This window comes from Luteibacter sp. 621 (assembly GCF_050435445.1).
Classification (GTDB): Bacteria; Pseudomonadota; Gammaproteobacteria; order Xanthomonadales; family Rhodanobacteraceae; genus Luteibacter.
Window position 1 is genome coordinate 106,941 of the sequence record NZ_JBNDKI010000003.1, and the last position, 115,343, is coordinate 222,283.

At 64.5% G+C, this 115,343-nt stretch carries 100 protein-coding genes, 2 tRNA genes and 1 pseudogene (2 of these 103 cut by a window edge); 51 read left to right on the forward strand and 52 right to left on the reverse strand.

Going from position 1 to position 115,343, the window contains the following annotated elements:
• Together ABIE56_RS04930 and arsC are read left to right on the forward strand one after the other, a co-directional pair.
• On the forward strand, window positions 1–1,172 hold the 3' portion of the coding sequence (locus tag ABIE56_RS04930; protein ID WP_429242720.1) for a pseudouridine synthase. 403 nt of this gene lie to the left of the window's left edge; the window shows 1,172 of its 1,575 coding nt (coding positions 404–1,575); its start codon lies beyond the left edge, outside the window; it ends in the stop codon at window positions 1,170–1,172.
• Window positions 1,169–1,510, forward strand: coding sequence for an arsenate reductase (glutaredoxin) (gene arsC, locus ABIE56_RS04935; protein WP_429242721.1), 342 nt, complete (start codon window positions 1,169–1,171; stop codon window positions 1,508–1,510). The genes ABIE56_RS04930 and arsC overlap by 4 nt, the downstream gene beginning before the upstream one ends.
• Window positions 1,511–1,617: 107 nt before the next feature.
• On the opposite strand, the gene hisIE is transcribed toward arsC, so the two are convergent.
• The 9 genes from hisIE to ABIE56_RS04980 are packed head-to-tail and all read right to left on the reverse strand — an operon-like array spanning window position 1,618 to window position 8,944.
• Window positions 1,618–2,211, reverse strand: a complete 594-nt coding sequence (hisIE, locus tag ABIE56_RS04940) for a bifunctional phosphoribosyl-AMP cyclohydrolase/phosphoribosyl-ATP diphosphatase HisIE (protein ID WP_429242722.1) — start codon at window positions 2,209–2,211, stop codon at window positions 1,618–1,620.
• Window positions 2,208–2,978, reverse strand: a complete 771-nt coding sequence (gene hisF, locus ABIE56_RS04945; protein ID WP_429242723.1) for an imidazole glycerol phosphate synthase subunit HisF — start codon at window positions 2,976–2,978, stop codon at window positions 2,208–2,210. Before hisF ends, hisIE begins: the two co-directional genes overlap by 4 nt.
• Window positions 2,972–3,724, reverse strand: coding sequence for a 1-(5-phosphoribosyl)-5-[(5-phosphoribosylamino)methylideneamino]imidazole-4-carboxamide isomerase (hisA, locus tag ABIE56_RS04950; protein WP_429242724.1), 753 nt, complete (start codon window positions 3,722–3,724; stop codon window positions 2,972–2,974). The genes hisF and hisA overlap by 7 nt, the downstream gene beginning before the upstream one ends.
• Entirely contained in the window at window positions 3,721–4,311 is a 591-nt protein-coding gene (gene hisH / locus ABIE56_RS04955) for an imidazole glycerol phosphate synthase subunit HisH (RefSeq protein ID WP_429242725.1), read from the reverse strand. The genes hisA and hisH overlap by 4 nt, the downstream gene beginning before the upstream one ends.
• Complete coding sequence (gene hisB / locus ABIE56_RS04960) at window positions 4,311–5,375, reverse strand: bifunctional histidinol-phosphatase/imidazoleglycerol-phosphate dehydratase HisB (protein ID WP_429242726.1); 1,065 nt, start codon at window positions 5,373–5,375, stop codon at window positions 4,311–4,313. The genes hisH and hisB overlap by 1 nt, the downstream gene beginning before the upstream one ends.
• Window positions 5,372–6,436 (reverse strand): histidinol-phosphate transaminase, encoded by a 1,065-nt coding sequence (gene hisC, locus ABIE56_RS04965; RefSeq protein ID WP_429242727.1) that lies wholly within the window; start codon window positions 6,434–6,436, stop codon window positions 5,372–5,374. Before hisC ends, hisB begins: the two co-directional genes overlap by 4 nt.
• The gene (gene hisD / locus ABIE56_RS04970; protein ID WP_429242728.1) at window positions 6,433–7,740 is read right to left on the reverse strand and encodes a histidinol dehydrogenase; all 1,308 of its coding nucleotides are present in this window, start codon (window positions 7,738–7,740) and stop codon (window positions 6,433–6,435) included. Before hisD ends, hisC begins: the two co-directional genes overlap by 4 nt.
• On the reverse strand, window positions 7,737–8,630 hold the full coding sequence (hisG, locus tag ABIE56_RS04975; RefSeq protein ID WP_429242729.1) for an ATP phosphoribosyltransferase: 894 nt from the start codon (window positions 8,628–8,630) through the stop codon (window positions 7,737–7,739). The genes hisD and hisG overlap by 4 nt, the downstream gene beginning before the upstream one ends.
• Entirely contained in the window at window positions 8,627–8,944 is a 318-nt protein-coding gene (locus ABIE56_RS04980; protein ID WP_429242730.1) for a YerC/YecD family TrpR-related protein, read from the reverse strand. The genes hisG and ABIE56_RS04980 overlap by 4 nt, the downstream gene beginning before the upstream one ends.
• Window positions 8,945–9,109: 165 nt before the next feature.
• On the opposite strand from ABIE56_RS04980, the gene ABIE56_RS04985 reads away from it, so the two are divergent.
• Window positions 9,110–9,952 (forward strand): response regulator, encoded by an 843-nt coding sequence (locus ABIE56_RS04985; protein ID WP_429242731.1) that lies wholly within the window; start codon window positions 9,110–9,112, stop codon window positions 9,950–9,952.
• Here ABIE56_RS04985 and ABIE56_RS04990 read toward each other — a convergent pair.
• The gene (locus ABIE56_RS04990; RefSeq protein WP_429242732.1) at window positions 9,949–11,847 is read right to left on the reverse strand and encodes an HAL/PAL/TAL family ammonia-lyase; all 1,899 of its coding nucleotides are present in this window, start codon (window positions 11,845–11,847) and stop codon (window positions 9,949–9,951) included. The genes ABIE56_RS04985 and ABIE56_RS04990 overlap by 4 nt on opposite strands.
• A gap of 290 nt (window positions 11,848–12,137) precedes the next feature.
• The gene (gene hisS, locus ABIE56_RS04995) at window positions 12,138–13,526 is read right to left on the reverse strand and encodes a histidine--tRNA ligase (RefSeq protein WP_429242733.1); all 1,389 of its coding nucleotides are present in this window, start codon (window positions 13,524–13,526) and stop codon (window positions 12,138–12,140) included.
• A gap of 150 nt (window positions 13,527–13,676) precedes the next feature.
• Here hisS and ABIE56_RS05000 point away from each other — a divergent pair.
• Window positions 13,677–13,753: transfer RNA gene (locus ABIE56_RS05000), tRNA-Pro, on the forward strand.
• A 64-nt stretch (window positions 13,754–13,817) separates the two neighbouring features.
• Here the strand turns inward: ABIE56_RS05000 and ABIE56_RS05005 are convergent.
• The 7 genes from ABIE56_RS05005 to ABIE56_RS05035 form a co-directional block, all read right to left on the reverse strand.
• Window positions 13,818–14,222 (reverse strand): globin, encoded by a 405-nt coding sequence (locus tag ABIE56_RS05005; protein WP_429242734.1) that lies wholly within the window; start codon window positions 14,220–14,222, stop codon window positions 13,818–13,820.
• A gap of 117 nt (window positions 14,223–14,339) precedes the next feature.
• A tRNA-Ser gene (locus ABIE56_RS05010) sits at window positions 14,340–14,432 on the reverse strand.
• A gap of 81 nt (window positions 14,433–14,513) precedes the next feature.
• Complete coding sequence (csrA, locus tag ABIE56_RS05015; RefSeq protein ID WP_247434707.1) at window positions 14,514–14,717, reverse strand: carbon storage regulator CsrA; 204 nt, start codon at window positions 14,715–14,717, stop codon at window positions 14,514–14,516.
• Window positions 14,718–15,019: 302 nt separating this feature from the next.
• Window positions 15,020–17,653 (reverse strand): alanine--tRNA ligase, encoded by a 2,634-nt coding sequence (alaS, locus tag ABIE56_RS05020; protein ID WP_429242735.1) that lies wholly within the window; start codon window positions 17,651–17,653, stop codon window positions 15,020–15,022.
• 70 nt (window positions 17,654–17,723) lie between these two features.
• Window positions 17,724–18,242 (reverse strand): regulatory protein RecX, encoded by a 519-nt coding sequence (locus ABIE56_RS05025; protein WP_429242736.1) that lies wholly within the window; start codon window positions 18,240–18,242, stop codon window positions 17,724–17,726.
• On the reverse strand, window positions 18,223–19,266 hold the full coding sequence (recA, locus tag ABIE56_RS05030) for a recombinase RecA (RefSeq protein WP_429242737.1): 1,044 nt from the start codon (window positions 19,264–19,266) through the stop codon (window positions 18,223–18,225). The genes ABIE56_RS05025 and recA overlap by 20 nt, the downstream gene beginning before the upstream one ends.
• Window positions 19,267–19,364: 98 nt before the next feature.
• Window positions 19,365–19,874: a CinA family protein gene (locus ABIE56_RS05035; protein ID WP_429242738.1), complete on the reverse strand. Its 510-nt coding sequence runs from the start codon at window positions 19,872–19,874 to the stop codon at window positions 19,365–19,367.
• Between the two features lie 987 nt (window positions 19,875–20,861).
• Between ABIE56_RS05035 and ABIE56_RS05040 the strand changes: the two genes are divergently transcribed.
• The 27 genes and pseudogenes from ABIE56_RS05040 (at window position 20,862) to ABIE56_RS05170 (ending at window position 46,572) form a co-directional block, all read left to right on the forward strand.
• Complete coding sequence (locus ABIE56_RS05040) at window positions 20,862–21,398, forward strand: hypothetical protein (protein ID WP_429242739.1); 537 nt, start codon at window positions 20,862–20,864, stop codon at window positions 21,396–21,398.
• Between the two features lie 21 nt (window positions 21,399–21,419).
• Window positions 21,420–22,493, forward strand: a complete 1,074-nt coding sequence (locus tag ABIE56_RS05045) for a virB8 family protein (protein WP_429242740.1) — start codon at window positions 21,420–21,422, stop codon at window positions 22,491–22,493.
• 17 nt (window positions 22,494–22,510) lie between these two features.
• Window positions 22,511–23,305 carry a TrbG/VirB9 family P-type conjugative transfer protein gene (locus ABIE56_RS05050; protein ID WP_429242942.1) on the forward strand — a complete coding sequence of 265 codons (795 nt, stop codon included), beginning with the start codon at window positions 22,511–22,513 and terminating at the stop codon, window positions 23,303–23,305.
• Window positions 23,302–24,597: a TrbI/VirB10 family protein gene (locus ABIE56_RS05055; RefSeq protein WP_429242741.1), complete on the forward strand. Its 1,296-nt coding sequence runs from the start codon at window positions 23,302–23,304 to the stop codon at window positions 24,595–24,597. The genes ABIE56_RS05050 and ABIE56_RS05055 overlap by 4 nt, the downstream gene beginning before the upstream one ends.
• 7 nt (window positions 24,598–24,604) lie before the next feature.
• Complete coding sequence (gene virB11, locus ABIE56_RS05060; RefSeq protein WP_429242742.1) at window positions 24,605–25,642, forward strand: P-type DNA transfer ATPase VirB11; 1,038 nt, start codon at window positions 24,605–24,607, stop codon at window positions 25,640–25,642.
• Window positions 25,643–25,699: 57 nt separating this feature from the next.
• Window positions 25,700–26,182: pseudogene (locus tag ABIE56_RS05065) on the forward strand (lytic transglycosylase domain-containing protein); the annotation flags it as partial.
• A gap of 742 nt (window positions 26,183–26,924) precedes the next feature.
• Window positions 26,925–27,359 (forward strand): TrbC/VirB2 family protein, encoded by a 435-nt coding sequence (locus tag ABIE56_RS05070; RefSeq protein ID WP_429242743.1) that lies wholly within the window; start codon window positions 26,925–26,927, stop codon window positions 27,357–27,359.
• The gene (locus ABIE56_RS05075; RefSeq protein WP_429242744.1) at window positions 27,352–27,663 is read left to right on the forward strand and encodes a type IV secretion system protein VirB3; all 312 of its coding nucleotides are present in this window, start codon (window positions 27,352–27,354) and stop codon (window positions 27,661–27,663) included. Before ABIE56_RS05070 ends, ABIE56_RS05075 begins: the two co-directional genes overlap by 8 nt.
• Window positions 27,664–27,725: 62 nt before the next feature.
• A complete protein-coding gene (locus ABIE56_RS05080) occupies window positions 27,726–30,191 on the forward strand; it encodes a VirB4 family type IV secretion/conjugal transfer ATPase (RefSeq protein ID WP_429242745.1) in 2,466 nt (821 codons plus the stop codon).
• Window positions 30,192–30,223: 32 nt separating this feature from the next.
• Window positions 30,224–31,006, forward strand: coding sequence for a hypothetical protein (locus tag ABIE56_RS05085; protein WP_429242746.1), 783 nt, complete (start codon window positions 30,224–30,226; stop codon window positions 31,004–31,006).
• 79 nt (window positions 31,007–31,085) lie between these two features.
• A complete protein-coding gene (locus tag ABIE56_RS05090; RefSeq protein ID WP_429242747.1) occupies window positions 31,086–32,174 on the forward strand; it encodes a type IV secretion system protein in 1,089 nt (362 codons plus the stop codon).
• Window positions 32,171–32,662: a DUF4189 domain-containing protein gene (locus tag ABIE56_RS05095; RefSeq protein WP_429242748.1), complete on the forward strand. Its 492-nt coding sequence runs from the start codon at window positions 32,171–32,173 to the stop codon at window positions 32,660–32,662. The genes ABIE56_RS05090 and ABIE56_RS05095 overlap by 4 nt, the downstream gene beginning before the upstream one ends.
• A gap of 78 nt (window positions 32,663–32,740) precedes the next feature.
• Window positions 32,741–33,211 carry a DUF4189 domain-containing protein gene (locus ABIE56_RS05100; RefSeq protein WP_429242749.1) on the forward strand — a complete coding sequence of 157 codons (471 nt, stop codon included), beginning with the start codon at window positions 32,741–32,743 and terminating at the stop codon, window positions 33,209–33,211.
• A gap of 47 nt (window positions 33,212–33,258) precedes the next feature.
• The gene (locus ABIE56_RS05105) at window positions 33,259–33,702 is read left to right on the forward strand and encodes a hypothetical protein (RefSeq protein ID WP_429242750.1); all 444 of its coding nucleotides are present in this window, start codon (window positions 33,259–33,261) and stop codon (window positions 33,700–33,702) included.
• Between the two features lie 110 nt (window positions 33,703–33,812).
• Complete coding sequence (locus tag ABIE56_RS05110) at window positions 33,813–34,382, forward strand: hypothetical protein (protein WP_429242751.1); 570 nt, start codon at window positions 33,813–33,815, stop codon at window positions 34,380–34,382.
• Between the two features lie 28 nt (window positions 34,383–34,410).
• Window positions 34,411–35,589 carry an XVIPCD domain-containing protein gene (locus ABIE56_RS05115; RefSeq protein ID WP_429242752.1) on the forward strand — a complete coding sequence of 393 codons (1,179 nt, stop codon included), beginning with the start codon at window positions 34,411–34,413 and terminating at the stop codon, window positions 35,587–35,589.
• 126 nt (window positions 35,590–35,715) lie between these two features.
• Complete coding sequence (locus ABIE56_RS05120) at window positions 35,716–36,360, forward strand: hypothetical protein (protein WP_429242753.1); 645 nt, start codon at window positions 35,716–35,718, stop codon at window positions 36,358–36,360.
• A gap of 82 nt (window positions 36,361–36,442) precedes the next feature.
• Window positions 36,443–37,705: an XVIPCD domain-containing protein gene (locus ABIE56_RS05125; RefSeq protein ID WP_429242754.1), complete on the forward strand. Its 1,263-nt coding sequence runs from the start codon at window positions 36,443–36,445 to the stop codon at window positions 37,703–37,705.
• 46 nt (window positions 37,706–37,751) lie between these two features.
• Complete coding sequence (locus ABIE56_RS05130) at window positions 37,752–38,279, forward strand: hypothetical protein (RefSeq protein ID WP_429242755.1); 528 nt, start codon at window positions 37,752–37,754, stop codon at window positions 38,277–38,279.
• Between the two features lie 87 nt (window positions 38,280–38,366).
• Window positions 38,367–38,903 (forward strand): hypothetical protein, encoded by a 537-nt coding sequence (locus ABIE56_RS05135; protein ID WP_429242756.1) that lies wholly within the window; start codon window positions 38,367–38,369, stop codon window positions 38,901–38,903.
• A 25-nt stretch (window positions 38,904–38,928) separates the two neighbouring features.
• Window positions 38,929–39,462 (forward strand): hypothetical protein, encoded by a 534-nt coding sequence (locus ABIE56_RS05140; RefSeq protein ID WP_429242757.1) that lies wholly within the window; start codon window positions 38,929–38,931, stop codon window positions 39,460–39,462.
• Window positions 39,463–39,477: 15 nt separating this feature from the next.
• A complete protein-coding gene (locus tag ABIE56_RS05145) occupies window positions 39,478–40,605 on the forward strand; it encodes an XVIPCD domain-containing protein (RefSeq protein ID WP_429242758.1) in 1,128 nt (375 codons plus the stop codon).
• Window positions 40,606–40,699: 94 nt separating this feature from the next.
• On the forward strand, window positions 40,700–41,302 hold the full coding sequence (locus ABIE56_RS05150; RefSeq protein ID WP_429242759.1) for a hypothetical protein: 603 nt from the start codon (window positions 40,700–40,702) through the stop codon (window positions 41,300–41,302).
• Window positions 41,299–42,771, forward strand: a complete 1,473-nt coding sequence (locus tag ABIE56_RS05155; RefSeq protein WP_429242760.1) for an XVIPCD domain-containing protein — start codon at window positions 41,299–41,301, stop codon at window positions 42,769–42,771. The genes ABIE56_RS05150 and ABIE56_RS05155 overlap by 4 nt, the downstream gene beginning before the upstream one ends.
• Before the next feature lie 20 nt (window positions 42,772–42,791).
• The gene (locus tag ABIE56_RS05160; RefSeq protein ID WP_429242761.1) at window positions 42,792–44,471 is read left to right on the forward strand and encodes a type IV secretory system conjugative DNA transfer family protein; all 1,680 of its coding nucleotides are present in this window, start codon (window positions 42,792–42,794) and stop codon (window positions 44,469–44,471) included.
• A 23-nt stretch (window positions 44,472–44,494) separates the two neighbouring features.
• Entirely contained in the window at window positions 44,495–45,109 is a 615-nt protein-coding gene (locus ABIE56_RS05165; RefSeq protein ID WP_429242762.1) for a hypothetical protein, read from the forward strand.
• A complete protein-coding gene (locus tag ABIE56_RS05170; RefSeq protein ID WP_429242763.1) occupies window positions 45,106–46,572 on the forward strand; it encodes an XVIPCD domain-containing protein in 1,467 nt (488 codons plus the stop codon). The genes ABIE56_RS05165 and ABIE56_RS05170 overlap by 4 nt, the downstream gene beginning before the upstream one ends.
• An 85-nt stretch (window positions 46,573–46,657) precedes the next feature.
• Here the strand turns inward: ABIE56_RS05170 and ABIE56_RS05175 are convergent, their stop codons facing one another.
• The 3 genes from ABIE56_RS05175 to ABIE56_RS05185 all read right to left on the reverse strand — a co-directional run bounded on the left by ABIE56_RS05175 (window position 46,658) and on the right by ABIE56_RS05185 (window position 49,050).
• On the reverse strand, window positions 46,658–47,935 hold the full coding sequence (locus ABIE56_RS05175; protein ID WP_429242764.1) for a lysozyme inhibitor LprI family protein: 1,278 nt from the start codon (window positions 47,933–47,935) through the stop codon (window positions 46,658–46,660).
• Between the two features lie 117 nt (window positions 47,936–48,052).
• On the reverse strand, window positions 48,053–48,481 hold the full coding sequence (locus tag ABIE56_RS05180; protein WP_429242765.1) for a hypothetical protein: 429 nt from the start codon (window positions 48,479–48,481) through the stop codon (window positions 48,053–48,055).
• A gap of 56 nt (window positions 48,482–48,537) precedes the next feature.
• Window positions 48,538–49,050 (reverse strand): hypothetical protein, encoded by a 513-nt coding sequence (locus ABIE56_RS05185; RefSeq protein WP_429242766.1) that lies wholly within the window; start codon window positions 49,048–49,050, stop codon window positions 48,538–48,540.
• A gap of 415 nt (window positions 49,051–49,465) precedes the next feature.
• Between ABIE56_RS05185 and ABIE56_RS05190 the strand changes: the two genes are divergently transcribed.
• The 3 genes from ABIE56_RS05190 to ABIE56_RS05200 all read left to right on the forward strand — a co-directional run bounded on the left by ABIE56_RS05190 (window position 49,466) and on the right by ABIE56_RS05200 (window position 52,365).
• On the forward strand, window positions 49,466–50,017 hold the full coding sequence (locus ABIE56_RS05190; protein ID WP_429242767.1) for a TetR/AcrR family transcriptional regulator: 552 nt from the start codon (window positions 49,466–49,468) through the stop codon (window positions 50,015–50,017).
• 48 nt (window positions 50,018–50,065) lie between these two features.
• On the forward strand, window positions 50,066–51,817 hold the full coding sequence (locus tag ABIE56_RS05195; RefSeq protein ID WP_429242768.1) for a CocE/NonD family hydrolase: 1,752 nt from the start codon (window positions 50,066–50,068) through the stop codon (window positions 51,815–51,817).
• Between the two features lie 242 nt (window positions 51,818–52,059).
• Window positions 52,060–52,365: an HNH endonuclease gene (locus ABIE56_RS05200; RefSeq protein ID WP_429242943.1), complete on the forward strand. Its 306-nt coding sequence runs from the start codon at window positions 52,060–52,062 to the stop codon at window positions 52,363–52,365.
• A gap of 149 nt (window positions 52,366–52,514) precedes the next feature.
• Here the strand turns inward: ABIE56_RS05200 and ABIE56_RS05205 are convergent, their stop codons facing one another.
• The gene (locus ABIE56_RS05205) at window positions 52,515–52,985 is read right to left on the reverse strand and encodes a nucleotidyltransferase substrate binding protein (protein WP_429242769.1); all 471 of its coding nucleotides are present in this window, start codon (window positions 52,983–52,985) and stop codon (window positions 52,515–52,517) included.
• Here ABIE56_RS05205 and mutS point away from each other — a divergent pair.
• Entirely contained in the window at window positions 52,936–55,521 is a 2,586-nt protein-coding gene (gene mutS, locus ABIE56_RS05210) for a DNA mismatch repair protein MutS (RefSeq protein ID WP_429242770.1), read from the forward strand. The genes ABIE56_RS05205 and mutS overlap by 50 nt on opposite strands.
• A 279-nt stretch (window positions 55,522–55,800) precedes the next feature.
• Here mutS and ABIE56_RS05215 read toward each other — a convergent pair whose 3' ends face one another.
• The 5 genes from ABIE56_RS05215 to htpX form a co-directional block, all read right to left on the reverse strand.
• Window positions 55,801–56,643 carry a hypothetical protein gene (locus ABIE56_RS05215; RefSeq protein ID WP_429242771.1) on the reverse strand — a complete coding sequence of 281 codons (843 nt, stop codon included), beginning with the start codon at window positions 56,641–56,643 and terminating at the stop codon, window positions 55,801–55,803.
• An 85-nt stretch (window positions 56,644–56,728) separates the two neighbouring features.
• Complete coding sequence (locus ABIE56_RS05220; protein ID WP_429242772.1) at window positions 56,729–57,127, reverse strand: RNA-binding S4 domain-containing protein; 399 nt, start codon at window positions 57,125–57,127, stop codon at window positions 56,729–56,731.
• Entirely contained in the window at window positions 57,124–58,068 is a 945-nt protein-coding gene (locus ABIE56_RS05225) for an AEC family transporter (protein ID WP_429242773.1), read from the reverse strand. Before ABIE56_RS05225 ends, ABIE56_RS05220 begins: the two co-directional genes overlap by 4 nt.
• A 166-nt stretch (window positions 58,069–58,234) precedes the next feature.
• On the reverse strand, window positions 58,235–60,103 hold the full coding sequence (gene htpG / locus ABIE56_RS05230) for a molecular chaperone HtpG (RefSeq protein ID WP_429242774.1): 1,869 nt from the start codon (window positions 60,101–60,103) through the stop codon (window positions 58,235–58,237).
• 144 nt (window positions 60,104–60,247) lie between these two features.
• Entirely contained in the window at window positions 60,248–61,138 is an 891-nt protein-coding gene (gene htpX / locus ABIE56_RS05235; protein ID WP_429242775.1) for a protease HtpX, read from the reverse strand.
• 195 nt (window positions 61,139–61,333) lie between these two features.
• On the opposite strand from htpX, the gene gluQRS reads away from it, so the two are divergent.
• On the forward strand, window positions 61,334–62,203 hold the full coding sequence (gluQRS, locus tag ABIE56_RS05240; protein ID WP_429242776.1) for a tRNA glutamyl-Q(34) synthetase GluQRS: 870 nt from the start codon (window positions 61,334–61,336) through the stop codon (window positions 62,201–62,203).
• A gap of 50 nt (window positions 62,204–62,253) precedes the next feature.
• On the forward strand, window positions 62,254–63,006 hold the full coding sequence (gene phbB / locus ABIE56_RS05245) for an acetoacetyl-CoA reductase (RefSeq protein ID WP_247434595.1): 753 nt from the start codon (window positions 62,254–62,256) through the stop codon (window positions 63,004–63,006).
• A 79-nt stretch (window positions 63,007–63,085) separates the two neighbouring features.
• On the opposite strand, the gene ABIE56_RS05250 is transcribed toward phbB, so the two are convergent.
• The 14 genes from ABIE56_RS05250 to ABIE56_RS05315 all read right to left on the reverse strand — a co-directional run bounded on the left by ABIE56_RS05250 (window position 63,086) and on the right by ABIE56_RS05315 (window position 78,613).
• A complete protein-coding gene (locus tag ABIE56_RS05250) occupies window positions 63,086–64,195 on the reverse strand; it encodes a catalase family protein (protein ID WP_429242777.1) in 1,110 nt (369 codons plus the stop codon).
• Window positions 64,196–64,278: 83 nt separating this feature from the next.
• Window positions 64,279–65,943 carry a ShlB/FhaC/HecB family hemolysin secretion/activation protein gene (locus ABIE56_RS05255; RefSeq protein ID WP_429242778.1) on the reverse strand — a complete coding sequence of 555 codons (1,665 nt, stop codon included), beginning with the start codon at window positions 65,941–65,943 and terminating at the stop codon, window positions 64,279–64,281.
• A gap of 103 nt (window positions 65,944–66,046) precedes the next feature.
• Window positions 66,047–67,564, reverse strand: coding sequence for a collagen-like triple helix repeat-containing protein (locus ABIE56_RS05260; RefSeq protein ID WP_429242779.1), 1,518 nt, complete (start codon window positions 67,562–67,564; stop codon window positions 66,047–66,049).
• A 284-nt stretch (window positions 67,565–67,848) separates the two neighbouring features.
• Window positions 67,849–68,127, reverse strand: coding sequence for a hypothetical protein (locus ABIE56_RS05265; RefSeq protein ID WP_429242780.1), 279 nt, complete (start codon window positions 68,125–68,127; stop codon window positions 67,849–67,851).
• 923 nt (window positions 68,128–69,050) lie between these two features.
• Window positions 69,051–69,356, reverse strand: coding sequence for an STAS domain-containing protein (locus ABIE56_RS05270; RefSeq protein WP_429242781.1), 306 nt, complete (start codon window positions 69,354–69,356; stop codon window positions 69,051–69,053).
• Window positions 69,357–69,367: 11 nt separating this feature from the next.
• A complete protein-coding gene (locus ABIE56_RS05275; protein ID WP_429242782.1) occupies window positions 69,368–70,555 on the reverse strand; it encodes a methyl-accepting chemotaxis protein in 1,188 nt (395 codons plus the stop codon).
• Window positions 70,556–70,574: 19 nt separating this feature from the next.
• A complete protein-coding gene (locus ABIE56_RS05280) occupies window positions 70,575–71,705 on the reverse strand; it encodes a protein-glutamate methylesterase/protein-glutamine glutaminase (RefSeq protein WP_429242783.1) in 1,131 nt (376 codons plus the stop codon).
• A gap of 87 nt (window positions 71,706–71,792) precedes the next feature.
• On the reverse strand, window positions 71,793–72,455 hold the full coding sequence (gene cheD / locus ABIE56_RS05285; RefSeq protein WP_429242784.1) for a chemoreceptor glutamine deamidase CheD: 663 nt from the start codon (window positions 72,453–72,455) through the stop codon (window positions 71,793–71,795).
• Entirely contained in the window at window positions 72,452–73,330 is an 879-nt protein-coding gene (locus ABIE56_RS05290; RefSeq protein ID WP_429242785.1) for a CheR family methyltransferase, read from the reverse strand. Before ABIE56_RS05290 ends, cheD begins: the two co-directional genes overlap by 4 nt.
• Before the next feature lie 3 nt (window positions 73,331–73,333).
• Window positions 73,334–75,046, reverse strand: a complete 1,713-nt coding sequence (locus tag ABIE56_RS05295; protein WP_429242786.1) for a methyl-accepting chemotaxis protein — start codon at window positions 75,044–75,046, stop codon at window positions 73,334–73,336.
• Window positions 75,047–75,092: 46 nt separating this feature from the next.
• Window positions 75,093–75,605: a chemotaxis protein CheW gene (locus tag ABIE56_RS05300; protein ID WP_247434566.1), complete on the reverse strand. Its 513-nt coding sequence runs from the start codon at window positions 75,603–75,605 to the stop codon at window positions 75,093–75,095.
• Window positions 75,606–75,896: 291 nt separating this feature from the next.
• Window positions 75,897–77,876, reverse strand: coding sequence for a chemotaxis protein CheA (locus tag ABIE56_RS05305; RefSeq protein WP_429242787.1), 1,980 nt, complete (start codon window positions 77,874–77,876; stop codon window positions 75,897–75,899).
• 41 nt (window positions 77,877–77,917) lie between these two features.
• Complete coding sequence (locus tag ABIE56_RS05310; RefSeq protein WP_247434560.1) at window positions 77,918–78,280, reverse strand: response regulator; 363 nt, start codon at window positions 78,278–78,280, stop codon at window positions 77,918–77,920.
• Between the two features lie 15 nt (window positions 78,281–78,295).
• Complete coding sequence (locus ABIE56_RS05315; RefSeq protein ID WP_429242788.1) at window positions 78,296–78,613, reverse strand: STAS domain-containing protein; 318 nt, start codon at window positions 78,611–78,613, stop codon at window positions 78,296–78,298.
• A 336-nt stretch (window positions 78,614–78,949) separates the two neighbouring features.
• Between ABIE56_RS05315 and glk the strand changes: the two genes are divergently transcribed.
• The 7 genes from glk (at window position 78,950) to ABIE56_RS05350 (ending at window position 93,705) form a co-directional block, all read left to right on the forward strand.
• A complete protein-coding gene (gene glk, locus ABIE56_RS05320) occupies window positions 78,950–79,993 on the forward strand; it encodes a glucokinase (RefSeq protein ID WP_429242789.1) in 1,044 nt (347 codons plus the stop codon).
• A 106-nt stretch (window positions 79,994–80,099) separates the two neighbouring features.
• Window positions 80,100–83,135, forward strand: coding sequence for a carboxypeptidase regulatory-like domain-containing protein (locus tag ABIE56_RS05325; protein WP_429242790.1), 3,036 nt, complete (start codon window positions 80,100–80,102; stop codon window positions 83,133–83,135).
• A gap of 23 nt (window positions 83,136–83,158) precedes the next feature.
• On the forward strand, window positions 83,159–85,495 hold the full coding sequence (locus ABIE56_RS05330; RefSeq protein WP_429242791.1) for a beta-N-acetylhexosaminidase: 2,337 nt from the start codon (window positions 83,159–83,161) through the stop codon (window positions 85,493–85,495).
• Window positions 85,492–88,095, forward strand: coding sequence for a glycoside hydrolase family 3 C-terminal domain-containing protein (locus ABIE56_RS05335; RefSeq protein WP_429242792.1), 2,604 nt, complete (start codon window positions 85,492–85,494; stop codon window positions 88,093–88,095). The genes ABIE56_RS05330 and ABIE56_RS05335 overlap by 4 nt, the downstream gene beginning before the upstream one ends.
• Window positions 88,092–90,464: a GH92 family glycosyl hydrolase gene (locus ABIE56_RS05340; RefSeq protein ID WP_429242793.1), complete on the forward strand. Its 2,373-nt coding sequence runs from the start codon at window positions 88,092–88,094 to the stop codon at window positions 90,462–90,464. Before ABIE56_RS05335 ends, ABIE56_RS05340 begins: the two co-directional genes overlap by 4 nt.
• Entirely contained in the window at window positions 90,461–92,296 is a 1,836-nt protein-coding gene (locus ABIE56_RS05345; protein WP_429242794.1) for a glycoside hydrolase family 35 protein, read from the forward strand. Before ABIE56_RS05340 ends, ABIE56_RS05345 begins: the two co-directional genes overlap by 4 nt.
• Before the next feature lie 35 nt (window positions 92,297–92,331).
• A complete protein-coding gene (locus ABIE56_RS05350) occupies window positions 92,332–93,705 on the forward strand; it encodes an alpha-L-fucosidase (protein ID WP_429242795.1) in 1,374 nt (457 codons plus the stop codon).
• 101 nt (window positions 93,706–93,806) lie between these two features.
• Here the strand turns inward: ABIE56_RS05350 and ABIE56_RS05355 are convergent, their stop codons facing one another.
• The 3 genes from ABIE56_RS05355 to ABIE56_RS05365 all read right to left on the reverse strand — a co-directional run bounded on the left by ABIE56_RS05355 (window position 93,807) and on the right by ABIE56_RS05365 (window position 99,274).
• Window positions 93,807–94,862 carry a glycosyl hydrolase family 18 protein gene (locus ABIE56_RS05355; RefSeq protein ID WP_429242796.1) on the reverse strand — a complete coding sequence of 352 codons (1,056 nt, stop codon included), beginning with the start codon at window positions 94,860–94,862 and terminating at the stop codon, window positions 93,807–93,809.
• Window positions 94,859–96,499, reverse strand: coding sequence for an alpha-L-fucosidase (locus tag ABIE56_RS05360; RefSeq protein WP_429242797.1), 1,641 nt, complete (start codon window positions 96,497–96,499; stop codon window positions 94,859–94,861). The genes ABIE56_RS05355 and ABIE56_RS05360 overlap by 4 nt, the downstream gene beginning before the upstream one ends.
• A 66-nt stretch (window positions 96,500–96,565) precedes the next feature.
• Entirely contained in the window at window positions 96,566–99,274 is a 2,709-nt protein-coding gene (locus ABIE56_RS05365) for a TonB-dependent receptor (RefSeq protein WP_429242798.1), read from the reverse strand.
• 349 nt (window positions 99,275–99,623) lie between these two features.
• Between ABIE56_RS05365 and ABIE56_RS05370 the strand changes: the two genes are divergently transcribed.
• From ABIE56_RS05370 to ABIE56_RS05395, 6 genes are read left to right on the forward strand one after another with little or no spacing between them, the layout of a single operon-like run.
• Window positions 99,624–100,649, forward strand: a complete 1,026-nt coding sequence (locus tag ABIE56_RS05370) for an aldo/keto reductase (protein ID WP_429242799.1) — start codon at window positions 99,624–99,626, stop codon at window positions 100,647–100,649.
• Entirely contained in the window at window positions 100,646–101,479 is an 834-nt protein-coding gene (locus ABIE56_RS05375; RefSeq protein WP_429242800.1) for an amidohydrolase family protein, read from the forward strand. Before ABIE56_RS05370 ends, ABIE56_RS05375 begins: the two co-directional genes overlap by 4 nt.
• On the forward strand, window positions 101,476–102,240 hold the full coding sequence (locus tag ABIE56_RS05380; RefSeq protein WP_429242801.1) for an SDR family oxidoreductase: 765 nt from the start codon (window positions 101,476–101,478) through the stop codon (window positions 102,238–102,240). Before ABIE56_RS05375 ends, ABIE56_RS05380 begins: the two co-directional genes overlap by 4 nt.
• Before the next feature lie 12 nt (window positions 102,241–102,252).
• Window positions 102,253–103,119: a fumarylacetoacetate hydrolase family protein gene (locus ABIE56_RS05385; RefSeq protein WP_429242802.1), complete on the forward strand. Its 867-nt coding sequence runs from the start codon at window positions 102,253–102,255 to the stop codon at window positions 103,117–103,119.
• A complete protein-coding gene (locus tag ABIE56_RS05390; protein WP_429242803.1) occupies window positions 103,113–104,432 on the forward strand; it encodes an enolase C-terminal domain-like protein in 1,320 nt (439 codons plus the stop codon). Before ABIE56_RS05385 ends, ABIE56_RS05390 begins: the two co-directional genes overlap by 7 nt.
• 4 nt (window positions 104,433–104,436) lie before the next feature.
• Complete coding sequence (locus ABIE56_RS05395) at window positions 104,437–105,579, forward strand: alpha-hydroxy acid oxidase (RefSeq protein WP_429242804.1); 1,143 nt, start codon at window positions 104,437–104,439, stop codon at window positions 105,577–105,579.
• A gap of 19 nt (window positions 105,580–105,598) precedes the next feature.
• Here the strand turns inward: ABIE56_RS05395 and ABIE56_RS05400 are convergent, their stop codons facing one another.
• Window positions 105,599–105,943, reverse strand: coding sequence for an L-rhamnose mutarotase (locus tag ABIE56_RS05400; RefSeq protein ID WP_429242805.1), 345 nt, complete (start codon window positions 105,941–105,943; stop codon window positions 105,599–105,601).
• On the reverse strand, window positions 105,940–107,235 hold the full coding sequence (fucP, locus tag ABIE56_RS05405; RefSeq protein WP_429242806.1) for an L-fucose:H+ symporter permease: 1,296 nt from the start codon (window positions 107,233–107,235) through the stop codon (window positions 105,940–105,942). The genes ABIE56_RS05400 and fucP overlap by 4 nt, the downstream gene beginning before the upstream one ends.
• Window positions 107,236–107,404: 169 nt before the next feature.
• Here fucP and ABIE56_RS05410 point away from each other — a divergent pair, with 169 nt between their 5' ends.
• On the forward strand, window positions 107,405–108,169 hold the full coding sequence (locus tag ABIE56_RS05410) for an IclR family transcriptional regulator (protein WP_429242807.1): 765 nt from the start codon (window positions 107,405–107,407) through the stop codon (window positions 108,167–108,169).
• 27 nt (window positions 108,170–108,196) lie between these two features.
• On the opposite strand, the gene queA is transcribed toward ABIE56_RS05410, so the two are convergent.
• From queA to ABIE56_RS05440, 6 genes are all read right to left on the reverse strand, one after another.
• Complete coding sequence (gene queA / locus ABIE56_RS05415) at window positions 108,197–109,240, reverse strand: tRNA preQ1(34) S-adenosylmethionine ribosyltransferase-isomerase QueA (protein ID WP_429242808.1); 1,044 nt, start codon at window positions 109,238–109,240, stop codon at window positions 108,197–108,199.
• A 34-nt stretch (window positions 109,241–109,274) separates the two neighbouring features.
• Window positions 109,275–111,644 (reverse strand): hypothetical protein, encoded by a 2,370-nt coding sequence (locus tag ABIE56_RS05420; RefSeq protein ID WP_429242809.1) that lies wholly within the window; start codon window positions 111,642–111,644, stop codon window positions 109,275–109,277.
• Window positions 111,641–112,828: a DUF3142 domain-containing protein gene (locus tag ABIE56_RS05425; protein WP_429242810.1), complete on the reverse strand. Its 1,188-nt coding sequence runs from the start codon at window positions 112,826–112,828 to the stop codon at window positions 111,641–111,643. The genes ABIE56_RS05420 and ABIE56_RS05425 overlap by 4 nt, the downstream gene beginning before the upstream one ends.
• Before the next feature lie 93 nt (window positions 112,829–112,921).
• A complete protein-coding gene (locus tag ABIE56_RS05430; protein WP_429242811.1) occupies window positions 112,922–113,524 on the reverse strand; it encodes a response regulator transcription factor in 603 nt (200 codons plus the stop codon).
• Window positions 113,521–114,654: a sensor histidine kinase gene (locus ABIE56_RS05435; protein WP_429242812.1), complete on the reverse strand. Its 1,134-nt coding sequence runs from the start codon at window positions 114,652–114,654 to the stop codon at window positions 113,521–113,523. Before ABIE56_RS05435 ends, ABIE56_RS05430 begins: the two co-directional genes overlap by 4 nt.
• Window positions 114,651–115,343 carry the 3' portion of a sensor histidine kinase gene (locus ABIE56_RS05440; protein ID WP_429242813.1) on the reverse strand. 507 nt of this gene lie beyond the right edge of the window, so only the last 693 of its 1,200 coding nucleotides appear in the window; the start codon falls outside the window, past its right edge; its stop codon occupies window positions 114,651–114,653. Before ABIE56_RS05440 ends, ABIE56_RS05435 begins: the two co-directional genes overlap by 4 nt.

Here is a 115,343-nt window from a genome sequence, read left to right on the forward strand (position 1 = left end):
CCGGCCTGCTTATTCTCACCACCGATGGCGAACTCGCCAACGCGCTGATGCACCCCAAGAGCGGCCTGGAGCGTGAATACCTCTGCCGCGTGCACGGCGAAGTGCCCGATGAAGTGATCGAGCGCCTCAAGGCCGGCGTGGAGCTGGAAGATGGCCCTGCCCGCTTCGACGAGATCGCCACCATCAGCCGCGGCGGCAGCCATAGCTGGTTCCGCGTCACCATCCGCGAAGGTCGCAACCGCGAAGTGCGCCGCCTGTGGGACTCCCAGGGTTTCCTGGTGAGCCGCCTGAAGCGCATCCGTTACGGCACCGTGGAACTGCCGCGCGCCCTGCGCCGTGGCGATTGCGAGAACCTGGACGACACCGCGATCAAGGCCCTGCGCGAGCGCGCTGGCCTGGGCGCGCCGGCCCCGGTACTCACCTTGAGCGCCGTGGTGCACCAGCGCCGCGCCCCGCGCCACGTCACCGAGTACCGCCCGGACAAGGCAACGACCGGTGCGTGGAGCTCGGCCCGTCACGATGAGGCCCGCGAGCTCACCGCGTTCGATCGCCTGCGCGACGATACGCCGGGCCGTGCTGGCAAGGGTGGCCGCGGTGGTCGCGGCGCCCCGGGCGGCCAGGGTGGCCGTCGCGAAGTAAACGGCAACGTCGATCGCCCGGACCGCGCCAACAAGCCGCGCAAGCCGTCCTCGCGCCGCGTGGCGCCGGGCCAGGAACTGCCGGCCATGCGTACCTGGTTTGCCGGCGATAGCCGCACCGGTGGCGGTGGCGGCAATGCCAACGGCAACGTCGCCGGCGGCAACCCCAATGGCAACCGCAGCGGCGGTGCCCGTGGCCCGCGTACCGGCGGCCAGGGTGGCCAGGGCGGTGGCAACCGCACGGGCCAGGGAGGCGGTGGTAACCGTGCCGCTGGCGGCCAGGGCGGCGGCAACCGCGCCTACGGCGCGCCCGGTGGCGGCAACCGTGCGCAGGGCCAGGGCGGCCCGAGCCGCTCGGGTGGCAACCGTGCTTCCGGTGGCCCCGGCGGTCCCGGTGGCAACCGTGGCCCGCGTGGTCCCGGTGGCGGCGGCGGTGGTAACCGTGGTGGCCAGGGCGGTCAGGGCGGCAATCGCGGCCCGCGCGGCGGCAACCGTGGCGGCAGCGGCGGCGGTAATCGCGGCGGCAACTTTTGAGTTCGCCCACCCTCTGGCATAACCCGCGATGCTCCAAGTCGCGGGAGACGCTCGCGCTGCTCCAGCAGCGCGGCGTCGAGCCGGTGATCGTGGAATACCTGAAAACCCCGCCGTCCGCGGCGGAACTCGATCGCGTACTGAACCTGCTCGGCCGCGAGCCGCGCGAGCTCATGCGCCAGGGTGAAGAGGCATACGCCGGCGTGCCGGCCGGTGCCGACCGTGCCGCGCTTATCCGTTACATGGTGGAACACCCGAAGCTGATTGAGCGGCCGGTGTTCATCAACGGTAAGAAGGCCGCTGTCGGGCGGCCGCCCGAGGCGGTTCTCGAGATCGTGTAGTCGGCGCTACGTAGGGATCGCGAGCAAGCTCGCTCCTACAAGGGCCTGCGCAGATCTTATGTAGGAGCGAGCTTGCTCGCGATCCCTACGAAGCGACAACGGCCAGCCTAGCGGTGCCGCGAAACCAACTTCTCCACCACCTGCTCAAATCCGATCCCCCGCGCACGCAACACCACCATCAGGTGGAACACCAGGTCGGCGGCCTCGCCGAGCAGCGCGTCGTCGTCTTCGGCGACGGCCGCAAGCGCGGTTTCCACGCCCTCCTCGCCCACCTTCTGCGCCATGCGGCGGATGCCACCCTCGAACAGCTTGGTGGTGTAGCTGCCCTCCGGCCGCTCAGCGTGGCGTGACGCGACAAGCGCATTAAGTTCGGCGAGGAAACCCAGCGCAGGCACCACGTCGTCACCAAAGCAGCTCGTGGTACCGGTATGGCACGTCGGGCCCGCAGGCAACGCTCGCACCAGCAGCGTGTCGGCATCGCAATCGATCTTCAGGTCCACCAGCGCAAGCGTATCGCCCGAGGTCTCGCCCTTGGTCCACAACCGCTGCTTGCTGCGGCTGAAGAACGTGACCAGGCCCGTCTCGCGTGTCTTCGCCAGCGCCGCTTCATCCATGTAACCCAGCATCAGCACTTCACCCGTGCGGGCGTGCTGGACGATGGCGGGCACCAGCCCATCGCCCTTGGCGAAATCAGGGTTCATACGCGTACCTCGATGCCCTGCGCGCGCAACTCGCGCTTCAGGGCGGGAATGGCGATATCGCCGGAGTGGAACACGCTGGCCGCCAGCGCGGCATCCACATCGGCATCGCGGAAAACATCACTGAAGTGCGCCGGCGTACCGGCGCCGCCGGAGGCGACAAGCGGCACGTTCGTCACCGCGCGCGCAGCGCGCAGCTGCTCGATATCGTAGCCGCGGCGTACGCCGTCGGTGCCCATGCAGTTCAGCACGATCTCGCCAGCGCCCAGTGCCTGGACCTCTTCGATCCAGTCCAGCGTGCGTTTGCGCAGGGCCTGCGTACGCGACGGATCGCCGGTGTACTGGCGCACACGCCACTCGCCGTCGTCGTCACGCAAGCTATCCACACCCACCACCACGCACTGCACGCCGAACGCATCGGCCAGCTCGCGGACGAGGCCCGGGCGCTCCAGCGCAGGGGAATTGATCGAGACCTTGTCGGCGCCTGCGTGCAGTACGTCGCGCGCATCCTCGACCGAACGGATACCCCCGGCCACGCAAAACGGGATATCGATCTCGCGCGCCACGCGCTCTACCCAATCACGATCCACGCGGCGCCCTTCCGGGCTCGCCGTGATGTCGTAGAACACGAGCTCGTCGGCACCTTCATCGCGGTAACGCAAAGCAAGCTCCACGATCTCGCCCACCACGATGTGATCGCGAAAGCGAACGCCCTTCACTACCTGGCCATCGCGCACATCAAGGCACGGGATAATGCGCCTGCTTAGCATGAGGCATCCGCCTTCGTTGTCGTGGCGAGGGCTTCCGCCATGGTGAATTCCCCCTGCAGCAGCGAGCGGCCGAGGATCACACCCGCCACACCTTGCAAGGCCAGCGCGGCCACGTCGGCCAGCGAACGCACGCCGCCCGAGGCCTGTACATCGAGCGTGCGGGTGATCGCCGCGATATGCCGGTAAAGCGCCGTGTTCGGGCCGGTCATCGTGCCATCGCGGTCGATGTCGGTGCAGAGCAGGTGGCGGGCGCCCGCGGCCTCGTAGAACGGCAGCAGGTCGCCCAGCGTGCGGTCTTCCTCCGCGGTCCATCCAGCACTCGGCAAGCGCCACTGGCCATCGCGGAAGCGCGTATCCAGCGCCAGCACGATGCGGTCGGCGCCGTAGCGGCCGATCCACGCGGCGACCGATTCCGGCTCGCGGATGGCGATGCTGCCAACGACAACACGCGATACCCCCGCATCGAGCAGGCGGCGCACGCCTGCTTCGTCACGAATGCCACCGCCCGCCTGCACCGAAAGGCCGGCGCCCGCGGCGATCGCCGTCAGCGTCGGCAGGTTTTCAAAGCGGCCGGAGCGCGCACCATCCAGGTCCACCACGTGCAACCACGTGGCGCCATCCGCAGCGTAGCGCTGGGCCAGTTCCACCGGATCGAACGCGAAGGTGGTCTGCTGGTCGTAATCGCCCTTGAACAGGCGCACGACCTTGCCGTCGCGCAGGTCAATGGCAGGAATCGGTAACGTCATAGCAGTAGAAAGTTCCGCAGGAGCTGGGCACCGACGCCGGCTGAGCGCTCGGGATGAAACTGCATACCCATGAAATTATCGGCCACGACCACCGCCGAGAACGGCGTGCCGTGCTCGCTGGCGACCAGGGTGTAATCGCCCACCGGCACCGCGTAGCTGTGCACGAAGTACGCCGTATCGCCCTCGCGCAGGCCCGACGTGAGGCAGTGCTCGCCCGTGCTGTGCAGCGTGTTCCAGCCCATGTGCGGCACGCGCAGGCCCGGCGCCGACGGCAGGTGGCGCACGGTGGCCGGCACCACGCCCAGGCACTCCGTATCGCCCTCTTCCGAACGCTCACAGAGCAGCTGCATGCCCAGGCAGACGCCCAGCACGGGCTGGGTAAGGCGGCGCAGCACATCCACCAGCCCCGCTTCGCGCAGGCGGCGCATGCCCGGGCCCGCCGCGCCCACGCCAGGCAGGATCACGTGACTGGCCGCGCGGATCCGCGCAGGGTCCGCCGTAAGCTCGGCATCCTTGCCCAGGCGCTGCAGGGCATAGCGGACAGAGCCGATGTTGGTACCACCGGCATCGACAAGCACGACGCTCATTAAAGGCTTCCCTTGGTGCTGGGCAGCTCCGCGCCCTCGCGACGGATGGCCTGGCGCAACGTACGCGCCACCACCTTGAAGCAGCCTTCCACCATGTGGTGCGCGTTCTCGCCCACCACGGTGAGGTGCAGGTTGGCACCCAGCGTTTCGCACAGCGACCGGAAGAAATGCGGTACCAGTTCGGTCGGCACATCGCCCACGCGCTCGCGCGGGAACGTGCCTTCGAACACGAAGTACGGCCGGCCCGAAAGGTCCAGTTCCGCGCGCGCGGCACTCTCATCCATGGGCAGCGCAAACCCATAACGGCAGATGCCGCGCTTGTCGCCCAGGGCCTGGCGCAAGGCCTGGCCAAGCGCCAGCGCGCAGTCTTCAATCGTGTGGTGTTCGTCGATGTGGGTATCGCCATCGCACTTCAGGCTCAGCGCGAAACCGCCGTGCTTGCCGATCTGCTCCAGCATGTGGTCGAAGAAACCCAGGCCGGTGTGCACCACGGGATCGGCCACGCGGTCCAGGTCCACGCTGACGCGGATCGCCGTTTCCTTGGTCTTGCGGACAACGTTGGCGATGCGCGGTGCATCGAGCACGGCATGGGCCACGTTTGCCCAGCTTTCGCCCTGCGCGCCCACCCGGAAACCGCGTACGCCCATGTTGGCGGCAAAGGCGATATCGGTATCGCGATCGCCCACCATGGCCGATTGCGCGCGGCTCCAGCTGTCATCCGCAAGCCAGTGCCGGGCCAGGCCCGTGTTCGGCTTGCGCGTATCGCGGTTCTCGTGCGGGAAGCTGCGATCGATCAGTTGCTCGCGGAAGGTGATGCCCTGCGACGACAGGATCCGCAACAGCAGGTTGTGCGGCCCATCGAAGGTTTCCTGCGGGAACGACGGCGTGCCCAGGCCATCCTGGTTGGTCACCAGCACCAGCTCGTAACCGGCACCGACGAAGCGCTGCAGGGCAGCGACCACACCCGGCAGCAGCGCCAGCTTCTCGTAGCTGTCAATCTGCTGGTCGGCCGGCTCCTCGATCAGGCAACCATCGCGATCGACAAAAAGGATCTTCCGGCTCATGCCGCCACTCCTGCGCGCAGCACGGCGAGCACGCGGTCGTTCTCGTTGCCCGTGCCGATCGTGATGCGCAGCGCATCGCCCAGGCCGGGGTACTTTGTGATATCGCGAACGACCACGCCGGCGGCGAGCAGCCGCTTGTAGGTGCCGGGCGCATCGTCGAAACGCACCGCCAGGAAATTGGCGTGCGAAGGCAGCACCTCGCGCACGCCCGGCAGCGCCGCCAGTGCCGTCGCCATCCGCGCCCGCTCGTTCAATAGCTCGTGCACGTGGTGGCGCTGCACGCGGCGCCCTTCATAGGAAAGCGCAGCGAGCGCCGCATCCACGCACGGCGACGGCAGCGGGTACGGTGCGATGATCCGGCGCAACAGGCCAATCACCTCGGCTCGCGCCACGAGTGCACCGACGCGTGCGCCAGCCAGCGACCATGCCTTCGAAAGCGTACGCAGCACCGCCACGTTGTCGTACGCGTCGATCAGCCGCGTGGCGCTGGGCGTGCCGGAGAACTCGGCATACGCTTCGTCCACCACCAGCAGCGCCCTGCCCTGTAGCGCCTGGGCGATCCGCTCCAGCGTGGCCAGCGGCACCAGATTGCCGGTCGGGTTGTTCGGCGTGCACACGTACACCAGCTTCGTCGTCGGCGTGACCGCCGCGAGCAGCTTGTCCGCATCCAGCACGCCATCGGCCTCGAGCGGTGCTTCCACCACGGCGGCGCCCTGGATACGTGCCGAGACGGCATACATGCCGAAGGTGGGCGGGGAAATCACGATGCCATCCTGGCCCGCGCGGCAGAACGCACGGGTCAGCAGGTCGATGGCTTCATCGCTGCCGCGCGTTACCAGCACGCGCTCAGCCGTGGTGTCGTAAAGCTCGGCCAGTACATCGACCAGGCCGCGTGGCTGCGGATCGGGATAGCGGTTCAGGCCATCGCCGCCCGGAATGCTGGGTGGGCGGGCGGATTCGTTCGCGTTGAGCAGCACGGTGCCACCGGAGGCCTCCATGCGTGCGCTGGAATACGGCGACAACGCGCGGATATCGGGACGGGCCAGATCAAGCACGCTCATGCGTTCGCTCCCATCGCCTCAAGGCGCAGGGTCACGGCGCGGCGGTGCGCATCCAGTTGCTCCGCGGCCGCCAGCGTTGCGGCGCAGGGGCCGATGGCGCGCAAGCCTTCCGCCGACGCTTCCTGCACGGTCACCTGCTTCTGGAAGCTGGCGACGGAGACGCCGCTGTAGCTTCGGGCGTAGCCATAGGTCGGCAACACGTGGTTGCTGCCGCTGCAGTAGTCGCCCAGCGATTCCGGGGTCCATTCGCCCAGGAATACCGAGCCGGCGGATTCCACACCCTCCAGAAGATCACGCGGCTGCGCTGTCTGGATGATCAGGTGCTCCGGTGCGTAGCGGTTGCTCACCTTCAAGGCCTCGTCGAGATCGTTGACCTGCACCAGGCGGCTTTCGGCAAGCGCGCTGGCGGCAACGTCCGCACGCGGGAGTTCAAGCCGCTGCCGCTCCACTTCCACTTCAACGCGGTCGAGCAACGTGGGCGAAGGGCTCACCAGCAGCACCTGGGAATCCGGGCCATGCTCGGCCTGCGAAAGCAGATCGGCAGCGATGAAGCGCGGATCCGCATCGGCGTCCGCGATCACCAGCACTTCCGAGGGGCCGGCCGGCATATCGATGGCCGCGCCCTCTGGATCGCCAGACACCTGCAACTTGGCTTCGGTGACCCACGCATTGCCGGGGCCGAACAGCTTGTCGCAGCGGGGCACGCTTTCGGTGCCGTAAGCCATGGCCGCGATCGCCTGCGCGCCGCCGAGCTTGAACACCTTGTGCACGCCCGTGGCGCGCGCGGCGAACAACACCGCATCATCGCAGCGCCCGTTCGCCTGTACGGGCGTACACAGCACAACCTCCTTGCAGCCCGCGATGGCCGCCGGCACGCCAAGCATGATGGCCGTGGAAGGCAATGGCGCCCCGCCCGCGGGCACGTAAAGGCCCACGCGGCGGATAGGCCGCAGCACGCGTTCCACGCGCACGCCTGGCGCCGTCTCCACGCTCACCGGCGCGGGTGCCGCGGCACGGTGGAAGCGCTCGATGCGTTCCGCCGCTTCGCGCACGGCCGCTTTGAGGTCCGGGGCGAGGCGTGCTTCCGCCGCGTCGAATTCCTCGGCGGTCACGGCCAGCGCGTCGAGCGTCGTGCCGTCGTAGCGTGACGTCAGCTCGCGCAGCGCGTCGTCGCCACGGGCGCGCACGTCAGCGATGATCGCTTCGACGCCGGTGCGCAGGCTTGGCGAACGCGACTGCGCCGGCCTTGCGAGCGCGGCGGCGCGACCCGCCTCATCCAGGGTGTTCCAGTCGATCCGCTTCATGCCAGCATCTTCTCCACCGGCAGCACCAACATGTCGCGGGCGCCGGCACGTTTCATGTCTTCCAGCTGCCGCCAGCTCACGCTGCCGGCGCACAGCGCCTGCAACACCACCTGGTCGGGCGCGCCATCCACGGCGGTGAGCGTGGGCACCGGCAGGCCGGGCAGCAGCCGGGTAATCGCATCCAGCGCATCGCGCGGTGCCTGCATCAGGATCAGGCGCGAATCGCGCACCTGGATCACACCATCCAGCCGGCGCAGCAGGAGCTCGGCAATCTCACCGCGCTCGTCGCTGGGCAGCACCTTGTGACCGGCCAGCACCGCTTCGCTCTCCACCACCACCGCCGCTTCGCGCAACTGGTTGGCGACGAGCGTGGCACCGCTGGAAACCAGGTCGCAGATGGCATCGGCGGTGCCCAGGCGTGGGGCGATCTCCACCGAGCCGGCCAGGAACACGACCTTGGCATCGACGTTGTTCACGCGAAGCCATTCACCAAGCAGGCCGGGATACGAGGTGGCGATGCGCTGGCCCTGCAATTGCGAGGGTGCGTCATAGGCCTCTTCCTGCGGCATCGCGATGGAAAGCCGGCAGCTGCCAAACCCGAGCGGGCGCAGTTCATCCAACCCACTGCCCGCTTCCGGGTTCGACAGCTGGAATTCGCGCAGCACGTTGCGGCCAACAATGCCCAGATCGCACACCCCCTCGGCGATCAGGCCGGGGATATCGTCATCGCGGACCAGCAGCAGATCGACGGGCTCACCTTCGCCGAAGCAGAACAGCTTGTCGCGGCTCTGGCGGAACTTCAGGCCGCAACGGGCAAGGAGTTCCTGGGCGGGTTCGGTCAGGCGCCCGGATTTCTGCATCGCGATGCGCAGGCGGTCACGAGGCTTCATGCGGTGGGCTCCCGGTTACGGCGGGCAGCGGCGGCCATGTAGCCCCCTGCTCCCTGGTTCAGATAGCGGGCGACGCGCCCGATGGTGGTGACGCTGACGGCGGTGCGCTCGTGGATCTCCCGGTACGAGAGCTTGTCCAGCAGGTAGGGCACTACCCGCCAGCGGTCGACCATGACCTCGATCTCGGCCGGGGTGCACAGGTCATGCAGGAACGCCCGCATCTCATCCACGGTTGAGAGCGCCAGCAGCGCCTCGCACAGGCTGGTTTCGGCCGAATCGGCCGGGGTTTCGGGGTCCAGGGAGCGTCGCTTCATAATGTACTAACGCGTTAATACGATAGCCCATTGTAGGCCGGCAACTACACCGTGGCAACACACCCCGGAATTCGCCGACAGAAGATTGCGCTTTTGTTCCATATACCCGGCGCCAAGCGGTCGCCAAGATGAAAGGCATATCCGCCAGAGCCAAGAGCCGTACGCATGACGTGTCCCGTTGTCATCGCCGACGACCAGCCGGTCGTCGTCGCCGGAGTCGAAACCATCCTCAAAAAACATCGGTACGCCGTTATCGCCCGCGTCAACGATACCGATACCCTCCTCCAGGTCATGGAAGAAGCCGACTGCGAGGTGCTGGTCACGGACCTTTGCCTGCCCGATGGCCGCCAGGCCGATGGCGTGGCGCTGATCCGGCGCATTCGCGCCATCCGCCCCGATGTCGGCATCGTGGTCATGACCCACCTCGCCCATGTCGCCACGTTGCGGCTATTGCTGGACCTGGGCGTGGCGGCGCTGTTCGATAAGCGCGCAAACCTGCGCGACATGCCGGCCGCGGTGCACTCGGCCAGCGTGGGCCGCACCTTCCTCAGCCCGGCCATCCGCCGCGCCTTTCTCATGGCCGATCGGGCAAGCGCGCGGCGTAGCAACAGCCTCTCACCCCGCGAGGTCGCGGTGCTGCGCGCTTACGCACAGGGGCTTTCGCTGCTGGATATCAGCACGCGGATGGTACGCAGCATCAAGACCATCAGCCGGCAGAAGCGCTCGGCCATGAACAAGCTGGGGCTGGAGAACGATGCACAGCTTTACCAGTACCTGGCCAACGTGCGGGCCGGGCTGGTCGATGGGTTTGGTGAGTATGACGACGAAGAGCACGCCGTCGATCCGCAGGTCGAGCCGCTTGATACGGATGGGGACGGAGCTGGCGCCGTTACTGTTTCACTCGCCGCGGCCACAACGCCGCCCGGGAAGACCACGGCAACGGCACTGAAAGTAGCCTGCGCGCCGGTAGACAAGGAGTCCACCGGCGCGCTGGCGGGCGGCGCTTAGGCGTCGTCCGCCACCAGGCGGCCGGAAGCCACCAGCTCACACATCAGGCGCACTTCGCCATCCATCGCGCGGTCGCGCTGCATGAACGCGATGTGCTCGCGCAGGTTCGCCAGTGCGCGACGGACGGCCACGCCACCGTGGAAATCCTCCGCCGAGGCGAGCGCCGACATCAGCGCACGCACTTCTTCCTCGAAGCGCGGGTAATGCGGCGAATCGGCGCGCGGGGCACCCGCGATCTTCGAAGCCAGCGCCTGCCAATCGCCACGCAGGGCGAGCGTACGCGCCGCGTTGAGCATGTCCTGGCGGTACTCCAGGGCCTGGGCCGCGGTGTACAACTCCATCGCCAGGACGTGGCCGAGGTCTTCGGTCATTTCCAGCACGTGGCGGGCTTCGTTCGCACCCATGGATACGTGATCTTCCGCGTTTGCACTGGTCGGCACGGAATACACCGATGCCGGGTGCGCGCGCGTGGCCAGGTCATTCACGAGCGCGGCGGCGGTGTACTGCACGATCATGAAGCCCGAATCGGTAGCGTCTTCGTTGCCGATGAGGAACGCCGGCAGGCCGTCGTTGTTCGCCGGATCGACGAGCTTTGCCGTGCGGCGTTCGGAGATCGACGCCAGGACAGGGATCGCAGCCTTCACGTAGCTCATGGCCAGCGCCAGCGGCATGCCGTGGAAGTGGCCGGCGGAGATCACCTGGTCCTCGATCACCGTGGCGTTTTCCGCATCCGGGAACACCAGCGGGTTATCGGTGACGGCGTTGAGCTCCACATCGAACACGCGGCAGGCCTGCTCCCACGCATCGCGTACCGCGCCGTGCACCTGCGGTGCGCAACGCAGGCAATAGGCATCCTGCGGCTGGTGCTTCTTGCCGCCCTTGAACGGCAGGAAGCGCGAGTAGAACGCTTCCTTGCCATGGCGCTGCGTGGCGGGCACCCAGTCCCAGCCAATATCGAAGCGGTAGGCCTGCTCGGCCGGGTCCGCCCACGAATCCGACAGCCACGGACGGAACCGCGGCACGAGGTGGTAGGCGATATCGGCGAGCGTGGAGCCATCCAGCAAGCGGCGGAATTCGGCGGCCGAGGCCACCTGGCCCGGATGCGGGCGCAACGCGTGCACTTCTTCCGCATAGGCGCCAGTGCGGCCAGCGAACGCATCGAGCGTCATGGCCAGCGCCAGGTCGGCGGTCTTGATCAGGGTTTCCAGCGTGGCCAGCGCCAGCACGCCCGTGGCGAGCATCTGGGTGGTGCCGTTGTTCAGCGCCAGGCCTTCCTTGAAGGAGAGACGAACCGGCTCGAGGCCGGCGCGCTTCAGCGCTTCCGCGCCCGGGATGCGCTCGCCTTCGTAGAAGGCTTCGCCGCCGCCGAGCAGCACGATAGCCAGGTGCGAGAGCGGTGCGAGGTCGCCGCTGGCGCCCACCGAGCCCTTTTCCGGGATGACCGGGATGACGTTGCGGTTGAGCAGTTCGGCCAGGGCGCGCAGCGTCTCGACGCGGATGCCGGAGTGGCCACGCATCAGCGTGTTCACGCGGATCGCGAGCATGGCGCGCACCACATCCACCGCGAACGGCTTACCCACGCACACGGCGTGGGTGATGATCAGGTTGTGCTGCAGCTCTTCCATCAGCGTGCCGTCGCGCGCCTCGGGGTTGCCGCCCGGCAGCTCATCGCGCACGCGGTGTGCGCCCAGCAGCTTGTCGGCATTGCTGCCAAAGCCGGTGGTTACGCCATAGATCGGCTCACCGCCGCCCACCTTTTCCGCAAGGAAATCCGCAGCGCGCTTTACCTTGACCAGTTGCGTCTCATCGAGGGTGATGGAGGCGCCCTGGCGGGCGATGGCGACAACCTGGGCGCGGGTGAGGCTACGGCCGTCGAGGAGGATGCTGGTGGTCATGGCGTACTACCGTGGGGTGTGCTGAATGTGTAGGAGCGGGGGGGGGGGGGGGGGGGGGGGTGGGGGGTGGGGGGGGGGGGGGGGGGCCGCCCCCCCCCCAACGGGAGCCAAGGGCGGGAGCGCCCTAAAAAAAAGTGGGGGCGCGGTGGGGGGGGGGGGGGTCGTGTGTGTGTGGCTGGGCGGGGCGGCGGTGGGGGGGGCGGGTTGTGGGGGCGGGGCGGCGCGCGCCCGCCGCCCCCCCCCCCCCCCCCCCCCCCCCCCCCCCCCCCCGCTCCTACAGGGTTTGGGGGTTACCTGCCGATTTCGGCCTGGGCGAGCTCGACGCGGAGGGTCTTCACCAGGTCCGCGCGCGCGACTTCGAACTGGTCTTCGCGGCGCAGGTCCTTCACGGTGACGACGCCCTTGGCGATCTCGTCCTCGCCCAGCACGATCACGAAGCGAATGCCCGCGCGGTCGGCGTACTTGAACTGCTTGCCCAGCTTGCCGCCTTCGAGCACCACTTCCGTGGCGATCCCGGCCGTACGCAGCTCGTTGGCCACGGCCAGGTATGCCGGCATCTGTGCGGCATCCATCTGGGTAACCAGCACATCCACCGTGCTCTGCGCGGTGGAGACCAGGCCCGCATCGCGAAGCTGCCAGTAAAGGCGGGTAAGGCCGATGGAAATGCCCACGCCCGGAAGGTGCGACTTGGTGTACTGGCCGGCCAGGTTTTCGTAACGGCCACCCGAGCAGATCGAGCCAATGCCCAGGTGCTCGTTGAGCGTAGTTTCGTAGACGGTGCCGGTGTAGTAATCCAGGCCACGTGCGATCGAGAGGTTCAGTGCAAAGTGCGTTTCGGGCACCCCGAAATCGCGGATGAGGCCGAGGACTTCCTTCAGCTCCGCCTTGCCCTGCTCGAACGTTTCCGAACCGCTGCCGAGCGCATCGAGCTTGGCGAACGCGTCACCGACCGAGGTGGAGCGCACCTGCACGAAGGCCAGGATCTTCGCGGCCACCTCGGCGCTCAGACCAAAGGCTTCGCCGGTAAGCGTGTCGCGCACGTAATCGGCGCCGCGCTTGTCGAGCTTGTCCACTTCGCGCAGCACGAGCATCTGCTGCTCGGGATCGGCCACGCCCAGGTTCTCGAAGTAACCGCGCATGAGCTTGCGGTTGTTGAGCTGGATCGTGAACGCGCCGATGTTGAGCTCGCGGAACACGCTGTAGATCACGGCCGGGATCTCGGCGTCGTAACGCACCGAGAGGCTGTCCTTGCCGATCACATCGATATCGCACTGGTAGAACTCGCGGAAGCGGCCGCGCTGCGCGCGCTCGCCGCGGTATACGCGCTGCATCTGGTAGCGGCGGAACGGGAAGCTCAGGTCGTGCTCGTGCTCGGCGACATAACGGGCCAGCGGCACCGTGAGATCGAAGCGCAGCGCGAGCTCGGGCACACCGCCCTGGTCCTTGTCGGCCGCGTTCAGCGAGCCGGTGGACTGTACGAAATACACCTGGCGCTCGGTCTCGCCACCGGTCTTGGTCAGCAGGACATCGCTATGCTCGATCACCGGCGTTTCGATAGGCAGGAAACCGAACCGCTCGTAGTTACGGCGGATGGTATCGAGCATGCGCTGGAAGGCGATCTGGTCGAGCGGCAGGAGCTCGAGGACACCAGGCATCGTGCGGGCCGGGGTGAGTGCCATGCAATTCCTCTTGGGGCTGTACGTAGGCCGCCATGCGGCAGCCCCATAGAGTAGCAGATGGCCGCGGACGGCCCTGCGCGCGGTTTGTAAAAAAAGTGAGACAACCTGTTGCCAAGGGTGCCAGTCATGGCTAATATACGCGGCTCCCGTCGGGGTGTAGCTCAGCCTGGTAGAGCGCTACGTTCGGGACGTAGAAGTCGCAGGTTCGAATCCTGTCTCCCCGACCAATCGATTCATCAAAAACACCGGCCATTGGCCGGTGTTCTTGTTTGTGCGCCACGAAATCCCCGGCTAATACGCCGCGCAAAACGCACCGGTCACCTTGCCCATCGCTTCGCGCCAGCGCGCCTCCAGCGCCGGCGTCAGCTGCTCATCCCGCTCGCGGATCGCCTGCATCAGGCTTTCAAGCCAGTGCTCATGGAAAACCGGTGGTACAGGCGCCCTGCCCTTGCGCGCATGCACGCGGATCATTTCGTTCACCGGCGCCTGCGCCATGCCATCGCCAGCCGCCCATGAGATCGCCAGGCTGATGCCACGGCGCAGGGCCATGTGCTGCTTCTGGAAATCGGTTTTGGCGAACAGCGGGGGAATGCCCTCATCACGGGCGAGGAGGATTTCGTAGAAGCGCTCGATGAAACCGCGCGAGCGAAGGCACCGGCCGAAGCTGGTGTGGAGATCGTTGTAGCCGATGGACATGCAGGGCCTGCGGGTAAAACGGGAAGCGTAGGCAGGCGGGGCGCAGGGGCCGTTGCGCGTGGTCAATTTTGTGGACGCCGAAACGCAAAACGCCCCGAAAGGGGCGTCTTGCGTAACTGGCGGAGAGTGAGGGATTCGAACCCTCGATAAGGCTTTTGACCCTATACTCCCTTAGCAGGGGAGCCCCTTCGGCCTCTCGGGCAACTCTCCATTTTTAATCGTTCGCGAGGCTAGTGCCCGAACGAGCCAGCAAGGATACTGATCCTTGCGTCGGCCGTAAAGCTTTTACTGTTACTGGTCGTCACCGGTATGGCCGGCAGGATCCTGGTCGTGTTCGTTCTTGATGCGCTGGTAAATCTCTTCGCGATGAACCGCGACATTCTTAGGCGCATTGATACCAATGCGAACCTGGTTACCTTTCACACCCAGAACGGTGACCGTCACCTCGTCGCCGATCATAAGGGTTTCACCGACCCGGCGGGTCAGAATCAGCATGATTGATACTCCATAAAATCAGGTATTGGCTTCCCCACCAACGACAACTCACCCCGAGTCTTGCCGCCGATGGATTGACTTATCGACCATCGAAGGCCGATCTGCCTTCCCCGGCGTATTGTGTGCGTGTCGCTGACCAGCTGTCCTGCCTATGTCGACCCGACTGACCGATGCCGAAAAATGCGTTCCGACATTCGGATCATACTAGCTGAGCCAATCAAGGTGGTGCAACGCAGGAACGGCTGAATCCGTGGTCAGGGGCGCCTTTACGGCAGCCCCTTTAGGGTCCAGCGGGGGTTCGTTCAGCGAAGCTTGCCTTCGACCCAGGCGGGGATGCCGGCCAGGATGCCGGGCAAGGCCGGGCTATCCACACCACCACCCTGCGCCATGTCCGGGCGGCCGCCGCCCTTGCCGTCGATCTTCGAGGCCACTTCGGCGACCAGGTCGCCGGCCTTTACGCGGCCCAGGGCCGCGCCGCCCACGCCCGCCACCAGCGACACGCGGCCATCGGCAGCGCCCGCGAGGATGACGGCGCAATCGCCCAGCTTCTGCTTCAACACATCCAGGCTATCGCGCAGGGACTTGGCGTCGAGCCCTTCCAGGCGCGCGGCGACGACCTTGATACCGGCGATATCCGTAGCGGTATCGACCAGATCGGCCGAGGCCGAGCTCGCGGCCTTGGCCTTGAAGGATTCGACCTCTTTTTCGAGTTTCTTCTGCTTATCGAAGAGCTGGCGCAGCTTCTCGACCACGTCATCGCCCGTCGCGGCGAGCAGGCCCGAGACCTCGCTGAGGATGCGCTCTTCATCGGCCACGCGCGCCATGGCACCCGCACCGGTCACCGCCTCGATACGGCGGATGCCTGCGGCAACGCCCGACTCGGAGACGATCTTGAACAGGCCGATATCACCCGTGCGGCCCACGTGAGTACCGCCGCAGAGTTCGGTCGAGAAATCACCCATCTTCAGCACGCGGACTTCGGCACCGTATTTTTCGCCGAATAGCGCCATGGCGCCGAACTCGATGGCATCGTCGTAACCCATGTGGTGGACTTCGGCGGCCGCGTTGCGGCGCACTTCATCGTTCACCATGCGCTCGATTTCGGCCAGCTCTTCGCCAGTGACCGGCTTGAAGTGCGAGAAGTCGAAACGCAGGCGCTCCGGCGCCACCAGCGAGCCCTTCTGGGTCACGTGCTCACCGAGGACGGTGCGCAGGGCGGCGTGGAGCAGATGGGTGGCCGAGTGGTTCAGCACGGTGGCCTGGCGCTGGGCGCCGTCCACCGAGGCACCGACCACGGCACCCTTCAGCAGCGGGGCCGAGCCCTGCCAGGTACCGAAGTGGGCGAAGAACGCGCCACCCACCTTCTGGGTATCTTCCACCGCCAGCGCACCCGACGGGTTGCGGATCATGCCGGTATCGCCGACCTGGCCACCCGATTCCGCGTAGAACGGGGTGCGGTCGAGCAGGAGGAAGCCCTCCTCGCCATCGGCGAGCTGGTCCACCGACTTGCCGTCGCGCACGATGGCCACGACCTTGGCATCGGCCAGGTCGAGGGCGTCGTAACCGGTGAAGATCGTCGGCTGCAGCGCGCTGGCCACTTCGGCCGGCAGCTGCGCCTTCGTGGAGAAGTTGCTGGCGGCGCGCGCACGGGCACGCTGCTCGCCCATGGCGCGCTCGAAGCCTTCCATATCCACGGTCATGTCGCGCTCACGCGCGATGTCCGCGGTGAGGTCGACCGGGAAGCCGTAGGTGTCGTACAGGCGGAACGCATCCGCACCCGGGATGATCTTGCCGGACTTCGAGGCGATGTCGTCGAACAGGCGCATGCCGTGCTCGAGTGTTTCGCCGAAGCGCTCTTCTTCCACCTTCAGCGCCTGCTCCACGAACGCGCGCTTGGCGGCGATTTCCGGGTAAGCCTCGCCCATTTCTTCAACGAGCGGCGCGACCATTTTCCAGAAGAAATCGCCGCGCACGCCCAGCATCCAGCCGTGGCGCAGGGCGCGACGGATGATGCGGCGGAGCACGTAGCCACGGCCCTCGTTAGACGGCAGCACGCCATCGACGATCAGGAACGACGCCGCACGGATGTGGTCGGCGATGACGCGCAGCGACTTGTTGCCCAAGTCGGCGGTATTCGTGAGGCGCGAGGCCTCGCGGATCAGGTGCGCGAACAGGTCGATTTCGTAGTTGGAGTGCACGTGCTGCAGCACGGCCGCCAGGCGCTCCAGGCCCATGCCGGTATCAACGCAGGGCGCCGGCAGCGGGCTGAGGGTGCCATCGGGCGCGCGATCGAACTGCATGAACACGAGATTCCAGATCTCGATGTAGCGGTCGCCATCTTCATCGGGCGAGCCGGGCGGGCCACCGGCCACGTCGGGGCCGTGGTCGTAGAAGATTTCCGTGCAGGGACCGCAGGGGCCGGTATCGGCCATCTGCCAGAAGTTATCCGAAGCGTACGGTGCGCCCTTGTTATCGCCGATGCGCACGATGCGCTCGGCCGGCACGCCCATGTCCTTGTTCCACAGGTCGTAGGCTTCGTCATCCGTGTGGTACACGGTGACCCAAAGGCGCTCCGCCGGCAGCTTGTACACCTCGGTGAGCAGCTCCCACGCGTAGCGGATGGCATCGCGCTTGAAGTAGTCACCGAACGACCAGTTGCCCAGCATTTCGAAGAAGGTGTGGTGGCGGGCGGTGTAGCCCACCTGGTCCAGATCGTTGTGCTTGCCGCCGGCGCGCAGGCAGCGCTGCACATCGGCCGCACGGACGTAGCCCGGCTTTTCGCTGCCGAGGAACACGTTCTTGAAGGGGACCATGCCCGAGTTGGTGAACAGGAGCGTGGGATCGTTCGACGGCACCAGCGATGCCGAGGGCACGATGGTGTGGTCCTTTTTGCGGAAGAAATCCAGGAAGGTCGAACGGATGTCGGCGGTTTTCATGTGCGATCGTGGCTTGGGGCTGCGAGGATCGCGAAAGGCGCCCAGTCACGAAAATCAAGGCTAGCTGCCTTCAGTCGTCGTCGGGGTCTTCCGCATCGGCGTGGGTAAGAATACGTACTGTGGCGGCGGCGAAGCCGCGACGCAAGAGGAATTGCGCCCGCCGTGCCCGTTCCGCCGGGTCGGCGGAGGCCGATCCGTAGCGTCGGCGCAGCTGGTTGGCCGCCAGGTCGTGCCAGTCGACGTCCGCATTTTCAAGCAGTTCGCGGACCCGGCCATCGGCAATGCCCTGGCTGCGCAGCTCGGCCCGGATGCGGGCCGGCCCATAGCCCTGCCCTACCCGGCTACGGACCAGCGCCTCGGCGAAGCGCCCGTCATCTTGGTAGCCCTGGCCTTCCAGCCGCTCGATGGCATCGGCGGACTCATCACGCGCAAAACCGCCGCGATCCAGCTTCTGCCGGAGTTCGCGGCGGGAGTGCTCGCGCCGGGCCAGCAGGCCCAGCGCCTTGTCGTAGGCGGTACGGGTCGGGCGACTCGGGGCGCTTTCGTCGCCCGGCTCGCCCGCCCCGGGATTACGCCTCTTCGACCTCATCCTGCTCGGCATCGGCCTTCGGCGCGCCCGAACCCGGCTTCACGAGCAGGCGGGCACGGAGTTCGGCATCCACCTCGTTGGCGATGGCCGGGTTATCGCGCAGGAACTGGCGGACGTTTTCCTTACCCTGGCCGATGCGATCGCCCTTGTAGCTGTACCAGGCGCCCGACTTGTCAATCAGGTTCTCGCGCACGCCCAGCTCGATGATCTCGCCTTCGCGCGAGGTGCCTTCGCCGTAGAGGATCTCGAACTCGGTCTGGCGGAACGGCGGCGCCACCTTGTTCTTCACCACCTTGACGCGGGTTTCCGAACCGATGACTTCCTCGCCCTTCTTCACCGCGCCGATGCGGCGAATATCCAGGCGCACCGAGGCGTAGAACTTCAGCGCGTTACCACCGGTGGTGGTTTCCGGGCTGCCGAACATCACGCCGATCTTCATGCGGATCTGGTTGATGAAGATGACCAGGCAGTTCGACTTCTTGATGTTGGCCGTGAGCTTGCGCAGGGCCTGGCTCATGAGGCGGGCGTGCAGGCCGACGTGGGAATCACCCATTTCGCCTTCGATTTCGGCCTTGGGCGTGAGCGCCGCGACCGAGTCGACCACCACCATGTCCACCGCGCCCGAGCGCACCAGCATGTCGGCGATTTCCAGCGCCTGCTCGCCGGTATCCGGCTGGCTGACAAGGAGATCGGCCACGTTCACGCCCAGCTTCTCGGCGTAGCTCGGATCGAGCGCGTGCTCGGCATCGACGAACGCCGCGGTACCGCCGCCACGCTGGCAGGACGCAATGGCCTGCAGGGTGAGCGTGGTTTTACCGGACGACTCCGGACCGTAGATTTCCACGATGCGGCCACGCGGCAGGCCACCGATACCCAGGGCGATATCCAGGCCCAGGGAACCGGTGGAGACGGTGTCGATCTGGTCGTCCACGCGGTCGCCAAGACGCATGACAGCACCCTTGCCGAACTGCTTTTCAATCTGGCCGAGGGCACTCGCCAGCGCCTTGCGCTTATTGTCGTCCATCGTAGTTTCCGGTGTGCTTGTGTAGGTAGGTATCTTGCCGGAGCGGGGTCTCAGGGACTGCGATCCGTCAGACGTTCATTTTGCCACAGCCGGACAGGTTACCCGTTCAGCTCGGTGACTATTCCAGCGAGTGCGGCTGCCACCGTCTGTCGGCGCACAGCCTCGCGGTCGCCTCCGAAATGGAAGACCTTGGCGTGGGCGTAGCCCCCGCGCCGCTTCCAGCCGATCCACACCGTGCCGACCGGCTTGTCCGCGGTGCCACCCGAAGGGCCCGCGATACCCGTGACCGCCACGGCCACGCCGGCGCCATAGCGCGCCAGTGCGCCCGACACCATCTCCAGCACGGTTTCCTCACTCACCGCACCGGTGCGCTCCAGCGTACGCGGATTCACGCCGAGCAGGGATTCTTTCGCGCTATAGCTATAGGTGACGACGCCCGCCTCGAACCACGCCGAGCTGCCGGCCAGGTCGGTGAGTGCCTTGGAGATCCAGCCGCCGGTGCACGATTCGGCGGTGGCGACCATCACGCGCTTGTCGAGCGCCGCGGCGGCCACCTGCTGCGCCAGCGCGTTGAGCGCCGCGTCGTTGTAAGTGGAGTGCGAGTCCATCGGGGTTCCTGACGGTAAAGAGGACGGTTCTACCTTGCCCCGCCCGCCCTGTCGATGCGATGTGGGGTTTTTCCTACGCAACGACGTGGGCGCCGCCCAATTGCGCAACCGCCGCGAGACGTTCAAAGTGACTTTTCGCACGTTGGGCTGGCCATGTGGCAAAGCAAGCCCGCCGCGCTGATTCGTACCCCTTCGTATCACTCACCACAGGACGATCCACTCATGGATGACACCCCTCACGTCTGCACGCTCGCACATGCCTCGTCGCCTTCGGCGCAGTCGTGCTCTGCGTTGTCGAACAGCATGCATCGCAATGACGGCTCTTCGTCACGATGTGATTCGACGCACACAACATCTGACTGAGCGCATCGCGCATTGGTCAAACTTTGATCAATCGCAACGCTTCATCGGCAGCAACTCGTTCTGTCAACTTTTCGTCTTGGGTTTTGTGTTCTAATAAACGTACGCAGCCGCATGGTTGCGTGTGCAACCATGTTCGTCGTGTTTTTTCCGTGAATTGCGTCACTTTATTGCTTATCGAATGTGCTGGTCATTTGCACGTTCATGAGCTATTTTTTTGACGCGGTTCTCGAATCGCACCGATGAAGGGGGAACACCTGCAGACCAAAGGCTCGAGCCGATGTCGACGACATCTGTGCTCGCAGGGTTGTGCAGGGGCCACTTCGCTACATCGATTGGCAGGGCGGCAGTCTCGCCCGGAACAGGAAGTTTGAATGGATAGCTTGCACGAAGCGCGGGGTGCCGTTGCCCTCCGCATGTACGGACAATCAGGGGTCAGGCTCGCACTCTCGCCGCCCTCATCGGAGCCTCGCTGGCCAGCGCATGCACGTTTTCGTGCGCGCGGCAGCGCTCTGTTGCCGATTACGCATTAACTGACTTTGCCGGGCCCAGGCCCGACGCGGGGCGGATAGCCATGTCCGCCTTTTGAGCCATTGTTATTGGTATTCAACAAGTTATGAGCGCAACGTGAAAATAGGCCAGACCAACCTTGCCATCATTGGCATCATAGCGGTGTTTTCGTTAGCCCTTACAGGTTGCGGAACGACTCCTGCCCGCGACTTCGGCGGCTCCTGGAAGCCGATCAACCACTTCGAAGACAAGACCACCGAGATTCCACTCGCGGTGCCGTACACGTATTACGCGGCGCCGATGGACGGCACGCTGAAGACCATGCTCACGCGGTGGACCACCGATAACGGCATGAAACTTCAGTACAAGCTGCGCTCGGACTTCACGCTGACCAAGTCGGCCTCCGCGATTCATACCTCGGAGCTGCGTGATGCCGCTTCGCAGTTGAGTTCGATCTATTCGGCGCAAGGGGTGGCTGTCACCGTCAACGGGCCCGACCTGATCGTCGATGAGGTCAGCGCCATTACTGCCCCTCCCGTCCCGGCGCCCTCGCCGGTCGCAAAGCCTGTAACGGAGAAGCCTGCATCCGCGCCCACCGCCGATGCAGCACCGGCGTCCGCGTCGGAACACGTTGCCGTTACCGACAACAAATAAGCGATCGCGCGGACACCTTTCATGCTTAAGAAAAAGAGCTCCCCCAGGATCGACGAGGCCGTGCAACAAGGCGTGGCCTTCGAAGTTACGCTCGCTGACAACGCGCGACGCAGCGAGAGGCGTGCATGGATCGTCGCTATCTGTGCGTGCGTCATGGCGGTCATTCTTGCAGCCGGCTACCTCGTCGTGATGCCGCTGAAAGAAAAAGAACCGTTCATCGTCATGGCCGATCCTTATTCCGGCACAGCATCCCTTGCGAAGCTGACGGATGACGTGATCAATCGACAGATCACCGCCAGCGAAGCCGTGAATCGCAGCAACATCGCGCACTTCATCATCGCCCGCGAATCGTACGATCTGGCCATCAGCAACCTGCGCGATTGGCCCACGGTGCTGACGATGTCCTCACCGGACGTGGCGCAGCCGTACATGGACCTGCACTCGCCCGCGAACCCCGATGCGCCCTACAAGGTGTACGGCAAGTCGCGCGCTATTCGCGTCAAGATCCTCAGCATCCAGCTGAACGGCGCAGGGCCTGGCCAGACGCCCACCGGCGCGACGGTTCGGTTCCAGCGCAGCGTGTACGACAAGACCAACGGCGCGACCTTCCCGCTCGATAGCAAGATCGCCACGATGGCGTTCACCTATAAGCCAAACCTGCGCATGGATGAGCAGAACCGCGTGGAGAACCCGCTCGGCTTCCAGGTCACCAGCTACCGGGTCGACAACGATTATGGCAATGCGCCGCCGCCGGAAGTGCCCGTCGATGCGCCGGCTGGCACGGCACCGCCAACAGCGGCAGGTCAAGCAGCGGCTCCGGGCCAGGGCCCTGCGGGCGTGGCGCCGCAGCCGGGTGCCGTGCCGCAGGCCGGCCTCGCTGCTCCGGCGGGTGTGGCTCCGCAGGGTTACGCCCCGCAAGCTGGCGCAGCCCAGGGCCAGCCCTACCCCCAGCAGGCCATCCCGCTTGCGCCGGCCAACGGCGGTGTACCGCAGTCGCCAATCCCTAGCGAAGCCGCCTATTCCTCGGCACAGCAGCCCGCCGCACCCGCGGCTACACCCGCCCCACGAAGCGCCGCCAATGGAGGGCGCCGTTGATGAATCATTCCAGCAAGCTGAGCCTGGCCTGCTCGTTCGGCCTCGCCCTGGCCGTGGCACTCCCTGCCGCGCAAGCCGAGACGGGAGCCGATGCCATTCCGTCGCCCTCGGTCACCTCGGCGCCGGCGGTGCAAACCTATGAATACCAACCCGATCGCATCTTCACGATCCGTACCGGCCTGGGTATCACCACGCAGATCGAGCTGAGCCCCAACGAGAAAATCCTCGACTACAGCACGGGCTTCAGCAGTGGCTGGGATCTGACGCGTCGCGACAATGTTTTCTACATCAAGCCTAAAAATGTAGACGTTGATACGAACATGATGATTCGTACTGCGACCCACTCATACATCTTTGAACTCAAGGTCGTCGCTACGGACTGGCGCACTCTCGACCAGGCCCGCCGCGCCGGCGTGCAGTACAAGGTCATCTTTACCTACCCGTCGGACACGAGCTTCATGTCCGAGTCGAAGAAGGTTGAAGAGGCACCCATGCTCGATACCGAACTGGTGAAGGGCCGCGACTACAACTTCGACTACGACTTCTCAAAGACCCGGCGCACCGCCCAGTGGCTCGTGCCGATCAACGTTTACGACGATGGCCGCTTTACCTACATCAAGATGCCGGACCTGAAGCAGTTCCCGACGGGCAACTTCCCGACGGTATACATGCGCGAAAAGGAACACGGAGAGGACTCGGTGGTGAATACAACCGTCGAGGGCAACACGATCGTTGTCCATGGCACGTATCCCTACCTGGTTATTCGTCACGACAACAACGTCGTGGGTCTGCGAAGGAACACCAAGAAGTGAGCCCGAACACTCCTTACACCCCGGACGACGAGTCCAACCGCGGCGCGGAGCCGCACGAACATAACGACCAGCAGCATGAGCCGTTGGCGGGTAATCCGTACGCGAATCAGCAGCGCCAGGCGCCGCAACCGGATCTGGATACCTCAGCGCCACGCCTGACCCAGAACGACATGCGCCGCATGAACCGCAGCGCGCTTGGCCTTCTCGCGGGCATCGTTGTTTTGCTCGTGGTCGTCGCGTTCTGGCTTTTCACCAGCAGTGGCAACACGAACAAGCCGGCGCCCAAGCCCAAGGAAGAGCTGGTAACCGTGCCTGATGCGCCTACCGGTATCCCGCCGCCGCCAGGCCAGCAGCAGGCCCAGCCGATCCAGCTGGCGCCTGCCCTGCCGCCAGCGACGACCAAGGTTGAAATGCCGCCGATGCCGACCCCGCCGCCAGCACCGGGCCCGCACATTCCGACCTTGCTTGAGCGCCGCCTCGCCGCGGCTAACAACGGTATGGATGGTGGTTTTCAAGCCGTCGGCCAGCAGCCGACGCTCGCTACCAACCAGCCTCAGGCCGGAGGCTTCGGCGGCATGGGTGGCATCCCAGGCCTGCCCGGCCAACCCGGTCAGCCTGGCTATCGCAACCCGTACAGCGCCAGTGACAACATCGCGTACGACGGTAAGGAACTGCCGAACGTATCAAATGCCAGCCCGCTCCAGCATCCGGACACGCTGATGCTCCGCGGCACGTTCATTCGCTGCGTACTCGAAACTCGCATCATCACCGACATGCCGGGGTTCACTTCGTGCGTCGTGACCGAGCCGGTGTATTCATTCACTGGCAAGCGCCTGCTCCTGCCCAAGGGATCGAAGGTGCTCGGCAAGTATGAGATGGAGCCGAGCGGCCCGCGCGTCGCCGTGATCTGGGATCGCATCGTCACTCCGACCGGCATCGACGTGAACATGGCTAGCCCGGGCGTGGATACGCTGGGTGGTGCGGGTCACCCGGGCCAGTACAACGCGCACTGGGGCAGCCGTATTGGTTCCGCGCTGCTGATCAGCCTGCTCAGCGATGCCTTCAAGTACGAAGCTGCAGAACACGGCCCGCGCCAGACCACCATCAGCAATGGCGTGGTTACGCAGAGCCCGTTCGAGAGCAACACGGCCGATACAATCCAGCAGCTTGCCAACCAGGCCGTACGGCGGGCGGCAAACCGCCCGGCCACGGTCACGATCAACCAGGGCACGATCCTGGCCATCTACGTGGCTAAGGATGTCGACTTCACCGGCGTCGTGGCGCGGTACTGAGGCACGCATGGAAAGCGCACTCGCCGCCGTTGGCAACGACTTCCTCGACTACCAGTACGAAGTGCTGGGGGTAAAGGATTTCCTTGCCGAGCCGGATGTGACCGAAATCTGCATCAACCGTCCCGGCGAGCTGTACCTGGAGCGCCGTGGCGGCTGGCAGAAAGTGGACGTGCCCTCGCTCACGTTTGAGCGCGCGCGCCAGTTCTGTACGGCCGTGGTGAACGAAAGCAACACTGGCCAGCGCATCACGGATGTGGATCCGGTGGTGTCGCTGACCTTTCCGACCGGGCAGCGTGCGCAGTTTGTCATTCCGCCTGCCTGCGAAGCCGGTCGTGTATCGATCACCATCCGCCTTCCCTCGAAGCAGACACGTACGCTTTCGCAGTATCAGGATGACGGCTTCTTCAACGAGATCCTGGAAGGTGCGAACACCATCAGCCAGGCGGACCAGGAGTTGCTCGAGCTTCGGGCTGAACGCCGCTACGCGGATTTCTTCCGCCACGCCGTGCTTAGCAAGAAGAACATCGTCGTCGCCGGTGCCACCGGTAGCGGCAAGACCACGTTCATGAAATCGCTGGTGAACCACATCCCTTCGGATGAACGCCTGGTCACCATCGAAGATGCCCGCGAGTTATTCATCGACCAGCCCAACGTTGTCCACCTGCTCTACTCCAAGGGCGGACAAAGCCAGAGCAACGTCACCGCAAAGAGCTGCATGGAAGCCTGCCTGCGCATGAAGCCGGACCGAATCATCCTTGCCGAGTTACGCGGCGATGAATCGTTCTACTTCATCCGTAATTGTGCGTCCGGCCATCCGGGTTCGATCACAAGCTGCCATGCAGGCAGCGTGGAGCAGACCTGGGACCAGCTAGCACTGATGGTGAAGGCCTCCACGGAAGGCGCGGGGCTGGAGTTCAGCACCATCAAACGGCTCCTGATGCTAACCATCGACATCGTGGTTCACATCAAGGCGCATGCAGGCCGACGCTACATCACCGGCATCGACTTCAACCCGGCTCGCGCGCTAAGTGCGGACGGGGGGTAACACAAAAAAACCATTGGTCATGAGACAGGAGTTGTAAAGGTGCTACCAGGACTTGAAATGATGGGCTGCCAGAACCTTGCCGTACCGGCCGAGGTGATGCAGCACGTCGTCAATGTCGAATCGAGCCGTAACCCATACGCCATTGGCGTCGTGGGCGGACAGCTCGTGCGCCAACCGCAAAACCTCGGCGAAGCGGTAGCGACCGTCCAGATGCTGGAGCAGAAGGGCTACAACTATTCACTGGGCGTGGCGCAGGTCAACCGCTCCAACCTGGGCAAATATGGCTTGGACAGCTACGAAAAGGCCTTTGAGTTCTGCCCCAACCTTGAGGCGGGCTCGCGGATCCTCGCGCAGTGCTACGCGAGCGCCAGCAAGGATTGGGGGAAGGCCTTCAGCTGTTATTACTCAGGCAACTTCACCACCGGCTATCGCGACGGCTATGTGCAGCGCATTTACGCATCCATTGCGAAGAGCACACTTGCCGGCGCCAGGGCCATCCCGCTTCAAGCCGCAGCAACACCAGTGCGTGTCGTCAGCGTCGGCAAGGGTGTGACCGCAGTCAAATCGGATAGCCCAGGCTATCGCGTCGCGATGCGCAGTGTCCTCGATGCTGCAGCCTCTGCGCTAGTCTCGCCGGCCATGGCTTCGGACAGCCCGCCCGCGCAGGTTGTCTCGCCACAAGACGCGGCCAACGTGCAGAAAGCGGTGCCGTACACCTATCCGCAACAAAACATGAGCTACCCCGGCGCTAACCCCGCGCTCGACCAAGCGCCTCCGCCGCCGCCCGGACGCATTCCCACAGACGCCGCGACCGCCGCAGCCATGTCACTGGTCGGACCGAACCTTCGGAACACAAACACGAACCCGCAGCCCGGCCGAATCATGACGGACCCCGCAACCGCAGCCGTCATGTCGCAGATTGGTGTGTCCGCGAATGCAAACGGCAGCGCGCCTGCGCAGGCCGCGCCGCAAACCCAGCCCGCCCAGCCCGCCCAGCCGGACAACGGCATCTTCGAGCCGCAGGTCCGGGGCCCGAACGATCCGCCTGCCGGGTCGGCACCGCAGCAAGCCGCACCCACGGCGCCCGCCCAGCCGGCGCGCGACCCGGCAGATTTACGCAACGGAGGTGGCGATGGCGCCTTCGTCTTCTGAGCGCACGCAATGCGCACGAACACGTACGTCGGATGTAGCCGTCCGCCGTGCAGGCCTTCGGGCCAACCCTAGCCCGGTGGCGCCTGGCCCCCGGAAAACCCTGACCCACCCAGTAGAAAGGAAATACGAGATGGCCCTGCCTGCCCTGTCCAAGGTTATCGCCAATACGAAGAACCCGGTGAAGAAGACCCTGGGCCTCACCGCCCTGTTCTTCGCCCTGATGATTCCCAGCCTTGCATTCGCCCAGATCGGCGATACCGGCACCAAGGTCTGCGGCTTCTTCCAGAACATCAACTCGCTGCTCAACGCCGCGTCGATCGTCGTAGTGACCATCGCTGTGATCTTCTCGGGTTACCAGATCGCCTTCGCCCACAAGCGCATCGCCGACGTGGCTCCTGCCCTTGTCGGTGGCGTCCTGATCGGTGCGGCAGCCCAGGTGGCCAAGATGGTCGTCGGCGGCAATGGCAGCGGTAACGGCGCCACGGCCTGCACCTCGAGCAGCGGCGGCGCGTTCCTGATGGATGCCATCAACACGGCGATCCACCTGCTGCAGATCCATGCATAAGAACCCGCTGTTTCGCGGCTGCACCCGCCCGCCCATGTTCATGGGCGTGCCCTACGTCCCGTTCTTCATGGGCGCGGGCTCGGGCCTGCTTCTGGCGATGTACTTCAACATGCTCTTCCTGCTCCTCATCCCCGTCGTGATTTTCATCATGCGCCAAATGGCGCGCCGCGATGAAATGATCTTTCGACTGCTCGGCCTTCGCTTGCAGTTCAAGACCCGCGTCAGGAATGTTCCAGAGCACGACGGCATGTGGGTGTTCACGCCGAACAGCTACCGCGATCGATCCAAGGAAAAGCGTAAGTAAGGACAGGCGCCCCGGCGTGCAAGCACGCCGGGGCCTCTATAGCTCCAACGGCCCTGATGACCATGTTCACACCCGACGCGCCCATTTCGACTCACATCACACTCTCTGCCCACGTCTCGCCCTCTGTGGTGAAGACCACCGGCGGCGACTTTCTCCTCACCTGGCGTCTGGGTGGGCTGCCGTTCGTCGGCCGCGAAGAGTGGGAACTGGAACATCGCCACAACACTTTCAACCGCATGCTGCAGACACTGCGTGCGCCTGATTACACCAATGTAGCGTTCTGGGTACACGACATCCGCCGCCGCCGCGGTATCCGTGACAAATCGAAGTTCGGCCAGGAGTTCAATCAAGCCCTGTCCGATCAGTACTACGAGGCACTCACCTCGCAGAAGCTCATGCAGAACGAGCTCTACCTGACCATGATGTACCGCCCCATCGTGCAAGGTAAGCGCTTTGCCGAGAAAAGCTCGGACGTGCAGCGACTGGAGGCCGAACAGGCCCAGGCCATCGCCACCGTCCTCGAGCTGGCGGGCAACATCGAAGCCGTGCTCAAGGACTACGCCCCCACCCGCCTCGGCATGTACGAAGCGTCAAATGGCGTGGTCTTCTCCGAGGTGCTTGAGCTCTTCGGCTTCATCCTCAACCGCATCGATGAGCCGGTGCCGGTATTGAAGGCGCCGATCTACGACTACCTGCCGGTCAGCCGCCAGCGCTTCTCGGCGAAGACAGGCGATTTCGTGCTCACGGCACCGGATGGCAAGAACCACTTCGGCGCCATCCTCAATATCAAGGAATACGTCGACGGGACCTACCCAGGCATCCTCAATGGCCTGAAGTTCCTCGATTTCGAGTACGTCATCACGCACTCGTTCACCCCGATGGGCCGCCAGGACGCTCTGCGCGCGCTGGAGCGCACCAAAGGCATGATGGTGTCCTCGGGTGACAAGGCGGTCAGCCAGATCATCGAAATGGATCACGCGATGGACCAGCTAGCCTCGGGCAACTTCGTCCTTGGCGAGTATCACTTCACGATTTCTGTCTACGCACCATCGCAGGAAGCGCTATCGCAGCAGATCGCGGCCACGCGCGCCGAGCTCTCCAACGCTGGCTTTGTTACGGTGAAGGAAGACCTCGCGGTGACCTCGGCGTTCTACGCGCAGTTCCCCGGCAACTGGAGGTATCGCACGCGCCTGGCCAATGTCAGTTCACTGAACTTCCTCGGCCTCTCCCCGCTGCATAACTTCGCTACCGGCAAGAAAGAAAACAATCCGTGGGGGGCATGCGTCACCACTCTGCAAACCACCAACGGCCAGCCGTACTACTTCAATTTTCACGCGACCCATCCTGCCGAGAACTCGTTGGGCGAGAAGGCGATCGCCAATACCATGGTCATCGGTAAGTCCGGTACGGGTAAGACGGCGCTGATCAACTTCCTGCTGAGCCAGGTCCAGAAGCTGGATCCGGCACCGACCATCTTCTTCTTCGACAAGGACCGCGGCGCCGAGATCTTCGTGCGGGCCTGCGGTGGCAACTATCTCGCCCTGGAAAACGGCAAACCGACCGGCTTCAATCCTTTCCATTGCGAGCGTAACGAAGAGAATGTCCAGTTCCTCGCGAATCTGATCAAAGTGCTGGCTGGCAAGAGCGTGTACAGCTCGCGCGACGAAGAGGACATCTTCCGCGCGGTCGAGAACATCCTCGATACGCCCATGCACTTGCGCAACATGACCAACTTCCAGAAGAGCCTGCCGAATCTCGGCGACGATGGCCTCTTCGTGCGCATGCGCAAGTGGACCGCTGGCAACGCGCTCGGATGGGTCTTCGATAACCCGCATGACACCGTCGACCTGACCCGCGCCAACATCATCGGCTTCGACTACACGGATATCATCGATAACCCGGAAGTCCGCGTGCCGGTGATCAACTACCTGCTGCACCGTCTGGAGGCGCTGATCGATGGTCGCCGCCTCATCTATGTGATGGATGAGTTCTGGAAGATCCTCGACGGAAAGGGTGGCCTGAAGGAGTTCGCGAAGAACAAGCAGAAGACCATTCGTAAGCAGAACGGCATGGGCATCTTCGCGACGCAATCCCCGGAAGACGCGCTAGCTAGCGATATCGCCTCGGCGCTGATCGAACAGACGGCAACAATGATTCTTCTGCCGAACCCGAATGCCAGTCGCGATGATTACGTCGACGGACTGAAGCTCACCGAAGCCGAGTACCAGGTGGTCGTTAGCCTGGACGAACGTTCGCGTTGCTTCCTCGTGAAGCAGGGCCACGCCTCCGCCGTCTGCCAGCTCAACCTCCGCGGCATGGACGACGCCCTCGCGGTGATCTCGGCCTCCACCGACAACATCGAAATCATGCACGAAGTACTGCAGGTGCGCGCCGAAGCCGAAGGCATCTCCACGGATGCCCTACGCCCTGAGCAGTGGCTGCAGCTGTTCTATGAAAGCCGGAAAGGGAGCGGGAAAGGAAACCCGTCACCCCGCCCTACCCCTAATTCGTCCCGACGTGCCGCCTGAGCCCTATGAATGCCTCACATCGGAGTGACCTTATGAAGAGCAAGCCCAAAGCCAACCGCAAGAGCTGGGTCGGACATGCGTGCCGAGGGATGTTTGCGATGTCCTTGACGGCGGGGGCAGGCTTATACGCCATACCTACCCACGCTCAGTGGATCGTTACCGACCCGACTATCATCAGCAACGATCTCGAAGAGTTCGTCAAGGATGCTGCGCGTTGGACAGAAACGGCCTCCCACTACGCGAGCCAGGTGCAGTTCTGGGAAAACAACCTCATAAAGCTGAAAAGCCTTCAATACGAGTTGTTACGCACCCAGCAACAGTTTCAGGAGGTTGATGACAATTTCGGTGTCGAGGAACGCTGCCCGGGCGCCGCGCTCATTAGTGGCGACATCACCACCACCATGACGTCTGCCATGAGCCAACTTACCGGCGACATCAAGGCCCAGCAGAATGCCGTATGCGTTCTGACTCAGCGCACAAGAAACCAGCGTTACAACAACACAGTGAAATATCTGCAACAAATGACCACCCAGACGGGTACGCTGGAGCAACTGACCGCGGTTCGTCTTGCGGTCGTCGGTGATTCGCCCGGCAAGCTCCAAGGCCTACAAGACGATACCGCTCGCTTCGGCGTGAATGTTGCACAGGCGCGCGATTCGTGGAAAACGACGGACGAGCAGCTTGGCGCGCAGATTGATGCGCTCAATGAAAAGCAAACGACGTTGGCGAAGCAGGCACTCGACGGCAAGCCGACAGTTCTTGGCACCGTCGTGAACGCGGCGATCCTCGAGGCAGCCCTGAAAGTAGGCAACTAACCCATCCACGGACGACCAGAAGATCCATCAGCCACTCAATGCGCACTGACCTGCTGCATGGCCAGGGAACACGAGAAACATGCCGAATATCGCCGATTACGTATTTTTCAAGCTGATCTATAACTATCTTGAAGACAAGATAGATAAATTCGGCATGGATGTCATGGCACGAATGATGACGTGGGCGGCTACGTTTGCCCTAATCCTCGTCACCATCTACATCATGATCCAGGGCTTCCGGATCATGACCGGCCGCTCGCGCGAATCGCTAATGGAACTGGTGATTAACCTAGGTCGCATTGTGCTAGTGGTATCCGCAGCAACGGCCATGGCCGTCGGAAGCACGGATCTCACAAAATTCTTTACCACGGATCTCGACCAGCACGTCCATTATTTGTTTACAGGCGATGACAACGAGAGCACAGCCGATTCCATCGACAAGAATCTGGCCTACACGCAGCTCGCTCTCAACTCGATCGATGCCGTGAAGGTCGTGGACAAGGACCCCGAGAGCCAAAGTGAAAAGGCTCGATCTTTCTTCATTGCGGGCTTCGGCGCGTCCTCGCCACCCATGGCCGCCGGTGCGATGCTTCTGCTCTACAAGTTTGCCATGTCATTGTTCATCGGTCTTGGGCCGCTGTTCATCCTGTGCCTGATATTTGAGCAAACCAAGGACTTGTTTCGACGGTGGCTTATGTATGGCATTGGCACCATCTTCTCTATGGCGCTCCTCAGTGCGGTTTCCAGCATGGTGCTGGAACTCACGCTACGCGTCGCCGTTGCGACTTGGGGAGCCAAAATCGTCGACGGCTTCCTTCCTGGTTCCAATGAAGGCCTCAACAGCATGGCCATGCAGACCGGTGGCATCGGCCTGCTGATGACTGTGTTGATCGTTTCGGTTCCACCGATGGCAGCTATGTTCTTCCAGGGCACACTGGGTAACTTCCTCACGTACAGCGCTTTTGGTAGCCCGAGCAGTTCGGTCGGCCCAAACGGCCAGCCGCCGGGGTCTTGGGGAAACAACCAACCAGCGGGAGCAGCCGGAGCTAAGGGAGGCGACACCCAGGGCAACCTCGGCGGCTTTAATCATCGAGTATCTGGCGGTTCATCCGCACCGCAGCAGGAAGGCGTCAAAACGGGCCCGTCCACCACGAGAGCAACGCAGTGACCAAGCGATTTTCGTTACTCCTAGCATTCATTTCCCTCTGTGTTGTTATTGAGGCGCACGCTGAGGGCGGATGTCCTCCAGGTCAATACCCGCAGCAGGGTCAGGGATGGCAAGCGTGTGTACCGATTCCAGGGTCGAATCAGGCGAATCCGGCTCCTGAAGCACCCAAGTGGAAGACAAATTGGCAGGCGATAGCCACGGATATTCCTAAGGGCATTCTCGGCACCTCGGTGATGCAGCGCTCTCAGTCTGACGCTGAGCGAGAGGCGATGAACGACTGTAAGAAAAAAGGTGGGACGACCTGCGAGCTTCAAGTTTCTTACGGCAATGGGTGTCTTGCGATGGTCACTGGGGCAACCAAATTTCAGATTCGCAAGGGGTCTTCGAAGTCGGAGGCAGAGAAGCGAGGCATGGATGCTTGCGCCGAAGGAGATACGAAGTGCTCCGTCTACTACTCCGAGTGCAGCCTTCCAACGCAGGTACGCTGACCATCTCACAGTGCCTATGGCCTTAGTGCCCCGATTGATTGAGAACTACAACGCTTTCTCTGTACGGCCGACCTGACGATGAACCGCACTGCCTTCACGACCTGCCTCGCCCTCATGGCAGTCCTGACCTTCCGCGCTCAGGCGGCGCAGCAATGCGCGGCAGGCCAAAACCCTCAAAGCGAGACGTGTGTCCCGTCGGCGGGTCCGCAAGGGTATGCAGGTAACCAGACTTGGGTCTCCCAATGGCAAGCCATTGCAGGTGACCGCGGCGTACGCGCGCTTGGAACGTCAAAGGGCCTGATGACGCCGGAAGCTGCGCAGAACGCTGCCCTGAATGACTGCCGTTTCAAGGGTGGAACGCGATGCGTGGTTTACGTCACTCACGGAAATGGTTGCGTGGCAATGGTGCAGGGAGACCAGACGTTCTGGATTGAAACCGGGAACGATCTTGCGGCCGCTGAGACAGAGGCAACGTCAACTTGCTCCCGCGGCGATCAGGATTGCAGCGTGATCTACTCGAACTGCAGCTTCCCTGCCCGCGTGCAGTAATCGACCTTCACCAATTCGAACGGTATCAACGGACAAGGAGTTACAGGATGAAGAAGTATCTGTTTGGCGTGCTACTCGGTGGTATTAGTACTGGCGCACTCGCGCAGGCTTACTATGAACCCATTCCGTATTACGGCAACAACCCCTTCATCTTCTGCACGGTCGGCGTCCCGCAGGATTGCTGGTTTCCGATTAGCAAGGAGCTAGGTACGTTCGGCATATCGAACCACTACTGCTTTAATGCCTATTCGGCGCTCCTGTTTGCTCGTGTATGTCCACGTGCCTTCGGTCCCGCCGCCGCCGCGGGCGGAAAGGCGGCCGCAGCCGCCGGTGTCGCCGCGGGTGTCGCCGCCGGCTCCATGGCCGGGGGAACGCCGTCAAACTCCAGCTCCGACTCCAACTCCGGCGCATCGGCGGACTCCGCCGATGCGAGCCCGCGCCCGCAAGTCCAGCCGATCCAAGTAGACCCGGCCACGCAGAGCCTCGATTGATAAGAAACGAATCGCCAGATGTCGCCGTAGGTACGTGGATCACAACATAAGCATCGCACCCTCAATGAGGACGGGCATCCGCCAATCCCGCTCCTGAGACTTGAACACCCATGAAAACTTTGTTCACCGCCTTCGCCATTTCCTCGCTAGTCATCCTCACTAGCGCTGCCCAGGCCGCCACCACCCTACCCGCTCACCACAAGGACTACACCACCAGCACCATCGACGGTGGCCACCAATGCAAAGTCGGCATCTCCACGGATGCCGATGGCATGCACGCCAAGGGCCTGGTCTACGTCACCGATGGCAAAGCCATCACCTGGTCGACCACCCTGAAACTGCCGGAATTCACCGAGCAGGCGCGTGCCACGCATTGCGTGCAGTCGGGCAAGTCGCTGTACGTACTGGTGCAGGGTGATACCAACACCGCTCCTTCCCTTTCGCAGACCCTGATGAACGTCGCGCAACTCGATGCCACGACGGGCAAGGTGCAGGCCATGGAATACCTGGACCTTGCCGATGTGAAGGGTGCTTTTAGCGCGTCGGTGGAAACCGACGCCAGTCATTTCCGGGTCACCACCCCGGAAACCATCGAAGTCACGGGCAAGTATGTCCTTACCGACGCACCGGACGCGTCTCACGACTTCACGGTCACGGTGAAGATACCGCTGGCCAAATAAACCCACCCGATCCACCAGGAGTTACAACATGGGTAGCAAAGAACAGTTCATAGCCGACCTTTACCCGGCGGCGCTTAAGGTAAGCAAGGAAACCAGCCTCTCCGTGGAGCTCACGCTCGCACAAGCCGCCGGCGAAACCGGCTGGGGCGAGAAGATCCTCCCCGGCACGCACAACCTGTTCAACATCAAGGCCGATCCCAGTTGGCACGGGCCGACCAAGACCTTCCACGTGTGGGAAATCGAACACGGCAAGAAGGTCTGGAAGGACCAGGATTTCCGTGTGTACGGCTCTTATGAAGAAGCCATTGCTGACCGAGCGAAGTTTCTCAAGGAGAACCCGCGCTACGGCAAAGCCGGCCTTTTCGACCCGGGCACGCTCGGCAACCTTGAGAAGGAAGCTGATGCGCTGAAGAAAGCCGGTTACGCCACGGACCCCGATTACGCCACCAACATGCGCGCGATCTACGCCGGCCGCACCATGCGCCACGGCATCGAGCTCGCCACCGGTCACCGGCAGGAAGCCGGGCACGCCGCACCCCAGGCCGCCACGAGCACCTCGCTCAAGCAAGGCGCCCACGGCGATCGCGTGCACGACATGCAGGCCGAACTCATCGCCCTGGGTTACGCCAAACAGCTGGGTAGCACCGTGGCCGATGGCAAGTTCGGCCAGCATACCGAGGATGCGGTGAAGGCCTTCCAGCGCGACCACCACCTCAAGGAAGACGGCATTGTTGGCAAGAACACGCTGAATGCCATGCATGAGGCCGTCAAGGCGGAATCGCAGAAGCACCAGGCCGAAGCCGCCCACAAGGCCGCTTCCCTTGCCGATCCCGCGCACGCAGGGCACCCCGTGTTCCGCGATGCTCTGGCAGGTGTGCAGAAGATCGATGCCGAGCACAACCGCGCGTCGGGCCCCGACAGCCACCAGCTCGCCGGTGCCGTCGCGGCCTCGGCCATCTGCACGGGCATGCAGCGCATCGATAGCGTCATGCTCGATGACAACGCCACGCGGGTCTTCGCCGTGCAGGGTGAGCTCAACTCGCCCTTCAAGCAGGTCGCAAGCGTGGATGTGCTGCAAGGATTGCAGACGCCCCTAGCGCAGAGCACGCAGCAGGTGGACCAGTACCTGCAGCAAGCGCCCCAGGCACAAAACACACAGAACCCGCAGCAGGTACAGGCTCCCCAGCCCGTCCAGCCCGGGATGTGACTCAAGGGGCCGTCTCTCACGGAGGCGGCCCCACCGGCGCGTGAAGTCCCGACACGGCTCACAACCCATGTCCACCGCTTCACCTAACGTAAGCCAAACCCTGCCAACGCGGAGCCCATCACCACCATGAAACCCGTAACACGCTACCGCCTGGCAGCCATCCTCCTGCTCTCCACGCCAGCCTGGGCCCACGCGCAAATCGCCAACCCCTACGCCAAACCGGCCGCCGCACCGTCCGCTCCCCAGGACAAAGGAACCAAGATGGATGACCTCAAGTCGTTTGCGACGGGTGGCGCCAAGATCCTCGAATCCACCAAGGGCGACCTCACCGGTGATGGACGCCAGGGCGCGGTGCTGATCATCGATCCGCCGGGTGGCGAGAACGCGACGCTCGGCGAAGGTCCGGCACGTGACGTGGTGCTGGTCGTGCCCGACGCCACCGGCCGCCTGCAGAAGGCCGCGTCAAACCTACGAATCGTCCCATGCGCAACCTGCGGCGGCGTGGCCGGCGATCCCTATGGCTACACCAAGGTCACCAAGGGCCAGTTCACCATCGTCAACGGCGGCGGCAGCCGTGAGCGCTGGTCCGATGAATACACCTTCACGTGGTCGGCCGCCCGCAAGGACTGGCTGGCCAGCCACGTGGTGCGTAAGGTCTCCGATAGCGAAACCGGCAAAGAAAAAAACGTGGATCTCTCGGCGAAGGACCTGGGCGATGTGTCGTTCAAGGATTTCGACCCGAGCCACCTCCCGGAGGCCACCCTGCCCTGATCGCATCCGTTCCACCACCGCCACGGTTGGCGGTGCTCGTGCCCAAGGCTGGGCAGCCCGGTAAGTCAAACAGGAGCTTTACATGGCGATTGATCGTGAAACACAGGTCCTCACCGACGCGTACGCCGCCGGTATCCGGGACCCGAAAGAACTGGCCAACTTCATGGCCCAGGTCACCCATGAATCCAATGGGTTGAACCGGCTCGAAGAGAGCTTTCGCTACACCCGCAACATCCAGCAGATTCCCGTGCAATCGGCGTGGCGTGAAGGCGCCGAGCCGCTTGAAGCGGCGCGCAAGGAAGCCCTGCAGGGCAAGCCTGAAAAGCTCGCCGAACTCATGTACGGCGGCCGCAACGGCAACGACGAGCCGGGCGATGGCTGGACGTACCACGGCCGCGGCTATATCCAGCTCACCGGCAAGGACAACTACGCCGCCGCGGGCAAGGCGCTCGACCTGGATCTGGTCAAGCACCCCGAACTCGCCGCCGATCCGCAGAACGCCTCCAAGATCGCGACCTGGTACTGGGAGAACCGCGTACCCGAAGCCGCGCGCGATGACGTCAAGGCCGCGACCAAGGCCGTCAACGGCAAGTACAACGGCCTGGAAGACCGCGAACAGCGCTTCGCCGACTGGCAGAAACGCCTCACTCCGGAAGTGATGGACCGCCTCGCCAGTGGCCAGGTCGGCCAGACCGCCCCCACGCACACCACCCCGCCCACCGAGCGTGCGCTCAAGGACGGCATGAATGGCGAGGACGTGCGCAAGCTCCAGGCCGACCTCGCCCGCCTCGGCTACAAGGATGCCCACGGCCGCGAACTGCACACCGATGGCAAGTTCGGCCCGGGCACCAAGGCTGCCCTCGAATCGTTCCAGCGCGACCACAAGCTCGATGCCGATGGCGTGGCCGGAGCGAAAACCCGCGAAGCCATCGCCGCACAGAAGCACGTCGATAACCAGAAGATCGACAAGGCCGCCCTGACCAACCCGGCCAACCCCGACAACGCGATGTTCGAACAAGCGCGCAAAGGCGTGCACGCCATCGACACCGCCATGAACCGCACCCCCGACCAGGCCAGCGCCAACCTCTCCGCCGCCATCGCCGCACAAGCGAAGAAGGACGGCCTGAGCCAGATCGACCACGTCGTCCTCAGCGACGACGGCAGCAAGGCCTACGCCGTACAGGGCGACCTAAACTCACCGCTGAAGAAGTTGGCCGAGGTGCAGACGGCCCAGGCGGTGAATACGCCGGTGGAGCAGAGTGCGGCGTCGATGGCAGCCACCACGCGTGCCCAGCCGGAGCCGGCCCAGCAGCAACAGCAACAGACGCAGCAGCCCGGCAGGTAGCCGAGCCGACCCCATGAGCCGCTTCCCTACCTTCACGGAATCCTTCATGAGCCGACTCGTCAACCATCGCGCTATCGCGTGCGCCGTCCTGCTTGCCGCCGTCCCAGCAGCGCAGGCCGCTTCGGCGCCCAGCATGTGCCACCGCGGCGATGAGGCCATGATGTCCTGCCCCCTGGCCAAGGGCGGCAAGACCGTCTCGATGTGCGCCAAAGCTGATAAGACGTTCTATTACGCCTACGGCAAGGCTGGCGTGAAACCTGACATGGTCTGGCCCACCGATGACGCGCCGTCGACCGGCCTCACCTTCACGCATCTCATGTACGCAGGTGCCACGGGTGGCAATGCATTCGCGTTTTCGAACGACGGCTCCAAGTACGTCGTCTATGCCATCTCCGGCACGGGGTTCGAAGATGGCGGCGTCATCGTGAGGAAAGACGGCCAGAAAAAGCCGGTCAAAGAGTCTGGCTGCGCTGATGGGTCGAAAACGGAGTCCGACAAATCCGAGCTTTACGACGCCGCCAGGGCCCTGCCTGAAGATCCGGACATCGCGGCTCATGGGCTGCCGAGAGGCTAATGGGGGTTGCCAATGAATCTTCGTACTTCACATGAGGGACGCAACATGCACCAATCGATGGCCCGACGCGCGGCGATCGTGGTTGCTATGTCTATCACCCTGTTCTGCGCAATCACCGCGCGAGCAGCTACCTCAGCTCAGGCGGCATCCACTGGCGCACGCCTCGCGAAAATAGCACCGGGCTCGACGACGTCCTGCAAGGTTGGCAAGGGCGGCAACATCGATTGCCTGGTTGATAGCGTGCAGACCAGTGTTTCGGAATGCGCCGGCGACTACGCATGGGGCCAGGTCAGTGAAAAGGATGGCGTGACCCTGGAATCCGCGTTCGACAAGGCCAACGCGAAGCCCACGGCACACCTGGCCAGCCGCCAGTTCGTGTGTGTGGCGGCCACCGCAGGCAACCACCAGCTGCCCGATCGCTTCTACGTCATCGCCTTCCCGGTGAAGAACGTACCCGGTTGCAAGGAGAACGAACTGTGCCAGGAACGCCCGCAGGCGTGGGTAGGCACGAAGCCCGCCGACCCGTGCCAATGGGTCGGCAAGGAGGGTGATTTCACGGGCGCATGCGCCGCAGGATGGGTGAGCCCTGACAGCATCGAAGTTTTCTCGATGGGTCTGCAGTAATCACAGGAACGCACAGGACTTACACATGAGCCGAACACTCCCCGGCACGCCAGGCGTCGCCCTTCTCCCACTCGCGTTCACGGTGCTCCTGGCCGCTTGCCAGTCACCGGAAGCGCCGACGCCTTCCGCCGCACCAGCACCAGTACCTGCGGCGCCGACTACCGCGGCGGGCGCGCTTGCGAATCCGGCGGCCACGAACGCGGCCGGCGCCTGCCCCGCCTCTACATTCGACGGTTTTCTCCCAGCCTTCATGGACGACGTCTCGGTACAGAAGCGCTACGCCGCCGATCCGCTAGAAAGCGACACGATCGATCCGAACGCCGAGCCCGAACCGGCGCCGGTGAAGAAAATGCTGACGAAGGCGCAGGTCACGTTCCCCGTGATGCCTGACTCGGCTCGCCAGAAAAAGGATGGCCTGGTGTTGAAGCAATCGCCAGAGGGCGATGGCGGCTTTGCAGTCGAACTCGCGAAGCCGGATACGGATTACCAGATGACGTTTCACTTCCGTTCGGCCGAAGGCTGCTGGCAGCTTTATCGGACCGAGGATGATTCACTCTGACCAGGAGTTACACGCATGTCGTACCAGGAAGTCATGAACACCATGCTGCCCCACCAGCAGCACACCGCCGCGCACATCACCGGCCATTACGGTGAAGTCCGCGCCAAGGGTCCGCACGGCGGATCGGATTTCAACTATGCAGGCGGCCAATCCGGCGTCAACCTTGAACACCCGGGCATCCACTCCCCCATCAGCGGCGAAGTTACCTTCGTAGGCGGCCAGTACGGCACGATCAAGATCCGCGATGCCGATGGCAATAGCCACGAGATCCTGCACACCCAGTCGCAGTCCGTAAAGGTGGGGCAGCACATCGAGGTGGGCGACGAGATCGGCCACATGGGCGGGCGCGGGCCAAAGGGCTCACAGCAGTACGCCCAGCACGTCCACTATCAGATGAAGGATGCACACGGCCACGCCGTGAACCCGGAAGAGTTCTGGCGCAACCGTTCGCCGGGCCAGCCGGGCCACGCCCAGTCTGCGCATGCCACGGCGCATGCCCCGACGGCGCACACCGCGATGCGCCAGGGCGACAAGAACGACAACGTGAAGAGCATTCAGGAGCAGCTCAATCAGCTTGGCTACCGCGACGAGCGCGGCCACAGCCTCAAGGCTGACGGCGATTTCGGTGGGCACACCAAAGCGGCGGTCGAGAACTTCCAGCGTTCTCACGGGCTTGAGGTCGACGGCGTCGTCGGCAAGAAGACGCGCGACGCTATCCATGCCCAGCAGAAGACCGGCCCGCACCTCGACTCCGACGCCCACCCCGACCACGCCCTATTCCGCCAGACCCAGGCCGCCGTGCACAAGCTCGATGCCCAGCAGGGCCGTGCGCCCGACCACATCAGCGATCGCCTTTCCGCGGCCGCCACCGTTGCCGCTCGCAAAGAGGGTATGACCGGCGTGGACTCCGCCGTGCTGAACCAGGATGGCAGCAAGGTCTATGTGGTGCAGGGTGAGATGAACTCCCCCTTCAAGCAGCTGGCCGAAGTGAACACGCAGCAGGCGATCAACACCACGATCGAGCAGAGCTCGGTGCAGTGGAAGCAGATCGCCGATCAGCAGGCCGCCACCCAGGCCACGCAACAGACGCAACACCAGCAAGCCCCGGCCCCGCAGCAGCCTGCACCCACGCAGGGCCACTGAGCGCGCGGTTCGCCGCGCATCCGTTCGTCAACCAGGAGCTACCCATGGCAAATGAACTTGCTAAACCCGCCCGGCGCGCCGGAAGGAGGAAGACGTGAACCCGACCCGATGGCGACGACATGTCGCTACCGCATCCCTGTTCCTTGCCCTGCCCTTTTCCGCTACCGGTGCCACCATGAACAAGCCTGACATCAAGCTCAACCCGAATCCGCGCATGCGCTACGAATTCACCGTGAAGGTGGATGGCGCCCCGGGCCCGTTCGATCGCATCGAAGGCGTGGTGGATTACCGCGTCGCCAACGAAGCCTGCGTGCCTCTTACCCCGGTGGTGGGCGCCACGGTCGCACCCGAGAAGCGCGTGCCGATCACGCTGCAGCCGGCCGGCAATGGCCTGTACAAGGGCGAGATCTTCGCCGACCTGCTCCAGGACGAAGATTATTTCGGTAAGGGCGTGTGCCACTGGTCGGTGGTGGCCGCCAGCGCCAACCTGTTCGTGAAGCAGGTCGACTTCAGCGCGCCGCTGTTCAAGGACGAGCTGTTCAAAGGCAAACCGGTCACCCGCTGGTACTCCAACCGGTCCTACGCCACCACGCAGATGGAGCGCGTGGACACCGGCGAAGAGAACCGCGCCCAGTACCAGGATGAAGCCAGCGCGACGTTCTCCGTGACCGTCCATGCCGAGGAGATGCATCCGTGACGCTCTCCTCCACTGACTACGCCTTACTCGCCCAGGACGCATACCAGGACCCCGTCCTCAACAAGCCCAAGATCCTCGGCGGGGTGACCTACGAGGCCATCGATGCCGCGAACGACCCCGTCACCGGTTTCCAGGCGACGGCCTACCGGCGCACGGATACCGGGGAAGTCGTCATCGCGTACCGCGGTACGGAATTCGATCGCGAACCCGTGCAGGACGGCGGCGTGGATGCGGGCATGGTGCTGGCCGGTATCAACATCCAGGCTCCGGAATCCGAACTGTTTACCGCACGCGTCATGGAGAAGGCCAAGCTGGATGCCGACCTCCACCATCGCCCGCTGCAGGTGACCGTCACCGGCCACTCCCTCGGCGGCACCCTCGCCGAAATCAACGCCGCCAAGTACGGCCTGCACGGCGAGACCTTCAACGCCTATGGCGCGGCCAGCCTCAAGGGCATCCCGGAAGGCGGTAACACTGTCATCGACCATGTGCGCGCCGGCGATCTCGTCAGCGCGGCCAGCCCGCACTTTGGCGAGGTCCGCACGTACGCGGCCCAGCAGGATATCGATACCCTGCAGAAGGCCGGCTACCGCGATGACAGCGGGATCCTGAGCCTGCGCAACCCGATCAAGGCCACGGATTTCGATGCGCACGCCATCGATAACTTCGTGCCCAACAGCAAGCTGCTCGGCCAGTCGATCATCTCGCCCGAGAACATGGCGCGTTACGACGCCCACAAGGGCATGGTCGATCGCTACCGCGATGACGTGGCCGATATCCGCAAGGGCATTTCCGCGCCGTGGGAAATCCCCAAGGCCATCGGCGACCTGAAAGACAAGCTGGAGCACGAAGCGTTCGAACTCGCCGGCAAGGGTATCCTCGCCGTGGAGCACGGCATCGAGAACGTCGTGCACGAGGCGAAGGAAGGCTTCGAACACCTCAAGGAGGGCTTTGAGCACGTCAAGGAAGAAATCAGCGAGGGCATCCACGCCGTGGAGGAGAAAGCCTCCAGTGCGTGGCATACCCTCACCCATCCCAAGGAATGGTTCGAGCACGATAAGCCCAAGGTGACGCTGGACCACCCGGACCACCCCGACCATGCCCTGTTCAAGCAGGCGCAGGGCGCCGTGCACACGCTCGATGCCTCGCACGGCCGCACCCCCGACAAGACCAGCGACCAGATCGCCGGCTCGCTGGTCGTATCGGCGCGCCGTGACGGCCTCGAGCGGGTAGACCGCGCCGTTCTTAGCGATGACGCAAACCGCCTGTACGGTGTGCAGGGCGCGGTGGACTCGCCGCTGAAGCAGGTCACCGAAGTGAACACCGCCACCGCCGCGCAGACATCGCTCCAGCAGAGCAGCGTGGCCTGGCAGCAACAAGCAGAGATCGCGCGACAGAACCAGGCGACAAGCCAGGCTCAGCGCATGGACCAGCAGGTGCCCCCGCAGGCACCCGCGCACGGCATGTAATTCATACGGACAAGAGACAGATGAGTAAAACCAAGGGGTATTGGGCAGCCGGTTTGTTCGTGGCTGCTTTGTTGATAGGCGAGGTATTCGCGGGCTGGCTGACGCTGCTGTTCCTGGGGCTGAAAGATGTCGCCCTTGGCTTCACCACCTACTTCGCCTACGTGCGGGTGCTGGATGTGCCGCAGTACGGCCCCTTCGCATGGAAGATCAAGGCAGCCGGTGCCGTTGGCTTCGGCGTGCCCCTGCTCTGCTGGCTCGTCGTGCTGGTCGTGCTGCTCAGGAAGAAGAAGCAGACCATGCACGGCGACGCCCGTTTCGCCCGTTCGGGCGATCTGCGCAAGCAGAAGATGCTGGACCCCGCGCCCAATGGCGTGCTCGTTGGCCGCTTCAAGGGCGACCTGGTCCGCCTGCCCGGCCAGCAGTTCGTGATCCTGGCTGCGCCTACCCGCTCCGGCAAGGGTGTGGGCGTGGTGATCCCGAACCTGCTGGATTACCAGGAATCCGTGGTGGTCCTGGACATCAAGCAGGAAAACTTCGACCTGACCAGCGGCTGGCGCAAGGAACAGGGCCAGGAGATCTACCTGTTCAACCCGTTTGCGGAAGACCGCCGTACGCACCGCTGGAACCCGCTGAGCTACGTCTCGAAGGATCCGGCCTTCCGCGTGTCTGACCTGATGAGCATCGCCTCGATGCTCTACCCCGACGGCTCTGACGACCAGAAGTTCTGGGTAAGCCAGGCGCGTAACGCCTTCATGGCCTTCTCGCTGTACCTGTGCGAGAAGTGGGACCACGACGAGAAGAACGGCCTGCCCACGGTGCTGCGTGACAAGCCGACGCTGGGCATGATCTACCGTCTTTCGTCGGGCGACGGTACCGACCTGCGCGAGCTCTACGGCGCCATGTCGCAGAAGCCGTTCCTGAGCAGCAACGCCAAGTCCGCTTTTGCCAACATGCTCTCGCAGGCGGCGGAGACCTTCGCTTCGATCCTGGGCACCTTCAAGGAACCGCTCAATGCCTGGATCAACCCCGTGCTGGATGCGGCTACCAGCGAGGACGACTTCCTGCTCACCGACGTGCGCAAGAAGAAGATGACCGTGTACATCGGCATCCAGCCCAACAAGCTGGCCGAAAGCCGCCTCATCGTGAACCTGTTCTTCAGCCAGCTCATCAACCTCAATACGAAGGAGCTGCCGCAGAACAATCCGGAGCTGAAACACCAGTGCCTGCTGCTGATGGACGAGTTCACCTCGATCGGCAAGGTAGAGATCATCGCCTCGGCGGTCTCGTACATGGCCGGCTACAACATCCGCCTGCTGCCCATCATCCAGAGCATGGCCCAGCTCGATGCGGTGTACGGCAAGGATGTGTCACGCACGCTCATTACCAACCACGCCCTGCAGATCGTCTACGCCCCGCGCGAACAGCAGGATGCCAACGACTACTCCGAAATGCTCGGCTACACCACGGTGACGAAGAAGAACGTCACTAAGAGCAAGGGCGGCGACACCCACAGCAAGACCGAGGAGAAGCGTGCGCTCATGCTCCCGCAGGAACTCAAGGCCATGGGCACCGACAAGGAAGTGTTCTTCTACGAAGGCATCCCGCACCCGGTGATGTGCGAGAAGATCAAGTACTACCAGGATAAGTACTTTACGTCGCGGTTGCTTAAGAGGGCTGAGATTCCGAAGCTGGCGGTGTGACGGAAGAAATGCAGGTAGTCCGAATGAATATGCGTGTAGAGAACGATCCGTTGATGAGAAGTCGTTCCGCATGGCTACTCCTTCTGGGTTCGTGCGTCGTGCTCTCCGCATGCGGGAGCCGCGACGACAATCCAGAGGTGTCGACCAACCCGACTCCTCGCCAGTTCGATGTCTCCATCGCCGTCGATGACGCGCCCGGCCCGTTCGATTCCGTGACGGCAATCGCCTACTACGACGTCGAAAACATCGACTGCGCACCGACGCAACCCATCTCGGGAGCCCAGCTTGGGCCACGCAAGAGCCTTCCCGTCGAGGCCCGCCATGCGAGCGGGAATCGATATGAAGCAACGATGCTGGTCAATCCCTTTGTGGACCAGAACTATTACGGCAAGGGTATCTGCCACTGGCGCGTCGTCGCGCTCTCGGTGAAGGGAACGCGGCTCAAGCGCAGCTTTTCCGCCATGTTTCCCGGAGACCAGTTGCGGGATAACGGATCGTTTGTCACGTACTTTCCAAAGCAATCGTATATCGATGCCGCAACACCCATGAATGTTCCGGGCGTACATAATTTGAACCGTTTCGCGACGCCCGGCGACGCATTTTCGATCAACATAAGCGCCAAGGAGGCACATGAATGAACCAGGAGACAAATACTTACGCCATGCTCTCGTCGGAGGCGTATCGCACCCACCTCGATGACGAGCCCATTCATGTCGGGGATCGCTACTTCAAGATCATCAATAGCGGCATGGATCCCGTGACGGGATTTTCCGCTACGACGTTTCAGGACATAGCCTCCGACGATATCGTCATCGCGTTTCGCGGCACGGACGACGTTCTCGACGGCCTCGCGGACGTTGGCATGGTCGCAGCCCGGGCGAACATCCAGGCTGCCGAGTCCGAGGTGTATACGCGCATGACGATCGCTTCGCGAGATCGCGAATATGCGTCGTATCCGAACAAGCCAGAGATTGCCGTAACGGGCCATTCCCTGGGCGGCGGCTTGGCGCAGCTTAACGCCGAGCGATTCGGGTTACACGGCGAAACCTTCAATCCGTACGGTATCGTCGGACTACGGCAGCACGATAAGCAAGGTGGCGACCAGGTCATCAATCATGTCCGCGCAACCGACCTCGTCAGCGCGTCCAGCCAGCACTTTGGATCCGTTCGAGTGTATGCGACCTCGGCAGACATCGCGGCTCTAAAAGCTGCTGGATATGACCATTCAACGCACCCTGGCCTGGCGCAAACCCTGGGCAGTTTGGAGCTTGGCGCCCATTACGTGAAGAATTTTGAGAATTCCCCGGCGAGCCCCACCATCGTGAATGACGTAACGGCCCAGAGGTACCTCGACAACAAGTCGATGGTCGATAGCTTCAGGGCCGACATGTTGAATCAACGCACGCTCTTGACATCCCAGCTCGATCAACCCGCGCTCATCGGCCCCAGGATCTTGCACGGCCCTGCCGAAGCTGTCGCGACCACCGCGGCTGGCCAAGGCCTGTTTGTTGCTGCGCAAGCAGCCCACGACGTTAAGGCGCTTCGAGATGGCGCCCATCACGTCGCAGATGCCGCCCGGTCGGCTATGCGGCACGTATCCGATACGTTCTCCGATCCGCGCATGGCGAGTGCCCTTGGATCAGCCACGTACGGCGCCCCCACCGCAAGCCGTCCAGACAACGATGCCGACCTTCGCCGTGCCGACCACGAGGGACATGCCATGTATACACAGGCGTATCGGGGCGTCGAGAGCGTCGACAAAGACTTGGGCCGAAAGCCTGACGCCAATACCGAGAAGCTAGCTGGCGCCATCGCTGTCGCTGGTGCCCGCGACGGTCTCCTGCGAATCGACCACGTCATCCTCAACGGCGACGGTAGCAAGGCCTTCGGTGTGCAGGGCGAGCTGAATTCGCCGTTCAAGCAGATCGTCCAGGTGGATACCGCGCAGGCCATCAAAACGCCGCTTGAGCAGTCGTCGCAGCAGTGGCACGGCGCCGTCGCGGCACACCAGCAAGAGATGGCGCAGCGGGCGGCGAGGAACCAGGAACAGGCCCAAACGCAGGTTCAGACACAAGCGGCCATCCGTCCTCACGGGCCCTGACACCAAAGAAGGGGCGACTCTATGCCGCCCCTCCCCTGGTTCTGACCGCGCAGAAACTTGCCACCGCAACGTCTTTGGCGGCTTTCTAGCGCGTGATGCGAGCTTCGAGGATAGCCGCGCGCTGCGCGATCTCTCGAAGGTCACACTGGATTGAATCGAGCATCGATCCTGTGCCACCCGATTTATCCGGAGCACAGTCCTTGTCGCGAGCTTCGACCCAGGCTCGTTCTTCATCCCGAAGTTTCGTTCGCTGCGCGTCCGTCATCGCCTTGCGCAGTTTTTGGTACGCCGCGCTCAGTCGATTGTCCTGAAAATCGTGTTCTGTACCGATGCAGCCGTTAAGAGCAGCCGTGACGCCTCCAGATGCCTTGACGCAAGCATAGAAGGCTGGGCGGAAGAGCTTGGCGTCCTGGGTACTGACACCGCTTGCGGCATGGAACTTAACATCCTTGCACTGCAAGTCCTTGGGAACATTGCCGCCCTTCGCCTTGCGGCCAAGGACTACGTACTTGTCGAACTCGCCTTCGGCCGGCGTACCGTAGGTGCGGTACCAAGCGAGCTTGTTGCCTTCGCGGGTCAGGTAACCCGCGACATCGCTGTAGGCCGGGCAGGCAGGGTAGCCGCTCTCGGCCGAGTCCTCGGCGCAAAAGCGGACAAACACCTTGCCATCACGCGATTCGCCCTTGAACTGGCCCTGGCTGCCGGAGTTCCGCGTGCCATCGGTCCAGGTGCCTTCCACCCGTGGCGAGGTCTTCTGCACGTTAATCTCCGCGTCGTGACCGAAGTTGCAATCGCTGCGGTAGGCCCACTCCCCGGCCAGTGAAGCTAGGCCCCCGCCGGCATCGGTTTTCGTGGAGCCCGTCAGGCGCTTCTCGAGTTCATCGGCACGGAAGCTGGTCTGCGTGGTCGTGCATTCGTTCTTGACCACGGTGCCGGCCGATACCCTGCACGACGTGTCGCGCCCAACGAGCCACTGGCGCTCTTCATCGCGCAGGTCCTTGCGGCCGGCGTCATCGAGCGATCGGGAAAGTTTCTTGTATGCGGCGTTGAGGCGCACATCGGCGGCATCGTAGGCGGCGTTCGCTTCCTGCGGTGCGGGCGCCGCCGCAACGGCGTGGGCAAGTGCCAGAGCGGTGAAACCGATTAGCCAGCTGTAACCTTCAGCTGCCTTCGTGCTCTTAAGTATGTGCATTGGAACTCCGGAGGTTCGCGAGCCTTCGCATTCGATGCAAACAACCATTCGGTTGAGTAGTTGCATCATCCTGAACGTCAGACATCTTCCCGTGCTACTTGGGTACGTCAAACATCTTATCGTTGAAACAAGCAACCCCTTCATCGCGGCGGCGACAATGGCGAAATCCAAGCAAGAAATCTCTTGCCAAGCTTAGGTTTGTTCTATTGACGCCGCGGACGGTAACCTTGGTGATACCCGTTCAGGAAATGCGCAACTACTCGCGCAGCCACCGCGCCGAATCGAACGTCAGCAGATGCTCGCGATCAAAGGCAAGACCAGCTGCTTCTGATCGTTAACAACCGACTCGGGCAGAGCAAATTCAGAATAAGGTAGATGGCCGGTCAAGCCCCCTCCCGGCAAAATGCGAATGCTGCACTGGTCGGCGCAATATCCGGTGTTTTCGTCCGTGATACGGAATATTCGCCCGCCCGTTTCAATCCACACATATTGGCTGCTAAAACTCAACGAACCACCAACATTTGGCCACGCTCCTGAGTCGATGCACCAAGCATCGCTTGTCTCATTGCGTAGCTGCACCTCGATACGCCTCTTGTCGGCTTGATCGATGACTATCACGGAGTGCGAGAGATCAAGTTCACGAATCGATTTCACTGACGAACAAGCACTCAACAAGGATGCAAAGATGACGACGATGGCGCAATATAAGTAGTGCATTTCTCGAGAATTCCGTTAAGAGATTCGGATCTTTTACACACGCCGCAGGCGAGGCGTCACGACTTACCCAGGCAGTCCACCACCTCGTTGCCCTTGACGTAGATACTGTAGAAGCTACGCATTGATGAATGTCGATAGCAGTCGACAACAATGGCTGCACGACAACTGTCTGGAAAGAACACCACCGTATCATCCAACGCGGCAGCGACTTTAAGCAGTCCGGCAAGCGAGATGGAAGCGCTCCGGTGAAGGCCGAGGTGTGTGTTCCCTTGAATGCCAATCAAGCCTTCATGCGATGTCATACATCGTTCAAGGCGTTCTAACGCGATCAACGCTGCCTCTTCATCAACGTTGAGCAAGGCCCAGTCGCTAGCTTGCTCCATCGTCGGAGCTGAGAACACGACCGGCGGCTTTACGTTCGTATCGAAGCTATCCAGGGGCACGTCGTAGCCAGTCGCCTCGCGAAACTTCCCGGCAATCGACTCCCCATATAGCGCCCGACTATTCACATCATTTCTGTTATCTGCAAGCTGGGATCGACGCGCTTTAAGTCGTTCGATTTTCGCCACAGACCATTCCCTGCCCGACTTAAACATGCCTGTAGTCCCCGTTGGATGCAGCACGATGCAGCGCCCGCCTGGCGGTTGCCGGTGAGTGAACAAAAAATTGCAAAGCCCCTCGCGCGAAAATGACGATGTGCGGCGCCCGCCCCGCTAAACGGGAGCGGCAGGGCCTGTACGAACGGGAGCTGGGGCCGTGGAGATATCAACGGCGGGCGCGCTTCGGTACGTCGAAACATTCCATTCCTCCCCTGGCCTGCCCTTAGCACTCGGCAGTGGCGAGCGACGTTACGCAAGATCTTGCGACACGGTCAATGGGTGGCACTGCACGGCCAATGCGCATTTTCGGCGACCTGAGGCGCTTGACGAACTGTCGAGACCGGCGCATTGTTTGGTTAACCAACCAATACCTGATTCGATGCCCATGGACGACAAACGCCAGCAGATCATCGAAGCCGCCCTGACCGAGCTCCGCGAAGCCGGCTTCGCGGCGTTCTCCCAAACCAAGGTCGCCAAGCGGGCCGGGCTGCGCCAGAGCCATCTGACCTACTACTACCCCACCCGGGCCGACCTGGTCGTGGCCGTGGCCGAAACGGCCATGACCCAGCAGCTCGCCGCCGTGGAGGCCTTGCTGGCCGGTACGCCACCGGCCAAGGCGCCGGCCCAGCTCGCAACCTTGCTGGGGCGCAAAGAGAACACCCGCATTCTCATGGCGCTGGTGCAAGGCGCCGATGAGGAGCCGCGCCTCCAGCCCCTGTTCACCGAGTTTGCCCGGCAGATGCGCGAGCGTGCCGCGGGCCTGCTCGGCGGTGCCAAGCCCGGGAAAGCGCCGGGTACCGATGCCTACCTCCTTCACGCCCTCTGCGTGGGCCTGGCGGTGTTGGGCCTCGCACTGGATCACGGCGAAGACGGCCAAACGCATCGACTGGATGTCCTCAAGAGCGCCATGAAAAACCTTGGCAGCACAAACGGCTAACACCGACGCCCTCACCCGCCCGTTGGCGATCCAACGGAAGAGCATCCCATGAGCATCCCTCGCGTTTCCGGCACCGAACCCGGCCAGCGCCAACTCAACGGCCCGCAGACCACGGGCCGTGCCTATCGCAACCTGTCCCAGCCCGTGCACGGGATGGTCGACGAGTTCGATGTGCGCGTGCGTATGCGCGACGGCACCGACCTGCTCGCCGACGTGTACCGCGCCGCTGAGCCGGGCCGCTATCCGGTGCTGGTGGCTGCCTCGCCCTATCCGCGACAAATCCAGAACCTGGGCGCCCCCTTGGGCTTCATTGAATCCGGGGCGACTGATTTCTTCGTTCCGCGCGGTTACGTACATGTCATCGCCAACTGCCGCGGCACCAGTGGTTCCGGCGGTACGTTTGGTTTCTTCGACGGCCAGGAACGTCGCGACATGCACGACCTGATTGAATGGGCGGGCGTGCAGCCATGGTCAAACGGCAACGTGGGCATGGTCGGCATCAGCTACTTCGCCGGCACGCAGATGGAAGCCGCGGTGGAACAGCCACCCCACCTGAAGGCGATCATGCCGCTGGCCGGCACGTTCGATCTGTACGAATCGGCTACCCACCATGGTCTTTTCAGCAGTGGTTTCGTCACGCCTTTTCTCGCGATGATCGGCATGACCTCTGCACGTAGCAACAAGCTATGGCGCGGCAAGGTTCTCGATACTGTGCGCCGCGTGTTGCTCAGGCCCGCCATCCACAATAAGCTCGAACACTTCAATGGTGAAGCTGCCATTGCCGGCCTGAAAGTCCTGCTGAAGCTGCACCATGATCCACACCCATGGGATGACCTGTGGCGCGCGATCGCGGCGGAACATCCCACGCGCGATGCGTGGTGGGACGATCGCAACCTGCTGCCACTGCTGGATCGTGTCAGCGTGCCCGTGTATCTGGGCTGCGATTGGCAGAACGTGCCACTGCACCTGCCGCACACGTTCACCGCCCTGGCCGGCCTGAAAAACAGCCCGCATGTCCAAGTGGCGATGCTAGGTGAACACGGGCTCGCGTGGCCGTGGGAAAGCCTGCATATCGAAGCACTGGCGTGGTTCGATCATTGGTTGAAGGATCAGGACACCGGCATCATGGAAGGCCCACGCTTCCGCTACGTAGTGCCGCAAGCGGAGGGTTGGCGCACGACCGATACCTGGCCGCTGCCCGAGGCAACGTACGAGGCGTTCGCGTTGCGCACCGATGGGCAACTGGCGCTCGATGAAGGCCCATCAGGCACGCGCAACTACATGAACCTCGGCAGCGGCACGTTCCGTGCCCGCGCCAGCGAAGCCGACCCACCGGGCATGCTTACCTGGGACACGCCGCCACTGGCGAGCGCGTACGAAATCACCGGCCCGATCGAACTACAGCTCGATATCGCCATTACGGCACCTGACACTGCGTTTATCGCGGTGCTTCAAGACGTCGATCCGACGGGGAAGGCCATTGATGTGACCGCAGGCTATCTTCGCGCTGGCCTGCGCGCCGTCGATGAAGCAGCCAGCTCCACCGGAGCTCCGATGTTGCCGTGCGATCGCTACGAAGCCGTACCGATGGGTGCAATCGTGCACTATCGCCTGCCGCTGGTCCCCAATGCGCGCCTCTTCGCGAAAGGCCACCGCATCCGCCTGGTACTCACCTCCGATGACCAGGGCAAGGACAAGCCTGCGCCGCTGGTGTTCCGGCATGCCAGCATTGGGACGAGTTCGGTGAATACGGTTTATTCGTCGTCTCGGCTTTTGCTGCCGGTGTTGGCTCAGTCGTAGCAGCCATACGATTTTTTCCTGCTTGACACGAGGCTAGACCAGGAGCGATAACCTCATCGCCGTTGGATGAAATCCACGGTGTTGTGCCTGTGAGCCTGAGGCTCCAGGTGCCCGCGCGTCCTGGTACCAGGCAACGGGAACTCTCCTTTTTTTCCTTTGGAGTTCCTATGAATAAGTCATCGCGACTGCGTACGCGCGCATTCCATGCCCAGCACGGCAACTGCTGCTACTGCGGCCATCGGATGTGGCTTGAGTCCCCCAGCGAAATCAATCCACAACGTCCCAAGAGGCGATACCTGGCCGCGTTTCGCTGTACCGCCGAGCATCTAGTTGCGAAGAAAGACGGGGGCAAAACGAACAACGCGAACATTGCAGCCGCCTGCCATAGCTGTAACAAGAGCCGGCACGCCCGAAAACATCCGGTGTCTGCAGACGTGTACAAGCGATTCGTTCGACGACGCATCGACAAGGGAAGATGGCACCCTAACTTGGCGGGAACTGCACCGAAAGGCAGGCCATGTCGCGCACGCCACGGGCGCTCACATTAGGTGCCGACGACGGTTCAAGCAGATGCACGCAGGTGCGTCAGAAGGAAGCTCGCCTCAATGAGGAAGTCAGGAATGCGTGCCATGACTTGAATCGCACTCTCTTCATCTCCACAGCTACTCGCCACACATCGCATGTGGCGAAATTGACGCTATGCCGACCAGCCGTTGAGCAGAAGCCCGCGTTCATTCCCGATGCGGATCAATTCCTGAAACGTCATCCGGTCGTATTCGGCCGGGTCGTCTGAGCTGTTCTCAAGAAACCGCTTCAGCAACTTGTGGCTGAGCTCATAGGTAAATTTAAATCGCTGAATGAGGCCATCGCGGACTTGATCGTCCGTGATGGCCTTCTCGTAGCGTTCCAATCCTTCCCTTAGCCGGCTCACCACTCGGTCGAGCGGTGTCACGTCAAGGGTGCCGCAGGTCGCGTCTGTCGCCAACGTGACATCCGGATCCGGGTGCCGGGTGTCCGGCAAAGCGGGCAATGGCGGGCATGCAATCTTCACGGGGGTTATCATAGCGGCCCTGCGCACCGCACCCAAGGTGCCGCCCACTGCAACATCTCGGAAAATCATGGCTTTAGCAGAAGACATCGCCTCGGCGGCGGGGCATACGCCGTTCATGCGCCAGTACCTGGCGGCCAAGGCGGAACACCCGGATATCCTGCTGTTTTTCCGGATGGGTGACTTCTACGAGCTGTTCTATGACGACGCCCGCAAGGCGGCGCGGCTGCTCGATATCACGCTGACCCAGCGCGGCCAGTCGGCCGGTGCGCCCATTCCCATGGCCGGCGTGCCTTACCACGCGGTGGAAGGCTATCTGGCGCGCCTGGTGAAGCTGGGCGAATCGGTCGCACTGTGCGAGCAGATCGGCGATCCTGCCACCTCCAAGGGGCCGGTGAAGCGCGAAGTCGTGCGCATCGTCACCCCGGGCACGGTGACCGACGCCGCGCTGATGGAAGAGCGCCGCGACAACCTGCTGCTTTCCATTGCCGCCGGCCCCAAGGGCTACGGCATGGCCTGGGTGGATCTCTCCACCGGCCGTTTCCTGCTCACCGAAACGAACAGCGCCGAAGGCCTCGCGGCGGAACTCGCGCGGCTACAGCCGGCGGAAACGCTCGTCAGCGAAGACGTCGCCTGGCCCAAGCTGGTCAGCACCCTGCCCGGCCTGCGCAAGCGCCAGCCCTGGCACTTCGATGGCGATGCCGCCACGCGCGAGCTGTGCCGCTTCTTCAAGACCCGCGACCTGCGCGGCTTCGGCGTGGATGGCCTGCCGCTGGCCGTCGCCGCCGCCGGTTGCCTGCTTGGTTACGTCGAAGAGACCCAGAAGAGCGCGCTGCCGCACCTCACCGGCATGGCCGTGGAGAACGCGGCCGAAACCATCGCCATGGATGCCGCCACGCGGCGCAACCTGGAGATCGATACCCACCAGAGCGGCAACGTGGAGAACACGCTGCTCGGCGTGCTCGACGAGACGGTGACGCCGATGGGCGCCCGCCTGCTGCGCCGCTGGCTGAACCGCCCGCTGCGCGATCGCACGCTGCTGCGCGGCCGCCACCAGGCGATCGGCGCGCTGATCGATGCGCGCCGCCACGGCACGCTGCGCGAGAAACTGCGCGGCGTGGGCGACCTGGAACGCATCCTGGCCCGCGTCGCGCTGCGCTCGGCGCGCCCGCGCGACCTTTCCACGCTGCGCGATGGCCTGGCCGCCGCGCCGCGCCTTCGCGAAGAAATCGAGGGCGTCGACAGCCCACTGCTGCACGACCTCGTGCAGCGCATCGGCGACCACGCCGATACGGCCGCCCTGCTCGCCCGCGCCATCATCGAGCAGCCGCCCGTGCTGCTCCGCGATGGTGGCGTGCTGGCCGATGGCTACGACGCCGAGCTCGACGAACTGCGCCGCCTTTCCACCAATGCCGACCAGTTCCTGGTCGACATGGAAGAGCGCGAAAAAGCCACCAGCGGTATCCCGACCCTCAAGGTCGGCTACAACCGCGTACACGGCTACTACATCGAGATCACCAAGGCGCAGGCTGAGAAGGCGCCCACGCACTACACCCGCCGGCAGACCACCAAGAACGCTGAGCGCTACATCACCGAAGAGCTGAAGCAGTTCGAAGACAAGGTGCTCTCGGCAAAGGAACGCTCGCTCATGCGCGAGCGTGCCCTGTACGAGCTGCTGCTCGACAAGCTGATCGAACAGCTGCCCACGCTGAAGATCGCCGCCTCGGCCATGGCCGAGCTCGATGTGCTGGCAAACCTCGCCGAGCGCGCGGAAACGCTCGACTGGGCGCAACCGGTGCTCACCGATGTGCCGGGCATCCAGATCGAGCGCGGCCGCCACCCGGTGGTGGAAAAGGTGCGCGATGAGCCGTTCGAGCCGAATGACATCAACCTCGATACATCGCGGCGCATGCTGATGATTACCGGCCCGAACATGGGCGGTAAATCGACCTACATGCGCCAGAACGCGCTGATCGTACTGCTCGCGCATGTGGGCAGCTACGTGCCCGCATCGGCAGTCACCATCGGTCCCATCGATCGCATCTTCACCCGCATCGGCTCGGGCGATGATCTGTCGCGCGGCCAGTCCACCTTCATGGTGGAGATGAGTGAAACGGCAAACATCCTCCACAACGCCACCGAATGCAGCCTGGTGCTGATGGATGAAGTGGGCCGCGGCACCAGCACGTACGATGGCCTGTCGCTTGCCCGCGCGGCGGCTGTGCACCTGGCCGCCACCAGCTGTGCCTTCACCCTGTTCGCCACGCACTACTTCGAGCTCACCGAACTGGCCGCGGAATACCCGACCATCGCGAACGTGCACCTGGATGCCGTGGAATACGGCGAACAGCTGGTCTTCATGCACACGGTGAAAGATGGCCCGGCCAACCGCAGCTTTGGCCTGCAGGTTGCCGCACTGGCCGGCCTTCCGAAGACGGTGATCGCCGACGCGCGCCGTTACCTCTCCGCGCTGGAACAGGGCCACGAAGTCACCACCGCCGTCGCCGCCCCCGCTACGCCCGCGCCGCAGATGGGCCTGTTCGCCCCGCCGCTACCCTCGCCGGTGGAAGAAGCGCTGCGTGCGGTGGACCCGGACGATCTCAGCCCGCGTGAGGCGCTGGAGCAGCTCTACAAGCTGAAGAAGATGCTGCGCTGATACAGGCCTGCCGGCATAGCACTCTGTAGGAGCGCGCTTGCGCGCGATGGGGGGGCTTGCCGCTGGCCCCATCGCGCGCACGCGCGCTCCTACAGGGGGTGTTCGTCGATAGATTCGTTCTATCGAAACGATCCGAACAATCGAATTCCCCTTGGCGACGGGCGATCCTATAGTTCGCCCATCACGGCCCCTATCGACTCTCCATCATCGGTGCCGTGATGCCTTCCGCCCCGCCCTGAGAATTCAGCAGCCCGGTGGCGCGGGCGGGAGGCGTTGTTCTTAGTAGGGCTTGTTGCTGGTCACGCCGCCCAGGCCGTATTGGCGGGCTTCGATGAGCGTACGCATCAGCACGATGAACAGGTCGGCGCTGAACAGCGACAGGTAGTGTACGCCCCACAGGGTGTTGCCGCGCTCATCCAGCAGGCGCAGCGAGCCGGAGCTCGTGCCCTCATCGACCGATGCGATATCGCTGATCGGAATGGTCAGCCCTTCGAACTCCACGCCCAGCGGGCTCAGGTAAAACGCCCTGGCGGAGATCGCCGGTGCCGTGCGCACATCGCGCCGCGCGTGCCGCTCTTCATCCGATACCGTGTGGAAGACCACGCCTTCGCCCGCTTCCAGTGCGCGCAGCGTAAGCGGCCCTCGCTCACGCAACTGGCCTTCGATAATTGCCCCGCGCAGGCGGAATGCATCGCCCAGCGTGTCATGTACATGCACCCATGGCGACTGCGCATCGCGGCGAAACGCCAAAGCATTCACGTGCCCGCTCTGCTGCCCGGTGCGGTAGAGGTAGAGATCGCCCATCACGGCGAACGGCACGAAGTCTTCGCTCTTCGTGCGGGTATGCACGACGACGATGCCGCGGTCGTGCAGCTCCAGCACCGTCTTCGGCTCCATCGCTTTCCACGCCACGGCCAGGCCAAGGCCCGCCACGCAGAGTACGGCGGCGATGATCGTGGCGATGGGATGCGCGGCAAGCGAGCCGCCATCGGCTATCGCCAAGGGCACGGCGATACCCAGGGCAAGAAGCACACCGGCAAGCGCCAGGATGAATGCGTGCGATCGCGTCCGCCCATGCCGGCTGACAAGCCGACCGGGTGCGATGCCTGACGCTGGAACCATGCGAATCCCTCCGCCGGTGGGGGACGTCACCGGAGCAACGGAGAGGCTACAAAATCTCAAGGCCGTTGGGAACAGACACCGCGTGTCACAGGGTTTTCTTCAGGTCCTGGATCAGGCGGCGGTCGCGCTTGTCGGGGCGGGCATCGGGGCGCAGTAGTGCGCCGCCGGTGAGGCGGCGGTCTTCGCGCACGCGGGCGCGCTCGGCGATGCTTTCCTCGGTTTCCGCGTAGAGCTTCTGCGCTTCGGGCGCGGGGCCGCGCTTTTCGGCCAGCCCGGCCACGGCCACTACCAGGCGCTCCTCACCGCGCGTGATCCGCAGCTGGTCGCCCACCAGCAAGGTCTTCGCTGGCTTACACGCAGAGCCGTTGAGCTCCACCTTGCCGCCGTCGATGGCCTGCTTGGCCAGGCTGCGGGTTTTGAAGAAGCGCGCGGCCCAGAGCCACACGTCGGCGCGGACGCCGGGGCTGTTCGATGGTTCGGTCATGCTGAAAAGTGTGTGGCCACGGCGCCGAAAACCCAAGCGTCAGGCGGGCAGGAAAAGGTTGCCAAGGGGATGGTGACCAGGGAGAGCAGGATGCCCGCCCCCAGCACAGTGTTGGCCAGGCGCGGTTCCAGCCCATGCTGGTCGGCCAGGATCGCCGCCGAGATCATCGGCGCCATCGCGGCCTGCAGCACGCCCACGGTGAGGATCAGCCCACCGACTCCGGCCGCCAGGCCCACGCCCAGCGCGATCAGCGGCGCCAGCACCAGCTTCCATCCGAGACCCGCCGCAAGGGCACCTACCTGGTCACGCTGCAGGTGCAGCTTGAACTGCAGGCCCACCGAGAACAGCGCCAGCGGTGTCAGTGTCTGGCCGATCTGCATCAGCAGCTTATCCACCGCCGTTGGCCAACCGCCGAGCACGCCGACGATCACCCCCACCACCAGACATAGGAAAGGCGGGAAGGTCAGCACGCGCTTCGCAATCATCGCGCCGCTCGCACCCTTCCCCGAATACATCGACGCCACGATGATCCCGCCCGCGGCCAGCAACGGGAAGCAGCCCAATTGATCGGCGATCACCGCCACCGAAAGGCCTTCCTTACCGTGCAGCGCTTCCATCATGGGGTAACCCATGAACGAGGTATTGCCCAGCCCGCACACCAGGGTCAGGCAGCCGATCCGCTGCGGGGTCCAGTGGAGCACGCGGCCCAACGTCGCGAACAACGCCCACGAACCAAAGAACGTGATCCACATGCCCGCCACCGGAAACCACAGGTGCGGATCCACGGTGACATGCGGCACCAGCCCCAACACCAGGGCCGGCAGCGCGATATTCAGCACCCACCAGTTAATCCCCGGGACGATGCCATCGGGCAGGTTCGCATACCGCCGGCAAAGGATACCGAGGGCGAGGCAGACGAAGAGGATAAGTAGCGCGGACATGGCGCAGACGATACCGGAACGGTCCCACGGACGCTCGCGACGTGGCGGCGTAACGCCCCTGTAGGAGCGCGCTTGCGCGCGATAGGCCTTCCGCGTCACCGCGTCGTTGGCTTATCGCGAGCAAGCTCGCCCCTACAGGGGTTTCGTCCGTGCTGAAATGCCTTGCTTAGCCGAGTAGCACGCGGTTCATACGCTGCACGAAACCGGCCGGATCGGCGAGCTGTGCGCCGGCGGTGATCTCCGCCTGCTCGAGAAGCAGGTTCGCGAGGTCGGCGGCCTTGGTGTCGTCGGTTTCGTTGCCCAGGCGCTTTACCAGCGGATGCTCGGGGTTGAGCTCCAGAGCCGGCTTCGTGTCGGGTACGTCCTGGCCGGCTTCGCGAAGCAGGCGGGCCAGGTGCGGGGCCAGGTCGAAATCGGACAGCGCCAGGCACGACGGCGAATCGGTGAGGCGTGCGGAGACGCGCACATCGCTCACCTTGTCGCCGAGCAGACCCTTGGTGCGCTCGAGCAGTGGTGCGGCAGCGGTGTTCGCGGCTTCCTGCTTCGCCTTGTCGGCTTCATCCAGCGGGAACTCGCCCTTGGCCACGTTACGCAGGCGCTTGCCTTCGTATTCGGTCAGATAACCGAGCATCCACTCGTCGATGCGATCGGACATGAGCAGCACTTCGATGCCCTTGGCCTTCAGCGCTTCGATCTGCGGGCTGCCGGCGGCGGCCGCGTAGCTATCGGCGGTGACGTACCAGATCGCATCCTGGCCCACGGCCATGCGACCGATGTAATCGTCGAGCGAAACGTTCTTCTTGTCGCCCTCGCCCTTGGTCGAGGCAAAACGCAGCAGCTTGGCGATGCGCTCGCGGTTGGCAGTGTCTTCGACAATGCCTTCCTTCAGCGTGTTGCCGAAGCCCGCGAGGAACGTGGCGAACTTCTCGGGCTCGTCGCGGGAGATCTTGTCGAGCAGATCGAGCACGCGCTTCACGCACGAGCTCTTGATCTTTTCCAGCTGGCGGTTCTGCTGCAGGATCTCGCGGCTCACGTTCAGCGGCAGGTCGTCCGCATCCACCACACCGCGCACGAAGCGCAGGTAGTTGGGCAGCAGTTCTTCCGCGGCATCCATGATGAAGACACGCTTGATGTACAGCTTCAGGCCCTTACGCTCATCACGGCCACCGCCCATCATCATGTCGAACGGCGGCTGCTCCGGCACGTACAGCAGCGTGGTGAAGCTCTGGCTGCCTTCCACGCGGTTGTGCGCCCATGCGAGCGGGTCGTTGAAGTCGTGGCCGAGGGCCTTGTAGAAGTTCTGGTATTCCTCGTCGGTGATCTCGCTCTTCGGGCGGGCCCACAGCGCCGAGGCGGAGTTCACCGTAATCCACTCGGTCGGATCGGGCTTGCCGTCCTTCTCTTCCGGCATGCGGATCGGGAAGGCGACGTGATCGGAATACTTGGTGACCAGCTGGCGCAGCTGCCAGCCCTTGAGGAACTCATCCTCATCGGCCTTCAGGTGCAGCACCACGGTGGTGCCGCGCTCGCTGACGTTGGTCTCCTCGAGTGTGTACTCGCCCTTGCCATCGCTTTCCCAGCGCACGCCGGCGTCGGTGGGCTCGCCGGCACGGCGGGTGATCACGGTGACCTTGTCGGCCACGACGAAGGCGGAATAGAAGCCCACGCCGAACTGGCCGATCAGGCGCGAATCGGCCTTCTGCTCACCGGAAAGGGCTTCCAGGTAACGGCGGGTGCCGGAGCTGGCGATGGTGCCGATGTTGGCGACCACGTCCTCACGGGTCATGCCGATGCCGTTGTCGCGCACGCTGATGGTGCGGGCTTCCGGGTCCCAGGTGATCTGGATACGGAGGTCGGCGTCTTCGGTGACGAGGCCGGGATCGGCGATGGCCTCGAAGCGCAGCTTGTCGCAGGCATCGGAGGCGTTGGAGATGAGCTCGCGGAGGAAGATTTCCTTGTGCGAGTAGAGGGAGTGGGTGACCAGGTGCAGGACCTGGGCGACCTCGGCTTCAAATTTCCGGGTTTCCTGGCTCACGGTGCCGTTCCTTCTGGGTAGGACAGAACGGGGATTATGGGGTTTGGGGGGCGAAAGAAAAGTCTTGGATTGGCTCGGCTGGGGCTTTGGGGCTACCGCGAGGCGTAAAAAAACCGCCCCGAAGGGCGGTTTCGTTTGAGGCGCTTAGCGGGCGTTCTGCAGCGCCGCGATGCGTTCCTCGATGGGCGGGTGGCTCATGAACAGCCGCTTGAAGCCCGAGGCCAGGTGGCCGGCGATGCCGAAGGCCTGGATCGTCTGCGGCAGCGAGGTCTCGCCGTGGTTCGCCGAAAGGCGCTGCAGGGCCGAGACCATCGACGCGCGGCCGGCCAGGGTCGCACCGGCCTGATCCGCCCGGAACTCGCGCCAGCGCGAGAACCACATCACGATCATCGAGGCGAACAGGCCGAACACGATCTGCAGCACCATGACGGTCACGAAATAACCGATGCCGCCCTCGCCTTCGCGCTCACGGCCGCCGCTCAGCCAGCTATCGATCAGGCGGCCCACGATGCGCGCCGCGATGATCACCAGCGTGTTCAGCACCCCCTGGATCAGGGTCAGGGTCACCATATCGCCATTGGCGACGTGGCCGATCTCGTGGCCCAGCACGGCCGAGACCTGTTCACGGTCCATCTGCTGGAGCAGGCCCGTGCTCACGGCCACCAGCGCGTTGTTGCGCGACATGCCCGTGGCGAAGGCGTTCATCTCCGGGGCGTCATAAACCGCCACTTCGGGCATGCCGATGCCCGCTTTCTCAGCGTGGCGGCGCACCGTCTCAAGCAGCCAGCGCTCGGTTTCGTTGCGCGGCTCCTCGATAACCTTGGCGCCGGTGCTCATCTTGGCCGTCCACTTGGAAATGGCCAGCGAGATGAAGGCGCCGCCCATGCCGAAGATGGAGGCGAAGATGATGAGGCCACCCAGGCCCATGCCGCGCTGGGCCGCCCACTGGTCGACGCCCAGGAGGTGGCACACGATGCTGAGCAGCGCGATGACCGCGATATTGGTGGCTAGGAACAAAGCAATGCGTTTGAACATGGTTGGCTCTCTCTAAAGCGGCTGGCTATAGGGCGCCGCCTGCACAAGTTTTCGGGGCGGACACTGAATGATTCAATGCCAAAAACACGCGCGGGCCACCGCAGGCGGCTCCCAGCGGGGGGCAATCCCCTACACTGTCGCGGCCTGCTCCCTGACACCGTGAGAATCATCTCAACCGATGCCCGGCCACACCGCATGAGCTACCGGGGACGCTTCGCGCCCTCGCCCACCGGCGCCCTGCATTTCGGGTCGTTGGTGGCTGCCGTCGGCAGCTGGCTGGTCGCCCGCTACCACGGTGGACAGTGGCTGTTGCGCATGGAAGACATCGATCCCCAGCGCGAGGTTCCCGGCGCCGCCAAGGGCATCCTGGCGGCGCTCACTGCATTCGGCTTCGAGACCGACGAACCCGTTCTCTTTCAGTCGCACCGCGCTGGTGCGTACGCAGCGGCATTCGAACACCTGCGTTATGCAGGCCACGTGTTCCCGTGCTGGTGCAGCCGTACCGAACTGGCGGCCCACGGCGGCCTGCACCGGGATGGCCAGTGCATTGCCAGGCCGGATCCCGCGCGAGCGCCGGCATGGCGCCTGCGCTCGCCGGACCGCACCATCGAATGGGTGGACGACCTGCAAGGCCCGCAGGCGGAAAACCTGCGCGCGGTGGCCGGCGATTTCGTCATCCGCCGGGTTGAAGGCCTATGGGCCTACCAGCTCGCCTGCGTCGTCGATGACGGCTTCCAGGGCATCACCCACGTGGTCCGTGGCGCCGACCTGCTCGAATCCACGGCCCGGCAGCTCTACTTGCAAGAACTGCTCGGCCTGCCCCACCCGGGTTACCTGCACCTGCCCCTGGTACTCGATACCGAAGGCCGCAAGCTCTCGAAGTCGGAGAAGGCGCTGCCGGTGGATCCGGCCGATCCGCTACCGGCCCTGCGCGGGGCGCTGGCCTGGCTGGGGCTGGGCGTGCCGGAGGCGGCCACACCGGCCGCCATGCTGGCCGCGGCGCTGGCCACGTTCGAGCCTGCGGCGCTTCGCCGCAGTAGTCTTACTGTCGCCCGGACGCTATAAAACACGATTGCCCGCGCGGCGGGCCACTACTTACGGGATCCACGCGAGTCATGAAACACGGCACGACGCAACGCACCGCTTTGGTCACCGGCGGCACCGGCGGCATCGGCACGGCGATCGTCCGTTACCTTGCCCAGCAAGGCCATCGGGTCGCCACCAACTTCCGCGATGAGGCCCGCGCGGCCGCCTGGCGCGAGGACATGATCCGCGACGGTATTGATGTGGTGATGGTGCCCGGCGATGTAGCCGACCCGGTCTCCGCCGCCAACATGGTGCGCGCGGTGGAAGAGCTGGCCGGCCCGGTCGAGATCCTGGTGAACAACGCCGGTATCACCCGCGATACCACCTTCCACAAGATGGATTACCAGCAGTGGACCGAGGTGGTGAACACCAACCTCAACGCCTGCTTCAACGTGACCCGCCCGGTGATTGAAGGCATGCGCTCCCGCCAGTGGGGCCGCATCGTGCAGATCAGCTCGATCAACGGCCAGAAAGGCCAGTACGGCCAGGCCAACTACGCGGCGGCCAAGGCCGGCGTGCACGGCTTCACCATCTCGCTGGCCCAGGAAAACGCCCGCTTCGGCATCACGGTGAACACCGTCTCGCCGGGTTACGTGGGCACCGACCTGGTCATGGCCGTGCCGGAAGATATCCGCGCAAAGATCGTGGCGCAGATTCCGGTAGGCCGCCTGGGCCGCCCGGAAGAGATCGCCCACGCCGTGGCGTTCCTCACCTCGGAAGATTCCAGCTGGATCACCGGCTCCAACCTGGCCATCAATGGTGGCCATTACATGGGTTGGTAAGCACTACCCGTCCTCTGTAGGAGCGCGCTTGCGCGCGATTCGCGGTCGCGGCAAGCACCCATCGCGTGCAAGCACGCTCCTACAGGAGCTTTAGGTCGTCGAGGGTTGTGGGTTCTTTGATGTCTACCTTGTTGTGGTGGGCGCGGAATTTGGCCATCACTTTGTAGGCCAGGCGGCGGGCGCGCATCACCGAGCCTAGTGGGCGGTGTTCCACGACGCCGTGCCACGGGCTGAACGACAAGCCATCATCGATGGCGGCGCGGCGGGCATCGTTCCACGCGGGCTGTGGCTGCACGACCAGCCGCGCAACCTCGAGATACGGGCTCTTTTCCTCGGGCCACGGCACCGAGGCGTCTTCGATCGGCATGCTGTCCGGGTCGGTGTAGAACTGCACGCGTACATCCCACTCACCGCCTTGTGCGGCGAAGTGTTCGCGCATCGCATCGCGCAGGCCATCGGGTTTGCCATTGACGTTGAGCGTGGCATCGGTGAGCCGTGTGAGGTTCGGCGAGCGTGGCGCGACACTCACCTTCACCACGTAATCGCCAAAGCGCATCGGCGCCTGGCTGTAATAGGTATCCCCCAGCGGGTGGGTCTCGGGTTGGCCGCCCAGCGCGATCAACGTGCTACTGCGGCTGCCGAAGGCTTCGAGCACACGCTCGGTGCCACGCAACACGGCGGAAAGGGCTTTCTTTGCGCCTTCCGCACGATCGGTGGTGGCGGCGGTGAGCTTCAGCGCACTCGCGAATTTCTTTGCCGTAGGTGCGATGAACGCTGGCCCGTTCACCAGCACGAAGTCCTGTGTCGTAGCGCCCTCGCTACCTGGCAGGCGTTCACCTTCCACGCCGATGATTTTCAGCGCCATACCACGCGGCGTGGAAACGCTGTCGTCAAGGATATCGCCCGGCACTGTGGAAAGCCGGAGCACCACCGGATACGTTCCCGGCGTCGCGAAGATGCCTTGGGCGAGTTCACGCGGTAAATCGCTGGGCACGATGAGTTCACCCGTCAACAGCGCGTGGCTCTTCGCATGCACCGAACGCCACGCATGCCCGGAGTGTTCCAGCGTGGTCTGGTTGATATCGGTAAGCGTGGCGATGAGCTGTTCGACCGTCTCCGCTTCGTCCGGCTCAACCTGCTCCAGGGATTCGTGGTACCGCAACGGCGGTGGATACAGGGACAGGGGCATGGCACGGCGTCCGGACGGTGTGTCGCAAGATCGTGGCGCGCCGTCCGTGAAGATGTGGCAAACAGCCGAGCGTAACAGCCGTGTTACATGAGCTTGTAGCTGAACGTCAGGTTCCAGCGCGTCTTGCGGTCGTTGCTCTCCGGCGGCCGGTCGCCCGTGGGCCGGGCCAACGCGAAATCGATGGAATAGTGCTTGCCATCCGAGGCGCGGAAGCCCACGGCGGCGGAGTCCAGCCGGTCGATCAGGGGCTTCGCGCCGTTGAGGTACACGCGGGCGCTCTGGTACACGATGTACGGGGTGAGTGAGGTGAGCCACTTCGACGCCACGGTAAAACCGCGGTTGATCTCGCCCGATGCCGCCCAGCCGCTGTCACCGGCCGCATCGCCTGGATCGTAAGCATACGCAAAGCTTGGGCCACCGAAGTTGATCTGCTCCGTGGAGGGCAAGGAATTGTTGCTGTACTGGCCCATGGCACGGAACACCGTGCCGAAACCATGCGGCCACGGATCCGCCAGGGCCAGGTTCATTGTGTAGCGGGTGAACTTCACATCGGGCGTGGCGATGCCCAGTTCCACCGGCAAATTGGTCACCGCGCGCGAGTAGGCACCAAACGCATCGAAGCCATGCGCCACGGCAAAGCTGAACTGGCGGCTGCGCTTGCCACTCACTTTCACCCAGCTGAGCTCGGTACTCAGTACACGCACGCTGGATTGCAGCGCGACGATCACGCCGTTATCGACATTGCGGTAGCGATCGTCTTGCTTCGAAGCATACGTCGATACCGTGAGGTTCAACCGCTCACTGTTGGTCAGTTTGATGGGATACAGCGCTGACAGTGCCAGGCGATCCTGGCTCAACTGGTGATCGAGGTAATCGGGTAGCTGGTCGCCCGTATCCGGGCGCCCCCAGTAGCGGCTGGCATCCACCTTGCCCTGCCAGCCATCGGAGCCGAACGGCTCCAGCCACGTGGCGTTGTACAGGCGCTGGCCACCGCCGTTGGGGAACAAGGTGGAGACACTCAGCTGCTCACCCAGCGGCGTGGCGCCATTTTCGAGCAGGCTGAAAACACCTTGCGTGCCCGGGTGATTGAAATCGAGGCCGTAGCTGAGGTCGTAGCGCTGGCGGGTGACATCCAGCACCAGCGTGGTCGCGCCATCGGTCGTCGTGGGCGCTGGCACATTCGCGCTTACCTTCGCGCCCGGCAATTGCCCGAGCAGCTGCGTGTAACGCTCGAAGGTTTCCTGGCGCAACGGCCGTTCGCCGACCACACGTGCGGCAATCGCACGGATGCGCTTATCCATGTTGCCCGCATCGCCGCGCACATCCACCTTCGACACATAGCCTTCCACCGCGGTCACGCGCACCACGCCCTGCGCGAAATCCTGTCCCGGGATGAACGCGAACGACAGCGCATAGCCGCGCTTGCGGTACATCTCCGTGACCTTGTTAGCCGCCTCAACGAGCTGGCCAATCGTGATGTCCTTGCCGCGCATGGGAGCGAACAAGGCAGCGACATCGGCAAAAGGAATCGCCTTCACGCCAACCACGTCGAACCGCGTGGGCGTGATGTGTTTCGCCAGCAGCGCTTGCAGCGCTTCATTCGGCGCCTGCACGTTCACCTGCACGGGTGCCTGGCGGGGTGTTTCGGTACGCGGGAGGGTTTGCAGCGGATTGGCGGGAGCGCGAACCTGCGCTTGTGCGGAACTGACGACGGCTATGCCAAGCAGGCAACCGATCCACCGGTTCATGAAATTCCTTTGCTGTTAGATACAAGATTGGCGCCGGCGTTGCGCCGCCGGCGCCATTCCCTGAAGACATACGGAGGCGGTATTGCGCCGCCCCCGCGTTGCCTTACCGCTCAGCGCCACCGCGGCGGAGAAGTCCCTTCACCCCACCGAGAAGACCACCGAGCGGGTCCGTGGACCCTGCCCCGTTACCCGTACCCGTGCCTGTCGTGTTGCTCAGCGGGGTGGCAGCGGCGACACCGTTGACGACGTTGTTGAGCACGCCGGTGACCGGTGCGAGCGGGCTGCTTGCTGACGCCACCGAGCTCACACCGTTACCCACCTGGGTCACCGTGTTTGCCACCGCACCGGTAACCGGCGCGAGCGGTGCCAGTGCACCCGTACCGACGCTACCGACGGTGGTACCGACGGAAGCGACCGTCTGACCCGCGCCCGCAAGCGTGGTGCCGACCGGGTTGGCATCCGGTGCCTTGCCCACGCCCGTGCTGAGCGTGCTACCCAGCGTGCCCAGCGTGTTGGCGGTGCTATCGAGCGTGTTACCCAGGGTGGCGGCTAACGGTGCCGCCGGGCCTGATCCCGCGCCAGCCGAGACATTGCTGGCCAGTGCATGGACGCCACCGCTCAGGCCGGAGGTGATGCCGCCGGTACCCGTACCCACGGCTGCGACGAGGTTGGTGGAGCTATCCGGGGCTGCCGCCGTGCCGAGGGAAGCCGCGACCGGCGTGATCACATCGCTGACGGCTTTCGTCAGCGCGTTCGCCGAACCCGAATCGAGCACACCGCCAAGCTGCGTGCCCAGCGTGCCCACACCGCCACCCACGTTCGAAACCACCGTGGCGACCGTGCTGGTGATCGGCGCGATCGGCGTACCGACGCCCACCGTACCCACGCCCGTGCCCAGGTCATTCACCGCGGCGCCGGTCTGCGTCACGACGTTGCCGACCACATCCGTCGTGGTACCCAGCGGATCGCTGATGTTGCCCGTCTGGCCAAGGCCACTGGTCACGCCATTACCCAGCGTGGTGACGGCGCCACCGAGATCCTGCACGGCATCGCCCACGGAGTTGGTCAGGCCATTGGTGCCACCCAGCACCGTCGTTCCCGGCACCTGCACGCCCACGCCGGTCACCGTGTTGCCGACCGAGGCAATGATGCCGCCCAGGCCCGTCGCCACGGCACCCACCGCGTTGCTGGCTGCGGTCGGCGTACCACCGGTGCCGCCGGTGCCACCGCCATTGCCTCCACCGTTCCCGCCGCCGTTTCCACCACCATTACCGCCACCATCGCCACCGCCGGTGCCGCCTCCATTGCCGCCACCCGTGCCGCCGCCACCGGTACCGCCGGTACCGCCGCCGTCACCACCACCGGTGCCTCCGGTGCCGCCTGTACCCCCGGTACCCGAACCGCCACCGTTATCCCCGGTGCCGCCCGTCCCTGAACCACCGCCACCGTTATCCCCGCCACCGGTGCCGCCGGCGCCGCCTGGATTCACTGTCGTACCCGAGCCGCCCCCTGAATGCGTCGATCCGTGGCCGCTGCATGCCGACATCGCCACGGCGGCCGCGAACACCGCGCCTGCCAACAATGTGCGGGTAAAAAGCTTGCCTACGCTCTGCTCGTTCATGATTCCCCTCCTGATCACATAGGAACCCCCGTGCCACGAGGGTGCGGAACCATGAGACGCCCTTCACATTTTTGAAGTTACGCAAATTAGGCCGGTAAGTAGCCTTACGTAGTGCAATTTCGGCCATCTATTCAGATCGCGCGAAAACGACCCGAAGAAAACGCCTTCATTTAAGGCACATCTAACAATGTGCACGCTTGAACGGCACGTCCGCCCGGCTCCTGTAGGAGCGCGCTTGCGCGCGATGGGGGTTACGGCGGGGCCAATCGCGCGCGAGCGCGCTCCTACAGGGAGTTTTTCGCTTGCCAATGCCATTGCGCATGGGCTTGGCCCACGCGCTCAGCGCCTAAATGTGTCATGGCAGCAATCGCCTCCATCGATAACGCCACCTGTTTGCAATCCACGCCGTCAGCTTCATGGATCAAATCTGCCAGCAAACTCATCACACCACGCGCGTACTGCAACCACTGCGTCGCTTCGTTCAACAATTCATGCGCCGACGGATCACAGCCCGCACTATCACCCGCATGCCGAACGGCCCACGTATCACTTACAACATTCATCACTCGCTTCCTTGAAGGGTTGCTTCCCACGCATCGCTAACGTGGCACGACAGTCAAAACGACCTGCCATGCCACGGACCATACGATCGCGGGTACACCGGTGGCCCGTGACCGGACCCCGGGAGGCTTGATTGAGGATGTAGTGCGACGACGACCGCCCGTGAGGCACACCAGGCATAACGCCTGCCTCATTCGATCAAGAATTACCTCAAAAACAGGCCTCGTCGCGGTCCTTCAACCGTGCCTACGGCTTAGGCAGGCGGCCCGTGAGCCGGTGAGGTGTCGCCGGGGGGGATCCGGCGGGCGAGCGAGTGCCGTATGATCAGGGGTAGCCATAATCAACTTCCAAGTAGCTGTTTGTGGTTAGCGAGTCGGGTGTGTCTCACCACGCCCGGCTCGCGACTCTCACCGCACAAAGCGGTGGTTGCCTGCACGGTGTACATCAAAGTGCGTGCGGGCAACGGAAACGACCGTAGCAAAATGATTCGCGGATGTCTGTAAGAACATCGGACATCGTGTGTAGGCGCGTCAGCGCACATATCCATTCCTGCCGAGACGCGGTCGCGCGCAAGCGCGCTCCTACAGAGCGCGCGTTGCTCTCCTGTCGCTTACCTCATTATTGGGTGCGCGGGTGGGCCGGCCCTTGGGGCCGACATGAGCGGAGGGCCGATTTGCGTGCCGCGTTTCGCGATGAGGGAGCCTACGGCCCGGTCCGAAGGTCCGCGACTGGCGGCCCCAAGGGCCGGCCCACCCGCGGCTTCCTCAGCCTACCCAGCGAGAAGCGGCGAATGCCGCTTAAAACATGCATTCGCGTCAGCGAATGAACCGACTAAGCAGGCGCAACGTACATGCACGCACAAAAAAAACCCGGCACTTGGCCGGGTTTTCGTGAGCTCGGATCGCGCGCAAGCGCGCTCCTACAGTTAGTGCACGGTGAAGAGCTTATCGAAGCCGGCGATGCGCAGCGTGTTGCGCAGGTCGGCGCTCGCGTTGACGATACGGATCTCTGCACGGTCGCCGCCTGCGTGTTCACGCAGCAGCATCAGCATACCCAGCGCCGAGCTATCCATCCCCGTCACCTGCTCCAGGTCCAGCACATAGCTACGCGACTGCGCCACATCACCCAGGCACGCATCGTGGAACGCACGGTGGATCGAAAAATCAAAGCGCTCGCCCAGGTGCAGGGTAAGGCAGCCGTGCTCGGTATCGTTATGAATCGTGATCGACATGGTGCTTCCCCTTAGAACAGATCGATATCGCCAGCAGCCATCGACTGCTGCAGTGCCGGGCCACGCGAACGCAGGCGCGCACGCTCACGCTGCTCCGCCAGGCGGGCGCGCACACGCTGCGCACGCGCGCTCAGCTCGCTCGCATCCGCCGGCGCGCAGGCCAGCTCCTCGATATCACGCGTGCAATCGGCCGTGATCTCCTGCAGCTCGACCAGGCGCGAACGCGTCTGGTGCAGCAGCTGGCTCAGGATGTCCTCGAACTGCAGCGAACGGATGGTCGTGGACACATCGTTGCCCAGGCCACGGTTGATCGTCGCGGCCTCGTCAGCCGCCTTGCTCGTGCGCGCATTGCTCTCGGTGATCGTCGACATCATCGTGTCGATATCGCCCTTGGCCTGCAGCGCCACGTTCATATCCTGCGAGGCCATGCGGCCCACCAGCTCACGCAGCTGCTCCATCGCGGTGCGCGAACGCTCCACGTGCGTGCCGATCTTCTCGTTGAACTGGTTGCTGTGCTGGGCCAGGTTGCGGATCTCGCCCGCCACCACGGCGAAGCCACGGCCGGATTCACCCGCACGGGCGGCTTCGATCGCGGCGTTCAGCGCCAGCAGGTTGGTCTCTTCGGCAATCGTGTTCACGTTCTTCAGCAGCGCGAACACGGCGTCCATTTCCTTCGCCATGCCATCGATGCGGTAGACGATGCGCAGGCTCTCGCGCGAGAGCTGCACGATCAGGCCCACGAAGTGCTCGAGCAGGCCGGCGGTGCGATCGGCGAAATCCTGCACCGAAATGCCCTTGCCGCCGCTCTCGATGATCTCGCTGAGCAGCTTCTGCTGCTTGCCGGTCTTCTGCGACAGGCCGTTGAAGCCGCCGCCCAGCTCGGCCACGGCATCACGCACCAGGTCCAGCGCCTGGTGCAGCTCGCGGCTGGCGTGGCCCAGCTCATCGACGATGGCGCTGCGGACGTCTTCCATCGCATCGCGCACCGACTGTTCATCGGCCTGCACGCTGTTGCTCACCACCAGCTCTACCACCGGTTCTTCCTCAAAGCGCGGGCGCAGGGCGATCGCGATCCAGGTAGCGGTGAGCAGGGCGACCACCAGCGGTGCGACCCAGGCAGCGCGGAACACCAGCACGAGGACCAGCGCGACAGCGCTGACCGCGAAACCGGTGATGCGTTCGTTCTTCGGAATGACCATGGTGACGTCTCTTCTTCCTTCAGGTGCCGACGCGAGCCGCGGCGGCGGGAATGGGGGTATGGGCAAGGGCAAGCAGGCGCTCGGCGATCTGGTCCAGGGGCAGCATGGCCTCGGCCGCGCCGGCCTTCCAGGCGGCGCCGGGCATGCCCCACACCACGGAGCTGGCTTCATCCTGCACGAGGGTATGTGCGCCAATTTCCTTCAGCTCGCCCAGGCCGCGGGCACCGTCGTCGCCCATGCCGGTGAGCAGGCAGCCCACGGTGGCGGCGCCGACGCTGGCGGCCATGGAACGGAACAGCACATCCACCGCCGGCTTGTGCCGGTTCACCGGCGGGCCATCGTGCAGGCGGCACACGTGGCGCGCGCCATCCCACATCACCAGCAGGTGCTGGCTGCCGGGGGCGATGTACACGTGGCCGGCCTGGATCGGCTGGCCATCGCGCGCTTCGCACACCTTCATGGCGGAGACACTATCCATGCGGGCGGCGAACGGGCCGCTGAAAGCGGCGGGAATATGCTGGGTAATGACGATGGGCGGCGCCGTGGGCGGCATCGCCTCGAGCACCACGCGGATCGCTTCGGTGCCGCCCGTGGAGGCGCCGATGGCAATGATGCGCTGGCCACCACGGCTACCCGGCGTCTGCGCGCGCGGCAGCACGGCATCCGCCGACAGGCGCGGGGCGACTTCAAGCTTACCGAGCGACAGGTCGATCTTTTCGATCTTCGTGACCGTGGAGCGCTCACGCGGATTCGCACCGGCGGCCAGGCGAACCTTGGCGCAGATTTCCGGGGCGTGTTCCATGAACGTGTTGGCGAGATCGGCCGAAGGCTTGGTGAAGAAATCCACCGCGCCCAGTTCCAGCGCCCGCAGGGTTACGTCCGCGCCCTTCTCGGTCAGGGTCGAGACCATGACCACGGGCATGGGGCGCAGGCGCATCAGGTTCTCGAGGAACGTGAGGCCATCCATGCGCGGCATTTCCACGTCCAGCGTCAGCACATCCGGGTTCAGTGCCTTGATCTTCTCGCGCGCGATCAACGGATCCGGCGCGGTGCCCACCACCTCGATGCCCGGATCGGACTCGAGCATGGCGGTCAGCACCTTACGAACCAGGGCCGAGTCGTCGACGATAAGGACGCGTACTTTCTGCATGGGCACTAGCAACTCGGGTGGCGGGACATCCTGGGCGGCGGGCCGGCCAGGCATGGAGCGGAAGGTGGAGCAGCTCGACGGCCAGCGTCAGAACAGCTCGACATCTCCCTTTATCGGATCGTTTTCCAATCGCTTGAGGTATCGCTTCTCGCGATCAGCCAGGTGGGTATCGTGCGTGGAGCGCAGCTGGCGCACGCGCACCTTGCCGCTCACCGGGAAAAACTGCACGTGGCGAGGGTAGATATCGCCGACATCGGCCGCGCACAGGCGCAGTTTTTCCGTGGCGATGTAGCGCTGCACGAAGGCGATGTTGCGCTGGCCAATATCGGTCATGGTCTGCAACACGCGGCCGCCGCCGAAGATCTTTACTTCCAGATCATCGCGGCTACCGCCCGCCTTCAGGATCGCGTTGATCAGGTGTTCCATCGCATCGTTGCCGTAACGCGCCGCGCGGCCCACGGTGGAGCCCCAACTATCGCGATCGGTGCTGGCCGGCTCCGGCAGCATGAAGTGGTTCATGCCACCGATGCGGCGGCGCGTATCGCGCACGCACGCGGACACGCACGAGCCCAGCACCGTGGAGATCATTTCTTCTTGCGTGCTGACGTAGTACTCGCCCGGCAGGATCTTCACCGTCACCACTTCCTGGGCGGGATCCCAGAAGCGACGGACGTGTTCAAACCCCGGCAGGACGCTCTTCGGGTCGAAGCCGGCGAAAGTCCGCGGCTGCGCGACGAACGTGTCGCTCATGTACGTTTCCGGTAAACCGTGCGGCCGATCAGGTCAAAATCGTCGGAGAGTCCGTACATGGATTCCGAGTGGCCGAGGAACAGGTAACCCCGGCTTTCCAGCATGCCGGCGTATCTAGCGAACAGGCGCTGCTTGGTCGGCTTATCGAAATAGATAACGACGTTGCGGCAGAAAATGGCATCGAACTTGCCCTGCATGGGCCATTCGTGGAGCAGGTTGAGCGGCTGGATGGTGACCAGCTCGCGCAGGCGCGGGTGCACCTGCACGTAACCATCGAACGAGCCCTCGCCGCGCAGGAACCAGCGGCGGCGGCGCGCATCGTCCACGCCACCCAGGCGATCGACCGGGTACACACCCTTGCGGGCGGCTTCCAGGGCCTGTGGCGACAGGTCGGTGGCGAGGATCTTGGCATCGACCGTGGAACCGGTGCGCTCAAGCGCCTCGGCCAGGACCATGGCGATGGCGTAGGGCTCTTCGCCGGTGGAGCAGCCTGCGGACCAGATCCGCAGGCGGCCACCGTTTGCTTTCTTATCCTCGAGCCAGCGCGGCAGCAACTCATCCACGAGCATGTCGTAGTGGTGCATCTCGCGGAAGAACGAGGTGACATTGGTGCTGATGCAGCTGGCCAGTTCGCCCAGCTCCGCATCCGGATCGCGGCGGAGCAGATCGCAGTACGCCGCGAAGCCCGGCAGGTTCAGCGCGCGCAGGCGGCGCAGCAGGCGCCCCTGCACGAGCTGGCGCTTGTGCTCGCCCAGCGAGATGCCGCAATGCTGCAGCACGAACTCACGCAGGAAGGCGAACTCGGCTTCACCGAGGCTCGGACCGGTGGCGCCCGCCTGTACGGCGGCATCGCCGTTGTTGACGAGCGCGTTCATCGATCAGAACTCCTTCCACACGCCGGCGTCGGCGGCCGATTCGGCCGAACGCTGGGTGCGTGCGGGAGCCGGCTGGCTACGCACGGAGGCGAACACCGTTTCCATTTCCTGCTGGGTCGGATCCTTGCGGGCGGCCTTGCTCGCCTTGGCGGCACCGCCGCTCACCTGGAAGAACGACACCTGGCGGCTGAGCTCCGTGGCCTGCTCGTGCATGGCACGGGCGGCGGCGGCGGATTCTTCCACCAGCGCGGCGTTCTGCTGGGTCATTTCATCCATCTGCAGCACGGCGTGGTTCACCTGGTCGATACCGGCCGACTGCTCGGAGCTGGCAGCGGCGATCTCGGCGACGATATCGGTCACCTTCTTCACGCTATCGACGATCTCGGCAAGCGCCTTGCCCGACTGGTCGACCAGCTCGGAACCGGCCTTCACCTTGTTCGCGCTGTCGTTGATCAGGCCCTTGATTTCCTTCGCGGCACCGGCCGAACGCTGGGCCAGGTTGCGCACTTCGGTGGCGACCACAGCGAAGCCGCGGCCCTGCTCACCGGCACGTGCCGCTTCTACCGCGGCGTTGAGCGCCAGCAGGTTGGTCTGGAACGCGATCTCGTCGATGAGGCTGACGATGTCGGAAATCTTCTTCGAGGAGCTGTTGATCTCGCGCATGGCAACGACGGTCTGCGCGACCACTTCGCCGCCCTTCTCCGCCTGCTCGCGCGCACCGCGGGCCAGCTGGTTGGCGTGGCTGGCGTTCTCGGCGTTCTGCTTCACGGTGGAGGTCATTTCCTCCATCGACGAGGCAGTTTCTTCCAGGCTGGAGGCCTGTTCCTGCGTACGCTGCGACAGGTCGTCGTTACCGCGCGAGATCTGCTGCGCGGCGGTGCTGACCGAACCCGAACCGTGGCGCACTTCGGAAACGATGGCGGCGAGACGCTCATCCATCGCCTTGAACGCGGCCTGGAGCTGGCCCAGTTCGTCGCTGCGGGTGACCTGGATATCGTGGCCCAGCTTGCCGTCGGCAATCTTGTTGGCCACATCCACGGTGTGCGACAGGGTGCGGATGATGGAACGCACCACCAGCACGCCAATCAGCAAGCTGATGAGCAGGCCGGCCGAGAGCGCGACCACCACGAAGACGCGGATGACCTTGTACTGCGAGGCCTGGTGGGCGTAGATCGCGGCGGCCTCATCGCGCTTGGCATCGATCAGCTTGCCGAGGTTCGCCTGGCGATCCATCAGGATGGGGCGGACCGAGAGTTCGATGATGTCGTTGGCGCCTTCGTCACCCTGCTTCAGGGCATCGAGCACGTCGTTCTTCGCCGAGGCGTAGTCGTCGTTGGTAGCCTGCCATTTGTCGTAGAGCGTCTTGATCTCTGCCGACATCGGGATCTTCTTGAAATCGTCCTTCAGCTTGCCCATCGACACCTGCAGCTTGTCGAATTCAGCGAGCTTCTGGCTGACGACGCTCTTGTCGGTTGCCTTCGCACCCGCTTCACCGAGCACGATGAACGCCATGAGCGACTGGTTGCTGACCTGGCTCAGCATGTTCGCCGGCACGAGTTCTTCCTCGTACACCTGGCGCATGCCTTCGTTCTGGACGTACATGGCACCGAGGCCGACGGCCGCACCACCGACCAACATGACAGCCAGCAGGCCGAGCACGCCGTAAAGGCGGCCGCGGACAGTCAGCGCGGGGATCTTCAGCTTCAACTTCTTCATTACGATTCCAGTTCGAAGGTTTTCGAAGGCGAGCTCACCGCGGCCTTCAGGCCACGGCTTTCGTATCGGCGGAAGCCAGGGCGGCTTCCAGCATCTGGGCATCCTGCGGCTGCAGCAGGCGGTCGACATCGAGCAGGAGCACCATGCGCTCGCCCACGGACGTCAGGCCCTTCAGGTATTCGGTATCCACGGTGGTGCCCATATCCGGCACGGGGCGGATGCCCGAGGGGGATACTTCGACGACATCGGAGACGGCATCCACGACCACGCCAAACTGGCGGCCGGCGACCATCACGATGACGCAGACGGTGGTGGCGGTGTATTCCTCGCGGGCCAGGCCAAAGCGCAGGCGCAGGTCCAGCACGGGGACGATGGCGCCGCGGAGGTTCAGCACGCCGAGCACGTAGCCCGGGGCCTGGGGGATGCGTGTGACCGGCGTCCAGCCACGGATCTCGCGAACAGCGAGGATATCGACGCCGTATTCCTCGTTGCCGAGGTTGACGGTCAGGTACTGCGCGGCTTCGTCGGCCACGGTGGCGGTGCTGGCTGGCTGGTTCATTGTGTTCCCACTGCGGATCGGTGCGGCGGTTCGGGACCCCTCAAAGGGGTATCGGCCATCAACCGGGGACCTTTAGTGGGAAATGAGGCCGGATTTGCCTCATGGCTTCTACGCTACGCGGGTTGGGCCGCGCGGGCGGTCCGGGGTTGCGGCTGCGCCGCCGTGTTTTTGAATCGCGTGCAAGCACGCTCCTACGAACGCCGCTCCGTTGGCGTCACGGGGGAGCTGTAGGAGCGCGCTCGCGCGCGATCCGGGCCGGAACGGCACGGCCGATTGGCGATATACGCCGGATCAGGCCGCCTTGCGGCGGCCCTGCATGCGGACCAGGCCGGTGATATCGGTGATCAGGGCCACCGAGCCATCGGCCAGGATGGTGGCGCCGGAGATGCCGGCCACGCGGCGGTAGTTGGCTTCCAGGGACTTCACCACGGCCTGCTGCTGGCCGATCAGTTCATCCACGAACAGGCCGATGCGGGTGCCCTCGCCTTCCACCACGATGACGATGCCGTCATCGACCGCGCGGCGCGTGCCGCTGCAGCCGAACACATCGTACAGGCGGATGATCGGCAGCCACTCGTCGCGGAAGCGGAACAGCTCGCCGCCACCGACCACGCTGCGCAGCGCATCGGGCTTCACCTGCACCGATTCCACGATGGAAACCAGCGGCACGATGTAGGTTTCCTCGCCCACCGCGGCGGTGAGGCCATCGATGATGGCCAGCGTGAGCGGCAGCGTAATGGTGAACGTGGTGCCCTTGCCGTGCTTGCTGGAAATGGCAACGGTACCGCCCAGGTCCATGACGTTACGGCGGACCACATCCATGCCCACGCCACGGCCCGACAGATCGGTGGTGGCGGCAGCGGTGGAGAAGCCTGCTTCGAAAATGAGTTCGGCGACCTGGTCATCGCTCATGCCATCGCCCGAGGCGATGATGCCGCGCTGCACGGCCTTCGCCACAATGGCATCGCGGTTCAGGCCCGCGCCATCGTCGCCCACTTCCACCACGATGGAGCCGCCGCGGTGGAAGGCCTCCATGCGCAGCGTGCCGGTATCGCCCTTGCCTGCGGCCAGGCGCTTGGCCGGCACTTCCAGGCCGTGGTCGATCGCGTTGCGCACGAGGTGGACCAGCGGATCGCCGATCTTCTCGAGCACGGTCTTGTCCAGTTCGGTGCCTTCGCCACGCAGGTCGAGCACCACCTTCTTGTCCAGCTTCTGGGCCAGGTCGCGCACCAGGCGCGGGAAGCGGTTGAACACCGTGCTGATCGGCAGCATGCGGATGCTCATCACGCTTTCCTGCAGCTCGCGCGTGTGGCGGCCCAGCTGGGCCAGGCCCTGGCGGAGCATTTCCAGCTGTGCGTCGGAAACGCCATCGTGGAACTGGCTGAGCATGGACTGGGTGATCACCAGCTCGCCGACCAGGTTGATCAGCGTATCGATCTTTTCAATGCCAACGCGGACCGAGCTGGCCTCGCTGTTGGTTGCCACATCGCGCACGGCGCGCGGTGCGGCGGCAGCCGGGGCTGCGGGTGCGGCCACGGCCGGCGCAGGCGCCGCCGCGATGCGCGGGGTAATCGTGAGATCGCAATCGCCATCTACCCAATCGAACACGCCTTCCACCGCGGCGCGCTTGGCACCGGCGGCCAGGCCCAGCGTATAGGCAAGGTAGGACGACGACGGATCCATGTCCTTCAGCGAAGGCAGCTTCGAGACATCGGCGCTGACCGTGAGCGGGCCCATGGCCTCGAGCTCGCGGAACATGCGCGCCGGATCGTTGCCGGTCTTCAGCAGGTAATCGAACGGGCGGAAGGCAATATCCCAGCCTTCGATGGTTTCCACCGGCGCGGCGGCCTTGGCGGCAGCAGCGGCCGGTGCGGCAGAGCCGCCCGACACCATGGCCGAGAGTTCGGCGAGCAGCGCCTGGCTTTCCGCCGTGGCGCCGGGCTGGCCAGCCATCTGCAACGAGAGCATGTCGCGGATGATGTCGCCCGAGCGCAGCAGCAGTTCCACCACGGCCTTTTCCATGGGGCGGCGGCCGCTACGGACCTCGTCCATCAGGTTTTCGGCCACATGCGTGAACGCAGCTACATCGGTGAAGCCGAACGTGGCCGCGCCGCCCTTGATCGAATGGGCGGCACGGAACACGACGTTGATCAGTTCCGGATCTTCCGCGCCCTCATCCAGCGCGAGGAGCGCCTGCTCCATGGCGTCGAGGCCATCGAGGCTCTCCTCGTGGAACGCCTTGTGGAATTGCGCCAGATCGACTTTGGACATGGGAGAACCCTGGAATAAAACGGAACGCTTGGATCAGTGGATTAACCGAGCACGCGGGCGACGGTGGCCAGCAGCTGGTCGGGATCGAACGGCTTCACCAGCCAGCCGGTTGCGCCAGCGGCCTTGCCTTCCATCTTCTTGTTCGTGTCCGACTCGGTGGTGAGCATGAGGATGGGCACGCCGCTGTAGCCCGCACGGGTGCGGATTTCGCGGACCATGGTGATGCCATCCATCACCGGCATGTTCACGTCGGCCAGGATCAGGTCGTACTTGTTCGCGGCGGCGGTATCGAGCGCGTTCTGGCCGTTATCGGCCTCGTCCACGTCATGGCCGGCGCCACGCAGGGTGAAAGCCACCATGCTGCGCATGGAAGCCGAGTCGTCTACCGCAAGAATCTTAGCCATCGGTCTGCTCTACCTTCAGTTCACGCCGGCTGGCGCCGGCAGTTCAATCAATGCATTAAGCCCCAGCACCGTGACGCCACGGCGAAGGGTATCGCTGGCCCCCAGCCAGGCCACCGGCACGCTGGCCGCGCGGGCATCCCGGCTGAATGCCGCGAGCACCTGCAGGGCGGCGGCATCCACCTGGGCAACGGCGGCGCCATCGAGCTGCACCGCTTTGCCAGCCTCAAGGGCCGCCAGCAAGGTATCGCGCAAGGCCGGAGCCGCGCCGATACGCAGGTCCGCTTCCAGCGCGAGGGGCGCCGGGGTTGCGTCTTGGGTGGATTTCTTCGCCATGGTTTTACCGTGCCCGGGGGGTCGTTCGAAAGGCTTATCGGCGCTGCGGGGGAAAGCTTTAGGCGATGGGTTCGGCGAAAAATGGGTGGCCGAATCATGTAGGAGCGCGCTTGCGCGCGATGGGTGCTCGCGCCAGGCCCCATCGCGCGCAAGCGCGCTCCTACATGGAGTTATGCTTTTCACAGAAATGGATTGTGATATTTCGTGTTTATTCACTGGTGAACATCATTTTCATTGACAACGTTGTCACGGGCGGGAAAGACTCACGTCATCTTGTCGCGCCCTGACGGTGGTTTTCGTCCCCCGCGCGATAGCTTTCCAAGGGTGGGGTGGGTGATGGGAAAGTGGGTCAACCAGCCGGTGGTAGCGCAGATCGCCGCGGTCGCCAGGCCAATCCTGGCCGCGGATGTCGGCGGGACACACGCGCGTGTCGCGCTGGTCATCCGCCATGCCGATCCGCGCCAGCCGGTGCAGGTGCTGGCCCAGGGCCGCTACGCCGGGGCCGAGTGGCCCAGCCTCGATGCCATCCTCAAGGACTTCTTAACCGCGCAGGCCGACGCCGCGCCGCTGGGCATCGAGCGTTGTGCCATCGCCATCGCCGGCTACGTGCTGGACGATGAAGTGGCCAACAGCAACCTGCCCTGGCGCGTTTCCCTGTCGAGCATCCGGGCCGCCACGGGTGCGGAGGTGCTCGATGTGGTCAACGATTTCGAAGCGGTGGCCTTTGCCAGCCAGTTCGTGGACCGCGAAACGACGACCACGATCCTGCCGGGTGCCCCGACGCATGCGAAGGGCCCGGTCGTGGTGATGGGCCCGGGGACGGGACTCGGCTCGGCCGTGCTCCTGCCGGGCGCCACCCATGCGCAGGTGCTCTCCACGGAAGCAGGACAGATCGCCCTGGCACCGGGTGACGAGCGCGAGATCGCGATCATGCGCATCCTTGCGCGCACCCGCTCTTATGTTTCCGTCGAATCCATCGTCTCCGGGCCCGGCTTGCTTGCCACTTACCGCGCACTGGCCGAGCTCAACGGCAGTGAAGCGGTATGCCTGACACCGGATGCGGTGAGTGCGGCGGGCATAGCGGGAGCGGATGCCAACGCGCGCGAAGCGCTGGATGTGTTCTGCGCCGTGCTCGGTGGTTTCACCGCTGACCTGGCCATGTTGTATGGCGCACACGGGGGTGTGTTCCTTGCCGGCGGCATCCTGCCGCAACTTCGCGACTTTCTTCTTGCCAGCCATTTCCGCGAGCGCTTCTTCAACAAGGGTGTGATGCGCCCTTTCCTGGAGCGCGTACCGGTGCGGCTGGTGGAACACGGGCAACTGGGTGTCGTGGGTGCCGCCACGCTCCATGCCGGTGCCAGGGTGGGTTCCGCCCACTGAACACGCCGATGGCGGCGGCCAAACGGCCTGTCCGCCCTTTCTATTCGTTGCAGCCGGGCCCAGCGCAGCGAACCGCCGACCGGGCCTTAGCGGGGAGTCAAACCAGATGAGCAGCACCAACGGTAACTGTCGTGCGGAAACGCACGGCACGGGGAAGGGTATGGTTGCAGGTCGCTTTGTTCGCCGCATGCTCGCGGCTTCGGTCATGCTGGCCTGCGCGCAAGGCACCATGGCCCAGTCGCTTACGGGTGGCCTCTACGGCCACGAGGGCGCAGGCAGCGGCGTTACGGTGAACGTGGCCAGCCGCGCCACCGGTTTCAGCAAGGACATTACGCCCGATGCGGATGGCCGCTACAGCCTTACCGGCCTGAACCCCGGTGAGTACCAGGTAAGCCTGGTACGCGATGGCCAGGCGCTTGGCCAATCCACGGTGGTGGTGAACCCGAACCGCAATGCGCCCGTGCCGGAACTTGGCGGAGCGGCCGCCGCGGCGGCTTCTACGGTGAACGCCAGCGACCTGGGCGCCGTGACCGTGCAGGCCACGACGATGACGACCAACGTCACCCCGATCGACGTGAGCACGCCGGAGCTCACCACCAGCTACAACTACAAGCTGATCGATGCCCTGCCCGTCGACCGCAGCCCGGAAAGCGTGGCGCGGCTGGATTCCAGCGTGCGTTTCGACCAGCACAACACGGGCTATGTCTCCATCGGTGGCGCCAGCCCGGCGGAAAACCGCTACTACTACAACGAGTTCGATGTCACCAACGACAAGAACTCGCTGGGCTCCACGGCCCTGCCCGCCGAAGCCATCAGCGATACACAGCTGATCACGAACGGCGCCAGCGCCTCGTGGACCAATGCGACCGGTGGCGTCATGTCATCGACGATCAAGCAGGGTACCAACGATTTCCACGCCGGCTACTCGCTGTACTTCACGCCGCCCACATCGCGCCTGCTCAACCCGCGCGGCCACAACACACTGAACAGCATCGGCGATTACTACAGCTACTCGTCGGCCAATAACCACGACAGCATCGCCCAGCAGTACCTGTGGGCCTCCGGCGCCATCGTGAAGGACAAGGTGTTCTTCTACGCGCTGCTCGGTAACGACCCGGCATCGCGCTCGCAGGCCTACGGCCAGACCCAGAAGCAGGAAACCAGCAGCCGCGACAAGAACTACCTGCTGAACCTGACCTGGAACATCAGCAACGACCAGTCACTGAACATCCTGGCCCACCGCGATTACAGCCAGTCGTTCAACAACTTCTACCAGCTCAACGAGAACTACAACCCGAAGTCCGTGGGTGACTGGTTGTCGTGGAGCCAGACCCGCACGGATACGCGGTTCCTGATTGGTAACTACCATTGGCAGATCAACGACGACATGTCGCTGCGCCTGATGGGTGGTTACCTGGGCTCCATCGTTTACTCGCCCAATTCGAGCGACGAGAACACCGAGTTTCCCTACGTCACCTCGTACAACTCCGCGACGCAGACCCAGACGAACATCGGCCACAACAACAATCCGTTTAGCTATTCGCCATCGGACTACTGGCGCCGTGGGTACAAGGGCGACTTCACCTGGCAGCTTGGCGATCACAAGCTCGTATTCGGTGGCGAGTATTACAAACACTCGCTGGCCAGCACGACCGATTCGGTGCCGGCGGGCTGGTTCACCTACTACGACCAGGCCAACGTCGCACTGCAGAATGGCTCCGTGTCACCTGCGGATGGCAAGTACGTCACCCAGTACGTTGACCTGGAGGGCGGCTCGTTCCAGACGATCAATAAGGGCGCCTACGTCGAGGACTATTGGCAGGCCGCCGAACGTGTACTTATATACGGCGCGGTGCGCTGGGACAACTACATCTACAAGGATGGCCTGGGCAATCAGTTCATGCGCTTGCCGATCACCTCGCCACGCCTCGGCGTCTCGTGGGACGTATATGGCGACAGTTCCATGAAGATCGGCGGCAGCCTGGGCAAGTACTCGATTCCCCTGCCCTCGTCCTTCAGCTTCGGCGTCGCCGAGCCACGTACGACATACACGAACTATTACACCTATACGAGCATCGACCCGAATACGCTGGCCCCGCAGGGCCTTACCCAGATCGGCAACTCGTACATCACGAACCAGGGCGTGCCCACGCCGGCGCAGATCGCAGCGACCAATATCAAGGCGCCGTACCAGTACGAAGCACAGCTCTATGTGCAGAAGCAGCTGACGCCGGAATGGTCAGGCCTCGTGCAGTTGGGTTGGGTGGACCTGCGCCGAATCGTCGAGGACACCTGCTACGGCGGCGGCGTGCAGGCTTACGCCCAGTCCCAGGGTTATGCTGACTACACGCAGGACAATTCGACCTGCTGGCTGCTCAACCCTGGCGAACGCTTCACGCTGAAGCGCGACTACGACGGCGATGGTGAGGTTGAACCGCTTTCGATCCCGGGCGCGGCACTCGGCCTGCCCAAGCCGAAGCACAAGTACTACAACCTCAAGCTCGGCCTGACGCACGCATCGTCACCCGCCGAACCGTACTTCCTCAACCTCAGCTATACCTACGCTCGCGAGTACGGCAATACCAACGGCCTGATCGACGAAGAGCGCCGCAATGCCGGGTGGATCGGGCAGACCACCGCCTTCAACTACCCGGGCGTCATGGTGGGGAGCAACGGCAACCTGGCCGGCGATATCCGGCATAGTCTTACCGCCACGGGTACTTACGATTTCGCCAACGGTTTCTCACTGGGCGGGGTGTTTACCGCACACACCGGCGCACCGACGAGTTGCATTGGCAGTTACCCGAATACGGAAGATCCGGCCTACACGCACCTCGGCGCCCAGTCACACTTCTGTGACGGGCAACTTGAAAAGCAGGGTACGGGTAACCGACTGCCCTTCTTCTGGCAGCTCGACCTTTCGGCGACCTACGCGTGGAAGATCAACGCTTCCAACGACCTGAGCCTGCAGCTACGCGTGAGCAACGTCACGAATCGCCAGGGCACCATCGACGTCAACCAGGTCTACGATACCGGTACCCTGAACGCTGACGCCAGCTCGATCGAGAGCGTGAACTACGGCGCAGCCACCTGGCAGACCCCACGCACCACGACCCTGGCACTCCGCTATACGTTCCAGTAAAGGCTGGTTTGATGACTGATGGCATGAAGAGGCACGCCCCGGCACGACGCCGGGGCCTCCGTTCGGCACTGGTGGCCGCCTTGCTCTGCAGCAGCGGGATCATCCACGCACAGGCACTGCCGCCGCTGATCCCGATGCCGGCGGAGGTCAAACCCGCCGCCGGCCAGTTGGCGATCGATGCGCACACGCCGATCGCCTTCGCCCCCGGCGACAAGGGCGCCGAGGCGGCCGCGCATTACCTCGCGGCCGAGCTGAAACGCAGCCGTGGCCTCGACCTCGCCCTGGTCGCGACAGCCACGCCGGTTAGCGGCGCGATCATGCTGCGTACCGACCCCAAGGCTTCCGTCGACAAGCCGGATGGCTACACGCTCGATATCGATGCCAGCGGCGTGCGCATCAGCTCGCGTGGTGATGCCGGCCTGTTCTACGGTGCGGTGACCTTGTGGCAGCTGGCCACCACCGATGGCACGCAAGGTCCCACCCAGGTCCCGGACGTCGCGATCCGTGACTGGCCACGCTTCGCATGGCGCGGGCTCATGCTCGATGTGGTCCGCCACTTCCGCACGGTAGCGGAAGTGAAGGAGGTGCTCGACACCATGGCCGAGCACAAGCTCAACACGTTCCACTGGCACCTGAGTGATGACCAGGGCTGGCGCATCGAGATCAAGCGTTACCCGAAGCTCACCAGCATCGGCGGCTGGCGTACCCCGCCCGGCGCGGGCACGCATGGCGAACCGCTGAAGTACGGCGGCTTCTATACCCAGGCGCAGATCCGCGATGTCGTGGCGTATGCCGCGGCCCGCCATATCACCGTGGTGCCTGAACTGGATATGCCAGGCCACGCGCAGGCCGCGGTGGCCGCCTACCCGGAGATTGTCGGCGTCACCGGAGAACGCCCTGCGGTCTCCGTCGACTGGGGCGTGAATCCTTACCTTTACAACGTGGACGACAAGAGTTTCACCTTCATCCAGAACGTCCTCGATGAGGTGATGGCGCTGTTCCCGTCGACCTATATCCATATCGGCGGCGATGAGGCGGTCAAGGATCAGTGGAAGAACTCGCCAGCGGTGCAGGCGAAGATGACATCGCTGGGTATCAAGGATGAGAACGCGCTGCAAAGCTGGTTCACCGATCGGCTGGGCGATTATCTCGGCAAGCATGGCCGCCGCCTGATCGGCTGGGATGAAATTCTCGAGGGCGGCCTGCCCCGTACCGCCTCGGTGATGTCCTGGCGTGGCGTGGAAGGCGCGATCGATGCGGCGAAGCAGGACCACGATGTGGTGCTCGCCCCTGCGGGCTGGATGTATTTCGACAACCACCAGAGCAACCGTGCCGACGAGCCGAACGGTCGCCTCTCGGTGCTTGAGCTGAAGCGCGTGTATGGCTTCGAGCCCGTGGATGCCTCGCTCACGCCGGAACAGGCGAAGCATGTGCTGGGCACCGAGGCCACGCTATGGGCTGAGTTCATCCCGTCGCAGCGCCACGTACAGCACGCCCTGTTCCCACGTGTCGATGCCATGTCGGAAATCGCGTGGTCGCCGCGCGAAGCCCGGAACTGGGATAGCTTCCAGCAGCGCCTGCCGGCGCAGTTCCGCCGCTACGCAGCGCTGGATATCGTGCCTTCCGATACCGCCTTCGCCCCCGCGATCCACGTTAACGAAGAGGTTCCCGCCGTGCTCCGCGATGGCAAGGCCACGGTGAGCCTGGATAACCAGACCGGCTTTGGCACGCTGCGCTACACCACCGATGGCAGCACACCGGGGGCCTCGGCCACGGTTTACAGCGCACCGTTCCCGGTCACGCTGCCGGTCACGGTACGCGCCGCCACGTTTGCCCCGGATGGCATGCAGATCGCTGCCGCGCGCAGCCGCCTGATCGATCGCGATGCATTGCTTACGCGGCGCAATGGCGAGTTCACCAAGTGCCCGGATGGTGGCCTTGGCCTGCGCATGCCGCTGTTGCCGGACCTTGGTGCGATGGATACGCCGGTGTACGACGTGGATCTGTTCCACTCGTGCTGGCTGTACCCGAAGGCGCCGCTGGACGGCATCACCGGCGTTCGCGTTGAAGCGGCGCGGCTGGCCCGGAACTACGGGCTCGCGCATGACCAGTCGAAGGTTGTCTCATATCCGGCGAAAACGAAGAACGGTGAGCTGGAGGTCCACCAGGACACCTGCGCCGGTCCGCTGCTGGCCAGCCTGCCCCTGCCCGATGGCAAGGCGCTGGGCGAGAAGATCTTCCTCCAGGGCAAGCTGCCGGCCACAGGTGGCGAGCACGATCTGTGCCTGCGTATTACCGCGCCGATCACCGGTCCCTTGTATGGCCTGCAGTCCGTGCAATTGATGGGAGGCCAACGATGACCTTGCGCCCGCGTGCCGTTCGCGTGCTCGCCCTCGCGGGCGCCGTGGCCCTCGCGACCGGCGCCTGGGCTGCGGCACCGGCGACGCCGGAGCAGCGGGCAAGCGAACTGGTCGGGCGCATGAGCCTCGAGGAGAAGGTGGCGCAGTTGCAGAGTGCCGCGCCCGCCCTGCCCCGGCTGGGCATCCCGGCGTACGAGTGGTGGAACGAAGGCCTGCATGGCGCGGCGCGCTCGGGCTATGCGACGGTGTTCCCGCAGGCCATTGGCCTGGCGGCAAGCTGGCATCCGGCGCTGATGCACCAGGTCGGCAATGTGGTCTCGCAGGAGCAGCGTGCCCGTTTTGATGCGATCGGCGCGGGGCACGACCATGGCCGTTACGAAGGGCTCACTATCTGGTCGCCCAACGTCAACATCTTCCGCGACCCCCGCTGGGGCCGCGGCCAGGAAACCTACGGCGAGGATCCTTACCTCACCGGCCGGCTCGCCGTCAGCTTCGTGCAAGGCATCCAGGGCCCGGATCCGGCCCACCCGCGCGCCATCGCCACGCCCAAGCACTTCGCCGTGCACAGTGGACCGGAGGCAGGACGACATGGTTTCGACGTGGATGTATCCCCGCACGACCTGGAAGCCACGTTCCTTCCCGCCTTCCGCGCGGCCGTCACCGAGGGGCATGCCGGCTCGGTGATGTGTGCGTACAACGCGCTGCATGGCACGCCCGTGTGCGCCGATGCGGGCCTGCTCGACGATACGCTGCGCAAGGACTGGGGCTTCAAGGGCTTTGTCGTCTCCGATTGCGATGCGGTCGACGATATGACCAAGTTCCATTATTACCGCCCCGACAACGCCGGCGCGTCCGCGGCCGCGATTCGCGCGGGCACCGACCTGGATTGCGGCTTCGCCTATGCCGACCTCGGCGAGGCGGTGCGACGCGGCGAGGTGACGGAATCCGTCCTTGATACCTCGCTGGTACGCCTGTTCGCGGCGCGTTACCGGCTGGGCGAGCTGGGTGCGCCTGCCGCCAGGCCCGCCACCATCGATGCAAAGGCCAACGGCGCCCTGGCCCTGCAGGCCGCACTGGAATCGGTGGTATTGCTGAAGAACGACAACGCCGCGCTGCCGCTCAAGGGCACGCCGCGTATCGCGGTGATTGGCCCGAACGCCGATACGGTTGAGGCGCTGGAAGCGAACTACCACGCGACACCACGCGCACCGGTGACGCCGTTGCAAGGCCTGCGCGCGCGTTTCGGTGCTGACCGGGTGGCCTACGCGCAAGGTTCGCCAGTGGCGGCAGGCGTGCCCATCCCCGTGCCCGAGACCGCATGGCGTACGGGTGCTGACGCCCAGGCGGCAACCGGCCTGACCGGCGCCTATTTCGACAATACGGATTTCAGTGGCAAGCCGCGCGCCACACGCACGGATCGGAGCATCGATTTCGACTGGGACCACGTCTCGCCGGCCGGCCTGCCGAACGGCCACTACGCGGTGCGTTGGACCGGCACGCTGGTGCCACCCGGCCCGGGCGACTACACGCTGGCCGTGCACGTCGAGCGCTGCTTCGATTGCGCTGGCCACGATCCGGTGCGCCTGTTCGTCGATGGCACGCCCGTGATCGATGATGCGGGCGACGACCAGCACACGCAGGCCACTCTACACTTTGCCGATGCCCAGCCACACGCCGTGCGTTTGGAATACGTGCACAGCGGCGAGGACCAGGGCGTACGCCTGCAATGGCTGCCACCCGCCGAGGCCCAGCTTGCCGAAGCGGAGCGGGCTGTAGCCGCATCGGATGTGACCGTCGCTTTCGTGGGCCTCTCCCCCGATGTAGAAGGCGAGGAGCTGCACGTCGACGTGCCGGGTTTCGATGGCGGTGACCGCACCGATATCGGCCTGCCAGCTACGCAACGGGCGCTGCTTGAGCGTGCCGCTGCGGCAGGTAAGCCGCTGGTCGTCGTGCTGATGTCCGGCAGCGCGGTCGCGCTCGAATGGGCGAAGGGCCATGCCTCGGCGATCGTCGCCGCGTGGTACCCCGGTGAACGTGGCGGCACGGCGATCGCGCAGGTGCTGGCCGGTGACTACAATCCGGCCGGCCGCTTGCCGGTCACCTTCTACCGCTCCGTGCGTGACCTGCCGCCCTTCACGAGTTACCAGATGAAAGGCCGCACGTACCGTTACTTCAAGGGCACACCGTTGTACGCGTTCGGCCACGGGCTGAGCTACACGCATTTCGCGTACACGGATGCACAGGCCGCGGAGGCGACCGTCGATGCCGGCAAGCCACTAACGGCCAGCATCACCGTGCGCAATGACGGCGAGCGTGTGGGCGATGAAGTCGTGCAGGCTTACCTGAGTTACCCGGCGGCCGACAAACTCGCGCCGCAGCGCGCCCTGGTCGGTTTCCAGCGCGTGAGCCTCAAGCCTGGCGAAAGCCGCCGCATCACGTTCACCCTGGATCCGCGCACGCTCAGCTCCGTCGATGCGGCAGGCCATCGCACGGTGGAAGCGGGTACGTATGGCCTCTATCTCGGCGGCGGCCAACCCGGCGATGCACCCGGCCAGGCGCTGGGCTTCGCGATTCACGGCCGCCAGGCCCTGCCGCGATGAGGTTGACGCGACGCGACTTCCTGCAGGGCTCGCTCGGCGCGGCCCTGCTCGCGGGGCAAGGCACGACACGCGCCCTGGCAGCGCTGGAAAAGCACGGTGCAGCGCGTGAGCCGGTACGCCAGTACGTCGATCCGTTCATCGGCACCGGCGGCCACGGCCATACCTACCCCGGCGCCACCACGCCGTTCGGCATGGTCCAGCTCAGCCCGGATACCTACAACGCCGACTGGGATGTGTGCTCGGGTTACCACCAGCGATACCGCTCGATCATGGGTTTCTCGCACACCCACCTTTCCGGGACGGGCATCGGCGACATGATGGATGTATTGCTGATGCCGGCCACGGGCGACGTGACGCTAGTGCCGGGCGATCCCGAAGAACCCGGCACGGGTTACCGCTCGCGCTTCGATCATGCGGATGAGAGCGCCTCGCCCGGCTTCTACAGCGTGCTGCTGAAAGACCATGGCATTCGCGCCGAGCTCACCGCCACGGCACGCACCGGGCTGCACCGCTACACCTTCCCTGCTGGCAGTGCCGGCCACCTGGTGCTCGACCTGTGCCACGGCATGCAGGACAACGCGCATACACCCACGCGCGTGAGCGAGGCGACATTACGCGTGGTCGACAACCGCACGCTGCTGGGCGGCCGCCGCGTCCACCAATGGGCCAAGGGGCGGCATATCTACTTCGCCATGCGCCTGTCGCGGCCTTTCGCCCAGGCCACGCTGTACAACGAGAACCAGCCGCAAGCCGATGCGAAAGACACCGCCGGCGCGCACCTGAAAGCCGTGCTGCACTACCCGGATGCGGGCACCACCCCACTCCTGGTGAAAGTGGGCCTCTCCACGATCGACGCCGCAGCCGCCCTGCGCAACCTCGATGCCGAGCAACCCGGCTTCGATTTCGAACACACCCGTGCCAGCGCCGAGTCCCAATGGGAGCAGGAGCTAGGCAAGGTGCAGCTCCCCTGTAGCAGCGCGCTGGCGCGCGATCCCCGCACGGTGGCCCAAAAGCGTACCTTCTACACCGCCCTCTACCACTCCCTCGTCGCCCCCACCCTCACCAGCGACATCGATGGCCGCTACCGCGGCATGGATGACGCGATCCGCACGCTCCCGCGCGGCCAACACACCTTCACTACCTACTCCCTTTGGGACACCTACCGCGCCGTCCACCCGCTGCTTACCCTGGTGCAGCCGAAGCGTGTGCCCGGGCTCGTCAATAGCCTCGTGCGCATGGCTGCCGAGAGCCCCGAGGGCGTGCCCGTGTGGCCGCTGCAAGGCGTGGAGACCGGTTGCATGATCGGCTACCACTCCGCCGTCGTCATCGCCGAGGCGCAGGCGAAGGGATTCACCGGCATCGACTATGCCCGCGCGTGGCCACTGTTCCGCCAGCGTGCGATGGACGACGATTACCGCGGTCTCGCCGATTACCGCCGGCTTGGCTATATCCCGGCCGACAAGGAGTGGGAGGCCACCAGCAAGACGCTCGAATACGCGTATGACGACTGGGCCGTCGCCCACCTGGCAAAAGCCGCCGGTGCAGGCGACGACTACCGACGGCTGCGTGATCGCTCGCGTAACTACCGCAACGTGTTCAATCGCGACAGCGGGTTCGTGCAGCCGCGCCTTGCCGATGGCAGCTGGGCCACGCCGTTCGATCCGCGCGAACTCGGCCACGGTGCCCCATGGCACGATTTCACCGAATCCAACGCGTGGCAGGCCACCTTCCTCAACCAGCACGACCTGTATGGCTACATGGCCTTGTTCGGTGGCGAGGATGCCTTCGCGCGCAAGCTCGATGCCCTGTTCGCCGCGAGCTCCGAGCAGCTCCCAGGCGCACCACCCGATATCTCAGGGCTGGTAGGCCAGTACGCGCACGGCAACGAGCCCAGCCACCATGTGGCCTACCTGTACGCCTACGCCGGGCAGCACCATAAGACCCAGGCACGCGTGCGCTCGCTGCTGGCCACGATGTACCAGGACACACCCGATGGCCTGATTGGCAACGAGGATTGCGGGCAGATGAGCGCGTGGTACGTGATGAGCGCGCTGGGCTTCTATGCGGTGGATCCGGTCAGTGCCACCTACGTGATCGGCAGCCCGCTGTTCGATCGCGCCGAGATCGACCTGGGCGGTGGCCGCACGCTCACGATCGAAGCCGTGAACAACGGCCCCGACACACCCTATATCCAGTCCGCGACGTGGAACGGCAAACCGTATACACGGACCTGGCTCGCCCACGCCGACCTTGCCGCCGGCGGCCACCTCGTCTTCCACATGGGCGCTGCGCCCAACCCGCGGTATGGCGCCGATCGCGCCGACCGCCCGCCGTCCTTCGCCATGGACGCCCGCCAGGAGACCGCATGAAGCGTTCCACCCTTTCCGCCCTCGCCTGTGCCGTCGCGCTGGCTGTCGCCGCGCCGGCCGCCGTCGCGAACCCGCCCGTCACCGTCTCGGGGCCGCACTTCCTGCGCGAAGGCAAGCCGTACCAGATCATCTCCGGCGATATGCATTTCCAGCGCGTGCCACGCGCCTACTGGCAGGATCGCCTGCGCAAGGCACGTGCGATGGGGCTGAACACCATCACCACGTACGTGTTCTGGAACCTGCTGGAGCCCTCGCCTGGTACGTTCGATTTCAGCGGCAACAACGATGTGGCGGCGTTCGTGAAAGCGGCGCAGGCCGAAGGCCTGAACGTGATCCTCCGCCCGGGCCCATACATTTGCGGCGAATGGGATGCCGGCGGCTTTCCCGCGTGGCTGTTCGCCGAGCCTGGCATGCGCGTGCGCACGCGCGATCCGCGCTTCCTCGCCGCCTCCGATCGCTACCTGCAGCGCCTGGGCAAGGAACTCGCGCCGCTGCTCGCCAGCCATGGCGGCCCCATCATCGCCACGGAACTCGAGAACGAGTACGGCTCATATAACAACGACAAAACCTACCTGGAAGCGATCCGCGCGATGCTGAAACGCTCGGGCCTTGCCGATGACATGCTGCTTACCTACGACGGCCCCGATCTGCTCGCCAACGGCACGCTGCCGGATGTCACCGCGGTGATCGACTTCTCGCCGGGCGAGGCGAAGAAGAGCTTCGAGTTGCTGAAAGCGTTCCGGCCCAGCGGTCCGCTTATGGCCGGCGAATGGTGGGCTGGCTGGTTCGACCAGTGGGGCGGCAAGCACGCCGCCACGAACGCCAGGCAGCAAGCCGACGAACTCGCGTGGATGCTAAAGCAAGGCTACTCCGTGAGCGTGTATCTCGTGCATGGCGGCACAAGCTTCGGCTTTATGAATGGTGCGAACTTCCAGGGCGGCCCGGCCGACCACTACGCGCCGCAGACCACCAGCTACGACTACGACGCGGCGCTGGATGAAGCGGGGCGCCCCACTGCCAAGTACACGCAGTTCCGCGACATCATTGCGAAGGCAACGGGCGAGAAGCTACCGCCTGTCCCGGACTCACCCCCCGTTCGCACACTGCCCGCCTTCACCCTGGACGAATCCGCGTCGCTGTGGGACAACCTGCCTGCGCCGCAGGCATCCGACCTGCCTAGGTCCATGGAGGCCTACGGGCAGGGCTATGGCTACATCCTCTACCGCACCACGGTGCATGGTCCATTCAAGGGCTCGCTCTATCTGGGCGAGGTGCGTGATTACGCTGCCGTGTATCTCGACAAGCAAACACGCGGTACCGTCGATCGCCGCCTGAAACAGATGTCCATCGACCTCGACATCCCTGCCGGAGACCACACGCTGGACGTGCTGGTAGAAAACACCGGCCGCGTTAACTACGGCCCACGCATGGAAGATGGTCGCGCCGGCCTGGTCGATACTGTGATGCTTGGCGACAAGGTGCTACATGGCTGGCAGGCGTTCCCGCTGCCCATGACTGCGCCCGCCTCGCTGCACGGCTGGACCACGGCCAAGGTGGAGGGTCCGGCCTTCCATCGCGGCAAGATCACGGTAGATACCCTCGCCGATACCTTCCTGGATACCCGCGCGTTCGGCAAAGGCGCCGCGTGGCTCAACGGCGTGAACCTGGGTCGCATCTGGTCGATCGGCCCGCAGCACGATCTGTACGCACCGGGCCCGTGGTTCCGCAAGGGCGAGAACGACGTCGTGGTGTTCGATCTTGAAACACGCGACAAGCCCGCCATGCGCGGAGTGGACCAGCGCCTGTGGTCCGCTCCGGCCCCATCCCCCTGATCGCCTTCGTGCCCCTCCCCAAGGAGCTCCTCTCGATGTCGCAGCAATCCCCGTTCCGCCGCCTGAAGACCTGCCTTGCCGCCGCGCTGCTAGTCGCGCTGCCGGCCGTGTCGCAGGCGGAGTCGTTTACCGATGTGAAGCCATCGCCGCAACAGGTGGCCTGGCAGGATCTCGAGTTCGGCGTGATCGTGCACTTTGGCACCAACACGTTCCTTGACCGTGAATGGGGTGATGGCACCGCCTCCCCTTCCGTGTTCAACCCCGACAAGGTCGACCCGGACCAGTGGGCACGCGCGGTAAAAGCCGCTGGCGTGCGGTACATGGTGCTGGTGGCCAAACACCACGATGGCTTCGCGCTGTGGCCCACCGGCCAGACCGATTACTCGGTGAAGGCCAGCCCGTGGAAGGGTGGCAAGGGTGACCTGGTGCGCATGGCGTCGGAGGCGGCGAAAAAGAACGGCCTGGGCTTCGGCATCTACCTTTCCCCGTGGGACCGGCACGATCCGCGCTACAAGGATTCCGCCGCCTACGACAAGTACTACCTCGCCGAACTCGAAGAACTGGTGCAGAACTACGGCCCGCTCACCGAATGGTGGCTCGATGGGGCTGGAAGCGGTGGCCACGTGTACGACTTTGCGAAGTACGTGGAGACGCTGCGCACTTACCAGACCAACGCCATGATCTTCGCCGACGTCGCGCTGTTCGATTACGGCGATATCCGTTGGGTAGGCAACGAGCAAGGCATCGTGCAGGGCGAGAACTGGAACGTGATTGACCGCCACGGCCAGCTGCGCTGGCGTCCGCTGGAGGTGGATACCCCACTGCACAAGGATCACTGGTTCTACAGCTCGAAACCGGAGTTCGCCAAATCGCTGAAGACGGTCGATGAGCTCATGGCCAACTGGGAAAGCAGCGTGGGCCATGGCGGCCAGCTGATGCTGGGCGTGGCGCCGGATACCCACGGCCTGCTCCCGGAAGCCGATGTGCGCCGGCTGGCCGAGTTCGGCACCGCGTTGAAGGCCCGCTATGGCGATGCGGCTAACCTGGCCGCGAAGCATGTCAATGCAGATGACAACGTAGCCGCTGCGCTCGACAACGACCCAGCGACCTTCTGGTCTGCGCCCAACGGCTCCGCCAACGCCACGCTGGAAGTCGACCTGGGCCGCGTTGCGACCTTCGATCACGCCATGAGCATGGAGTGGCTCGATGGCGGCCAGCATGTACACGGCTATGCCATCCAGTACTGGGACGGCAAGGCATGGAAGACGATCGCCCAGGCCCAGGCCATCGGCCACATGAAGATCGACCACTTCGCGCCGGTCACCGCCCAGCGCGTGCGCCTGAACATCCAGTCCGCGGTTGGCACCGCGCGCATCCGTGAGTTCAAGCTGTTTAACGTGGGTCATTGAGCCGGCGAAGCGCGAGCTTCGTCTCGCGCGCTTTCATCGATGAATGTGATGGCCCTTTAAGAGCGCGCTGCGCGCGATCGCGCGCAAGCGCGCTCCTGCATTTATCTTTTGGCGTCGGGCAGGTCGTCCCAGATTTTCGGGTCTTCCGCACCTAGCACCCAGGCGCAGAAGCCCTGCAGGCCGTACTGCTTTGCGACGTCGTAACGGTCGCGGAAGGCGCGCGCGTCGGGCAGGAACACCCACTCACGCATCTGGTCGCGGTAGAAGTAAAACCACGACTCATGTTCCACCGGGTCCCACTGCATGGTGGCGCCCATCTCCTTCGCCAGCGGGAACGATTCATCCGCATCGATGTACTTGGCGGCGATGTTCGAGTTCTCCTTGCCATCCGCACCCACCGGGTTGCCGGCGTACCAGTGGTAGCCGTACAGGCCGATGCCGAGCGAGAGCTTTTCCTTGGGCACCACCTTCAACGCATACTGCAGGTGTTCCATGACCCACGGCATGCCGGCCACCGGGCCCGGCGTGGTCCAGCGGGTGTGCTGGTCGTAGGTCATCAGGCAGACCAGGTCGAGCACCTTGGACAGCGCCTCCAGATCGTACGCACCCCGCCAGTACTCCCACATCCACTTGCCGAAGGCACCGTGGCCGGCATAGCCCGGCGCGTTAGGCACCACCGCCATGGTCAGCTGCAGGCCGTGCTTGTGCAGCGCCTCGTAGGTCTGCTTCGTCAGCAAGGTGAGTGCATCGCGGTCGGTCCAGGCGATGTTTTCGAAATCGAACTGGTAGCCGCTGAAGCCATGCAGCTTCGCCTGCTCGATAAGGCTGGCGATCATCACCTTCTTCGCCGCTTCGTTACCGAGCAGCTTATGGAACTTATCCCGGTCACCGCCGGCGGAAAGGATGGGCATCACCGGCAGCTTGTGCGCCTGGGCAATCTTCAGTACGTATTCGTCCGGGCCACCCGACACCAGGCCGTTCTCGTCCACGCCGTACCAGGTGGGCACGAGAAGATCGATCTTGTCGACATGGGCCTCGAACGAGGCGATCGATTTCTGCGACTCCATCATGTAGAAGAGCGCGACCGGGTTCTTCGCGAACGCCGCGAACGGCATCCAGAGCAAACACGCGATGAGCGGGTAAAGCCAACGTTTCATGGGGACGCCTTGATCGGGGCCGCCAGCGTGATGCGGTACACGTACGCATCGCTGCCAACGGGGTGGGAAGGAAGCGTGAGATGCAGGCCAGCACTGTCCTGCGTGAAGGGGACGTTGCTGCCATCGGCCAGCAGCTCGACACGGGTGACCTTGTCGGCCGGCTTGATCGCGTGCACCGTGGCCTTGCCGTGGGCCGGCCAGCCCAGCTCGATGGCGTAGAGCTTGCCGTTACCCGCGGTGAAGCGGAAATCCTCGGCGGTGTACGGCTTGGTCTTCGTATCCTGGAACGTACCGCCCACCACCTCGGTCGGGCCTTCGCCATACACGCGCCACGGCGTGCTCGCGTAGATCGCCTCGCCGTTGGCTTTCAGCCAGCGGCCGATGCTGCGCAAGGTATCCTGCGCGCCCTGCGGGATGGTGCCGTCGGCACGTGGGCCGATATTGAGCATGAGGTTGCCGTTCTTGCTGACCACATCGACCAGCAGGTGGATGATGACCGTGGGCGACTTGTAGGTATCGTTATCGACGTAGCCCCACGAATCGTTGCTGATCGAGGTATCGGTCTGCCAGTGGGTCGTGTGGATGCCGGTGAGCTGGCCGCGCTCGATATCCAGCGTGCCCGCGCCTTCCGGGAAGTCACCCAGCTTGTAGTTCACCACCACGCCGTCGCGCTTCGCACCATCGTTGTAGTAGTACGAGAGCAGCGTCGGCAGCGTGTTGCGGAACGTGGGGTGGCCGATCCACCAATCGAAGTAAATGAGATCCGGGTGGTAGTCGTCGATAATCTCCGCCGTGCGTGCCAGCCAGTCGTCCAGCCAGGCCTGCGACGTAAAGGTCCAGTCATCGGCCAGGTTTTCGTCGTGCTTGCTGAGGTGATCGACAGCCGGGCCATACAGCTCGGCATTGGCCGGGTCATTCACATCCGAATCGAAGTGGCGGCCGCCATCGAAGAACCAGTCGTGCTCAGCGCGATGGGACGACACGCCAAAGTGCATGCCCTGCCCGCGTATCGCCTTGGCCAGCAGGCCGATCACGTCGCGCTTCGGCCCCTTCTTCACTGCCGTCCAGTCGGACAGCCTGGAGTCGTACATGGCGAACCCATCGTGGTGCTCGGCCACCGGCACCACGTAGCGGGCGCCCGCCTCGCGGAACAGTGCCGCCCAGGCATCGGCATCGAAGTGTTCAGCCTTGAACATCGGCACGAAATCCTTGTACCCGAATCGTGCCTGCGGCCCATAGGTGGCCACGTGATGGGCAAACTCCTTGGTGCCCTGCTGGTACATGTTGCGCGAGTACCACTCGCTGCCAAACGCGGGCACCGAGTACACACCCCAGTGGATAAAGATGCCGAACTTGGCGTCGTCGTACCACGACGGTGACTGGTAGGCCTTCAGGGAGGCCCAGTCAGGGCGGAACGGGCCATCGGCGACGTTGGCTGCCACGTTAGCCAGGATGGCGTTGCGGGCGGTGGCGAATTTGGCCGAGGCGTTTTGCCAGGCGGCGTCCTGGGCTTCGGGGGATAGCGTCGTAGCCGTGGGGGCTGTCGCGGCCTTGGGGGGCGTGTCGCGCGCGAGCGCGCTCCTGCAGGGGATCGTCAGGCATGCCAGGGCAAGGAGGGGGACTAGCCGTCGCAGCATGGGGTATTCCTTGTTAGCGAAAAAGAACCGGCGGCGCCGCAGGGAAACGACCACCGCCGGTGCGCGCTAAAGCTTGAAGTTAAGGGTCATGGAGTACGTACGGCCGCTTTTGTATTCCCCGATGGGCGCGTACTTGATATCAGCGTACTGGTAATAGGTCGAATCGAGCAGGTTGGTCGCGCTGAGGGTCACGCCCATCCACTCGTTGATCTGGTACGAGGCGCTGAGATCCAGTTCCTTGTACGCATCGGAGAACACATTGGAGTTCAGGCGGCCCACCTGGGTGAAGTACGGGGAGCGGCGACTGTAGTTGATGCGCGCCGACCATGGGCCATGCTCGTAGTACGGGATGATATTGATCGTATTCTTCGACAGGTACGGCAGGTTCAGCGTGTCGCCGTTGCTATCGGCATGCGTGGTGGCCTTGCTGTACGTGTAGTTGGTCTGGATGCCGAAGCCGGCACCGATATCCTGCTGGTAGATGAAAGACAGGCCGCTGACCTTGGCGTTGGACGCGTTCACCGGCGAGGTTACCGAGTACACGTTGGTCTGGCCGGTGGTCGGGTCGGTGAGCGCCCGGTCCGTCGTGGTCGTGACGATATAGCTATCGATCTTGCGCACGAAGCCTTCCACCGACAGCAAGCTGGCCGGGGCGAAATACCATTCCGCGGACAGGTCGAAGTTAGTGGACTGGTACGGCTTCAGGTCCGGGTTGCCCGCGCTGGCGGTGAAGTTGCCGGTGGCGGCACCGTTCAACGAGGTGGCGCCGGCCAGGTCGGAGTAGCGCGGCCGGGCGATCACCTTGGCGACCGACAGGCGTAGCACCTTGTCCTCGTCGATGTCGTAAGCAACGTTCACCGAGGGCAGCGGCTTGTAGTAGTGCGTGGTGTTGGAAACGCGGTTATATGCGCCGCCATCTACGTTCACGTAGTAGTTCGAGGTGTCCTTGGTATCGACATAGCGAACGCCCACATTGCCGCGCCACTTGCCCGATTCGTAGTTCACCTGCAGGTACGCGTCCTTGGTGACTTCGGCCACGCCGAACATGGCCGGGTAGTTCAGGGTGTAAGCGCCCTGCGGCAGGGAGTTGAGGTAATCGATGACCGCGCCCTTGCTGGCCGTCGGCCAATCGGTCAGGTCACCGCTGGCGTGCAGGCCATCGAACAGGCCGCTCGGCGTGGAGCCCGGGTCGAAATCGAGCAACGAGATCGCATCGGTCGTGTTGATACGGTTGCCGCGCGACTGGGTGCCATTGAAGTGGTTGGTGTACTTCACGCCCATTTCGATCTTGTTGATCGGGCCCCACTCCAGGTCACGCGAGGCATCGAACTGTGCGTAGCGCTCGCGGTCGGTGGTCTGCTCGTAGTAGATGCCACCGGCCTGGTACTGGCCGCCCAGTGAGGTATCGCCTGGCGGCGAACCGGCCGGCGATGCCGGCAAGCCCCAGTTAGCGGCCGAGCCGTTCTGGTAGTTCACGCTGGTGTTGCGGCCGTCGTAGCCGAAATCGTACCCGCCGTTCTGCAGCAGGTACTTCATGAGGTACTCGGGATCCTTGCCGCCGCTCGCGCTGGTGTAGCCCACCTGGCTGGTGAACACCCACTCATCGCCATTGAAGTCGTGGCGCAGGTTGATGCTTTTGGTCGAGACCTCGGTCTTGCGGTAATTGGCATCGAGCTCGGCGTACGGCTGGCCGTTGCCGGTATCGGCGGACACCGTCCCCGAGGTGATGTAACCGTTGGCGACGTTGATGTTGGTGAGCTTGTTCAGGTCACCGCAACCAGGGCAGACATAGCGCGATTCGCTGAAGTTGTCGTACTTGCCCTTGACGTACAGGCCGGTGAGGTTGAACTCGTTGTGCTCATCCGGGCGCCATTGCAGGGCGGACTGGATGCCGTTGCGCTCACGGTCCTGCTGGAAGTACGCACTATTGATGCCCACCGGGATCTTCGCGTTCGCGTAATTCGGGTCGCCGGTGACGGCCGGGTTGCCGGTGATGTTCGCGCCCGTGGTGTAGCCGAAGAACTCGATGCCCGCGCGCGACAGGGTTTCCTTGTCGTGCGTCACGCTGGTCAGGAACCCAAACGTATCGTCTGCGTTTTTCCAGCTCCACAGCGCAGAAGCCCGCGGATTGCCCTGCTCGGAGCGATCGTTGTAGTTGTAACCCAGCGAGCCGCGCAACGTATTCGCCGGCAGGTCCAGCGGCTTGCGTGTGTGGATGATCACCGTGCCGCCGATGCTGCCCTCGTCGATACGGGCCTCGGGCGATTTGTAGACCTCCATGAGGCCGATGATCTCGGGCGACAGCAGCGAATAGTTGAACGTGCGGCCGCTGGTATCGGTCGGGTTGCCACCCCAGTCGCCGGAAGCGATGGTCTGGCCATTCAACAACACGCGGTTCAGCGCGGCATCGGTGCCGTTCACACTGATCTTCTCGCCTTCACCGAATTGCCGGTCCACCGTGATGCCCGGCAGGTGCGAGAGTGATTCGGCGGCATTCGTGTCCGGGAACTTACCGATATCGGTGGCGCTGATCGCATCCACCACGGCGTTCGCGTTGCGCTTTACGTCGATCGCCTTTTCCAGGCTGCCGCGATAGCCGGTCACGGTCACGGCCTGCAGTTCCTGCGCCTGCTTCTCCGCCGCCTTCTGCTGGGCCGTCTTGGGCGTGGTCGCGGCCTGGGTATCCGTGCTGGCTGGCGCCGCGTCCTGCGCGTGTGCCACCGTGGCCAACGCACACAGGATGCTTGCACATAGCAACGTCTTGCTGATCGTCATGCGGTTCCTCCCCCGAGGTTTTTTTTGGGTGCACGCCACCGGCCCCGCTGGGGCAGTGCGTGATTTTTTTCTGCATGGGCCGGACCGTTGGCAGCGACCCGGGTGACTGGACCCTGTTCACCTGTGATGACCCGGGGCCGGCCCCTCGCCGACAACGTTGTCATTCACAAGCCGCAAGTTACCTGCGTTTGCGTTCACTGGCAAACTGAGTATTCAGATATGGTCTGATCGATTCAAGCTGCGCCGCACCATCACGTTGCGCCGATACCCCCTAGACAAGTTCACCTATAAACGTAGTATTTATAAATGCGCAGTCCGTTAACGGCCGGCGCGAACGCCAGGAGTACGCATGCCGTCACCGTCCGCGAGCCCCCATCCCGCACCGCCGCCCGCCCGCAAGCGCGTGGCCCTGTCACCGCTGGCCTTCGGTGGGGCCCCGGTCGGTAACCTCTATACAGAGGTGAGCGAGGCCGAGGCGTTCGCGGCGATCCGCCGCGCGTGGGATGGGGGTATACGCCATGTGGATACCGCGCCCTATTACGGTTTTGGCCTCAGCGAGCAGCGGATCGGCGAGGCACTGGCCGGCGTGCCGCGCGCCAGCTACACCCTCTCCACCAAGGTGGGCCGCCTGGTCGAGGATGCCGACGGCCGCAGCGGTGCGGGCGATGGCTTTGCGGTGGATGGGCGCGTTGCCCGCTTTGATTACAGCCGCGCCGGCGTTCGGCGCAGCCTCGAGGCAAGCCTGCGCCGCCTGCGTACCGACCGTATCGATATCCTGTTCCTGCACGACATTGGCGCCCTCACCCACGGCGATCGCCATGCCGCGGTGCTCGCCCAGGCCCTGGACGAAGCGCTGCCCGAGATGACGCGCCTGCGCGATGAGGGGCTCGTGGGTGCTATCGGCATCGGCGTGAACGAGGAAGCCATCTGCCTGGAAGTCATGCCGCGTTTCCCGCTCGATGCGCTCATGCTGGCCGGCCGCTATACCCTGTTCGAACAGGCCGAGAGCGAACACGTGATGGCGCTCGCGGCTTCCCAGGGGGTCTCGGTACTGGTCGCTGGCCCGTACAACTCGGGTTTGCTTGGCGACCCGGACCGCCCGGGCAACACCTATAACTACGCACCCGCAACTCCCGCCGTGCGCGAACGCGCGGGGCGGCTGTACGACGCGTGCCACCGCACCGGGGCTGATGTGGGCGCCGCCGCCTTGCAGTTCCCCCTCGCCCACCCGGCCGTCGCCAGCGTGGTCTGCGGCCTGCGTTCCGTCGCGGAAGTGGAAACCGCCCTCGCCCGCCAGAAAGCACCCGTGCCGGCCAGTACGTGGGCAGCGCTACGTGCCGAAGGAATCATCGCGACGGGCGTGCCCACGCCGTGATCATCGACGCACACCGCCACTACTGGGACCCTTCGCGTCTTAGCTACGCGTGGCTTGCCGGCGCGCCCGCTTCGCTGCAGCGTGCCTTCCTGCCGGCCGACTTGGCGGCCGACGGCGATGCCAGCCTGCTGGTGCAGGCGGCGCCGGACGAAGCCGAAACCCGCTTCCTTTTCGATATTGCCCGCGCCACACCCGGCACGCTCGGCGTGGTGGGCTGGGTGGATATGGAAGCGCCGGATATTGCCGCACGGCTTGACCAGCTTAGTGCTGACGGTGGTGGGCTGCTGCGCGGTATCCGCCCCATGGTTCAGGACATTCCCGATCCGGAATGGCTGCGCTCGCCCACACTCGATGACGCGTTCGATCACTTGCGCAAGCGTGGTCTGGTTTTCGATGCCCTGGTGGACGGACGCCACCTGCGCCCACTGCTTGAGCGGCTGGCAAAGCACCCGGGGCTGCGCACCGTGATCGATCATGCGGCCAAGCCGGATATCGATACCGGCGGCTACGCCGCGTGGGCCACGGCCATCGCTCGGCTCGCACAGATGCCGGATGTGTACTGCAAGTTCTCCGGGCTTCCCACGCTCACGGCAGGCGGCGCCGATGTGGTCGCACTGGATCCGTATGCCGCCCATCTATTCGACGTGTTCGGCACATCGCGCCTGATCTGGGGCAGCGACTGGCCGGTGGTGACCACGCATGCCACGTACGACGCGTGGAAGGCTTGCGCGCGACAACTCGTGCAGCGCCATGCGCCGGGCGCAGAGGCTGCTGTCTTCGGCGGCAATGCGGTTGATGTGTATTCCCTTCGTGTAAGGAACGATCCATGACGCAATCTTTTTCGTCGGGCCGGCTTGCCGGTAAGCGGGCGCTGGTGACAGCTGCGGGTGCGGGGATTGGCCGGGCTACGGCGCTGGCGTTTGCCGCTGAGGGTGCGGAGGTGTTCGCGACCGATATCCGTACCGCTGGCCTGGATGAGCTCACGGCCTCAGCGGTGGGGAGCGTGACGGGATTGCAGCTGGATGTAACGGATCCGGGGGCGATTGCGGCAGTGGTGGCGGAGCTGGGCGTGATCGACGTGCTGTTTAATTGCGCGGGGTTTGTTCACGCGGGCACGTTGCTGGATACCGACGATGCCAGCTGGCGACGCTCGTTCGCGATCAACGTGGATAGCATGTTCCATACCTGCCGTGCCGTGTTGCCGGGGATGATTGAGCGCGGCACCGGCAGCATCATCAACATGTCGTCGGTGGCATCAAGCATCAAGGGCGTGCCTAACCGCTTCGCCTACGGCACCACCAAGGCGGCCGTCATCGGCCTCACCCGTTCCATCGCGGCGGATTACGTCGCCCGCGGCGTGCGCTGCAACGCGATCTGCCCCGGCACCGTGAAGACACCGTCGCTGGGTGATCGCGTGCGTGCGCTGGGCGGCGATGAAGAAGCGGCATGGCGCGGTTTCGCCGAGCGCCAGCCCATGGGCCGCCTGGGTGATCCGCGCGAAATCGCCGCGCTCGCGCTGTATCTCGCTTCTGACGAATCGTCGTTTACCACCGGCACCATCCACGTGGTGGATGGCGGCTGGTCGAACTAAGGAACACACGCCATGAAACTCGTACGCTACGGCGCCCCCGGGCAGGAAAAGCCAGGCATCGTCGATGCCGAAGGCCAGTTGCGCGATCTTTCCAGCGTGCTTGCCGATTTCTCGGGCGCCACGCTCGGCAACGCCGCGATGCAGCGGCTAGCCGCGATCGATCCGGCCTCGCTGCCGCGTGTGGAAGGCCATCCGCGCCTTGGCTGCCCTGTCGCGCAGGTCGGCAAGATGATCTGCGTGGGCATGAATTACGCCGACCACGCCGCCGAAACCAACGCACCGGTGCCGGAGCAGCCCGTGCTGTTCATGAAGGCCACCACGGCCATCGGTGGCCCGAACGATACCGTGGTGATTCCGCGCGGCTCGGTCAAAACCGATTGGGAAGTGGAGCTCGGCGTCATCATCGGCGAGATCACTCGCGATGTAACGATTGACGAGGCCATGGCGCATGTCGCCGGCTATGCCGTCATCAACGACCTTTCCGAACGCGAGTTCCAGCTGGAGCACGGCGGCCAGTGGGTGAAAGGCAAGAGCTGCGATACATTCGGGCCGATCGGCCCGTGGCTGGTGACCCGCGATGACGTGGCCGACCCGCAGAACCTCGCGCTTTGGCTGGAGGTGAACGGCCACCGCTACCAGGATGGCAACACGCGCACCATGGTATTCGGCGTAGCGCACCTGGTGAGTTACATCAGCCGCTACATGACCCTGATGCCGGGCGACGTGATCAGCACCGGCACGCCTGCGGGCGTGGGCCTTGGGCTGAAGCCGCCGACCTACCTGAAACCCGGCGACGTGATCGAACTGGGCATCGAAGGCCTGGGCCGCCAGCGCCAGGATGTGGTGGCGTACGGCTCGGGAGGCCGGACTGCATGGTGACTATCACGGCGCTGGACACGTACGACGTCCGCTTCCCTACCTCGCGCGACCACGATGGCTCCGATGCGATGAACCCGGACCCGGATTACTCCGCGGCCTATGTGGTGATACGCACCGATAGCCCGGAGGGGCTTGCCGGCTACGGCCTGGTCTTCACCATCGGCCGCGGCAACGACGTGCAGACCGCTGCGCTGGCCGCGCTTGAGCACATGGTCGTGGGCCGCTCGGTGGAATCCATCGTCGACCACCTCGGCGACTTCGCGCGCGAACTCAACGGCGATTCCCAGCTGCGCTGGCTCGGCCCCGAGAAGGGCGTGATGCACATGGCCATCGGTGCCGTCATCAACGCCGCGTGGGACCTGGCCGCACGCCGTGCGGGCAAGCCGTTGTGGCGTTTCATCGCCGACATGGCGCCCGAGCAGATCCTCGCGCAGATCGATTTCCGCTACCTCACCGATGCCATGACTCCGGCGCAGGCGCTGGCGATCCTGCGCGAGGCGGAGCCGCACAAGCAGGCGCGCATCGCGCAGCTCGAAGCGGAAGGCTACCCCGCCTACACCACCTCGCCCGGCTGGCTGGGCTACACCGACGACAAGATGCAGCGCCTGGCCCGGCAAGCCGTCGCCGATGGCTTCCGCACCATCAAGCTGAAAGTGGGCCTGCGCCTGGAGGACGATATCCGCCGCTGCCAGCTCGCTCGCGAAACGGTCGGCCCCGATATTGCGATCGCCGTGGACGCGAACCAGCGCTGGGACGTGGGCACCGCGATTGAATGGCTGAAGCCACTGGAAAGCGTCGGCCTGGCCTGGGTGGAAGAACCGACCAGCCCGGACGATGTACTCGGCCATGCCGCGATCCGGCGCGCCGTCGCCCCCACCCCGATTTCCACGGGTGAGCACGGGCAGAACCGCGTGCTGTTCAAGCAGCTGCTGCAAGCCCAGGCGGTGGACCTGATCCAGATCGATGCCGCGCGCGTTGGCGGCGTGAACGATAACCTCGCCATCCTGCTGCTGGCCGCGCACTTCGGCGTGCGCGTTTTCCCCCACGCCGGCGGCGTCGGCCTGTGCGAGCTGGTGCAGCACCTGGCCATGGCCGATTTCGTCGCCATCACCGGCAAGAAGGACGACCGCGCCATCGAGTTCGTGGACCATCTGCACGAACACTTCGTGGACCCCGTCCGCATCGACCACGGCCGTTACATGGTGCCCACGGCGCCGGGTTTCTCCGCCCAGATGCACGCGGCCTCGGTCCGTGACCACCTGTTCCCGGACGGCGTAGTCTGGCGGGACCTCCCGCTCGCGGCTGAGGGCTAAGCCCATGAAAACCCCGGTCACGAATATCGCCGACCTGCGCGAACTCGCCCGCAAGCGCGTCCCGCGCGCCTTCTTTGAGTACGCCGACCGGGGCTCCTACGATGAATCGACGCTGCGCGAGAACCGCGCCGCGTTCGATCGCCTGCGCTTCCGCCAGCGGGTCATGTCCGATGTGGACCACCGCTCGCTCGCCACCACGGTGGTGGGCCAGCCGATCAGCATGCCGCTGGCCATCGCGCCCACCGGGCTTACCGGCTTACAGCACGGCAGCGGCGAGATCCACGGGGCGCGCGCTGCCGCCAGGGCGGGTATTCCGTTCTGCCTGAGCACCATGTCGATCTGCTCGATCGAGCAGGTGCGCGCGGCGACGGATGCCCCGTTCTGGTTCCAGGTGTACGTCATGCGCGATCGCGGCTTTACCCGCGAGCTCATCCAGCGTGCCCGTGCCGCGGATTGTTCAGCGCTGATGCTCACCGCCGACCTGACGGTGCAGGGCCAGCGCCATCGCGAGATCAAGAACGGCCTCTCCGTGCCGCCCAAGGTCACCCTGCGCAACCTGTTCGATATCGCCAGCAAGCCGCGCTGGGCATGGAACGTGCTGCAAGCGCCCAGCCGCTCGTTCGGCAACCTGGAAGGCCGCATCGGCGGCGCCGATAGCCTCACCACGCTGGCCCAGTGGATCGCCAGCCAGTTCGATCCCACGTTGAACTGGGATGATCTCGAATGGATCCGCGAGCTCTGGCCGGGCAAGCTCATCATCAAGGGCATTTTGGATGCCGAGGATGCGAAGCTTGCCGTGCAGCACGGCGTCGATGCGATCGTCGTTTCCAACCACGGCGGCCGCCAGCTCGATGGCGCGCCAGCAGCGATCGATGTGTTGCCTTCCATCGTGGATGCCGTGCAAGGCGGCACCGAAGTGCTGCTCGACAGCGGCATCACCAGTGGCCAGGACGTGCTGAAGGCGCTGGCGCTGGGAGCGCGGGCCGGGCTGATCGGTAAGGCGTTTCTTTACGGCCTGGGCGCCGGTGGCGAGGCGGGCGTGACACAGGCGATCGAGCTTATCCGCAAGGAACTGAGCGTGAGCATGGCGCTAACCGGTGCGCTGGATGCGAGCCATGTCAGCAGGGATATTCTCTGGCAGCGGTGACGGCGTTCGCGCGATCCGCTCAACACCCCGCCAGATCAAAAATCCGCTGCATCGGCACCCACTTTTGCCCATCCCCCGCCCACGGCAGCGGCTGCTGGAACGTCGACATCAACGTTTCCCATGCTTGCACGCGCGCGCTTGCGGCATCCGCCGCGGCTTTCGCGGCAGGATCAAACGCCGGCCCCGCCCGCATCAGCATCACCAGCCGGTTGCCCGTGCGGAAGATCTGCATATCCAGGATACCGGCGGCGCGGATCGAATCGACGACCTCGGGCCAGATGAATTCGGCACGGTGCCAGCGTTCGTATTCGGCAATCAGCGCGGGATCGTCGCGCAGGTCCAGCGCAAGGCACTGCCAGCTCATGCGTGCACCCCTGCGCCCACGATGCGGCGCCACGCGAACAGCAGGATGGCCGCGAAACAGACCATGGGCACCAGCATGGCAAGGGCAATACCAAAATGATCGGAGGTGGCACCCATCGCCGCGGTCACCACCGCACCGCCGACGATCGCCATGACCAGCAGCGAGGCACCGAACTTGCGCTCCGTATCGCCCCGCCCTTCGACACCCAGGGCGAAAATGGTGGGATACATAATCGACATGAAGAAACTCGACGCGACGAGGGCGTAGATGCCGAGATGCCCCGGGACGAACGCGGCGAAGGCGGCCAGCACCACGTTGATGAAGGCGAACGTAGCGAGTACGCGCGCCGGGCGCAGGTACTTCATCAGCACCGCGCCCGCGAAGCGCCCGGCCATGAAGCACAGCAACCCGGCAGTGATGTAGTTGGCGGCCACCTTGTCCGGCGTGCCGGGCATGGTGGCCTGCGCGTAGCGGATCATGTAGCTGAAGACGGCGACCTGTGCGCCCACGTAGAAGAACTGCGCGACCACGGCCGACATGAAGCGACCTTCGCGGAGCAGCCGGCCCAGCACGCCACGTTCCGCGGGTGCGCCATCATCGGCCGCTGTCGTACGCGGGAAGCGGGTCACGCCGATGATCACCGCCCAGGCGATGACACCCAGGCCAATGGCCAGGTACGGCATCTGCACCGCCGCCGCCTCGCTATGCATGTAAGCGGTGCGCGATGCGGCATCCATCGCCGCCAGCTCCGCCGGCGTGCGTTCCACGCCGGTGAAGATGAAATGCTGGCCGATCAGCACGCCGGTGATCGAGCCGAGCGGATTAAAGGCCTGCGCGAGGTTCAGGCGCGATGCCGCGGATTCGCGCGGGCCGAGCAGCGTGACGTACGGGTTGGCCGAGGTCTCGAGGAACGCGAGCCCGGCCGCGATCACGAACAGCCCGAAGAGGAAGGTGGCATAGGTCGCCGTCGCGGCGGCCGGCCAGAACAGCAACGCACCGGCAGCGTACAGGCCCAGGCCAAACACCACCGCCGCCTTGTAGCCAAACCGGCGCATGAAGACGCCTGCGGGAATGGCGACGAAGAAGTAGCCGAGGTAGAAAGCGCTCTGGACGAGGCCGGCCTCAAAGTCTGAAAGCGTAAAGGCCTTCTTGAACTGCGCAACGAGCACATCGTTGAGGTTGTTGGCCACGCCCCAGAGGAAGAACAGGCTGACGATGAGCGCAAGGGGAAAGAGCGGCGTCCGGGCCAGCGCCCGGGTATCGGGCACCTTGAACGGCGTGTGTTGCTGCATGCATTCCTCCCGTTGCGTGACCCAGCCCCCAGCTTGTGCAAATATGAACTTATAATTCACCTGCATAACAAGCTGCGTTGCAGCATAGCTTGTCCGGCGCGCGCTGTGTGACTGTGCATGGGCGCAGGCTAGACTTGCCGCGCAACGCTCGGTCACGCCACGGAACGCCATGCCCACAGACTCGCCGAAGTATCGCGCCCCCGCCCTCGACAAGGGCCTCGATATCCTCGAACTGCTCGCCAAGGCGACGCAGCCCTTGTCCATCGCCGATATCTCCGATGGCGTTGGCCGCTCCCGCGGCGAAATCTTCCGCATGCTCCAGGTGCTGGAAGAGCGTGACTATATCGCCCGCCCCGATGGCGAAGGCGCGTACTCGCTCACGCCACGCCTGTTCCGGCTAGGCATGGAGCAGCCGCCGGTAAAGAACCTGGTGGAGACCGCCATGCCGGTGATGCACCGCCTGGCCGACGAGATCGACCAGTCGTGCCACCTCGTAGTGCCATCGCAGGAACAGATCGTCGTCATCGCACGCGTCGACCCGCCGGGCGAAACCGGCCTGGTCGTCCGCGTCGGCCACCGCCGCCCGATTTCGCATTCCGCGTCGGGCTACGTGCTGCTTGCCTGGCAGACCGACGACACCCGCGAGCGCTGGTTTCGCACCATGTTGGAACACGAGCCGGGCCTGAAGCGCGCGGGCGTGGAAACCACGATCAAGAAGGTGCGCGAAGCCGGCGTAGCGACCATCCCCAGCGAAGTCGTCGACGGCGTCACCGATCTCTCCGCACCGATCATCGAGGGCAACCACGCCGTCTGCGCGCTCACCGTGCCGTTCATCGAACGGCGCGGCGCGAAGATTGACATGAAGGCCACCGCCCACCTGCTGGCAACGGCGGCGGGGGATATTTCGCGGGAGCTATCGCACGGGGCGCCGTGAGCCGGGGGCACCGGCTGCGCGAGCGTATCAAACGGCGTGATTAACTTGCGGCGGCAAGATCAACATCGCATCGCCATAACTAAAGAAGCGATACCGCTGCAGCACCGCGTAGCGGTACGCATCCAGGATCACTTCCTTGCCGGCCAGCGCGGAGACCAGCATGAGCAGGGTCGATTGCGGCAGGTGGAAGTTGGTGACCAGCGCATCGACGCTGGTGATCTTGTAGCCGGGGAAGATGAAGATCTGGGTTTCGCCCGCGAACGGGCGCAGCACGCCTTCGACGGTGGCGCTTTCCAGCGCGCGCACGACGGTGGTGCCCACTGCGATGACGCGGTGGCCCGCGGCGCGCGTCGCGCGGATCTTTTCAACCAGCTCCGCACCCACGTTCAGCCACTCGCGGTGCATCACGTGGTCCTGCACGTTCTCCGCGCGCATGGGCTGGAAGGTCCCTGCGCCGACATGCAGCGTGACGTAGCCGAAATCCACGCCCTTGTTGCGCAGCTTTTCCAGCAGCGCTTCATCGAAGTGCAGGCCGGCGGTGGGCGCCGCGACGGCGCCGGGCTCGCGGGCAAACACGGTCTGGTAGCGCTCCATGTCCGAGGCATCGGCGGTGCGCTCGATATACGGCGGCAGCGGCATCTCGCCCAGGCGGCTGAGCAGGCGTTCCAGCGGTTCGTCGATCTCAAAGCGCAGCAGGAAGAATTCGCCGTCGCGGCCCATCACGGTGATGTGGGTGCCGTCGGCCAGCTCAATGATGCCGCCCTCCTTCGGCTTCTTGCTCACGCCCAGCTGGGCGCGGGCCTCGCGGGCGCCGGTGACGCGCTCGATCAGGATCTCGACCGCGCCGCCGGTGTCCTTGCGGCCATACAGGCGGGCCGGCAGCACGCGGGTGTCGTTGAACACCAGCAGGTCACCGGGCTGGATCAGGTCCGGCAGGTCGTAGAACTTCCGGTTTGCCTTCGAGCGGGCCGTCACATCCACCACCAGCAGCCGGCTGCCCGAGCGCCGCTCGAGCGGCGCCTGGGCGATCAGGTCGGGTGGGAGATCGAAGTCAAAATCGGATTTCTTCACGTAACTGGCCGGGGGAACAGACGGGGGCCTGGGATTATGGCGCAATCCGGCGGCGTCGGCGCCTGACCAGCAGCCAGGCCAGCCCGCCCAGGGCGACCAGGGCCACGCCGATCTCGAGCGGCAGCCAGCGGCGAATCACGTGCTTCACGGCCGCCACCTGCTGGGCCCGCTTCAGGGTCCGGGCCCGGTCGAAGTCCGGCTCCTCGCAGCTCCAGCCGAAATCATCGGCCCACTCGACGTACGGGCCCTGCTTCACATAGCGGTTGTAGTACTGCCGGGCCCGGCGCTGGCGCTCGTTGGGCGCCTTGCCCTCCTCCCCATCGGCGGCCTGGTTGTAGTCCGGCGGGCCTTCCAGCATCCAGTGGGTGGCCTGGCACAGCGTGGCGGCGAAGGCCTGCGAGCGCGGCGGCAGCAGGTCCGCGGCGGCGGCGGCGCGGTCGGCGGCGAGGTAGCGGTAGTGCAGCCGGTAATCCGGCTGGGCCACGCTGTCCTTGAAGCGCTGGCGCTCGCCATCGGTGACCTCGGGGCCCTTCAAGGATTCCGCACTCTGGCCGCTGCCGCCCTGATAGCTGCCACCGTTGTCGAAGTAGTCGGGGCTCTGCTCGTAACCCAGGATCTCCATGCCGTCTTCACGGGCGATCTTCGCGGCGGCGTAGCGTGCCTGGGCCTTGCCGATGTCGGTCCACGCGCTGTCGCCTTCGTGCACGGCATCGGCATAGGCTTTCGCCCTGGCGGCGAGGTCCACGTCGCCGAAGCGCTTGTCGCCCGCGGCGGGGAAATAGCGGTAGGCATCGTCGTAGCGACCGGCGCGCATGAGCCGGCGGGCGAGCAGGTAGCGCAGGTGATCGTCCACGCCGGTCGTCGCATACGCGGAGCGATCATCCTTCGCGGCCGGCGCGGGTGAGTACGCCGGGGCGTGCTCATCGACGAAGGTCTTCAGCTCATCCACGGTGAGCACGCGCTCGGCCACGTAAGCCGCATCGTTGCCATAGCCGATGCCCGACCCACTGAGTTCTTCATACGTGTTGCCATCGCCACCTACGGCTTTCGCCGCTTCGTACAGGCGCGTCATCGCTTCCACGTACTCGCCGCGGGACAACGCCAGCACGCCACGCTCGCCCATCAGAAGATGGATATTGCCAGCTTCGAGCGACGCCTTCGGGTCGTCTGCCTTCGGGAACGCCTTGGCGGCTTCGGCGTACGCATTGGCTGCGGCAGCACGGTCGCCCTTGCGCAGGGCCAGCTTGGCGCGTACCCAGCTGGCCAGCGGGCCGTCGGTCTTGGCCAACAGCTTCTCGGCATCGTCGTAACGGCCGAGTTCGTACGCGAGCGAAGCGAGACGATCGGCGGATGCGACCTTGTCGGGTCCGTTGGCCAGGATCGCGTCGACCAGTTGAGCCAACGCCGGCAACGGCTTGCCGTCGCTTGTCTGCGGCGCAACGCGGGCAAGCGCGTAGGCCACCAAAAGGCGCTGCGATACGGGGCCATCGATGATCGCCGCAGCCTGGCCATCGTTGGACAGCACGGCGGCCGCGATGGCCGCAAGCGAATCGACCGCCTGGCCGGAGCCGTGGCCGGCCTGCGCGGCGTACAGCGCGATGGCGTGCTTCAAATCGGCGGGTGTCACTTCACTCGCGCATTCATCGTTGCGCGTGAAGGCCGCCCACCCGCACAAGGTCTTATCGACAAACAGGCTGAGCCGGGCTTCCTCGCCGAAGCTGGCAACACCCAACCCTTGCGCATCCGATGCGCCCGCAAGAACGCGAGCGCGGGTCAGCTGGAATGCTTTCGCCGCGGCATCGCGCGGTGCGGCGAACGCCGGCGTGCCTGCCGCCTTTGCCGCACGCAACGCCTGCACTTCGCCGAGCATGTAGGCCGCCCACGCGCCACGGGCCTTCGCCTGCTCCACGGGCAACGCAAGTACCTGCTCAAAGCTCGCCTGTGCCGCATCGAGTGCGGACGCATCAAACGTCGTGCAGACCGGGCGTTCTGTCGCCTCACCCGTATCGCTTTCCGCTGCGGGTGGGCAATCGGCCGTGGCCCGGCGGTAATCCACCGCCCCCGCGACGTAGCGACGAACATCCTCGGGCAAGCCATCAGCGGCCACATACGCCGCATTACCGGTGGCGGCGCCCATCGCGGTCTTCACCTTGGCGGCCAGTTCAGCTGACAGGTCCGGCCTCTCCGGCGCATCGCCCCAACGCGGCGTTTCCACGGCTTCCAGCGCATCCGAGCTCGGCAGAAGGTGCTGCGCCTCGAAGTCGAAGGTGTTCTGCGGCGCGGCCTTGAGCGTGCCGGCGCGATCATCGAGCAACTGCGTGGGGAAATCCGGGCCACAGGCCCAGGCCACGGCACCGATGGCGGCCAGGGCAAGGCCGGCGGCAAGCGCGTTGTGCTTCATCATGAAACGGGGGTTCCCTGCAAAGTGAGCGTGGTGAGGGTGCCGGGGCGGCAGCGGGCCCAGCCGATGGCGCGCGTGGTATGCGCGCGCAACGGCCGGGCCAGCGCGGCAACCAGGGTGGGCGTTGGGCCATTCGGTTCGAGACGGTAGCCATCGATGCCGTCGGCGAGCTCGCAGCCCGCCGGTAGCGCCACGCGTTCTGGCGCAGAGGCATCGGCGGAGGCCGGGTTCTCGAGCAGTACATCGCTCGCGCCGTTGCCCGCGTCGCGCAGGTGCAGGCGCAACGGTGCGCGGTCCAGCTGGTTGGTGATCACGCCGCGCCACGTGGCAAGGCTCCAGGCGCGCGTATCGTCGGTGGTCGGCAGGCGGAACCACACGATGCCGGCGAGGCCGCGCGGCCGGTCGGCCGAAAGCTGCTGGACGAAGGCGAGCACGGTATCGGCGGAGGCATACAGCTCGGACGACACGGCGCCCGCCGCCAGCGCGGCCTGTTCGCTCTCGACGGCAAGCAACGTACCGTCGTCGTTCCAGCTTACCCGCGAGCCGTACGTGGGCAAGGCCACGCGAAACGGCTTGTGTGTGTGCTTCGCATAGTTCTTCACCCACTCCGCCGCGATAACCGGATTGAACAGGCCGGCTTGCGGCGCCTGCACCGCATGCACCTGCAAGACCGATTCATCGGGGATCGCGAGCACGGCATCGAGTTCGGGCGCGCCGATCCAGGTGGGCAATGCCGTGATCGACAGCGGCGTGGCGCCAAGCGCAGGCTTCAGCTCACGCAGAAACGCGGCATACGCCGGTAGGCGTGCGGTTGGACAGTCATAGTCGATCTCCACGCCCGCGGCGTTCGGCCAGCCGGCCGCGATCCGCGCGATGCGCTCGCGCAGCACTTCCGCGTCGAACGTCGCCAGGCGCCCGTCGATGCGCACCACCAGCACCACCGGGCGGTGGCTGGCAGCGAGCGTTGCTCGGTCGGGCATGAACACCTGGAAACGCCCATCACGGGACGCCTGCGCCACTAACACGCGCCAGTCGCGGACGACATCACCGGAGGCGCCGATCGCGCTGCGCAGCGACGGCGTCCACTGCCGTTGCCAGATGTAGGCATCGTGGGAAAGGGGCGCGGGTGCGCCGCCGCACGCCATGAGCAATGCGGTGGCAAACGCCAGCGATAGAGAGCGGAACACGTGCGCCAATCCGGTGGCCCCTGGGTGTCGGTGATCGCGGGGAGCATCGCGCGCGAGCGCGCTCCTACAGGGGCGCGGTGCGTGGTGGCGCGATTATAGCCAGCCTTTCTGCCGGGCCAGGCGGTAGGCTTCAATGCGGTTGGCGGCGCCGAGCTTGCCGATCGCCTCGGAGAGGTAATTGCGCACCGTGCCATGCGAGAGGTTGAGCTGGGTGCCGATATCGCTGGCCGACTGCCCTTCCCCGGCAAGCCGCAGCACCTGGCGCTCCCGGTCGTTCAAGGGATCGGCTTCGGACCAGGCTTCCAGGGCCAGCTGCGGATCGATGGCGCGGCCACCGCGGTGGACCAGGCGCAGCGATTCAGCAAGGTTTTCGGCTGGGGCATCCTTGAGCAGGTAGCCGCTGACACCCGCATCGAGCGCACGGCGAAGGAAACCGGGGCGCGCGAACGTCGTCACGATCACTACCTTGATCGGCAGCTCGTGGCGATGCACGCGCTGGGCGATCTCCAGGCCGGTAAGGCCCGGCATTTCGATATCGGTAACCAGCACGTCCGGCTTCAGGCGTTGCAGTTCGCGCCAGGCCGATTCGCCATCGGCGGCAGAGCCCAGCACTTCGATATCGGACTCCAGGTTGAGCAGCGCGGAGAGTGCACCGCGCACCATGGCCTGGTCTTCGGCGAGAAGGACACGAATCATGCCACGCGCTCCTGCAAGGCCACGGGCGAAAGCTCAATGGCCAGTTCGGTGCCCTGCTTCAGCGGCGAATCGATCGCCAGGCGGCCGCCGATCTGGCGGATGCGTTCGCGCATGCCCGAGATGCCGTTGCCATGCGCGGCGAGGCCGCCGCATCCGTTATCCGTAATTCGCATCGAAAACGCCTGTCCTTCCCGGGTGATGGTGACCCGCGCCTCGGTGGCGCGGGAGTGTCGGTGGATATTGGTGATGGCTTCGCGCAGGACGAGCGAGAGCGCCGCCTCGGCCTGCGTGGGTAACGCGAGATCGGCGGGCTTATCGATGGAAAGCGCGATACCCGAGGCCTCGAGCATGAGCCGGGCGGAGACGAGTTCGCAACCGAGGTCGCCCGCGCGCATGCCGGTCACGGCGTTGCGCACTTCGGCCAGGGTGTGCCGGGCGACGCGTTCCACCTCTTCCATTTCTTGCTGCGCGCGCGGAGGGTCCGCAATGGCGAGGCGCCGCGCCAGCTCCGATTTCAGTGTGATCAGTGAGAGCGTGTGGCCCAGCAGATCGTGCAGGTCGCGACCGATGCGCTCCCGCTCGGCCAGCGTGGCCAGCCGGCTGATTTCGTCCTGCGAAAGGCGGAGCAGCACATCGCGACGAATACCGCGGGCGTAGAGGTAATTGCCGTACCCCGTGGCGACACCGACGAACGGCAGGATCCACGCATGGATCGTCGGGATGTTGAACAGGTTCACCCAAAGGATGGTGAGCAAGCTGCACGCCGCGGTGGCCACGAGCCATGGTTTTGGGCTCTGCCCAAACGCCAGCATGGAGAGCGAGATCACCACATAGCCGATGGAAACCGGGTTCACGATCCACAGTGCGAAACCCATGACCATGATGGTTACGCAGTTGCGCACCATATGGCGGATCGGGCCGAAGAACACCTGCATGTAGCAGGTGACGTACACGACCATGGAGAGGACCGTGGGAATGAACCAATCCCAATGGAACCCCTTGGCCAGCCAGGTGGCCGAGATAAGCGCGTACAGCCAGAACATCTGCAGGATGCAGGTCCAGCGCAGGTACACCGGCGAATTCAGCGTGCCCATGAGGGAATCGGGCCGCGGGTGTTTCCACCAGTTCACGAGGCAAGCCTCTTTGGCTCAGCGGGCAGGTCTCGGCGTTCACCCGCCGTGAGCGGTACGCGGATCACGACCCGCGTGCCCTTCCCCTTGGTGGATTCGAACGACATGCTGCCGCCGAGTGCCCGTACGCGCTCGCGCATGCCGCACACGCCGTTGCCTTCCGAGCCGCCCGCACCGCGTCCGTTGTCGGAAATGCACAGCACCAGCTCGTTGCCGACGACCTGTACCTTGGCTTCCGCGGCCGACGCCTGCGCATGGCGGTGGATGTTCACCACGGCCTCGCGCAAGACCAGGGCCAGTTCGCTTTCCATGCGTGCGGGAAGATCGGGCACTTCGGTGATGTAATCGAATGCCACCGATGACGAGCCCAGCAGCAATCGCGCCGAGGCCAGTTCAGCAGCCAGGCCCGTGGCGCGGATGCCAGTGACAGCGGAACGCACTTCAGCCAGCGCATGCCGGGCCACCCGTTCGGCCTCTTCCATTTCGCGCCGCGCGGCTTCCGTATCGCGATCGAGCAGGCGGCGCGAGAGCTCCAGCTTCAGCGTGATGAGCGACAGCGTGTGACCCAGCAGGTCATGCAGGTCGCGGCCAATGCGTTCGCGCTCGGCGGTGGCGGCCAGGCGGCGCACTTCGTCGTGGGAGAGTTTCAGCTCCCATTCTTTTTGCCCGTTGATGCGCCAGAGCACATT

Excerpts from the sequence above, each read along its gene's own strand:
- ABIE56_RS05350 (WP_429242795.1), top strand. The coding sequence starts at position 92,332 with ATGTCGCAGCAATCCCCGTTCCGCCGCCTGAAGACCTGCCTTGCCGCC.
- ABIE56_RS05305 (WP_429242787.1), bottom strand. The coding sequence starts at position 77,876 with ATGTCCAAAGTCGATCTGGCGCAATTCCACAAGGCGTTCCACGAGGAG.
- ABIE56_RS04990 (WP_429242732.1), bottom strand. The coding sequence starts at position 11,847 with ATGACCACCAGCATCCTCCTCGACGGCCGTAGCCTCACCCGCGCCCAG.
- ABIE56_RS05105 (WP_429242750.1), top strand. The coding sequence starts at position 33,259 with ATGAAGAAGTATCTGTTTGGCGTGCTACTCGGTGGTATTAGTACTGGC.
- hisF (WP_429242723.1), bottom strand. The coding sequence starts at position 2,978 with ATGCTAAGCAGGCGCATTATCCCGTGCCTTGATGTGCGCGATGGCCAG.
- glk (WP_429242789.1), top strand. The coding sequence starts at position 78,950 with ATGGGAAAGTGGGTCAACCAGCCGGTGGTAGCGCAGATCGCCGCGGTC.
- ABIE56_RS05100 (WP_429242749.1), top strand. The coding sequence starts at position 32,741 with ATGAACCGCACTGCCTTCACGACCTGCCTCGCCCTCATGGCAGTCCTG.
- ABIE56_RS05225 (WP_429242773.1), bottom strand. The coding sequence starts at position 58,068 with ATGTCCGCGCTACTTATCCTCTTCGTCTGCCTCGCCCTCGGTATCCTT.
- ABIE56_RS05125 (WP_429242754.1), top strand. The coding sequence starts at position 36,443 with ATGGCGATTGATCGTGAAACACAGGTCCTCACCGACGCGTACGCCGCC.
- hisH (WP_429242725.1), bottom strand. The coding sequence starts at position 4,311 with ATGAGCGTCGTGCTTGTCGATGCCGGTGGTACCAACATCGGCTCTGTC.
- ABIE56_RS05275 (WP_429242782.1), bottom strand. The coding sequence starts at position 70,555 with ATGGTCATTCCGAAGAACGAACGCATCACCGGTTTCGCGGTCAGCGCT.
- ABIE56_RS05295 (WP_429242786.1), bottom strand. The coding sequence starts at position 75,046 with ATGAAGAAGTTGAAGCTGAAGATCCCCGCGCTGACTGTCCGCGGCCGC.
- ABIE56_RS05310 (WP_247434560.1), bottom strand. The coding sequence starts at position 78,280 with ATGGCTAAGATTCTTGCGGTAGACGACTCGGCTTCCATGCGCAGCATG.
- ABIE56_RS05170 (WP_429242763.1), top strand. The coding sequence starts at position 45,106 with ATGAACCAGGAGACAAATACTTACGCCATGCTCTCGTCGGAGGCGTAT.
- alaS (WP_429242735.1), bottom strand. The coding sequence starts at position 17,653 with ATGAAAACCGCCGACATCCGTTCGACCTTCCTGGATTTCTTCCGCAAA.
- ABIE56_RS05370 (WP_429242799.1), top strand. The coding sequence starts at position 99,624 with ATGCCGTCACCGTCCGCGAGCCCCCATCCCGCACCGCCGCCCGCCCGC.
- hisG (WP_429242729.1), bottom strand. The coding sequence starts at position 8,630 with ATGAAGCCTCGTGACCGCCTGCGCATCGCGATGCAGAAATCCGGGCGC.
- hisC (WP_429242727.1), bottom strand. The coding sequence starts at position 6,436 with ATGAGCGTGCTTGATCTGGCCCGTCCCGATATCCGCGCGTTGTCGCCG.
- ABIE56_RS05160 (WP_429242761.1), top strand. The coding sequence starts at position 42,792 with ATGAGTAAAACCAAGGGGTATTGGGCAGCCGGTTTGTTCGTGGCTGCT.
- ABIE56_RS05190 (WP_429242767.1), top strand. The coding sequence starts at position 49,466 with ATGGACGACAAACGCCAGCAGATCATCGAAGCCGCCCTGACCGAGCTC.
- ABIE56_RS05335 (WP_429242792.1), top strand. The coding sequence starts at position 85,492 with ATGACCTTGCGCCCGCGTGCCGTTCGCGTGCTCGCCCTCGCGGGCGCC.
- ABIE56_RS05200 (WP_429242943.1), top strand. The coding sequence starts at position 52,060 with ATGTGGCTTGAGTCCCCCAGCGAAATCAATCCACAACGTCCCAAGAGG.
- ABIE56_RS05165 (WP_429242762.1), top strand. The coding sequence starts at position 44,495 with ATGAATATGCGTGTAGAGAACGATCCGTTGATGAGAAGTCGTTCCGCA.
- ABIE56_RS05005 (WP_429242734.1), bottom strand. The coding sequence starts at position 14,222 with ATGTCCATCGGCTACAACGATCTCCACACCAGCTTCGGCCGGTGCCTT.
- ABIE56_RS05300 (WP_247434566.1), bottom strand. The coding sequence starts at position 75,605 with ATGAACCAGCCAGCCAGCACCGCCACCGTGGCCGACGAAGCCGCGCAG.
- ABIE56_RS05270 (WP_429242781.1), bottom strand. The coding sequence starts at position 69,356 with ATGTCGATCACGATTCATAACGATACCGAGCACGGCTGCCTTACCCTG.
- ABIE56_RS05260 (WP_429242779.1), bottom strand. The coding sequence starts at position 67,564 with ATGAACGAGCAGAGCGTAGGCAAGCTTTTTACCCGCACATTGTTGGCA.
- csrA (WP_247434707.1), bottom strand. The coding sequence starts at position 14,717 with ATGCTGATTCTGACCCGCCGGGTCGGTGAAACCCTTATGATCGGCGAC.
- ABIE56_RS05025 (WP_429242736.1), bottom strand. The coding sequence starts at position 18,242 with ATGAGGTCGAAGAGGCGTAATCCCGGGGCGGGCGAGCCGGGCGACGAA.
- cheD (WP_429242784.1), bottom strand. The coding sequence starts at position 72,455 with ATGAGCGACACGTTCGTCGCGCAGCCGCGGACTTTCGCCGGCTTCGAC.
- ABIE56_RS05380 (WP_429242801.1), top strand. The coding sequence starts at position 101,476 with ATGACGCAATCTTTTTCGTCGGGCCGGCTTGCCGGTAAGCGGGCGCTG.
- ABIE56_RS05360 (WP_429242797.1), bottom strand. The coding sequence starts at position 96,499 with ATGCTGCGACGGCTAGTCCCCCTCCTTGCCCTGGCATGCCTGACGATC.
- ABIE56_RS05145 (WP_429242758.1), top strand. The coding sequence starts at position 39,478 with ATGTCGTACCAGGAAGTCATGAACACCATGCTGCCCCACCAGCAGCAC.
- mutS (WP_429242770.1), top strand. The coding sequence starts at position 52,936 with ATGGCTTTAGCAGAAGACATCGCCTCGGCGGCGGGGCATACGCCGTTC.
- hisB (WP_429242726.1), bottom strand. The coding sequence starts at position 5,375 with ATGAGCCGGAAGATCCTTTTTGTCGATCGCGATGGTTGCCTGATCGAG.
- ABIE56_RS05255 (WP_429242778.1), bottom strand. The coding sequence starts at position 65,943 with ATGAACCGGTGGATCGGTTGCCTGCTTGGCATAGCCGTCGTCAGTTCC.
- ABIE56_RS05045 (WP_429242740.1), top strand. The coding sequence starts at position 21,420 with ATGCTTAAGAAAAAGAGCTCCCCCAGGATCGACGAGGCCGTGCAACAA.
- ABIE56_RS05180 (WP_429242765.1), bottom strand. The coding sequence starts at position 48,481 with ATGCACTACTTATATTGCGCCATCGTCGTCATCTTTGCATCCTTGTTG.
- ABIE56_RS05090 (WP_429242747.1), top strand. The coding sequence starts at position 31,086 with ATGCCGAATATCGCCGATTACGTATTTTTCAAGCTGATCTATAACTAT.
- ABIE56_RS04985 (WP_429242731.1), top strand. The coding sequence starts at position 9,110 with ATGACGTGTCCCGTTGTCATCGCCGACGACCAGCCGGTCGTCGTCGCC.
- ABIE56_RS05365 (WP_429242798.1), bottom strand. The coding sequence starts at position 99,274 with ATGACGATCAGCAAGACGTTGCTATGTGCAAGCATCCTGTGTGCGTTG.
- ABIE56_RS05430 (WP_429242811.1), bottom strand. The coding sequence starts at position 113,524 with ATGATTCGTGTCCTTCTCGCCGAAGACCAGGCCATGGTGCGCGGTGCA.
- ABIE56_RS05330 (WP_429242791.1), top strand. The coding sequence starts at position 83,159 with ATGAAGAGGCACGCCCCGGCACGACGCCGGGGCCTCCGTTCGGCACTG.
- ABIE56_RS05290 (WP_429242785.1), bottom strand. The coding sequence starts at position 73,330 with ATGAACGCGCTCGTCAACAACGGCGATGCCGCCGTACAGGCGGGCGCC.
- ABIE56_RS05080 (WP_429242745.1), top strand. The coding sequence starts at position 27,726 with ATGTTCACACCCGACGCGCCCATTTCGACTCACATCACACTCTCTGCC.
- ABIE56_RS05070 (WP_429242743.1), top strand. The coding sequence starts at position 26,925 with ATGGCCCTGCCTGCCCTGTCCAAGGTTATCGCCAATACGAAGAACCCG.
- ABIE56_RS05345 (WP_429242794.1), top strand. The coding sequence starts at position 90,461 with ATGAAGCGTTCCACCCTTTCCGCCCTCGCCTGTGCCGTCGCGCTGGCT.
- ABIE56_RS04980 (WP_429242730.1), bottom strand. The coding sequence starts at position 8,944 with ATGAAGCGACGCTCCCTGGACCCCGAAACCCCGGCCGATTCGGCCGAA.
- ABIE56_RS05130 (WP_429242755.1), top strand. The coding sequence starts at position 37,752 with ATGAGCCGACTCGTCAACCATCGCGCTATCGCGTGCGCCGTCCTGCTT.
- ABIE56_RS05120 (WP_429242753.1), top strand. The coding sequence starts at position 35,716 with ATGAAACCCGTAACACGCTACCGCCTGGCAGCCATCCTCCTGCTCTCC.
- ABIE56_RS05420 (WP_429242809.1), bottom strand. The coding sequence starts at position 111,644 with ATGATGAAGCACAACGCGCTTGCCGCCGGCCTTGCCCTGGCCGCCATC.
- ABIE56_RS05140 (WP_429242757.1), top strand. The coding sequence starts at position 38,929 with ATGAGCCGAACACTCCCCGGCACGCCAGGCGTCGCCCTTCTCCCACTC.
- htpX (WP_429242775.1), bottom strand. The coding sequence starts at position 61,138 with ATGTTCAAACGCATTGCTTTGTTCCTAGCCACCAATATCGCGGTCATC.
- ABIE56_RS05110 (WP_429242751.1), top strand. The coding sequence starts at position 33,813 with ATGAAAACTTTGTTCACCGCCTTCGCCATTTCCTCGCTAGTCATCCTC.
- ABIE56_RS05390 (WP_429242803.1), top strand. The coding sequence starts at position 103,113 with ATGGTGACTATCACGGCGCTGGACACGTACGACGTCCGCTTCCCTACC.
- ABIE56_RS05265 (WP_429242780.1), bottom strand. The coding sequence starts at position 68,127 with ATGAATGTTGTAAGTGATACGTGGGCCGTTCGGCATGCGGGTGATAGT.
- phbB (WP_247434595.1), top strand. The coding sequence starts at position 62,254 with ATGAAACACGGCACGACGCAACGCACCGCTTTGGTCACCGGCGGCACC.
- ABIE56_RS05325 (WP_429242790.1), top strand. The coding sequence starts at position 80,100 with ATGAGCAGCACCAACGGTAACTGTCGTGCGGAAACGCACGGCACGGGG.
- ABIE56_RS05355 (WP_429242796.1), bottom strand. The coding sequence starts at position 94,862 with ATGAAACGTTGGCTTTACCCGCTCATCGCGTGTTTGCTCTGGATGCCG.
- ABIE56_RS05195 (WP_429242768.1), top strand. The coding sequence starts at position 50,066 with ATGAGCATCCCTCGCGTTTCCGGCACCGAACCCGGCCAGCGCCAACTC.
- hisIE (WP_429242722.1), bottom strand. The coding sequence starts at position 2,211 with ATGAACCCTGATTTCGCCAAGGGCGATGGGCTGGTGCCCGCCATCGTC.
- ABIE56_RS05280 (WP_429242783.1), bottom strand. The coding sequence starts at position 71,705 with ATGCAGAAAGTACGCGTCCTTATCGTCGACGACTCGGCCCTGGTTCGT.
- ABIE56_RS05385 (WP_429242802.1), top strand. The coding sequence starts at position 102,253 with ATGAAACTCGTACGCTACGGCGCCCCCGGGCAGGAAAAGCCAGGCATC.
- ABIE56_RS05410 (WP_429242807.1), top strand. The coding sequence starts at position 107,405 with ATGCCCACAGACTCGCCGAAGTATCGCGCCCCCGCCCTCGACAAGGGC.
- ABIE56_RS05250 (WP_429242777.1), bottom strand. The coding sequence starts at position 64,195 with ATGCCCCTGTCCCTGTATCCACCGCCGTTGCGGTACCACGAATCCCTG.
- ABIE56_RS05075 (WP_429242744.1), top strand. The coding sequence starts at position 27,352 with ATGCATAAGAACCCGCTGTTTCGCGGCTGCACCCGCCCGCCCATGTTC.
- ABIE56_RS05400 (WP_429242805.1), bottom strand. The coding sequence starts at position 105,943 with ATGAGCTGGCAGTGCCTTGCGCTGGACCTGCGCGACGATCCCGCGCTG.
- ABIE56_RS05215 (WP_429242771.1), bottom strand. The coding sequence starts at position 56,643 with ATGGTTCCAGCGTCAGGCATCGCACCCGGTCGGCTTGTCAGCCGGCAT.
- gluQRS (WP_429242776.1), top strand. The coding sequence starts at position 61,334 with ATGAGCTACCGGGGACGCTTCGCGCCCTCGCCCACCGGCGCCCTGCAT.
- ABIE56_RS05035 (WP_429242738.1), bottom strand. The coding sequence starts at position 19,874 with ATGGACTCGCACTCCACTTACAACGACGCGGCGCTCAACGCGCTGGCG.
- fucP (WP_429242806.1), bottom strand. The coding sequence starts at position 107,235 with ATGCAGCAACACACGCCGTTCAAGGTGCCCGATACCCGGGCGCTGGCC.
- recA (WP_429242737.1), bottom strand. The coding sequence starts at position 19,266 with ATGGACGACAATAAGCGCAAGGCGCTGGCGAGTGCCCTCGGCCAGATT.
- ABIE56_RS05220 (WP_429242772.1), bottom strand. The coding sequence starts at position 57,127 with ATGACCGAACCATCGAACAGCCCCGGCGTCCGCGCCGACGTGTGGCTC.
- hisD (WP_429242728.1), bottom strand. The coding sequence starts at position 7,740 with ATGAAGCGGATCGACTGGAACACCCTGGATGAGGCGGGTCGCGCCGCC.
- ABIE56_RS05135 (WP_429242756.1), top strand. The coding sequence starts at position 38,367 with ATGTCTATCACCCTGTTCTGCGCAATCACCGCGCGAGCAGCTACCTCA.
- ABIE56_RS05085 (WP_429242746.1), top strand. The coding sequence starts at position 30,224 with ATGAAGAGCAAGCCCAAAGCCAACCGCAAGAGCTGGGTCGGACATGCG.
- ABIE56_RS05205 (WP_429242769.1), bottom strand. The coding sequence starts at position 52,985 with ATGAACGGCGTATGCCCCGCCGCCGAGGCGATGTCTTCTGCTAAAGCC.
- ABIE56_RS05395 (WP_429242804.1), top strand. The coding sequence starts at position 104,437 with ATGAAAACCCCGGTCACGAATATCGCCGACCTGCGCGAACTCGCCCGC.
- hisA (WP_429242724.1), bottom strand. The coding sequence starts at position 3,724 with ATGACGTTACCGATTCCTGCCATTGACCTGCGCGACGGCAAGGTCGTG.
- ABIE56_RS05115 (WP_429242752.1), top strand. The coding sequence starts at position 34,411 with ATGGGTAGCAAAGAACAGTTCATAGCCGACCTTTACCCGGCGGCGCTT.
- ABIE56_RS05340 (WP_429242793.1), top strand. The coding sequence starts at position 88,092 with ATGAGGTTGACGCGACGCGACTTCCTGCAGGGCTCGCTCGGCGCGGCC.
- virB11 (WP_429242742.1), top strand. The coding sequence starts at position 24,605 with ATGGAAAGCGCACTCGCCGCCGTTGGCAACGACTTCCTCGACTACCAG.
- ABIE56_RS05315 (WP_429242788.1), bottom strand. The coding sequence starts at position 78,613 with ATGGCGAAGAAATCCACCCAAGACGCAACCCCGGCGCCCCTCGCGCTG.
- hisS (WP_429242733.1), bottom strand. The coding sequence starts at position 13,526 with ATGGCACTCACCCCGGCCCGCACGATGCCTGGTGTCCTCGAGCTCCTG.